This window comes from Rhizobium sp. AN73 (assembly GCF_030757975.1).
GTDB lineage: Bacteria > Pseudomonadota > Alphaproteobacteria > Rhizobiales > Rhizobiaceae > Agrobacterium > Agrobacterium arsenijevicii.
This window is the reverse complement of record NZ_JARWME010000001.1, coordinates 1,060,172-1,175,514: the sequence shown is the minus strand read 5'-3', so window position 1 is coordinate 1,175,514 and position 115,343 is coordinate 1,060,172. Positions and strand designations below refer to the sequence as shown.

Below are 115,343 nucleotides of genomic sequence, written 5' to 3'. Positions count from 1 at the left end.
CATGTCCGAAATGCCTTCCACGCCGGTCACGCGGGCAACGGTGCCCATGACCTTGAGCTGCGGGAAATCCAGTCCCATGTTTCCGGCAAACAGCCGCGACCAGACACCGCCCGCCAGAACGACCGAGGAGCAGGCAATTCGCCCCCGTTCCGTCACGACGGCGGATATTTTGCCCGCACTTCGCTCAACACCTCTTGCCGCACATTGCGTGAGAATGCGTGCCCCGGCGCGGCGCGCGGCATCGGCCATGGCAACTGCCGCAATCGTTGGCTCGGCTCGTCCGTCAGATGGCGTGTGGAGACCGCCGATAAGACCGCCGGAGGAACCCGGAAGAAGTGCATTAACCTGCTGCCCGGTGAGCATTTGCAGAATCCAGGCCGTAGGCTTTGCCTTTTTCGTACCAGCCGCCCCAGATATCCATGTCCTGCCTGTTGTAGCAAAGATAGGTGATGCCGGTTCTGCGCCAGCCCGTTTCAGCCCCAATCCGCTCGTTCATCTGGGACCATAACCGCAGGCTTGCCATGGTAAGAGGAAGTTCGGCGGCATCGCGGCCCATCTGGCGCGTCCAGCCCCAGTTCCGAGCCGATTGTTCGCCGGCGATGACACCTTTTTCCACGACCACCACCGATACGCCGCGCTCGGCAAGCGTCAACGCCGTGTTGATGCCGATGATCCCCCCGCCAATGACGACGACATCCGCTTTGGAAGGAAAATCCTCGTCACCCTGAAATGGAGAGAGGGGTATGGAAAGAGACATCGCCCGGGCCTTTCGAAAGCATGGAGACGACATCGGGCGTCCTTTATCGGACTGAAAACTGACCCGATGCCCCGAGGTGAATTTTAGAGATCGATCTTGATGTACCTGGCTTCGGTCTTGCCGACGCCGCGATAGGCCGTGACTTCGATTTCGACGCGGTATTCGCCAGCCAGCGGTGTGGCCGTTATGGTCGATGCCGGATCGATGCCCCGGAATTTTTCGCCGAGCACGGCAAGCACCGCATCCTTGTCTTCCGCGCGTGGTATCGCGACCCGCGAGCGAACGACATCCGCAAGCGTTGCCCCGACGGATGCAAGAGCGCCTTCGATATTCTTGAAGCACTGCATGGTCTGCTCGCGAATATCAGATGAAATGACACGCGTCTTGTAATCGATGCCGGCCGTGTTGGAGACGAAGATCATATCTCCAACGGTGGTTACGCGTGAATAGCTCGCCTTTTCTTCGTAAAGGCTGCCGGACTTGATCTTGATAACCTCAAGGTCGCTCATGTTATCTCCGTGATCTGTGCATGTAAGAAAAAGAAAATTTGGCCACAGGCGCGTCACAAGCGTCTGCGATCTCCACGTTTCAGCCCCTCGGACGATCGAGGAAGTCCCGCAAACGATACCAGCCGGTAAATGCCGGCAGGAACCATGGCTTTCCGGAATAGAACGGAACAGCAGTGAACTTTTCACGGTCGAACGCGGACGGCGCGTTCTGCTCGCCGAGAATTTTTCGGGCGGTCTGGTAACCCAGATAGGTCATTAGTGCGACGCCGTTGCCGTTGCAGCCCACTGCAAAATCGGCTCCATCCCGCTCGCCAATATGAGCAAGCTTGTCGACGGTCATGGCAACGCTTCCAACCCAGGAATGCGTGATCTTGACACCTGCGAGTTGCGGCCAGATCGCGAGCATGCGGGCATAGATCCGCTTGGCGGCCTGCTTCTCCGTCATTTCGAAAATACCCGGCCGCGAACCGAACAGCAGACGGGTTCCGTCTGGAGACACGCGGCTGTAGATCAGGTCGCGCCGCGTATCGGAAACCATCCGGGACTGCGGAATGAGTTCTGCCAATATCTCAGCCGGCAGAGCTTCCGTCGCGATCTGGTAGCTTTTCACCGGAACGAGCCGCCGTGCCAGTTCCGGCGTGGCATCGGCTTCGGTGTATCCATTCGTGGCGACGATTACATTGGTCGCACGAATAGTACCGCGCGCAGTCGGTACGATCTTTTCACGGTTAGGACCGTCCTTGACGATGCCGGCTCGGGCATGCGAGCGCAACTGGACGCCTGCAGCCTTGGCGCGCTCGCGCAATGCCTTGTGATACAGGCCAGGGTGGAGACCGCCGTAGTCATCAATGACCATGCCGCCGTTATAATAATCCGATCCGATCACCTCGCGTTGATGATCGCGATCGAAAAAATGTACTTTTACGCCTGTCTTTTCCGCCAGCAGCGCGCCATGGCGTTTCAGCGTTTCGAAGTCCGCGGCAGCGTGGGCACCAAAGAAACGCCCCTTGAGTTCAAGACCCGCGTCCAGGTTCTCCGTCGCGACCAGCATTTTCAGGTATTCAAAGCTTTCGTTGCTTTCACCAATCAGCCGCGAAATGAGAGCCGGATCGATGCCCTTGATGGCGCCACCGACCACGAGTTTCTGTCCGCTCGACACCATGCCGCCGGAACGCGTCGAACAACCCGAGCCGATCCGGTCGCTATCCAGAACCACAACGGAACGGCCCGCGCGCGCCAGATGCGTTGCCGCGTTCATTCCCGCATAACCGGACCCGATAACGACCACATCCACCTTCTCAGGCAACGGATCGAGATTGGTTTCCGGTTCGGCAGCCTCCCACCAATAGGGCGCTTCCTTGAAATCCTTGGAATAAATCTCATCATAATTGGGCATGGTTCATCGAGCGACGGCGCTCGCCTTTCATCAATCGCAATCGGCACGGGATCGGCATTCCAGCCGGTCTACGCACCAGTAAGTCGATGCGGGCCTGACAATTTTCGGCCCGTATCCATGTTCAGAGAACCTGACCCAGAAACTCGCGCGTGCGCTCATCTCGCGGATTGTCGAAAAATTCGGCTGGCGGAGCGCTTTCAACAATCAACCCGCGATCGGTGAAGCAGACCCGGTGCGAGACTTCCCGTGCGAATTTCATTTCGTGGGTAACGAGCACGCAGGTCAGACCATCTTCCACAAGCTCCCGGATAGTGAAGAGAACTTCCTTCACCGTTTCCGGGTCGAGTGCGGCGGTAACCTCGTCGAACAGGATGATGTCCGGCTGCATCGCAAGCGCTCTTGCAATTGCGACGCGCTGCTGCTGACCACCGGAGAGTTGGCCGGGGTAGCTGTCGGCCTTTTCCGAAAGCCGTACCTTTTTCAACAGCTTGCGAGCGCGGTCCTCGACCTCGGACTTGTCGTGCCCGAGAACCTGTACCGGCGCCATCATGATATTTTCCAGCGCGGTCCGGTGCGGGAAAAGATTATATTGCTGGAACACCATCGCGACCTGATGGCGCAATGGCCGCATGGCCTTTTCGTCTTTCATCTCGTGCACACGGTGCTGACCGACACGGACGGAGCCGCTGTCGATCGGTATGAGGCCGTTGATGCAGCGCAGGATGGTCGATTTGCCCGAGCCGGAAGGGCCAATAATGCAGACGGCTTCACCCTTGGCTACCGTCAGCGAAATGCCCTTGAGCACTTCGAACGTCCCGAAGGATTTGCGGATGTCTTCGATCTCTATCAAAGCGTGGGAACGGTTCACAGATTGTCTCCTTTGACAGCACGCTCCAGACGCCGCGCGAAAACCGCGATGGGGTAGCAGTAAGCGAAGAATAAGAAGAGGATGGTTACGTAGAAATAGACGATGGCGCGCTCGCTCTCCATTGCGAGCGATGTGTTCAGGATGGTGAGTACGTCCTGAATACCCGTCACGGTGGCGAGAGCAGTGGCAATCATCAGCAGGGCATAAAGGTTCATCCAGCCCGGGATCATGCGGCGGAAAGCCTGGGGCAGAATGACATGGCGATAGATCTGCATCGTCGTATAACCGAGCGAACGCGACGCTTCCCATTGCCCGCTATGGATCGACTGCACCGCACCTCGGATGACTTCCGAAAAGTTCGCGCCGGTCGGCAGAGCCAGACCTATGACGGCCTTCACGAACGGCGGGAAAGGCACGCTCAACCCGAAGACATGGATTTCGAACGGAATGATGTAGAGCATCGCGAACAACAGCACGAGCCACGGCGAGTTGCGCAGGAAGTTCATCAGCGCAAGTGATGGAATTCTCACAAGTGCCGATCTCGAAAGCGTCGCCAGCCCCAGCGCAGTACCGAGTGCGGTGGCAACCGCCATCGATGCAATGGACAGCGCGATGTTAAGCGCAAAGCCGCCTGTTACCGGCCAACCCGAACCCGATCCCGTCAGGATGAGCGGCAAACGGATCGCCACGCGCTGCCACTGTTCCGATCCGCCCGCATGGGCATCAATGAGGATCCAGACAATCACGCCCAGCGCAATGAACAGCAGGACAGCACGCTTCTTGTTTTCGTAAGTAAGTACCGAATTCATGATCAACGTCCCATCCCATAGCCGGGGAAGGCCATCCAGGCTTCAAGCCTTGCCATCGCAAAGGTGATGACCGACACCAGGCACACATAGATGAGGAGGATAAGCAGCATCACCTCGAGTGTGCGGAGGTTGTCGTTATAGATCTGTCCCGCGTAGTACATCAGCTCCGGTACGGTGATCACCGATGCCTGCGAGGTCGTTTTGAACAGATTGGTCAGGATATTGGTCAGCGCCGGCAAACATATGCGCGTTGCGATTGGCGCCTCTATCCGCCAGAACCGGGCCCAGCGACTATAACCGAGGGAACGCGCGGCTTCGATGATGGCCCGTGGCATGGTTTCGATACCGGAGCGGAAAGCTTCGATCGCAAGAGCACCGCCAAACAGGCTTAGCGAGATCGCCGCGCAGGCAAAGGCGCTGAGCAACGGCATGGACAAGCCCGTTGCCGGATCCGTGACCTTCAAGCCGAGCGTCGACAGAGTAAAATACGCAAACAGCATTTGTAGCAGCGGCGGGGTATTACGGAAGAACTCGACGAAAAGTTCGACAAGCGCCTCAAGCCAGAAAATCCGGAGCGTCAAAGCAAGCGCACCGAGCATGCCGATGATAATTGCGGCACCCGAAGAGAGTGCCGCAAGTTCGATTGTGTTGGTGACGCCTACCAGCAGCCACTGCTGGTAGGCCGGGTCACCGAGCCAGGAGAAGTCAAGACCGAACAATGATTATCTCGATACGGTTTACTTGGCGGAAGCGGCTGTTTTGGCCCGCTGCGCGATATAATCGGAAGCCGGCATGCCGTACTTCGTTTCCCACTCGATCAGCTTGCCTTCGCCTTCTGCCTTATGGATCGCCTTGTCTACGGCCTCGCGGAATGCAGTTTCGTCCTTGCGCAAACCACCGGCCATGGGCGCGAACTCATAGGGTGGGATAGCGATTTTGTAGCTTGCCCAATCCGCCTCGCGCAGTTTCATCCGCAGCGTCATGTCGTCGAAGACCATTCCGACGCAGCGATTGTCCTTCAGGGCACGATAGGCTTCCGGCTGGCTTTTGAAGTTGACCAGCTGGATGCCGAACTCTTCGGTCATCTTCTTGTTGAAGTAAGAACCCTGGATGCCACAAACCGGACGTCCCTTCAGCTCTTCCCATTTGCTCAAGGTCGCTCCGCCGGCCATCAACACGGACGGGCCTCCCGCAGAGACGTATTGGGTCGTGAAATCGATGACCTTTTCGCGCTCTGGCGTAATGCCGAGCGTCGCAAAAATAACGTCGATACGACCTGCCGTCAGGAATTCAATACGGTTGGCTGCAACAACCGGGACGAGCTCGATCTTGTCCTCGGATCCCAGCAACTCCTTCGCCACATATTTCGCCAACTCGATCTCGAAGCCGACAGTTTCGCCCTTGTCGTTGAGGTAACCGTATGGCGCGTAGTCGTTCTTTACACCGACGATGAGCTTGTCACGGGCTTTTACGTCCGCGAGCGTGTCTGCCATGGCCGTGCTGGCCGAAAGCGCGCTCGCCATGACGAGCACGTGCATCAGAGTCTTCTTGATCATGCTGGTTCCCAGTTTTTTATCGGCAGGCTTTCCGCCCGCTGCAATGAGTGGTTTCAGAATAATTAAATCCACACCGGCCGATTGCCTTTTATATAGACACTTCGTGGGGAGACTTAATATTCATCATTGAATACTCAGATTTCTCATTATACAAGCTATTACCAGTCTGTTTTTTACAATATGAGAAATTATGACCAAAACCAAACAAACCTCGTCCACGGGCGCACAATTGCTGGACCGCGCCGTAATCCTTCTGGACCTTGTTGCGGATGGTGGCGTCGACGGCATAACCCTCAAGGAGCTGACGGAACGCTCAGGCCTTAATACCGCGACCTGTCATCGCATTCTCAATACGCTCGTGGGTCACAAGCTCCTTGCCCGCGATGACAAGAAGCGCTGTTACAGGCTGGGTGGACGCATGGCGATTTATGGTGCGCGTGCCGCCAGAGGTCCCGGTATCATCAACCGCTGCGAGGCAGCCTTGACCCGCATTCGCCGTCGTACCGGCGATACGATCCACCTTATGGTGAGGCAAAATCACGATTCCGTCTGCCTCGACAGGCGCGACGGAGAATGCGTGGTTCCAACCTTGACGGGATCGATCGGCGGGGCAGTTGCGCTGGGCGTCGGACCCGGATCCATCGCAATGCTCGCCTTCTTGGATGAGGACGAGCAGGACTTCATCATTCGCGCCAACGCCGCACGTTATGCTTCCTATCGGGATCTGACCGAAGAAAAGGTCCGCAAACTTATCGCCGATACCCGGGAGCGCGGCTACGCTGTGGATGTAGGCGAGCTGATACCAGGCATCGCCGGCGTTGCCGTGCCGATCTTCACAGACGGCAACAAAGCAAGTGCCTCACTGGGTTTCACGCTGCTTTGCGCAAAGCTGGTGCCAGGTTCTCTTGAGCAATATGCACTTATGCTCAAGGAGGAAATCTCCATGATCGCCAGTCAATGAGATGAATGGGCGTGACAGCTGCGTACATGGAGTCGGCTCGCCGCTAGAACCAGTCTCAATCCACCGCTGAGCCGCGTTCCAAGGTGATCGCGGCTCAATGCGATCCGGGAAAGATCAGTTTCACATCAAATCTGCCTGGCTCTCCACCGAATTCCAATGATCCCCCATGACCCTTGGCGACATCAGAGGCTATTGCCAGGCCAAGGCCTGATCCCTTCCCGTCAGCCGCACCCACCTGGAACGGCGAACAAAGCCTTGCCCATTCGGAAGCAGGGATGCCGGGGCCGTCATCGCTTACGATAATCCAGGCCTTTCCGTTGTCGAAACCGACGGTGACGCCAAGCCGGCTCGCCGCGCCGTGCGTCAGCGCATTGTGAATGAGATTTGCCAACGCCTCGCGAATGCTGATGGCATCGGCTTGCACGATGCATCCGCCAGCCGCCGGGCTGAATAAAACGGCAACCTCCCGTTCAAAGGCAAGCGGCACCGTCTGCGCGAGCACGGATTTGGCCAATGCGTTGAGATCGACACTATCGAAGCGTACGGATTCCGTCCGATGTATAATCATGGCGTGACCGAGCAGCTGGCTGGTCAAACGGGCAAGTTCGCCGCTTTTCTCACGAATACCTTCGATTTGGCGAGCATGATCCGCCGGATCGGCGTCATTGGTGAGAAGCTCGAGACGCGCATCCAGCGCTGCAAGCGGTGTGCGGATCTGATGCGCCGCATCTGCGATAAACCGTTGCATCACCGCAATCCGTTCGGAAAGCCGTCGCATAAATTCATCAATGGCGCTGACCAGCGCGCGCACCTCCAGCGGCGGCACGATATCGATGGGCCGCATGTCGTCCGGTTGTCTTGCAGCGATTTCCCTTTCTATGCGGACCAGCGGCGCCAACGCGAAGCGCACGGAAAACGCGCCCGCCAGAAGAGCGAGAAAACTCATAACAGCGATGATCGTAAATGCTTTCAGCGTCAGATCCCAGCTGAGCGCCGCACGGGCATGTACGGTCTGCGCAACGACGACCTGCGACCAGCCCCCGACATCGGGGGCGTCAACCATGCGCGAGATGGTGGCAAACCGCACCGGAAGACCTTGATAAAGCCCGTCATTGAGTACCACATTCTGGCGACTGGCAGCGGCAGATGCCGGCGAAGTAAGATCGGCATATCCGGCAACGGTCACGCCGCGCGGATCAATGACGCGATAGAAAACCTGATCATAGGAAGAGAGCGTCGAAAGGGCCGCCACCGGCGGATCGAGCGTCACCACGCCCCCCTGCACGAACACATTCTCGGCGATCTGGATTGCTCCGCCGATCAGAAGCTTGTCATAGGCTTCACGCGCTGCGATGTCGGCATATTGCCAGGCGGCAAGCGAAAGTACGACAGCACCGGTGGTGAGAATAAATGCGATGAAGGATATGATGCGCGCATGCAGCGACCGTGGGAGATCACGGGCGCGCAAGCTGATATCCTATCCCACGCATCGTGTTGATCTCGATCGGTGTTCCGGCGAGCTTGCGGCGTAACCTGGTCACAAACTGTTCGACCGCGTTCGGACTTGGTTCCTGATCGAAGCTGAAAAGTTGATCCACCAGCTCCTCCTTGGAGGTGAAACGCCCAGTGCGCGTTGCGAGGATTTCAAGGACGGTCAGTTCCCTTCGTGTCAGTTCGAGCGCAATTCCATCGACGGACGCCGTACGGCCGCCACGGTCGATCTCGAGTTCATGAAAGCGCAACATATTGTCGGAAAGCCCGGCGCTCCTGCGCAGGAGCGCCCGCGCCCGCGCCTCGAGTTCGCGATAATCGAAGGGCTTCGTCAGATAGTCATCGGCTCCCAGATCGAGCGCCGTGATGCGATCATCCACAGCAGAGCGCGCCGTCAATACCAGAACCGGCGTGCTGTTCTTGTGCCGGCGCATTGTCTTGAGGATGGAAACACCATCCTCGCCCGGCAAGGTCATATCAAGAATGACAAGGTTGTAGACCTGAACGGCCAGCAGTTCGCCGGCCGTCCTGCCGTTCGCCTCCCAATCAACCGCATGTCCCATCGCTTCAAAACGCGAAACGATCGCCTTCGCGATATCGGGCATATCCTCCACGACAAGTATGCGCACGCCTTCCCCCCATGAGAGCCACCTGAAGTCATCGTCAGGCGTCAGTCAGTTTAGAGTCAGCGTCTTGCTGTATGAAGGTTTTGTCAAGTTCGCTGGGAGTGCGGACGACGAACGATCCGGGAGGACCTATGAACATGCATTCCACTGCAGGCACACCCGCGCCTTTGCTCACCGTTGATGGCGTGACGCTTCAATACAAGACGCCAGACGTTTTGGTGACAGCTACGCATCGTGTCAATTTCGAAGTCTACAAGGCGGATCGTTTTGTGTTGCTCGGCCCTTCGGGTTGCGGCAAGTCAACACTGCTGAAAGCGATCGGTGGCTACATCACACCAAGCGAGGGCCGCATCCGCCTTAAGGGCAAGGATGTCAGCGAACCCGGACCGGACCGGATGATGGTGTTTCAGGAGTTCGACCAGCTTCTTCCATGGAAAACCGTGGGTGAGAACGTCATGTTCGCGCTGACATCGAGCGGCCGCCTGAGTGCAGCCGAAGCCCGGGAGCGTGCCCGCTCCTATATCGACAAGGTCGGCCTGACGAAATTCATCGATAGCTTTCCCCACATGCTGTCAGGCGGGATGAAGCAACGTGTTGCAATTGCTCGCGGGATGGCGATGGAACCGGACGTGTTGCTGATGGACGAGCCTTTCGCCGCCCTCGACGCGCTGACGCGCCGCAAGATGCAGGACGAATTGCTGCAATTGTGGGACGACACGCATTTCACCGTGCTTTTCGTTACTCACTCGATCGAAGAAGCCATCCGCATCGGCACCCGCATTTTGTTGCTGTCGCCCCATCCGGGACAGGTCAAGGCCGAGCTGAACAGCATCCCGACCGAAGAACTGGGTACGACAAGCCAGGTAGAACTGGAAGCGCGCATCAACGACATGCTGTTTGCGCATTGATGCAATGCCGGCCCGATCCAAGCCGGCGGTACACTTTCACTACGCGATATACGGACATGACGCATGGTGCAACTTGCGCTGCCAGCGGCATGGTAACGGGAGGATTCCAAATGAGCATTCTAACCCTTCGTCCAGAAGTGGTTCACACTGAGCCCCAGACCAATGGGCCTGCGGTCGAAAAAACGCTGTCAATCTTCGAGCGCATTTACCGCATCGGCTTTGTCCGCAAGACGGCCATTCTTCTGGCGCTTGCGGCAATCTGGGAGATCTATGGTCGTTGGCTCGGCAATCCGCTGCTGTTTCCCAGCTTTTCCGAAACCGTTTCGGCATTCCTTGCCAATGTCGCGGACGGCACTATCCCTGCCCGGGCATGGACATCACTGCAGACGCTGGTGATAGGCTACGGTATTGGCATTCTGCTGGCAGCGCTTCTGACCACTCTCGCGATCGGCTCACGCATCGGTGCGGACCTTCTTGAAACGCTGACATCCATGTTCAACCCGCTACCGGCAATCGCCCTGCTGCCGCTGGCGCTGATCTGGTTCGGGCTTGGTTCGGGCAGCATCGTCTTCGTGCTTGTGCACTCTGTCCTCTGGGCGATCGCGCTCAACACCCATGCAGGGTTCCGCTCGGTATCGAACACGTTGCGCATGGTCGGTATGAATTATGGGCTGCGCGGGCTGACACTGGTGCGCCTTGTGCTTATTCCTGCGGCCTTCCCTTCGATCCTGACCGGCCTCAAAGTCGGCTGGGCTTTTGCTTGGCGCACCTTGATCGCTGCCGAACTCGTCTTCGGCGTATCATCCGGCTCGGGCGGCCTTGGCTGGTTCATCTTTGAAAATCGTAACCAGCTGGAAACAGCGAACGTTTTTGCCGGACTGTTCACGGTCATCCTGATCGGGTTGTTCGTGGAGAACCTGATTTTCGCGACCATCGAAAGAAAAACCATTCGCCGCTGGGGCATGCAGCACTGACGGCAATCGACATCCGGTTTGACCGGTTATCTGGGAGGAGAAAGATCATGAATTTCTGGAAATATACAAAGGCGCTCGCATTCACCGCGGCACTTGGCGTTGCAGTTGCAGCAACCACTGCCCACGCCGAAGTCAAAGAAGTCAGGATATCCAAAGGCTTTGGTATCCTTTACCTGCCGCTGATCGTCATGGCGGATCAGAAGATGCTTGAGGAACAGGCCGCCAAGGCTGGTCTCGGCGATATCAAGGTGAATTGGCTGATGCTCGATGGCGGCAATGTCATCAACGATGCGATGATGGCCGGCACTCTGGATTTCGCCGGTACGGGCGCACCGGGCTTTATTACCCTCTGGTCCAAGGCCAAAGGTATACCGAATGTCGAAGTCGTGGGCGTCAGCGCGCTCAGCTCCACGTCGCTCTGGCTGAACAGCAACAATCCGAAGGTAAAAACACTGCAGGACCTCAGCCCTAGCGACAAGATAGCCCTTCCTGGCATCAAGACATCTTTGTCCGCGGTTGTCTTGCAGATGATCGCTGCGCACGAGTTCGGCCGCGAAAACTATGCAAAGCTTGATCCGCTAACGGTCGGCTTGCCTCACCCGGAAGCACTCGCAGCGCTCAAGGCCGGCCAGACCGAAATCACCACGCATTTCACCTCGCCGCCCTTTTCTTATCTCGAACTTCAGGACCCTAAAATCCATCGCGTCGTGAACTCGGTGGATGTCATCGGCAACATCACACTCGATGTCACATTCGCGCCAAAGCGTTTCGTCGATGCAAACCCGAAGACGACAGACGCCTTTCTGGCAGCCCTCGACGAAGCCAATGCATTCATCGCCAAGGACAAGAAAGCCGCTGCCGAAATATATGTGAAAAACTCCAACGTGAAGGTTTCGGTGGAAGATGTGCTGACCATGCTTGAGGACAAGGATACGCAGTTCTCGACCACGCCCAATAAAGTGATGGACTTCGCTGATTTCATGCACCTTGCTGGAACTATCAAAGTGAAGCCCGCGACGTGGACCGACCTGTTCATTCCGCAGCTGCATCAGCGCTCTGGAAGCTGAGCAACATATCGCTCAAAACCGCGTCATAAGGGCCGTACCACCGGCCCTTATGAGCAATTGAAGCAGGGTTCCAGAATATCCACATCCCGCGTCTGGGCCTCGAGCGCTTTCGAGCCATCAGAGTGAATGATCCTGATGTCGCTGCTGTGCGAAGAGTGGAATGAGCTAGCCGATTGACCAGCAGTGTTTGCTACATCAGTAGCCGGCGTAACATTGATGATCGACGGTCAAAACCCGGGGGTCAGGAGCGGCTGAATTGCCAGATGGCGATGCATGCAACGGCAGCCGGCACGATGAAGACGACGGCCAGGATGGGCAACTCCTGCACCAGGGTATACCCCGCCTTGTTGACACCGACCCAGAGGTTGGTGACGGATACGGCAAACCAGACCGGAATGAAGAGCTTCGCCGCGGTCGCGAGTGCCGGCATTGCGCTGCCCCAAAGCTGGCCGAACAGAAGGAAAATTCCGAGCAGGACAATCCCGCCAACAATGACCATCAGCATGTGCATGCGTCATCCTTTCTAAGAAAACACGCTCGGATCCCTTACGATATCCTTGCCGGCATGGTGTGGGAAGAGAAGAGCCCCCCGGAGCGCCAACGCGAATTTGGCTTCGTCAAACCATACGTCGGGAAACAGAGGTGGCGAGGGTCGTCCCCGCCACGTCACGAACTACTTGGTGGTGTAACCGCCATTGACGAGAATGGTCTGGCCGGTCATCCACCAGCCATTCGAGACGAGGAAACGGATGAAGGGGACAATATCCTCGATATCGGTAAGGCCGGTTTTCGAGAAGCCAGACAGCGCTGCCGCCGTCTTGTGATAGGCAACGGCATCGGTACCCTCTGCCGGATAGAAGAACGGTGTATCCATCGGGCCGGGGCCGATCGCCGTCACCGAGATGCCGCGCTCTCCGAACTCCTTTGAAGCCGCCCGCGTGAAATGCTCCACTGGAGCCTTGGTACCGGCATAGGCGGCATAGAAGGGCGTATAGGCACCAAGCAGCGAGGTGACCAAGGTGCAGACCTTACCGTTGTCGCTGACATGTTTGCCGGCCTCCTTCAGGAAGAAGAAAGCGCTCTTCGAATTCACCGCGGTCATCTCATCATATTCTGCTTCCGAGATATCGACCATCGGCTTCTTCAACACCTTACCGACCGTATTGATGGCGATATCAATACCACCCATCGCCGCCTTGGCATCGGTGAATAGTTTTTCGGTGGCGCCGGCTGTGGTGAGGTCGGCCTGGAAGGCAAAAGCGCCTGCTCCCGCCGCCTTGATTGCCGCTACAGTCTCGTCGGCCGCAGGCTTTGTAGCGCCGGTGTTGTAGTGAACGGTGACCGCTTTGGCGCCTTGTGCGGCGAGGTCGCGGGCAAGCAGTCCGCCGAGGTTCTTCGCGCCACCAGCGATGAGAACCGTTTTACCCTTGATGCTGTGATCGGTCATTGACGTTTGGCTCCTTGGATTATCTTGCGGCCTGTCAGGCAACCGCTTCCTGCAACGCACCGTATCGTCTATATATTTGCCATAAAGCCGCTCAATCTAACATCACCTGTCAGGAATCGCGGACAATCAAGGGAATAACGTCGCTGGACCGCATCGATCTTTTTCGCACCTTCGTCCGTGTCGTCGAATGTGCGAGCTTCACCCGCGCCGCCGATACGCTAGGGCTGCCGCGTTCGTCGGTGTCCGCCGCCGTGATCGACCTCGAAGCACGGGTCGGCGCGCGTCTTCTGCACCGCACCACCCGAAAGGTCTCACCAACCCAGGACGGCGCCGCCTTCTACGAGCGTTGCCTGCGGCTGATCGCCGATGTCGAGGAGACCGAGGGATTATTCCGGCAGACATCGGTCGGGCCGAGCGGGAAGCTCCGCATCGATGTGCCGGGCCGGATCGGCCGGCTGATCATTGCACCGGCGCTGCCGGAGTTCCTTGCCCGTCACCCTCAACTCGACATCGAGTTGCGGGTGACCGACCGGACGGTCAACCTCGTAGAGGAGAGCGTCGACTGCGTCCTGCGTGTCGGCCCCTTGAGCGATTCCGGTCTCATCGCCCGCAAGATCGGAGACCTCGCGCTGATCAATGTGGCCAGCCGCGATTATCTCACCCGACATGGCACACCCAACACCCCGGACGATCTTGGTGAGCATCTCGCCGTCAATTATGCCTCACCGTCGACCGGCCGCATTGAGGACTGGGAGTGGGTTGGGGATGGCGGTGTCCGGATGTTGCCGATGCGTGCCCGCGTCACCGTCAACAGTGCTGAAGCCTATATCGCCTGCTGCCTTGCCGGCCTCGGGCTTATCCAGATCCCGGCTTACGACGTCAAACATCACCTCGATGCAGGCGAACTCGTCGAGGTGATGCCTGATCACCGGGCCGCACCGATGCCGATGACACTGCTCTATCCGCACCGTCAGCATCTTTCGCGGAGGCTTCAGGTCTTTGCCGATTGGCTTGAACAGCTTCTGAAGCGGGAGATCCTGTAGGAAAGCGGCACATCTTGTTTTTGTCGGTGAAGCAAAGTTTACGGCGAGCAACAACTGATTCCGCATAATTTCCTGATAATCCATAAATAACGATAAAATATATTGTCACTTTTGATTTTACTGCATATATTGCGGCTATGGATGACATTGACCGCAAAATTACGACTCTTCTCGCAGAGGATGCCCGGCGTGCGCTCGCTGACATCGGCTCGATCGTTGGACTGTCGGCCTCCGCAGTTAATGAACGGATCAGGCGGCTGAACGCGAGCGGGGCTATCCGCAAATTCACCGTGGATGCGGATCCAGCAGCCGTCGGACTACCGGTTCTCGCATTTGTCTGGATCGCATTGTCACAGGATGCAGATGAAGGGATTTTCCGCGCCTATGCGGAAGCTCATCCGACCATTGCCGAATGCCACCATGTCACGGGTCCATGGTCCTATCTTATCAAGGTGCATGTTGCTTCACTGGCTGAGGTCGAGTCGTTTCTGGCCGATATGAAAGGGCAGGGTTTTCTGGCCCGTAGCGAAACGGTAATCGCACTTTCATCGGTCGTGAGCGGCCCCTTTACGCCAACAGAAGGAACCGCCTGATGGATATCCTTCTGTTCGGGAAGAGCATGATACTGGGTCTGGCCGTTGCCGCTCCTCTTGGGCCGATCGGTGCTTTATGCATCAACCGGACCCTTGAACGCGGCTTCTGGGCTGGCGTTTCCGGCGGGCTGGGAACGGCAATCGCAGATGCTGTTTATGCGAGCCTGGCTGCAATCGGTTTTGCGACCTTTGCCGCAACGCTCTCCATAATCGATGCGCCGCTAAAAATATCGGGCGGCCTGTTCATGCTCTGGCTCGGCTGGAAAAGTCTTGCGCCCAGCCCAGTAAAACAGGCCGCGCAGGTGAACGCGCGAAACCTGTTCGGCACGATTGCTGCGACCTTCTTTCTAACCATTACCAATCCCATGACCATTCTGGCTTTTGCCGGAATATTTGCCGGTCTGGGACTTGCGGAAGTACCGGGAGCGACAAACGCCGCCATCGTCGTTGTTGGCGTCTTCGCCGGGTCTCTATTATGGTGGTTTGCATTGAGTGGCGGCATAGCCTTGGCGAGACAGCGCCTGCCGGAAAGTTTTGCCCGCTGGGTTGCGCGTCTTTCCGGAGGCGTCCTCATTCTCTTCGGCTTCTACGCTCTCGGCTCAATTGCGTGGAGCGTCATGGGATGATAGCGGGACCCTACCCGCGGCGTCTCAAAGACGTTCATCCGGTCTCCGAGCCCGCGCATTCCGGGATGATGTCAGGTCAAATTCTCGAAGCCGATTTCGCCGGCTATTTAGTCCGTCAAATTATGTGCCCTCATTCGGCCGGTTTCAAAGCTGTACCTTCGATATAGGCAATGAGATTGTCCAGCTCCTCGGGTTTGCTGACACCAGCCGAGGCCATTTTGTTTCCAGGTATCTTCTTTTTGGGAGAGCTGAGAAAGTCCCGCAGTTCCGCCGCAGTCCACACCTGACCGTCCTCGCCCGCCTTTTTCATCGCATTGGAATAGGTGTAGTCAGGCGCGCCGCCAGCCGCGCGGCCAATAATCCCGTTAAGCTGCGGACCGACCTTGTTTTTCGCACCCTCGCCGATGGCGTGACAGGCGGAACAGCGCTTGAAGACCGCCTCCCCCTTCACAACATCGCCCTCTGAAAGAGCCGGAATGGCGCTTGCGGTGAGCATTGCCACCGTGATGATGATTGTATTGCGCATCGGTTCATCCTTGTCTTGCTGCATGAGTGCGGCCCGCCCGCAAATACGGACGGGCCGGACGGTTCTATTCAGGTCGTGCCCCATGCGGGCGTGCCCTTTTTGTGGGGAACACGGTCTTCGAAACCGCCGGGAATCTCGTCATAGACGAGAACTTCCGTGGCGCCGATCTTCGAGGTGAAGAAGCCGAGCAGCGTCAGCTGCTTGACGAGCGTGAAGGCATGCGGCTTTGTCGGCGTCTGTTCCGCCTTGGCCTGCTTGTCCAGCGCGGAAAGAAGCGTCTGCCGCTGCTCTGCCGTCAGGTCCAGGAAGGACTTTTTGTGTTCGGCCTGACTGCGCTTTTCGATTTCTGGGATTGCCGAAAGGAAAAGCGTGCGCTGTTCGTCGGTGTAACAGTCGGCGGCGTAGACCGCCATGAATGCGCCAACGGCGGCATCCTTCGCACCCGGCGTGGAAGTGCGGGGGATGATGGTCTCCGCAACCTCGTCCAGAAACCGGATATCTTCCGGGCTGAACACATGGCCGTTGCCGGCGGGCTTGGCGGCATTTTCAGCTGCAGTCACCACATCCGTGCCGATCAAGGGAAGGCCGGTTGCAATGGCTATCAGTTTCAACAGTTCGCGTCTGTTCATCACAGGTTCCCCTTCTTGCGTTCGGAAACGGCAAATTCGGCGGCACGCGCGGTCAACGCCATATAGGTAAGCGACGGGTTGACGCAGGAAGCCGAGGTCATGCAGGCACCGTCGGTCACGAAGACGTTCTGTGCATCCCAGACCTGGTTGTTGCCGTTGAGGACGGAGGTTTTCGGGTCGCGTCCCATGCGGGCCGTTCCCATTTCATGAATACCCATGCCCGGCGCATAGGTGCCCCGAGAGGGCTTGACGTTCTTGATGCCGACCGCCTCGAACATCTCGACGGCGTCATTGACCATGTCTTCGCGCATGTCGAGTTCGTTCTGCTTCATCTCGACATTCATGGAGAGGACCGGCAGGCCCCATTTGTCCTTCTTGTCGTGGTCCAGCTTCACGCGGTTCTCATGATAAGGCAGCATTTCGCCAAAGGCGGTCATGCCGATGGTCCAGCCGCCCGGCTCGGTCAGCGCCTCCTTGTAATCGGCACCGATATTGAGCTCGGCTATTTCCCGCTCCCAGCGCGAACGGCTGGCCGAGCCCTGATACCCGAAACCACGCAGATATTTGCGCTTGTCGTCGCCGGTATTGCGGAAACGCGGAATGTAGAAACCCGCCGGACGACGGCCCTTGAAGTAGAAGTCCTCGAAACCTTCCACCTGACCGGTGGCGCCCATGCGGAAATGGTGATCCATCACGTTGTGGCCAAGTTCGCCGGAGCTGCTGCCAAGCCCGCCCTCCCAGACATCGGTGGCGGAATTCATCAGCACCCAGGTCGAGTTCAGTGTCGAGGCGTTCAGGAAGATGATGTCGGCGGTATATTCATAGGTCAGGTTCGTTTCTGCATCGATGATCTCGACACCGCGCGCCTTTTTCTTGTCCTTGTCATAAAGGATTTCCTTGACGATGGAGAAAGGCCGGAGTGTGAGATTGCCGGTGGCGAGTGCCGCAGGCAGGGTCGATGCCTGCGTGCTGAAATAGCCGCCGAAGGGACAGCCCAGCCGACACTTGTTGCGGAACTGACAGCGTGTGCGCTCCTGATCGGGAAGTTCCTGGGTAATATTGGCGCAGCGCGAATTGATGAGGTGACGCGTGCCTTTGAACTCTTTCTTCAGCCTGCTGGCCACGTCCTGTTCAACAAAATTGAGCGGGATCGGCGGCAGGAATTCACCATCAGGGAGAATATCCAGCCCCTCGCGGCTGCCGGAGATGCCGGCAAAACGCTCGACATAATCATACCAGGGAGAGACGTCTTCATAACGGATCGGCCAGTCGACGGCGATGCCTTCTTTCGCATTGGCCTCGAAATCGGTCTGCGACCAGCGATAGGTCTGGCGTCCCCAGAGCAGCGAGCGGCCGCCGACGTGATAACCACGAAACCAGTCGAAACGCTTTTCCTCGACATAGGGCGTTTCCTGCTCATTGGCCCACATGCCGAGCGTGGCCTCTTCCAGCAGGTAATCGCGGCTGAGAACGGGGTATTTCGCCTTCATCTCCTGCGTGGCGCGGTTGCGATGGGGATAATCCCAGGCTTCCTTGTCCGCATTCTGATAATCGGTGATGTGCTCGATGTTGCGGCCGCGCTCCAACATCAGGACCTTCAGGCCCTTTTGCGTGAGTTCCTTTGCCGCCCAGCCTCCACTGATGCCTGAGCCGACAACAATCGCATCATAATGATTGTCTGCCATGATAACTCCTCCGATTGGTACTTGGATAAAAAGTCGACGAGACGAAGCGCTTCCCGTCGCAGCGCGGCGGAAACTGGATATGCGTCTGTCGAACCTCATGCGCCCCGGCGAAACCGGCCGCCGGGGAGCGGTTCTGGTTTTACTGGCAGTGTTTACTGAATGGTCGGCAGGCGTTCGCTCAGGAACGCGTTGCCCTTGGTCACGACCGCTTCGGCATCGAGCGGAAGGTCGTGTTCAAGGATGAACCACTTTACGCCGGCCTGTTTGGCCGCCGGCAGGATTGTCTTCCAGTCGAGAACGCCGGTTCCAAGTGTTGCAAAGCCGCGCTCGTTTTCGGCCGTGCCGGCAGGCGCATTGTCCTTGGCGTGGATTGCAAAAACCCGGCCTTTCAGCGTACCGAGGAACTCAGCCGGATCATTGCCGCTGCGCGCCACCCAGGCGACGTCGAGTTCGGCCTGCAGTTTCGGGCCCGCGGCATCGAGCAGCAGCTGAAGCGCCGTCTTGCCATCGAACTTGGCCATTTCAAAATCATGATTGTGATAGGCCATGGCGAGACCAGCCGCAGACAGCTTGTCGGCATATCCGCCGAGTTCCTTGCCGAAGGCGGTCCAGCCGGCGGCGTCCGTCGGGCGCTGTTCCGGCTTGAGATAAGGCACGGTCACAACAGGATTGCCGACGGCCTTCTGTTCGGCAATGACCTCATCGAGATTGCCGCGCAGCTTGTCGATCGGCACATGCGAGGAAATGACCTTGATCTTGTGCTTTTCCAGCAGCGCGTTCAGCTCACTCGCGCTGACCTTCTGCATATCCACCGTTTCCACGGCGGAAACGCCAGCGCGGTTGAGGATGGCAAGCTGCTCCTCAAGCGTTCCGGCGTTGCGCAAGGTGTACATCTGCGCAGCAATCGGCAGCGTCTTGCTGTCATCGGCAAAACCCGGGTTTGCGATACCGACCGCCAGTCCGACGACGAATGCCATGCTAGCTAATTTTGACTTGAACGTTTTCAAACGCGTAACTCCCTTTCCGTTTGATCAATGTGACGACACGCCTGCCCGTGCTCTTCCGAACAATTAGCCGGGTAATGCTGAGCACAACCTCCGATGCCCTGCGTCGTCAGTCCCCGATATCCAGTGGTCTAGATGTCGATCATTACCCAGGACGAGGTCAGGCTGGACCGAACGGCCGCATCGATGAATGCGAGACCCGCAAGGCCGTCCTCTATGCCGGGATAAATCACATCCCCGGCGGCTGTTTTTCCCTCCCTTTTTGCGATGATTGCGTCTGCGGCTTCGCGGTAGATCGTCGCAAAACCTTCGAGATATCCCTCCGGGTGCCCTGATGGCACGCGGCTGACACGGTTGGCGGCAGCGCCTGCACCCGCGCCATTGCGCGTAATCAGCCGCTTCGGCTCACCGTAAGGTGTGAACCACAGCTCGTCCGGCACGCGGTGGTGCCATTCAAGCCCACCCTTGTCGCCATAGACCCTGAGCGACAGGGCGTTTTCATTGCCGACCGCGATCTGGCTTGCCCAGAGCATGCCCTTTGCGCCGCTTTCGTAACGCAGCAGAATATTGGCGCTGTCATCGAGCTGCCGGCCCGCAACGAACGAAGTCAGATCGGCATAGAGGCTCGCGGGAATTTCACCGGTGACGAAGGCAGCCGCATTGAAGGCATGGGTGCCAATATCGCCGATTGCCCCGCCCGCGCCAGAGCGGCTCGGATCAGTGCGCCATTCGGCACCCTTTGCTCCGGTCTTTTCGACCGCTTCGGTCAGCCAGTCCTGCGCATATTCCACTTGGACATGGCGCAGCTTGCCGATGTCGCCATTCGCGACCATCTCCCGCATCTGCCGCAACATGGCATAGCCGGTGTAATTATGGGTGAGGATGAACAGCCTGTCGGATGCCCTGACGATCTTCGCCAGTTCCTTGGCCTCCTCCAGCGTCGCAGTGACGGGCTTGTCGCAGATGACGTGGATGCCGGATTCGAGAAAGACCTTGGACGGGGCGAAATGCAGGTGGTTGGGGGTGACGATGGCCACGGCCTCGATACCGTCTTCCCGGCCAGCCTCGGCCGATGCCATCTCCTCAAACGAAGCGTAGGAGCGTTCGGGCGTTATGCCGAGCAGGGTTGCCGAGGCGCTGGCGCGTTCCGGGTTGGAGGAGAGCGCGCCGGCGACCAGTTCGTAACGGTCGTCCAGCCGCGCTGCGATACGATGCACCGCGCCGATAAAGGCGCCCTGACCGCCACCCACCATGCCGAGACGAATACGGCGGCTATTAAATTTTGCTGTTGCGGCGGACATGGCTATCCCTTTCAAAGACCGAGAAGGCGACGGTTAGCGGCATCATCGACGCCGCTCTTGGCGAAATCGTCGAAAGCCCGCTCGGTCACGCGGATGATGTGATTTTCAATGAAGCCTGCACCTTCGCGCGCCCCGTCTTCCGGGTGTTTCAACGCGCATTCCCATTCCAGCACGGCCCATCCATCGAAATCATATTGGGTGAGCTTGGAAAACACCGCGCCGAAATCGACATGCCCGTCGCCGAGCGAACGAAACCGCCCCGGCCGGTCAACCCAGCCCTGATAGCCGCCATAGACGCCGGAACGACCAGTCGGATTAAACTCGGCATCCTTGACGTGAAAGGCACGGATGCGCTCGTGGTAAATGTCGATGAACTCAAGATAATCCATCGCCTGCAGGACGAAGTGGGACGGATCGTAGAGGATATTGGCACGCGCATGATTGCCGGTGGCTTCAAGGAAACGCTCGAAAGTGACACCGTCATGCAGATCCTCGCCCGGATGCAGCTCGTAGCAGAGATCGATACCGTTCTCCTCGAATGTATCGAGAATGGGTGTCCAGCGCTTGCCGAGTTCCGCAAAGGCCATTTCGACAAGACCCGCCGGACGCTGCGGCCACGGGTAAACGAAGGGCCAGGCAAGGGCGCCGGAAAAACTCGCATGGCTTTTCAGACCCAGATGCCGCGAGGCTTTTGCCGCGCACTTCAGCTGATTGACCGCCCATTCCTGACGCGCCCGCGGTTTGCCGCGCAGCTCAGTCGGCGCAAAACCATCAAACATCTCGTCATAGGCAGGATGAACAGCGACGAGCTGACCCTGAATATGGGTCGAAAGCTCGGTGATCTCGATACCCGTCTCGGCCAGACGGCCCTTGATGTCGTCGCAATAGCCCTTGGAGGAGGCGGCTTTCTCGAGATCGAAGAACTTGGGATCGGTCGGCACCTGAATGCCCTTGTAACCGAGGGAAGCCGCCCATTGGCCGAGATTGTCGAGCGTGTCGAAGGGGGCTTTGTCCCCGACAAATTGCGCGAGGAAAATCGCGGGTCCTTTGATCGTCTTCATGTCCGTACTCCTTGCATTCACAATTCTGGCGTGGCCGCTACCGGTGCGGCGAACGGCAGGGCGCAACCGAGCCGCGTACCACCAGTTCCGTATCCAGCACGATGGTTTCGGCCGTGCGTTTGCCGTTCAACCGGTCGACCATCAGCGCCATGGCCTTGCGACCCATTTCCTGCCGGGGCTGGCGCACCGTCGTCAGCGGCGGTTCGAAGGCATTGGCGAAAATGATATCGTCGAAGCCGATGACCGAGACATCGGCCGGAACCGAAAGCCCGCGCCCGCGTAGCTCGCTGATGGCACCAATTGCCATCTGATCGCTTGATGCGAAGATGGCGGTAAAGGAAATGCCGCCTTCGAGAAGGCTGGCAATCGCCTGTCGGCCTGCTTCGATGCTGTAATCGCCCGTCACCACCAGCTCGTCGGCATAGCCGATGCCGGCTTCGGCAAGCGCATCGAGGTAACCGTCGAAACGTTCCTGCGCTAGACTTTCCGGGAAGGGGCCGGCAAGATGCACGATCTTCGTGTGCCCCGCCTCGATCAGATGATGCACGGCGTTTTTGGATGCGGCGCGGTTGTCCACCTTGACCGTAGGCAGTGCGAGGCCGGGTACGGTTTCAGACGCGATGACGATCGGCGGCAGCGCGTCGCCCTGATCGAGAAGCTCGGACGGGAACTGGCCGGTCATCAGGATGAGGCCATCGGCATGTTTCTGCCGCACCATATCGATATGGGTCGCCACGCGGTTTTCGTCGTTGCGGGCGTCACCCATCAGGACCTTGAAGCCCGCTTCCCCCGCGGCCTCCTCCACACCCTTGTAGATTTCGAGATAAAAGGGGTTGCCTATATCGCGAACGAGAAGAATGACGGTGTTGTTGGATTGACGCCTGAAGCTTGCGGCCTGGGCGTTGGGAACAAAGTTCGCCTGCCGGACGGCGTCGAAAACCTTCTTCCTGGTTTCCGGGCGAACCTTGTCGGGTTGCTGCAGCGCCCGCGATACGGTCGCGATCGACACGCCCGCAAGAGCTGCAACTTCCCTGATATTCGAACCTTGATCTTTGCTCATCTGTCACACACGCAGCTGCTTTTGGCGGCCATAAAGCAGCATCAGCGCAAGTAACGTGACACCGAATATGATCTGCCGGGCCCATACATCGAGGTTGAGCGTTATCAGTACGCTTTGCAGAATGGTGAGTGCAACTGCCCCGGCCATCGTTCCAATATATCCGCCCGCACCGCCGGCAAGCGAAGTGCCGCCGATGACGACCGCGATGATCGACGGAAGGACATATTGGTCGCCGACGGAAATGAAGGAGGTGCCGGTATAACCGATCACGCAGACCCCGGTCAGCCCGGCAAACAGGCCGGACAGGCCATAAAGCAGCGTGCGGATCAGGGAGACGGGCAATCCGACCAATGTTGCCGCCCGCTCATTGGAGCCGATGGCGTAAATGGAGAAACCGAACGCCGTGCGGCGCAGCACGAACAACATGATCGCGGCAATGCCAAGCCAGACGAAGAGAACGCCGGGAATGCCGAAAACGAGCGGCCGGTTGATAAAGCCTGCCAATAGGGGTGCGGCCGCACCGGAGGGAACGCCCTGCGAATAGACCACCAGCCCGCCCTGAATGACTGCCGTCATACCGAGTGTCATGACCAGCGGGGGAATGCGCACGAAGGTGATGCCGAGGCCGTTGATAAGGCCGATCAGGAAGGGAATACCGCCCGCGACCAGTATAGCAAGCGGAATACCCGCATTCTGGCCGTTCATCATGTTGCCGGCAAGCACCGCGCCAAGCGAGATCATCGCGCCGACGGAAAGATCGATGCCTTCGCGCCCGCCGAGGATGACGAGGTTCTGGCCCGCCGCGACGATGCCGAGAATGGCGGCAATCGTCAGCAGCCGCACGATCTGAGAGCCTTGCGCAAAACCGGGCGACAATAATTCGCCGACCAGCAGCAGGAAGACTGACGCGCCAATGGCAATGGTCAGGGGATCGCTAAGGAGGGATTTGATTTGCAAGCTGGGATTGGTCATGTCAACGCCTCGTCACCAGAACGCCACCGGCAAGCGCCGTCAGCACGATCAGACCCTGCACCAATGTCTGGTACTCGAAGGGTAGCCCCGCAAAGAAAATCACATTGCCGATCATGCCGAGCACCAACGCTCCCGCAATCGACCCGGTCGAGCTGCCAAAGCCGCCGGAAAGTGCAGTGCCGCCGAGAACCACTGCCGAGATGGAGGACAGTGCCAGACTTGCACCAAGCAAGGGATCGCCAGAGGCGGTCTCGCCCGTCAGGCACAGCGCTGCCAGTGCCGAAAACAGACCGGAAATCATGTATGCGCCGATGCGAATGCCGGAGAGGCGCAGACCCGTCTGGAAGGCTCCGGTGCGATTGCCGCCGACGGCCAGCAAATGCACGTGGAACGGAATGCGCGATACGATCAGCGTAAAGGCGATACCGGCAAGCAGAACCCACAGCACGAAGGGCAGGCCGATGAAGCTGCCGGAATAGGTCTGCCAATAGGCTTCCGGCACCGGAAGACCGGCCTGCGGCAAGACCCAGATCGCAAGCCCGGCGAAGACGATGCCGGTTGCAAAGGTGGTGACAATCGGCTGGAAGCGCAGGCCGGATATGAAGAGGCCATTGACCAGCCCGCAGATCAGTCCGACCGCAACTCCCGCCCCCATACCGGCGACGACCGCACCTGCCGTGCCGCCAAGTGCGGCGACGACACTGACAGTGACGACATTGGCGAGCGCCACGATGCTGCCAACCGACAGATCGATGTCTCCCGCCAGAATGACATAGGTCTGTCCGATGGCGACCAGGATCAGGGGAAGAAACGTCGTCAGGTTCGACTGCAATACGGCCGGCTGCACGAAGGACGGTTGCAGAAACGTGTTCACGCCGATGAGAACGGCCAGAACCACAAGGGTTATGATCCAGGGTTGCTTGCGCAGAAAACCAGAAGAGCTCATGCGGCGTCTCCATAGGCGGCGCGGGTCATGTTGACAGATGTCATATCGGCTCCGGTCAGCTCCGCAGAAATGCGTCCGCCGTTGAACACGAGAATACGGTCGGCATATTCGAGGATTTCCGCATCTTCCGAGGAATAGAGAAGAATAGTCGCGCCGGCATCGGCCTGCTGCCGCATCAGCGCGAAGAGATCGGCCTTGGCGCCAAGATCGATGCCCTTGGTCGGATCGTCGAGCAACAGCAGTTTCGGCGCGGTGGCAAGCCAGCGGGAAATGAAGATCTTCTGCTGGTTTCCGCCCGAAAGCGTGCCGATCGGCATGTCCATGCCGGCGAACTTCGTCTTCATATCGTCCGCGACCTTCTGCACACGCGGCTTCAGCGTCGCGGGCCGGACCAGCCGCATCTTTTCGCGTACCATGAGCGCTGCAACGAGATTTTCGAAGATCGAGCGGCCCTGAAGCGAGGCATCGCGACCGCGATCGCCCGACACATAGGCAAAACCGTTATGAACCGCCTGCGAAGGCTTACCGATGACGACGTCACAGCCCTCGAACTGAACATGCCCGGCGGCAAAGGGGCTGGCGCCAAAAGGCCCCTCAGCAGGGCCGATTGACCCTGCCCCTGCAGGCCGGCAAGACCAATGATTTCGCCCGGATAGGCTTCCAGAGTGACACCGCGAACGCCCTCGCCCGCAACATCCGTTACTTTCAGGCTGGGTGCTGCGCCTGCGCGTCCCTGCTGGCGGGCGGGTGCTGCGCGCACATCACCGACCATGTCGTGCACGACGGCTTCGCGGGTTGTCGCGGCGGTATCGAGTTCAGAAATGGTCGCGCCGTTACGCATGACGGTGATGCGGTCGCAGACCGCGAAAACCTCATCGAGCCGATGGGAAATCATGATGGTGGAGACACCGTCGGCCTTTTTGGCCCTGAGGATATCAAAGAAGCGCTGCGACTGACGGCCGTCGAGAGCCGCCGTCGCCTCATCCATGATCATGAGGCTGGCATTCTGGGCGAAGACCTTGAGGATTTCGACGAGCTGGCGCTGATCGGGCGGCAGATTGCCAACGATCGCATCCGGCTCCAACCCTTCCCCCGCAACCCCGTCAAAAAGCGCGATCAGCTTCTGCGCCCCGGTTTTCAAGGCCTTGCTGTCGACAAAAACGCCGCGCTTCGGTTCGCGACCGAGGAAAATATTGTCGGCGACGGAAAGCTGCGGAATGAGGCTGAGTTCCTGGTAAAACAGCGCGATGCCAGCATTTTCGGCGTCACGCGGGCTTTTGAAGCGTACTTCTTCACCGTTGAACGTGATCGTGCCGCTGGTCGGCTCAACCGCACCCGCAACGATCTTGCAGAGCGTGCTCTTGCCGCAGCCATTGGCGCCCAGCAGCGCGTGGATTTCGCCACGGCCAACGGTCAGCCTGCCGGCGGAAAGCGCACGCACGGCGCCAAAATTCTTCGTTATGCCGGCCGCTTCCAAAGCGTTCGCCATCGCATGTCCCCGAATTGTACTTGTCATTGTTCTCGTCATCGGCGGACGCGGCAAAGAACGCGCCGTCCACACTCGAAATTATGAAATTCGGGCTGGCAATTGCCGCCAGCCCGAAGCCGGTCTTACTTGAAGAACTCGCCAGCCTGTTCCGGCGTCACGGTTGCCGTGACGGACCAATAGCCCGGCTTGCCATCGGCGGCCTTGATATTGTCCGCGAGATTGTCGGTGCTGACGAAGGGGATCGGAATATAGACAGCGTTACCATAGGTGCCGCCGAAAATACCGTCCTTGAATTCCTTGCCCTGCAGCTTCAGCACCGCAACGTTGAGCGCGCTGGCCATGACACCCGGAGGATTGACCGAAGCACCGGAGTTGAACTTTTCCTTTTCCCAGCGCGTCATGAAGTCCTTGCGGATTTCACCTGTCGCGGCAATGTCCTTGGTCTTGCCGGCGGCTTCGATTGCGCGCCATGCGCCATCGGCCATGCCGTCCTGCACCCAGACGCCGCTGATATCGGGATAGGTGGCAAGCAGGTTCTGCATGGCCTGCTGGCCCTGCGCCTGATCCCAGCTCGCATTGGCTTCGTTCAGTACCTTGATGTCAGGGTATTTCTTGAACACTTCGCGGTAACCGGCGACGCGGGCTTCATTGGCGGGATTGCCGGCGATGCCGTTGATCGCGACAACGCTTCCCTTGCCCTTCAGCGAATCCGCAAGCCATTGCGCGGACTGTGCCGCCCAAGCCTTCTGGTCGATGCCGACATAGATCGCGTCCTTAGAAGACACTTCCGCGTCGGTTGCGATGACGAGGATGTTGCGCGCCTTCGCCTGAGCGAAGATCGGATCAAAAGCAGTCGGGCTGCCGGGATTGATGAGGATCGCATCAACGCCCTGGTTCATGAAATTGCGGATGTGGCCGATCTGCCCCTGCACATCGACATTGCCGCTCTGAACGACGACTTCAACCTTGACGCCCTTTTCGCCCCACGCTTTCGCAGCAGCCTGGGCTTCCTCGATCATCTGCGTGCGCCATTCGCTGCCGACGAAAGAATTGGAAAGGCCGATCTTGAAGCTCTGCTCCTGAGCGTGCACGGACGTGCCAGCCGCCAGCACCACAGCGGCGGCAGCCATCAAATGTTTAAACATGGAAATTTGCTCCTCCAAGCACGGTTTTTAACCGATGAAACCGTTTACATTTGCGAATGTAACCGGTTTCATAAATGAGTCAACCCTGACGTATTTTTTTATGCACTCGTTGCAACAACCAATTCCCGACCCTCGATCGTGAGATTGCGCGGCGACATAGGGAGGAATAACCGCAGCCATATTGGCGTCCATTGCAGGGCTAACATTCCCCATATTTTGTCAGTTTGGCGGCAGCTTCAAGTTCCGATACTTCAACAAGAACGACGTATCGGCTCGCCTTTTTCAAGCGGACGGTGCGTCTTTCTCGCGATCTAAAAGTGGCCCGCCTGGCCTGTGGGATAGCAAAACGCTGAAAATCGGCGCGAACATTTCGATGGCGGCCCATATCGCCACACCGGGCGCGCATAAAACCGAATAAAACCGAACACTGTGCTGCATATGGGCGAGATAAGTTTCCTCATCACCCGGACGAGGAAAAGACTTAATGCGTCAGACAGTCAGTCAACCGAAGATACTAGTTTTTCTGCCACATGCCGCTGCGACAATGGTTGTCGACAAGCTTGCGGAATATGGACATGCCTCGGTCGCGGTATCAACGGTACCACAGGCCTTCGATGCTCTCCGCTCCGAAGATTTCGTCTTCGCAGTCACGACGCGGCCGGATATCGATCTGGTCCGCAACATTCGCGCCATTCCGGTCATCAATATCGAAGTCTTTTTTCACAACAGCATCTCAGGCGGCGGTGTGTCGAAGCAATTTGACAGCAAGGCATTCCTTGAGCGCGTTGGCTTCCTTGCCAGTCCAACTCCCGCGAGACCGGATCCCGCTATTGGGCGGGCAGCATCTGCCCAGATAAATGACCCGCGCAAACCTCGCTGGTGGAGCATTGCCGCGAACGCGCTCAGGCTCTCGCGTCATCGCAAAGGACTGATGGATGTTCAATCCTGATCCGGCGCCGGATTCTGCTACGCCTCTACCAGCTTCGCGTGTTTTTCCAAGGATAGCGAAACGCAAGCCGGCTGAAACGGCTGTGGGAATCGAGAGTTCACACCGAAAATCGTATGGATGGTCGCGCACCTCCGAGTTTTGGCGGGTCGCGGTTCCGAAACAGGAATGGCTATTCTTGGGAGGCTGTCTCGTGATGTTCTGGTTGGTGAATGCCGCGTCACTCAGTGGATATGTCATCCTGGCCATATTCATACTCGTGGCGCTTGGACGGTTTGCCAAACACTCAATTACGCTCCTGGCAGAAAGACTGCCATGTCGGTCGCGATCCAGACACTATCTGATAGCGTGTGCCTCGGCGGCCTTCTTTTCGCTGCTGACGGTTAGGGGATGTTACACAGCCGCCGTGATCGTCGACAGCCAGTTTCGCGCAGGCCCCTTGCAGATCTACGGTAGCAAGCACTAGACGCGCCGCAACATATTGCAACATATCTGAATAAAGTTTTGCAGGAGATAATATAGAGGTAAGGTAGAACGCGGCGCGTAGGCTGCGGACAAACCGGCACCTGCACAGGTCCGACCTGACAAGAGTTGACAGTCATGGCACTATCCCCGCAGCACGGAAGCACCGCTACTCATAAAACGGCCTCACAGACCCAGGCGCGCATCCTCATCGTTGAAGACGACGAAGCCATTGCAAGCATGCTGGTCGATCTTGTCACCGCTCACGGATTCCAGGCCGCATCGGCGGCCAATGGCCGAGAAATGGACAATGCGCTATCGCGCCATGACTTTGATTTGATCCTCCTCGATGGCATGCTCCCCGGAGAAGACGGCTTCAGCATCTGCCGACGCCTGCGGGCGACTGGAAAGACGCCGATACTGATGCTCACGGCCTTGCGGGAAGATATCGACCGCATCCTCGGCCTAGAACTGGGTGCGGATGATTATGTCACCAAGCCGTTCAATTCTCGTGAGTTGTTGGCCCGTATCAAGAACATTCTTCGGCGAGCGGCGGACCGACAGCAAGAGCCAGAGGCTGAGCTTGAACCAATGACCTTTTCAGGCTGGATCATAGACCCGCGCAGCCGGCAACTATTCGATGCCGACGGGGCACAGGTCTCGATGACAACAGCCGAGTTCGACCTGCTTTGGGCTTTCTGCTCCCATCCAAACAAAATTCTGACGCGCGAGCAGCTTCTGGCCATGACCCACGCGGGTTCGGCGGGGCCAATCGAGCGTAGTATCGATGCCCATATCAGCCGCGTTCGTCAGAAAATTGAGCCTAACCTCAAGGATCCGACGTTTATCAAGACCGTTCGGTTGGGCGGATACCTGTTTGCCTCGAAAGTAGAACGTGTCTCATGAGGGGGCTGCGCAGTGCCTCGATCCGCAAACAGCTTTTTTCCTCGCCCTTTTACTGGTCGTACTGGTTTCAACTGTTGCGGCATTGTCGGAACCGTTTATCTACGGCCGGCACGACAAGGGTATCGAGATTGGTCTGTTCACGGGTCGCGTCGAGGCCATCCTCGAACAATTTGCGCATAGCCAAAACCCGGTAGAAGAAAATGCCGCGCTTCAGCTTGCCGAGCGTATGGGCATTTCAGTACAGCGCGCCTCGCCCTCACATGCCACAATTTCCTATCAGGCGGGTATACCCACGCCGCAGGTTCTGCAGCAAATCAAAGACCTGATCAACGACGGGATCTGGACGTCGCTCCGGAACGCGGTTCGCGCAAACAGCGGCCCCCCTGTCTTGACCATCAAGGTCGACAACGACAGGGCGCTCTCTTTCGCCATGCCGCAGTTCCCAACCAGTGTCTGGCTGGCGCCGGCAATGGCGAGCGGCATCTTGAAAATCGTCATACCTCTCATTTTGCTCGCCTATATTGGCAGCTGGCTGATAACGGAACCGCTTGTCCGCTTCGCCGCGGCCGCTCAGAGGGTGAGCATGGACGACCATTCGGAGGAACCCTTCAAAGCCGAAGGCGCATCCGAAATTCGCAGCCTCGCAGCCTCCCTCAATGTCATGCAAGGCAGAATCCAGACGATGCTGCGAGAGAGAACGAGGGTGCTCCGCGCCATAAGCCACGACCTTCGAACCCCGCTGACAAGATTGCGCATGCGCATCGACCGCTCATCCGAACCTGAGCTCAAGGAGCTTATGCTGGCTGATATCACCACGCTGTCGTCGCTGATTGATGCAAGCCTGAGTTTTCTAGACAACAGGTTCGAGCCGCCACGCAAAATCGACCTGTCAAGTTTGCTTCAAACCATCGCCAACGACTTTGCGGATACGGGCGTCGACGTTCGCTTCGTGGGTCCGCGCAGGCTCAAGTATACCTGTATGTCGCAGGGTCTGACGCGAGCGATTTCCAATCTGGTCGATAACGCTTCGAGATTTGCGGAACACATCGAAATCGAACTGATCAGCAACCAGGACGGCGGCGTGCTGATCCGCGTTTCGGACAACGGGCCGGGGTTGCCTGACAATTTGAAGCATCGTGTACTTGAGCCCTTCTTCAAGGCTGATGAATCCCGGCAGACAGGGGCAAAGAGCGGCGGCTTCGGATTGGGGCTCTCCATCGCTCAAGGGATCGTAACCATAGGCCATAAGGGCACATTCCGGTTGCTTGACCGGGAACCCAATGGGCTTGTCGTGGAGATCGGCCTGCCTTCCGTCGAAAGCACATAAACCCAGCATCGCGGTTCGGTGCCATCAGGGCATAGGGTGCCCGCATCCGCGAACATTTCCTAACATTACTGAAAACACAGTAACGCCGCATTGGGCTATCGCTCATCCAGCCACACCCGCCACCCGGCGCTAACATCGGCTGGAGCCAAAAAACATTGAATATCCTGTCCAAAGCCAGCGTCTCGCTTCTCGTCTCCATCTGGGCTCTTGCCAGCTGCACAACCGCCGATCCAACGGCCTATGCCGGCCTCGCATCGGCGCAGCACCTCAAAGCCGATCCGAGTGACCGAAGCGGTCGGGTTCCCTATCGATACAATAGCGACGCCAACTGGAAGCAATATGACAAGGTCATCGTCGACCCAGTGACCGTCTATCGAGGTCAGGACAATCAGTTCGTCAAAATAAGTGAGCAGGACAAGGCCTCGCTGGCCAGCTACATGCAGTCTCAGTTCACGCAAAAACTTCGTACGCGCTTTTCGGTCGTGAATTCGCCTGCACCTGGAACACTGCGCATCCATCTGACGCTGACGGGTGCAAAAACAACAACGCCCTTCCTTGGACCGTTCTCTCACCTTGATGTCGGCGGTGGCGTCTACAACGCCGTACAGGCCGCAAGAGACAAGGAAGGTTCGATGACCGGTTCGGTCGCCTACGCTGTCGAGATTTACGACGCGACGAGCAACACCTTGTTGTCCGCTTATGTGAGCAAACAATACCCGAATGCGATGAATGTCGGAGCCAGCTTTGGCGCTCTGAAGGCCTCCCAGGTGGCGATTGACAAGGGTGCGGATGCGCTTCTGACCCAACTTCGGTAGCGAGGACAGTCGCAACATTTCTAAATATCAAACGACACACCGCAACGGTGAACGGATGCATGGTGTCACTGTCCAAGGGGTGTATCCGGCCAGACATCGCGTGTTCTGCAGGCCGCCCAAGGACTAGTTGTTCCCTTGAACGTAATCATCACGGTCTGCAGGCATAAGCCAAGGAGAAAGAGAATGAGACGCAATGCGATAGCTCTAGGTGTGACGGTCGCTTTGGCCATTGGTGCTTCAAGCCCCGCCCTTTCCCAGACCGTCATCTATGATGACGGATCTTCTGATCCCTATTCAGTCGACGGCAACACAGAATCGCGTTTCCTGCATGCGTGGAACCGCAATCACGATGCAAGGAACAGATGGAACGGTCGCGCCAGCTTTGGTCCCGATGACGTTATTACCTTGCTCGAGGATCGCGGCTACCGCGTGCGCAATGTTCAGGATGTCGGTGAACGTTACCTGGTTAAGGCAACACGCGGCGGCGACAACCTGCTTGTGAGTGTCTCACGTGCCGGCGAAGCAAGAATTCATATTGTGGTCCTAACGAAAGGCAACACATGTCCGGTCATCTTGAAGGCGATATCATCACTCCCGCCGAAACGTCCAATGCGGATGTCATCCGTGTCGAGCGCGTTTGGCAACACCGCCATGACCTTGAGCTCACCATCCCGAAACACCGGCACAATCGCACACGAATGGCACTTGGAGCCGGCGGTCTCCTGCTCGGTGCGATCTGTGTTTTCGCCTATGGCGATCTGATGCCGGCAAACGGCCTCGATGCGAAAGAGGAAATGGCCTCCACTCCCGTCGAGCGGGAAATTGTGGCCCCTTCAACCAGACTGCGTGACGTCGTCAACACCGCACCTGCAACCAACGGCATCAGCGAAACGCAGGTCGCATCGCTTCCGCACGTCGCAATACCAACGAAACGCCCACTTCACGAACCTGTACAATTCGGCAAACCTGACCGCTCGACATCAACCGCAAGCTCGTCAGATGTCCTGCGTTTCGATCAGTGCAAACCAGTCTGTGAAACGCGTGATCCGCTGGTTGTCGGCACAACATCCGCTGCAGTTCCGACTGAAGCCACAGAGTTCGAAAGCCAAGATCCCTTAAGGGAAGCCGGTGCGTCCGCGCTGAACGGGGCGGGTTACGTGTTGACCCAGACCGCCGCTCTCCCCTTCACGGCGCTGAGGCTTGGCCGCGATGCAGTGATCAAAGCGTCGGGATTGGATTGATTTGAACTTGAGACGCATCGTTGCCGGCAGATTGCTGCAACCCGCGTTGCACGCGTTCAATTCTCGAGGATGACCAGAATGAAAATATGGACGGCCATATTGCTTTGTTCACTTGCTATACCAGTCCTGTCCGGCTGCGTAAGCGACAACTACCCCTATGATCGACGACACGATTATCCATATTCCCGGGATTTCTATGGGACACCGGAGCAACGCGACCGTGCGCGAGAGACTTGGCAGCGCGAGAAAGCACGGCGTGACGAAATTGAACGCCGAGACGAGGCCGCATATCGGGAAGCCAGGGATCATCGCCGGTTTTGTCGAAATTCCCCGTCGTCAATGTTTTGCAGATACGACTAGCGAATTCGATACTCACGCATGAATTGTACGCCTATTCATCCGATGTCATTGAATCTCTAATTTTGCAGCCAAAACCATGCCTTGCTGAATGGTCAGGCATCTTCATTGCGGTCCGAGTTTCGACCGCGGTGCTCATCTTTTCCACATCCTGGTGCACGCCTGGTGCGATCGTCACACGTCGCAATCTAATCGAATATATTGCCTTGGTTTGGGCCTGTTTTTGACATCGCCAAGTTATTTCGGTCGTCCATAATCCTCCAGATGAAGGAGACGACAATGTCCAAAGCCGAATTGACAATCGAAGACGTTCTCAGTGACCCGCTTATCCGCCAGGTGATGCATGCCGACGGCGTATCCTCCCGGCAACTTCGGCGTCTGTTGCACGATGCACGCGAGAAGCAGGCGACCCCAAGTCAACAGGACGGGCCAAGGCCTTCCTGCACAAGTGTTTCTTTGGCCATGACAGAGAGAACTCGATGGTGCCCATCGCGGAGAAGTGCTGCATCGCAACAAAACATAATCTGAAAAGACACTCTGCAACAAACCCATGCGCCATAGTCGAGTGCATGAGCAAGGCCGGGCCAATCGGCGCGAACTTCGCTCTGCACATTTGACATAGGGACATTGACATGCAGTTCAGATTTTTGGCCTTTGCAGCGCTTGCGCTATCTTCCGCCGCTCCCGTTCTAGCCGCTGATCTCGTTTACGAACAACCTGCGCCTCCAAGTGAACAGCAGGTCTACTCCGCTTATGACTGGTCTGGTTTTTATCTCGGCGCACAGGGCGGATATAACTGGAATCAGGCCACCGTTCTTGGTTCTGACATCGATCTCGACGGCGGCTCATTCGGCGCCCATGCCGGATACAATTTCCAACATGGAAACATCGTTTTTGGTATCGAAAACGACTTCAACTACAATTTTGAAGACGGCAGCGACGCAACTGTTGAATGGGATGCATCGGGCCGAGGCCGCGTCGGCTATGCCTGGGACAGGACCTTGTTCTTCGCGACGGCAGGTGTTGCTGCGGCAGGCGTCAAAGTCGACGTTGCGGGAGCTGGCAAGAAGGACGACATTCTCATCGGCTGGACAGCAGGTGGTGGTGTAGAGCACGCCTTTACTGACAACATCCTGGTGCGTGGCGAATATCGCTATTCGGACTTCGGGAGCAAAGACTTCGGCTCGAGCGTTGGAGATTTCGGTGCCACACAGCACAAGGTCCTGTTCGGCGCCAGCTACAAGTTCTGATCAGTAGCAATCCGGTCACTCGATAGCTGGTTTTTAGGCTGCCACCCTTGCTGTTGCCCCCAGCGAGGGCTGGCAGTCCCGCAGTATGGGCTCCGGTCATGATCGGCGTGTATTTGCTCCCGCCCATATAGGCCTCCCACCTCAAAATCAGGAAAGAAGGGGTCTACAAATCTAGGGGCTACTCAGCATCCCGCGCCTTTATGGAGCGACAGAGAAGATCGCCCTCACCGCCCCAGCGTCTGCTTGATGCCGGTAATACCACGTCGTAGAAATGGATCCGTATGGATGTAGAAGAACTGCACGCCACGATCACGCCAGTGCGGAATCTCTTCTAGTGTCGCAAGGGTGCCGGCGATCTTTCCTGCCGCGCGTATCTTGTCCACGGCAACGGCAACCTTGTCCATCACCACATCAGGGCGCGGTTCACCGAATGGGGGAGCGGGCGGGTATCCCATGTCCTGCGATAGATCGCCGGGGCCGATGAAGAAGACGTCGATTCCCTCTACCGTCAACATTTCGTCGAGCGCGTCGATTGCATCGACCGTCTCGATCATGGCGATCACCAGCCGTTTCTCATAGTCGGACGGCAAGGCGTAACGCACCGCATCGACAATCGCACGCGCCTCGTCGGCATTGCCGATCATGGGGACCATGATCCCGTCGGCACCGGCATTGAGATAACGGATGATGATCGGCCGTTCGTGCGAATGCGGCCGGACGATTGCAGCACCACCCACAGAGCGCACCACCTGTCCGGTTGCACGCACATCCTCGAAGCTCCATGTACCATGTTCGCAATCGACGAAGACCGCATCCGCGCCGAGCTCCACCAGCCGGGCGGAAAGACCTGAATGTGTATGGTGCGGCGTTAACATGCTGATAGCGTCACCCGCCGCAAGACGGGCGCGCAGCTTTGCTCCATTCATGGAAGTCTCTCCCTTACTTCTTGTTCGGCATATCCGGCGTATCGTCCGGTGCCCCTACCCAGCGCGCGACGTCGATATCCTTTGAGGTATCGCGCATATGGGTTGGGCAGATGTGCAGTTCCGGAATGACCGCGCTACTGCTAAGGCTGGCGCAAAGTACGATCGCGCGCGCCACGTCATGCGGGTCCATCATCACGGCGCGTTCTTCCTCGAGAGGTGGACGCGCACGATTGTTCATGATCGGCGTGTCGGTCTCGCCCGGCAGGATGGTCGTCGCCCGGATACCCTGGTTGCGGTAGGTATTGTGCAGGAAGGTCATGAAATTCTTCACGCCCGCCTTCGCCGCACCATAGGCTACACCGCCCAGCAGGTTGGGATTGACAGCGGCGAGCGACGAGACGGTGATGATGGTCCCCTCACCCTTCGCTATCATCTCCGGCAGCACGGCCTGCGTCAGATTGAACACCGCCGTCAGATTGACGTTGATGGTAGCGTTCCACTCTTCCTCGCTGATGAAGCGGGCGTTGAGTACCTTGCTGGCGGAACCGGCATTGTTCACGAGGATATCAATTGGACCGACTGCCTCCCCGATCGACTTGACCGTGTCGAAGATCGCCTCGCGCGAAGCAATGTCCAGCGTGCGGGCGATGGCCTTGCCCTTCTTCTTTTCGATCAGCTCCGCGACTTCCCGCAGCGGATCGAGGCGGCGGCCGGTCAACACGACCGTTGCTCCTTCTTTCGCCAGCAGGATTGCGGTTTCGCGGCCGATGCCCGAGCCAGCACCGGTTACCAGCGCGATCTTTCCGTTCAGCAGTCCCATCATCGTCTCCTATTCGGCTGCGGCAGCAATGGCGCCAGAATAGCCGAAGATTTCCTTCGCCGCCTTCGAGGTTACCAGGCCTTCGGAAATATCCTGCTCGATCAATTCGCGCGAGCGTTCGGCGGCACGGCCCCAACCGCCGCCGCCGGGCGTCTGGACCTCAAGACGTTCGCCCGTCTGAAGAACCACCTTGCCCTTCGGGAAATGCGATTTCCCTTCCTTCATCACCTTGCCGGCGGAACCGCTCTGGCCTTCCACCACGCCAAAGCATGGGTGGCGGACGCGTTCCGATGCGAGATAGATGTTCATCGGGTTCTTGCCGAGATTGCGCAAAACGACGCGCTGGCCGAGGCCGCCGCGATGTTTGCCGGCACCGCCGGAATCGGCGATCAATTCCTTGCGTTCCGTCAGTACCGGAACGGCGACCTCGAACATTTCAACGGCCGTGACCTTGCAGTTGGACGGGAAGCTCAGCGTATCCAGCCCGTCGAATTCGGCGCGCGCGCCCTGCCCGCCGTGAAAATTCTGCACGGAGGCATATTGTGTTCCATCGTTGCGCTGGCCGACGCAATTGGCAGCCCAGATCGGTGCGCCGCCGCTATCGCCCAGCACCTTTTCCGGCACGATTCCTTCCAGCGCCTTGAAGATCAGCGAGGGAATGACGTGGCCAATGAGATTGCGCGAATTGCCCGCCGTCCATTCCTGCGGATTGAGAATGCAGCCGAGCGGCGCCTCGTCGGTGATCGGAACGATGCAGCCCTCGTTATTTGGGGTCTCGGCATCAAGCAGGCATTTCAATGCGTAGACCGAATGGGCGTAACGGTAGTTGGTGCGGCAGTTGATCGAATGCAGCACCTGATCCGACGTCCCCGTATAGTCCACATGGATGGAATCGTCCCTGACGATAACAGATGCTTTCAGTTTGACGTCGACGTCGTAACCGTCGAGCAGGACCTCGGCGGAATAGGTACCGTTCGGCCATTCGCGGATTGCCTTGCGGGTCTGCGCCTCGGAGCGGGTGTGGATGGCGTCGGCAAGTCCGTCGACATCGTCCAGCCCGTATTCATCGAGGAATTTTACCAATTCACGGCCCATGACATTGTTGGCGGCGATCATTGATTCCAGATCACCGCGCACTTCCGTGGGAAGACGGACGGAGGCTGCGATGATGTCGAATACGTCCTCGTTCGGGACACCCGCCTTGAGCAGCTTGACGATGGGAAAGCGGATGCCTTCCGCGAAAATGTCGCTGGCTTCCGAATGCAGCGGCGCACCGCCAATGTCGGGAAGGTGGGCGATCGATCCCGCATAGGCGACGACCTTGCCGTTCTTGAAGATCGGCGTGATCATCGTCACGTCAGGCAAATGGCCGGTTCCGATTTCGGGATCGTTGGTAGCCAGAACATCGCCTTCTTCGAGCTTTTCAACCGGAAACTTCGGCAGGAAATATTTTTGCGCAGCCGCAGGCAGAGAGGTGATGAAGACCGGGATCGACCAGGTGCATTGCGCAAGCGCCCTGCCCTTGCTGTCGAGAAGAACGGTGACGTAGTCATGGTTCTCACGCACGATCGGCGAAAACGCCGTCTTGCCAAGCACGTTATCGGCCTGATCGGCGATAAAGATCAGGCGGTTCCACATAACCTGAAGGTTGATCGGATCGTTGAAATCGGTTGCGGGTTTCGACATCTGACTGCCCCTTAGAGAATGTTGATCACGAGATTGCCGTGGGCATCGACGTGGAAGGTGCCGCTCGGCCCGACAACAGCTGTCGATTCACGCTGCTCGACGATGGCAGGCCCCTTGACCTCATGGCCGACCGGCAGCTTGTAGTGGTCGTAGACCGAGGTCTCGACATAGCCGCTCGCTTCCTGGAAATAGACTTGGCGGCTGCCTTTTCTGGCTTCGGCAACGACAGTTTCATGTGGCCGGGTGACCTGATCCTTCTCGCCGCTGGCGCGCAGACGCCAGGTGATGACTTCCAGCGGTGCTGCGACGGTGCGGCCGAACAATTCGCGGTAGAGCTTGAAGAAGCTGCTACGCAATTCTGCGAGGAAGGCTTCTTTCGACAGGCTGCGGTCAGGAAGCACCACCGTTATCTCGTGGCCCTGCCCCACATGGCGCATATCCACAGTATAACGATTGGTGATCGTGTCCTTGGGAATGCCCGCCGCCGAAACGACCTCAGCGCCCTGGGCGGAAAGATCGTCGAGCAGACGGTTCATCGCATCGATATCCCAGGCATCAATCGCCATCGGGTGGCTTGCGGAGAGATCAACGGCAACGGGCGCGATCAACAGGCCGATGGCGGAGCTGACGCCGGCGCCTGTCGGGCAGATGATGCGCGAGATGCCGAGCTTGCGGGCGATACCATAGGCATGCACCGGACCTGCGCCGCCGAAGGCGACCATCGGCAACGAACGCGGATCGACGCCAAGGTCGGTTGCATGCATGGCGGCGGCCTTGCTCATGGATTCATTGACGAGATCGTGGATGCCCCAGGCGCAACGCTCGACCGATACATCGAGCGAGACGGCTAGCTTGGACATCGCCTCATGTGCAGCGTCCTTTGAAACCTTGAACGAGCCGCCGACGAAGGATTCCGTTCCCATGTAACCGAGAAGGATGTCGGCATCTGTTACCGTCGGCTCTGTTCCGCCGCGCTGGTATGCTGCCGGTCCCGGCATTGCACCGGCGGAATGCGGCCCGACATCGAGAAGGCCGAGCGGGTTCTTCGCCGCGATGGAACCGCCGCCGGCGCCGATCTCGATCATCTGGATCGACTGTATTTTCAGCGGAAAACCGGAGCCCTTGCGGAAACGCTGGTAGTGCGCAACTTCGAGATCGGTGCCGACATTCGGCTCGCCATCCGGAATGAGGCAGAGCTTGGCGGTGGTGCCGCCCATATCGAAGGAGAGAACGCTCGCCTCGCCCGCCGTTCGGCCGAATTCGGCGGCGGCCACTGCACCCGCTGCGGGACCGGATTCGATCAGGCGGACGGGAAGCTCGGCCGCGCGGCTGCTCGGGACAAGCCCGCCAGAAGACGTCATCCAGAGAACCTGCCGGTCGATGCCCCTGTTGGCAAACTCCTTTTGCAGATGGGCGACGTGTCCTGACATTTGCGGGCGGGTATAGGCATTGACAACGGTCGTCGAGGCACGGTCGAATTCGCGCATTTCCGGGCAGACCTCGGAAGACAGCGAAACGAAGAGGTCAGGGTCTTCTTCGCGCAGAAGTGCGGCGACACGCTGCTCGTGCTGCGGATACTTGTAGGCATGCAGCAGGCAGACCGCCACCGAGCGGATGCCCTTCTGCTTAAGCCGTCCCGCGATCTCGCGGACGGTCTCCTCCTTGAGTTCCGTCATGACCTCGCCGTCGGCGGCGATACGTTCCTCGGCGCCGAAGCTGTTGGCGCGGGTAACCAGCGGATCGGGATATTTGATGTTCAGGTCATAGAGGTCGTAGCGTCCCTCGTTGCGGATACGCAGCATGTCCTGGAAGCCGTCTGTGGTGACGAAACCGGTTTCCACGCCTTTCCGTTCAAGCACGGCATTGGTGACGACGGTGGTTGCGCCAAGCACCTGCAGGTTCTCGATTGCGATCGCAGCCGCATGCTTTTCGAGCAGTTCGGACACGCCCTGGACAACGGCTTCGGCCGGATTTCTCGGCGTGCTCAGGACTTTATGGAGGTGGAGTTCGCCGCTGTCGTCCAGAAGCGCGAAATCGGTAAAGGTACCGCCAGTATCGAAAGCCAGTTTTGCCATTGTTTCCCTCGAGCGACCATGCAGCGTCTTTTGCTGCTTTGTGGACCCAGAGGTTGGGCCCGTTCACTGATGGGAAATTGTAACGTTCGGCCGGCCTTTACCAACACAACCTCGGTCTGCCGCCATAGGGTTTGCTTATAGCGAATTCACACGGCACGAATGCCCGGATGATGCCCGCTCTTCAGCTTCGTGACGATTTCGAGAAGCACGGAACGCGCCGCCAGCGCCGGTTCGGAAAGCGGCATGTGATCGGAGACACAAAGCGAAACCGTGGCATCGATGACAGGGGTCGTGAGAGGATGCAGCTGCGCACCTCTGAAGCTGGATGTTTCCAGAACCACCGAGGCCGGAAGGATCGTCGAACCGAGGCCGTCCAATACCGCAGCCCCGAGCGCTGGCACGGATTCCAGCTCTGAAATGACCTCCGGCTTCGCGCGCGCCCGTGCCAGTCCTTCATCAATGAGCCGGCGAAGGAAATGCGCCTTGCTTGGCAGCAGCATCGGACGACCATCGAGCACAGAGAGTGGAAGCGGCTGACCGGGTTCGGCGGGCAACACCATGTCAGTGGGCGAGACAAGGAACATCTCTTCGCGGAACAGCGGTTCCAGCGTCACGCCCTTGATGGGATCGGAAGTGTAAATGAGTGCCATGTCCATCTTGCCGGTCATGATCAGCTCGCTGAGGATATGGCCGAAGCTGTCGTTGATATGGACCGTGATGGCAGGAAATCGCGCCCTCATCTCCTTGATAAGCGGCAGCGACAGCGCACTCGACGAGGAATATGTCGCAAGCCCGATGGAAACGCGACCGGAGATCGAACGCGCGGAGCGGTCAATGTCGGTCTGCGCCTGCTCGATCTGCTTCAGCATGATCTGCGCATGGCGGTATAGGATCATCCCGGCTTCCGTTGGCGTGATACCGACATTGCTCCGCAACAGAAGCTGGTGGTTGAAGTGCTGTTCCAGCGATGCGATCTGCTGCGACAGCGCCGGCTGCGCCACACGAAGGATGCCGGCGGCACGCGAAACGCTGCCGGTATCGACGATCTTGACGAAGCTTTTGAGTTTTTTGAAGTCGACGCTCATCGGTTCCCACTCTTTGCGGAAACCCTAGCGTATCAGCGCAGAAACAGGAATCTATTTCTGCAAGGACGATGCGTAATTTCAATGGGATAGGGCGCTTTTCCGTTCATTCGAACACCAAGCGTTGCGGGACGCGCAAGAGAAGTGGACAGCTCCTTCTGCGCGCCCGATCGATTTGTTAGCGCAGCGCTTCCACCGCACGCTTGATGCGGTTGCAGGCATCCTCAAGCACTTCCATGGAGGTGGCAAAGGAGATGCGGAAATAGGGCGAAAGCCCGTAGGCTGCGCCCTGAAGAGCCGCCACACCGACGCTGTCGAGAAGATAGAGGACAAAATCGAGATCGTTTTCGATCACCTTGCCCTGCGCAGTCTTCTTGCCGATCACGCCGGCGCAGCTCGGATAGAGGTAGAATGCCCCGTCCGGAACCATACAGGAGAGGCCGGTGATCGCATTCAGACGCTCACAGGCGTAGTCGCGCCGCTTTTTGTAGACCGCAACGCTTTCCGTCACGAATGTCTGGTCGCCTGAAAGCGCATGTGCGGCGGCGGCCTGGCTAACGGATGATGGGCAGGATGACATCTGCGATTGCAATTTGTTGATGGCGGCAATGAGCGCGGCAGGCCCTGCCCCGTAACCGATCCGCCATCCCGTCATGGCATAGGACTTGGAAACGCCGTTGGTCAGTAGCACCCGATCCTTCAGTTCCGGAACGACGGCAACGAGGGTCTTCATCGGCTCATCCTTGAACCAGACCTGATCGTAAATATCGTCGGACAGAACCATGACATGGGGATGCCGCAACAGTACGTCGCCAAGCGCCTTCAGCTCCGCCTCGGTATAGGCCGCACCCGTCGGGTTTGACGGCGCGTTGAGGATCAGCCACATCGTCTTCGGAGTGATCGCCGCCTCAAGCGCTTCGGCTGTCAGTTTGAACCCCGTTTCCTCCGGGCATGCGACGATGACAGGCGTGCCGTCATTGGCGATGACCATATCGGGGTAAGACACCCAGTAGGGAGCCGGGATGATGACTTCAGCACCATTTTCCACGCTTGCCATCAGCGCCAGAAACAGGATCTGCTTGGCACCGCCACCAACGCAGATTTCACTATCGCCATAGGTGATGCCGAGACGCTTCTGAAAGTCGCCGATGATCGCCTTGCGAAGTGCCGGCGTGCCGTTGACCGAGGTGTATTTGGTCTCTCCCCGGTCGATGGCGGCATGCGCCGCAGCCTTGACCGCCTCCGGTGTATCGAAGTCCGGTTCGCCCACCGTCAGGTCGGCGATATCGCGACCGGCAGCCTTCAGTTCCCGGGCGCGGGCCGCAGCCGCCGTGCTCGGCGATACCTTTATTCTCGACACGCGTGATGCAGGCACAAAAGTGCTCATGGGATTTCCTCGTCTAGATCTATCGTTATGGGCTTGTCAGTGCGCGGCTTCGAGTTCGCCACGCATCTTTCCGGTCAGGAACAGTTCGCCGAGTTCGTCATGGGTGATATCCGCCGGCTTGCCGTCCCAGATCACCTTGCCGAGACGGAGGATGACCGCACGTTGCGCCACCTCCATGGCCTTCTTGGTGTTCTGCTCGACCAGCAGGATTGTCATGCCGTTCGCATGCAGGCGCAGGAGTTCATCGAACACGATGCCGATTGCGGCCGGCGACAGACCGACCGAGGGCTCGTCGACCAGTAGCACTTTCGGCCGCTGCAGAACCGCCATCGCCACTTCGAGCAATTGCTGCTCGCCACCGGACATGTTGCCTGCAAGCGTCGAGCGCCGTGTCTTCAGGATCGGGAAAAGGTCGTAGACATAATCCCTGTCCGCCTTCACCTTGGCGTCGCGGATGGTATAGGCGGCCATTTGCAGGTTTTCATCGACAGTCATGACCGGGAAGTTGCAACGGCCCTGCGGCACGAAGGATATTCCCTCGCCCAGAATGGCGCGCGACGACAATCCGGCAATGTTCTTGCCGCGCCAGTCGATGCCGCCTTCCTTGATGGTGGTCATGCCGTAAAGCGTCTTGAGCAGGGTGGACTTGCCCGCGCCATTCGGCCCCATGAGGGCCACGAATTGCCCGCCCGGCACATCCAGATCGACGCCGTTGAGGATATCGAGATTGCCGTAACCCGCGCGCAGGCTCTTGATGGAAAGATTGCTGTTAGCCTCCAAGATAGGCCTCCCTCACACGCTGGTCCTTGATAATATCATGCGGCAGCCCCTCGACCAGTTTCGTTCCCTGATCGAGCACGACGACACGCTGGCAGATGCTGGTGACGACATCGATATTGTGTTCGATGACGAGGAAGCTGACGCCAAGCGATTTGTTCGCATATTGGATTGTCTCCACCACGCGCTCGATGATCTTCGGATTGATGCCCGCCATCGGCTCGTCCAGCAGGATGAGCTTCGGTTCCGGCATAAGCATCGAAGCAAACTGAATGAGCTTCTGCTGGCCGCCGGAAAGATTGCCGGCGGGCTGGTGGCGAACATCCCACAGCCCCGCCATCTTGATCAGTTCGCGTGCACGCTCCCTGAGCCCGGCCACGCGGCGGCGCGACATGCCGCCGAGACCGAATGTCGACAACAGCGAGGGAAAGGTGAACATCTGGCCCGCGATGACAAGGTTCTCCTCGACATCGAGCGCCTTGAAGGTGACCGTCTTCTGGAAAGAGCGCAGCATACGGCCTTCGCGGGCGATGCGGTTGAGCGACCAGCCGGTGATATCCTGTCCGTCCAGGATCACCTTGCCGGTGTCCGGCCTCGCAAGTCCGGTGCTGCAATCGAAGAAGGTGGACTTGCCGGAGCCGTTCGGGCCGATCAGCCCGGCAATCTCGCCGCGATTGATGTGCATGCTGACATCGTTGACCGCCTTGACCGCACCATAGGACTTGCTGAGGTTCTTTATCTCGAGGATGGGAAGATGAGCCGTCATTTCGAGCCTCCGATCGCGTTCCAGAAGCGATTGATCAGGGGGGCGAAACCCTTCTTAAACCAGAAGACGAGAACGAGAAGGCAGAAGCCATAAGCGATCATCCGCACTTCAGGAGCAACGCGGAGCGCCTCGGTCAGTCCGACGAAGAGCAGGCTGCCGAATACGGTTCCCGAGATCATGCCCGCGCCGCCGCCGAGAACGATGATCAGCATCGTCGTTGAATAATACATCTGGAAAGTCAGCGGGCTGACCACCGTCAGATAATGGGCGTAAAGGCAGCCCCCGACCCCGGCAAAAACGGCGCTGAGCATGAAGACGATCAGCTTATAGCGCCATGTCGGGACGCCGAGGGATTCCGCCAGCGTCTCGTTTTCGCGGATGGCGACCATGTTGCGGCCCGCAGGTGAGCGGACGATTGCCCATGCTGCAAGCGTACCCAGCACACAGATGGCGAGCGCCAGATAATAAAAATTGGTGGTTCCACTGACGGTAAAGGAAAGCGGGCCAAGTTCGAAATAGGGTTTTGGGATGCCGGAGAGGCCCATGTCGCCACGGGTCAACGAGATCCAGTTCTTGGCAATCGCCTGGCCGATAATGACGAAACCGAGCGTACACATGACGAAGGACGTTGAACGAAGACGCAACGCCGGAATGCCGAGCGGCAGGGCAATCGCGCCGGTAACGAGGCCGGAGGCGATGAGGTTCACGTAAAACGGCGCCTCGAAATGCACCGCCAGCAGGCCGGCCGTATAGGCTCCGATGCCGAAGAATGCCGCCTGAGCCAGTGATAGCAGACCGGTATAGCCTACCAGCAGGTTGAGCCCGTGCGCCGGCAACATAAAGATGAGCGCGATGATGAGCGAGTGCGTGACGTAGCGCGTGCCGATGAAGGGTGCGGCAAGTGCGACGATAATCAGGACGGCGGCGAGCGGAATGCGCAGATCGCGGCGGCGTGCCTGGGGAACGGTGTCTGTGAGAGACATGTCTAGTCCTCAAAATTCGAGAAAATTCGGCGGGCGGCTTTAGAAGCGCGCCTGCGTCGAAAACAGGCCGTGCGGACGCCACATCAGCATCAGGATCAGCGTTGCGAAACCAACGGTGTCGCGGAATTGCAGCCCGACATAGGTGGCGACGAGGCTTTCGGCGATGCCGAGGATCATGGCCGCAAAGAAGGTTCCCCGCACATTTCCAAGACCGCCCATGATGATGATCGGCAGGGTCTTGAAGGTAATGAGTTCACCCATGCCGCCATAGACACTGACATTGACCGGAGCGGTCAGAACGCCCGAGAGTGCAGCGAGCGCCGCTCCGAGGACGAAGGTCCGCAACACAACCTGGGACACATCAATACCGACCACGCCGCAGCATTCGACGTTCTGCGAGACCGCCCGCATCGCCATGCCGAGACGGCTGTAGGTGACCATCAGTTCAAGGCCAACGAAGACAATCAGACACACGGCCAAAATGATGATGCGCTGCTGCGCCAGCGTGAAGCCGAAGATGGAAATCGGCTCGATATAACCGCCGGCGAAAAACTTGTAGCCGCCGCCAAAGACGAAAATCACAGCGTTCTGCAGGATCAGCGCGATGCCGAGGGTGGCGAGAACGCCGGACTCCGCCGGCGCTCCCACCATTCTGCGCATCACGAGCTGGCCGACCACATAGGCCACGACCACGGTGGAGAGAACACCGACGACAATCGAGGCTTCATAGGAAAGGCCGAGATAATCGACGGCAAACCACGCCCCGAAGGTTCCGAGCATGTAATATTCGCCATGAGCGAAGTTGATGGCTCTCAGCACTCCGAAAATCATGGTCATGCCGACGGCGACGATCGCGTAGACGGAACCTGTGACGATCCCGTTTACGACTTGCTCGAGAATTGTCGAGAACATGGCTGTACCCCTTCCGGTCCGTCAGTTCGCAGGGTACTGGATTTCCGCCGTATAAGCGCCCTTGATGCTGGGCTTGCCGTTCTCGATCTGGAGAAGGATCATCGGAAGGCGCGCCTGATTGTGGTCATCGAAGGTGACCTCGCCGACCGGGCTTTTGTATTTGATCTTGGAGAGTGCCTCGCGGACCGCCTTGCGATCGGAGCTTCCGGCTTCCTTGATCGCCTGGGCGAGCAGGTTGACGGTATCCCAATGCACATAGGCGTGATTGTTCGGAGCCTCTTTATATGTGGCGGTGAATTTCTCGACGAAGGTCTTGCTGGCCGGGCTATCGAATTGCGGCAGCCAGGCGGCAGCCTCCACAGCGCCTTCCATGGCCTTGGGCGCAGCCTTGATTGTCTTTTCGGTGTTGAATTCACCGTTACCGATCAGCACGACCTTGCCGGCCAGTCCAAGTTCCAGCATCTGGCGGGCAACAATTGGGGTCGTATCGGCGAGACCGTACATGATGATCGCCTGCGCGCCATTGTCGCGGATCTTCGCCAGCACGCTGCGGAAGTCGACCTCGCCTTCCTTGTAGTAATCTTCGCTGAGGATCTCGCCCTTGAAGTCGGGAAGGTATTTCTTGGTGAAGGTGATGGCGGAACGGCCGTAATCGCTGTCGACCGACAGCACCGCGAACTTGGTGAAACCGCGCTGTTCGGCGGCGTATTTCGCCACCACAAGCGCGCGGTTCTCATCCGTTGGATAATTGCGGAAGGTCCATTTGAAGCCGCCGACACCCGCTTGATAGGTGATCTTCGGGTTGGAGGAAGCGGCATTCAGAAGCAGAACCTCCGCATCTTCAGCGACAGGCTGCATGGCGAGCGTGACCGAGCTGGAAACATCGCCAATCACGAAATCGACCTCGTCCTGGTCGATCAGGCGGCGGGTGGCCGAAACGCCTTCAACCGGCGTGCCCTGGCTGTCGGCGTTGAAGAGTTCGATCTGCTGGCCGTTGATGCCGCCGGCCGCATTGATGTCCTTTACCGCGAGTTCCGCGCCATGCATCGAGAAAGCGCCGTAGCGCGCATTGGGGCCGCTCATCGGCGCCACGAGGCCAAGCCTGATCGTGTCGGCCGCATGAGCGGAGACGGACATGGCTGGCGACAGGCTCAGGATTGGAGCGACTGCTGCGGAAACCAGTAGAAGTCTGCGAGTAATGCCGTTTTTCATGTTCCCACTCCTTTTCGGATTTATCTGTTCCGGCTTGATGCCGGGCGAGCCTTTGCCGCTTTTGCGGTTCTTGTCGATCAACGTCATGTTAATCATTCAGGCAGAGTAGGTTCATCCCCGGACGTTTTGCCAACACAAGTCCTTTCTGCCGCTATAGCGTTTCCTTATGCCTGCAGCCATTTCTCCATTCCAGACGCCGTGTTTCGTTTTTTGCATGTCTTCCATGCAGGCAAATGCCTGTATTTTTCGCGTCTGAGTGGGCATATTTTGCGCAACACCATCGAAGGAACCTATGAAAATGAAACTTCACGACACCGTTCGTAACTACTTCCGCAATCGTCGCGCCATGGCCGAACTGAGCGCGCTTGATGACAGAAGCCTTTCCGACATCGGCGTTAGCCGCTCGCATATCCGTTCCGCCGTGGAAGGCCGTCGCTAAAACATCAAATGGATTTCGGTGACCGCGCGGATTGCACAGTTTCGTTTCAATCTTTTCGGCGGTCCGAAACCTCTTCGTAACGCCTCTGTCGAAACGCTCTACTATAGTCACCCGCCTGCATCGCCGTCAGGCCATGGCACATTGGAACGCTGACGCTGGCACCGCTGCCTGATCCCGGCACATCCGTCCAAAATCGGTTTCGCGAATTTAACCAGACATCACCATCTTGCTGGATGTCGGTCTTGCAAAGCGCCATATCGGGGCAACTTTCGCGGTAGAAAATTAGCTGAAACGTGTCCTCGCCGCGAATACCGAGCTAGACAAGCGTGGTCAGACGTTCAGGATCAGTTGCGCGCGAATGAAGCGCCCATATGCTCGTCGCTGACGCGTGTGACCAAACCAAAGCTCAGGCCGAGCCTGTGGCAGCACCGCAGGCGATGTTCGTCGGGGAACCAGCAATATACTTGTTGAACGAGCCGATGTCTCCCAACCGGCCGCCAATCTGAAGGCCCTAGAGATCGACAGATAACCGGCCGATGGTGATGACATCGAGTGGTTTCATCTGAAACCTCCCTCCTCAGAACCCGGTACGCGCCAGGAAGGATCGGCTCGCGGCCAGATCGTCCAGGATGCTACCCGCATTACGCGGATCCCGCTCCTGTTCGATGGTGATGTAGCCGCCGTAGTCTAGTTCGCTCAGAAGCGCCCGGATGGACTGATAGTCTATCGAGCCACGGCCGATCGGGCACATGACGCCCTTTGCGCAGGCATCGAAGAAACGGATGTGCTCTTCCATGACCTGTGCATAGATCTTGGTGTCGATATCCTTGAAATGGATGTAGTCGACCCTCCCCCAATATTTCCGAAGCGTATCGACTGGATCCATGCCGGAATAGGCCATGTGGCCGGTATCCAGGCAAAGCCCTGCAAGATCGGCCGGGATATCGTCGACAACGCGCTGCAGCTCATCGGCGAATTCGATATATCCGCCCGCATGGGGATGGATCGTCGCATGCACTCCGTATTTGTCGCGCGCGAGTGCCGCGATCGCGTAAATGTTGTCGATCATGCCCTGCCAGGCTTCATTATCGAGGCGCGGAGCCCGATCAGAATGGCCCGCGGCGAAGTCGCGCACATCATGCCCCCAGTCCATCACGGTGAGATAAGGCGCTGCATAGCGCTGACCCGGATGGGTTTCGGGCTTGGGCAGCCGAGTGATCAGCGCGCATATCTCATCGGCCTGTCGCAACAGGTTGTCACGGTTTGCCGGAGAAACGAGATCGTCGAATATCGTGCCTGCAACGATCTTCAGACCACGCTTATCGAGCGCATCAGACACACGCACCAGATCGAGTGGCAGATAACCGTAGGGCCCAAGCTCCAAACCACCGAAACCGGCCGTTTGCGCTTCATCAAGCACCTTTTCCCACGCGGGAAGATGCGGATTTTTGACATCATCGACACCCCAGCAACAGGGAGCCGTCGTTATGGTGATTGGGTTGGTCATCAGGTACCTGCCGTGATTGTCTCGAAGGTAAACGACCGGTGGAATGGTTCGTAAAACTCGAGGAAACGTTGCGTGTGGTCTTTGAGCAGGCGTTCAGCGTATGCCTGCTCATGACATCCGTTTTCAGTCCTTGTTACTAGTTGGCCCTTCGGGCGCGGGCGAGGATTTCGTCTCGCGCGCCCGGAACAAGCTCAATCGTGACGATGAACTTGTATGGCTGTGTCATCGGCTGATCGTCGCCTGCAGCGCTTCGATGGATGACTGGATGCCGGCGTCGGTCGACATGGTGAAGTCTTCCATCTCGAGGCTGACCCAGCCGTTGTAGCCAACCATGCGGACGACGGAGAAGAACTCCTTCCACCATTGCAGGTCATGCCCGGCACCAACGGCGACATAGTTCCACGTACGGTTGGCAACGTCAGTCACGTCTTTCATTTCCAGAAGGCCGTTGACATCTGCCAGCCCGCGCTCGATGCGGGTATCCTTGCCGTGGCAATGGTGGATGGCGCTTCCGAGCGCTCGCGCGGACGCAATCGGATCGGCGCCCTTCCAGAACAGATGGCTGGGATCGAGGTTCATGCCGACGCTCGGCCCGACCTCGTTGCGCAGGCGAAACAGCGTTTCCGGGTTCCAGACGAGCATTGCCGAGAAGTTTTCGAGCGCATATTTCTCAACACCGACTTCTTTCGCGAGCTTTACGAGATCGTGCCACAGCGGGAATGCACGGTCCTCCCACTGGTAGCGATCACGCTCCGGCATCTCGTCCGGCCAGCTCTTGGTGTAGACGAGCCAGTTCGGCACCATATCGCCGGGTGCGGCTTCCGGCAGCCCTGACATTGTGACGATGGTCTTGATGCCGATCTCGCCGGCGAGGCGGATCGTCTCCTCCATCTCCTTGCGATGGCGCTTGCCCATGTCACCCGGATCAAGCGGGTTCGCCGAGCAATTGAGGGCAGCGATTTCCAACCCCCGGGCTTCGATCTCCTTGAGTTTGGTCTTCAAAAGGCCCTTGTCGGCCAGCAATTCGTCGGCACGGAAATGCGGGGCACGGGACCAGCCACCCCCGGTCATCTCAATGCCTTCGACGCCGAGCTTGACGCATTTGTCGAGCATGTCCGTAAAGGACAGATCACCCATGACGTCGGTGCAAATCGAGAGTTTCATGAACTTGTCTTTCCAGTGTTCGAACGGATGTGGAGGCGCGCCTGGGAGGTATGCACGCCCCCCGGGGAGCAACTACTTGAAGTCAACCCAGGCGGCGCCGGCATCTGCCGAGCGAACGCAGTTCTCCAGCCAACGCACGCCTTCCGTGCCAGCCTTGATGCCGGGATAGTGGTGGGTCTGGAGGAAGGTTTCATCACCGCGTTTCCTGGCGTCGATGGCCTGAGCGATCCAGAGATAGATGTTCGACCAACTGTCGCCGAGGCCCTCCGTGTGAAGTGCTCCCATCCGGTCGACGGCAAGGCTCTCCTCTTCAAGATACGGCATGCCGTGGTGCAGAATGCGGTTCGGCTCTCCCTGTACGTCGTAGAACAGCTGGTCAGGATGGCTGTCCGACCATTCCACGGACGCCTTGGAACCGACGAAGCGGTATCGTTGCGAGCCCATGTTTCCGGCATTGACAGACGAGACCCACAGACGACCGCGAGCACCGTTGTCGTAGTGCGTGAGCACAGTCGCATGGTCTTCCAGTGGCGCGCGGGTCGGGATGAACGCCTTGCGGTCACAGAGGAGCTTCTCGATCTTCAGGTGCGGCAACACGATTTCGGACAGGTAGTAGAGGTGCGTCCCGATATCGCCGAGGACGAAGGTAGGGCCTGCGGTTTTCGGATTGGTGCGCCACTTGACGGCTTCCGGAGCACCGACATCATCGCCGGCATTGAATCCGTGGGTATATTGAAGATCGACGATGCGAATATCGCCCAGCATGCCCCTGGCAACCATGGCCGCCATCTGATGCACAAGCGGATGACCAGTGAAGCCGTAAGTGACCCCTACGATAAGCCCCTTATCGTTCGCCAGTTTCTCGATTTCCTCGCACTCGGCGACAGTGAAGAACAGCGGCTTTTCGCAAATCACATGGATACCGGCTTCCAGGCACGCCTTGGTGATTTCGTAGTGGGTGAAATTGGGCGTCGCGATCGAAACGACCTCGACGCCATCTTCGCGTACCGTCTCCCTAGCGATCAGTTCCCTGTAGTCGTCGTAGCAACGGTCCGCCTCTACGCCGAGGTTGACACCAAAGTCACGGCCCCGAGCAGCGTCGAGGTCGAATGCGCCCGCCACCAGACGATAGGTGCCGTCACGCAATGCGCCGGTGCGGTGCTTGTAGCCAACCTGACCGGTCCGGCCGCCGCCAACCATGCCCCAACGAAGCGGGCGCGAGATAAGTCTTTCACCATTGATCATTTCAGTTACTCCTCCGGCATACGCCGGCTCTGGTGTTTGGCATAGCTCCGCCGATCGGCGGACAGGGCCCGCCGGTTGCGCAAACAGTCATTGTAAGAAGCCCGCCCTCTGGTGGACTATTGAGGCCGCATCCCAGGCCTCACTTCTGATACTTGTCGATGTATCTGCTGATTTCGGAGCACATGAACCGCCCGGACTCATCGGCCTTGTCCTCCCACGCGAAGACGCAGGAAGTTACGATGCCGTCGAAGCCGATCTCGGAGAGCGTGCCGAAGAAATCATCCCACGGAACCTCGCCCTGCCCGATGTTCAAGTGCTGGTGCACCCGCGCCTGGGTGCCAGGCGGGTTGAGAATGTAGCGAAGGCCGGAGCTGGCCTTGTGGTTGAAGGTATCGCCGACATGCACATGGGCGAGCACATCCTTCGCTTCGCGCAGCATCGCCTTGGTGTCGTCGCCGAAATAGAAGGTGTGAGGCGCGCAATAGAGAAATTTCACATTCTTCGAATTGACGGTGCGGATGATGTCGAGTGCCGGCTGCAGCGTCTCGCACCAGTCTTCCGGGTGCGGCTCCACATGCAGGTTGATGCCTTCACGCTCGAAGATCGGCACCAGCTCTTCCATGGAGCGCCACCAGGCATCCTCGCAGGCCTCGATCATCGAGCCGGTATGGCAGCAATAGCATGACCCCTTGTCGGGATGCGGGCCGCGGCCGAATTCGGAGTTCATCGTATCGACTTCCATCTCGACCGCAATTTCGATGGCGCGCTTCCAGTGCTTGACCGCTGCCTGTCGCTCGGTCTCGTCATTGGAGGCCCAGCGATACATAGGCAGGATCGAGGCGATGCCAACGTCAGCGTCCTTCAGCGCCTTCTTGAAGGTCTTGATACGTTCCGGAAAAACGCGTGGCGCTTTGAACCATTCGAGGAAGTCCGCGCGGGGCGAGAGTTCGATCCAGTCAAAGCCTAGCTCTTTCACCTTGGTCGGAAGAGCCTCGAGGCTGAGATGGCGATGCATAAACGGGTCTATGGCGATTTTCATGGGTCTATTTCCCTGTTCATTCAGTTGCGCGTCACAGAGGGCGGATGCCCTTCATGCGTCGCCATGTAGCTTTCGACTTCGGCACCCAGGTTCGCTAGCGCCTCGCCGCCTGCCATGAGATCGGTAATTTCTTCGCGGGTCTTTTCACCCTTTCGGAAATTGGCGGCGACTGCTCCGCGGATGAGGACCGCGAAATGGTCGCCCACGGCCATTGCATGCGTCACCTGGTGCGTGATGAAGATGACGGCTATGCCGCGCTTCTTTGCTTCGAGGACGATGCGAAGGACGTGGGATGCCTGTTTGACACCGAGCGCCGCAGTCGGCTCGTCAAGGATGAGAACACGGGCGCCGAAATGGACCGCGCGAGCGATCGCAAGCGACTGACGTTCGCCGCCTGAAAGACCGCCGATCAACCGGTCACCGTCATCGATCCGGGTTATGCCAAACTCCTGAACAGCCTTTACCGCTATCTCGTTGGCCTTCCTCCGATCGTAGACCTTGAAGGGCCAGAAACCCTTTGTCGGCTCCGCTCCGATGAAGAACGAGCGACCGATACTCATCAGGGGAAAGGTCCCGCCGAACTGGTGCACGGTCGAGATGCCCATCTGTTGAGCTTCGCGAGGCCCCTGGAAGTCCACTGGCTTTCCATCCATCAGCACCTCGCCGGTATTGGGCTTGTAGACACCCGCCAGCGTTTTGATGAGGGTGGACTTTCCGGCTCCGTTGTCGCCGAGGAGGCACAGGACCTCGCCGGCATTAACCTGGAGCGAAATATCATTGAGAACGTCGATCGGGCCGAAAGACTTATTGACGTTTCTGAGTTCGAGAATTGGAGTGCTCATAGCTGACCTCACTTCTTCTTCGGCGAGTAGGTCAGGGCCATGATGCGGAACGTGTTGTTCATCAACACCGCCAACAACAGCATGACGCCGATGATCAAGCTCGACCAGTTGCGGTCAAACGTCGTGAAGTAGATGCCCTGATTGACGATCGCGAAGGTGACCGTCCCGAGAAAGATACCGACGATTGAGCCAAAGCCCCCGTGAGCAGAACTCCGCCGACCACGACCGCGATGATGGAGTTGAAAATAAAGGTCATGCCGGCCGAGACCTGCGCGACGTTGAAGAGGATGGCCTGACACATGCCGACAAAAGCGGCGCTGACCGACGACAGCACGAACAGCGTCACGGTAAGCCTGTCGGTCGGAATGCCGGCGTTTCTTGCGCTGACACGGTCACCGCCCATGGCGAAGATCCAGTTTCCGAAAGGCGAAAAGTGGACATAGAAAATGTAGAGCGCCGTCAGCGCGAGCCACCAGAAAATCGTTACCTGGAAGCTACCGCCAACAAAGGAGCCGAACAGCGACTTTGCAATGACGCCGGACTCAGCAGGGCTAAGCGCCACGCTTGTCGTTCCGGTAAGCAGCACGGAAAAGCCGAGGATCAGCCCCTGTACCGCGAACAAGGTCCCCAGTGTCACGATTAGCGATGGCACCACGGTACGGATGACCAGAAAGCCGTTGATCAGGCCAACCACCAGGCCCAGGCTCAAAGCGCCCAGAATGCCCATCCAGATCGGCATGTGATAGTGACCGGTAATGATTGCGACCGTAAGCGCGCCCGCCGGGATCATTGCGCCGATGGAAATATCCAGCTCGCCGGAAATCATCAGCAACCCGACAGGGATCGCTATGATGCCAAGATTTGCCGCAACGTTTAGCCAGCTAGCCGCACCTGCCGGCTTGAGGAATTCTATGCTCCCGAAAACGACAAAGAAGATGAGCACGAAAGCGAGGCCAAGGATGGCGCCGGATTCAGGGCGTCGAATAAGATCGCCCAGGGACAGGTTTTTCATGTAATTCCTCCCAGAGAATTGGTCTGTCGCCAATCAGCGTTCACGGTGCGGATGCACCGTCGATCCACCGCTGCTGCAGCGGATCGACGCGAGACATTGATTAGCGTCAGCGCACACCCTTCGAGACACCCGTCAAGGTTGCTTCGATATTCGACTTGTCGACGATGCCCGGGCCGGTCAGCACCGGAGACGTTGGAAGAACCGTTCCGAAGTCGATTGCGGAAGCAAGAAGAGTGACTGCCAGGAGCGACTGCAGATAAGGCTGCTGGTCGATCGCAAAGCCCTGCGTTCCTTGCTTGATGCGGTCAAGGCCGGATTGGTTGAGATCGAAGGTTCCGAGAAGCGTGGTCTCGGTCTTTCCCGCTTGCTGAATACCAATTGCGGCCGAGTCCGCATCACCCGCGGAGATCGTGATGAGCCCGTCGATCGACGCGGCCTGGAGGAGCGTTGCCTTGATGGCCTCTGCAACTGCGGTCGCGTCCCCGAAGCTGGTTGCCGGCAACGGCAGTTGCTTGGCTGTTCCACCGGCCTTGGTGATCCCATCGATGACACCCTTGCAGCGCGCCTCGAGATTGGCAGCGCCCGGCACCGTGTTCACACAGAGCACGTTCTTCTTGCCGTTCTTGAAGAAATATTCGCCACCGGCCACACCGGCGAGATACTCGTCAGAACCCACATAATTGATCGCGCCAAGTTCCTTGGCTTTGTCGATCCCACCCGCATTCATCAGGATAACCTTGATGCCGGTGGCAACCGCTGCCTTGATGGCCGGATCCTCACCTTCCGGGACCCAGTTCGGAATGACGAGGCCGTCGACCTTCTGGCTGATGGCTGTCTGAATGAGCTGGACAACGTCGGGGGCGAAGTTGTCATAGGTCTGAAGGCGCAGGTAATTCACCTTGCCGCCGTTGGCCTCCACGACCAGCCGCGCGTCATCAATGCCTTTTTTGATGAGGTTCCAGAATGCGTCATCGTTCTTGCCGCCAACAACGGCGATATTGGCCGCCATCGCCGAAGGCACGGCAAATGCCACAATAGTTGTCGCAAGCAACGCTGCGCAAACGCGCTTAATTCCTTTCATAACTTCTCCTCCCATTTCATCGTCCCCAAGGACCAAATGCGAGTTGATCTGTAGCTTGCAGGATGCCAAAATGAAATCAACATGACGCGTTGAAGTATATTTCGTTTCAAAAAGTGTCATTCACAAATGACACATGGAGGACGTTTGATGAATAGGCCCACAATATCGGATCTGGCGAATACGGCCGGGGTCAGCTTGTCCACGATCAACCGGCTTTTGCACGGGACGGGCTCTGTGCGTGCCGACACCGTCGAGCGAATCTTGCAGGCGGCAGATAAAATCGGATTTTACGGGCTTGGCGCGTTGCGTCAGCGCAAGCAAGACAACCTGCCACAACGCCGGTTCAGCTTTCTCATGCAGCAGTCACACAGACCCCTTTATCAGCTGTGGGCTGAGGGGATTAAGGCAGCGGCTCACAGGCGGGTCGACGCCGTCATCGAACCGGAAGTTATATTTGAAGACGATCTATCCCCGGAGGCAGTCTCTGCCAATCTGCTGGAAATCGGCAAGTCGGCGGATGCGGTCGCAATCATTACTGCAGATCACCCATTGGTCAGCCAAGCGATTGACGAGTTGCGCGGCAGCGGGGTGCCGGTGGTAGCATATGTAACCGACCTGTCTGCCGCCAGTCGCGCCGGATTTGTGGGTACTGACAATTGGAAGCGTGGACGAACCGCCGCCTGGTTTATCAGCAAGATGTCCGATGGGCCCGGAAGAGTATTCCCCCTTGTCGGCAGCAATCGTTATCAGTGCCAGGATATCGCCGATGCCAGCTTTCGGTCCTATATGCGTGAAAACGCACCCGATTTTCAGGTCTGCGAAACACTTCTCACCTACGAAGTTCCGGAAAACGCCTACGAGATCGTGAGACGACTGATCACGGAGGAACCCGATATGAGAGGAATTTTCGTCAATGGCGGAGGCATATCAGGCGTCCTGCGAGCCATGCGTGAGCTATCACCGGAACGGCGGAACAAGATCAGGATCGTCTGTAGTGACGTTGGGCCGGAAACTCGCAAGGGGCTTGGTGAGGGGCTGATTACAGCGTCATTATCTCATCCCCTCGACAAGATGCCCACCGAGCTGATCGACGTCATGCTTCGATTAATCGATCGCCGAGACACTCACTCCATTGAACAACGTATCGTTCCGTTCGATATTCTTACGCCCGAAAGTTTGTGGACGTGAGTTGTCTTGTTTAACCCGGTAAAGCCCTGTTCCAACCTATTTTTCGGATCAACATCAGGGCGTAATGCATCGCGGCCACAAACAGGCCGACGATGGAGGCGTAGTTTACAAAGAACCCCAGCGTCGACTGGTTGAAGTCCCACATATCCAGCGAGTAGCTCAGCATCAGCTTCGATCCGAACGTCATCTCGAAGAAACTCCTGACGCCCCATGCGGCTATGGTGACGGTCACCAACCGCAGGACTGCCATACGATAAGCATTGTGACCGGAGATGCCGATCAACCCGCCGCAGACTTCCATGACGACCTGCCAGCGTGTGCCTAGATGAAGGGAAATGATCAGCAGCACCCAATATCCCGCGAACATATGGGCTTCTCGAACGGCGAAGGCACCGTCGAGCGCCATGAAGGACAGGACGTCGCGGGATATCAGCAGGCTCGTCACGAGCATGATCGTCATCGCGATGACCAGACAGGCGATCGTCACCAGATTGACCACGCGAACGGCATCCAGCTTCCGTTTCGTCACACCGCCATACCGGCGGCGATTGAAGACGTTGTGAACAATCACCAGCGTGAAAAGAACGGTACCGAACAGCTCGTGCGACAGGTTGTCCAGCCACCAATACGCAAGGCATGCGATGACCAGCCCGACTGCAAGAAAGTCAAGGACAAGGCGAAGCCGGAAGATGCCGTTCATTTAAGTTCGAACCGGCGCATATCGTTGAACGTGTACAAGAAGTCCCTGTCGGATCGCGACGTATGACAGCGCTGACAGCGGGCGGTGTTTTCCTCCATGTTGATTGTTCCGTCCGGTTTGAACCACTGGAATTGCCAGTCGGCGGTACGGCGGTTCTCGTCGTAATCCTGTCCCCAACCTTCGCCTTTCTCCATGATGAAGTAACGGAAGACCTTGCCGCCACGATAGTCGGCCAGCGCCACATGGGTGCCGTTGGGAATGGGATCGCCGCGCTTGACGGCCTCGATCGCCTCGCGAGTAGTCATGATATGCTCTGTGACCTCGCCCCGCTCGACCGTCGTATAATGGATGAGCTTGTCGATGTCCGGCATCGTCGCCCGGGTGGGCTCGGCGCGGACCTGCATGCCAACGAGAAACACGGCGCCTGTTACGAAGGCTGCAACGCCGGCCATCTGCATGACCTTATTCATCCACACCTCCGTTCGTCTTCCCGTACTGCTCGTCGGTAACATGCTCCATCCAGTCGACTGTCTTGCCGTCCAGAGCTTCAGCCACGGCGATGTGCGACATTCCGCTTTCCAGCGAAGCGCCGTGCCAGTGTTTGACGCCCGGAGGAATCCACACGACGTCTCCGGGTCCGATCTCCTGGATTTCGCCATCCCAATGCTGGACCCGCCCCGAACCCTCCGTCACGATCAATGTCTGACCGAGAGGGTGCGTATGCCACGCGGTGCGGGCGGCGGGTTCGAAGGATACGAGGCCGCCACCGACCCGGGCCGGTGATGGGGTCTGGAAGCGGGACTGCACCTTGACGGAACCGGTGAAATAGTCCGGCGACCCCGTAGTCGTCGCCTGATTGCTGAAACGGGTGACCGTTACGGCGCGATCCGGTTCGGCGAATGCTGCCGTGGCGCTGAAGGCCATGGCGGCGGTAATCATCGATTTCGTGTTCATGGATTATTTCTCCGCAAACACGTCTTTGGCGATAGCAACGGCGGAAACGCCGCTCGGCCAGCCCGAATAAAACGCCATATGAGTGATGGTTTCGACGATCTCTTCTTTCGTCAGCCCGTTCTGCAGGCCGAGACGAATGTGGGAGCGAAGCTGGTCGGGACGATTGAGCGCGATCAGCGCCGTGATCGTCACGAGGCTTCGGTCACGTTTGGAAATCCCGGGGCGCTCCCAGATGTCGTTATAAAGGACCTCATCCGTGAGTTCGGCCAATTTCGGCGCGGTGTCGCCCATCAACTGCTGGGCGCGTGTCTGCTGCTTTTCCGGCTGTGCCGAAGGCGTCGCTGTCTGGGCTAGGGTCATGGAAATGGCACCGTTGATGAGAGTGATGCTCGTAGCGAGAAAGAGACTTCTGGCGAATGGTTTCAAAGGGAAGTTCCTTAAATTGGGCACGTGCTTGACGGCAGCGGCGGGCATCAAGATGCCCATCGCTATCAGGAGCCCTGAACCTGCGGTCACAGGTGGGCGAACCGCTGACGGAAGGTGTCAGACCAGCGTACGGCCGAAGAACGGGGTAAGCTTATCAAGCGCCGCTTCGACATATTCGGGCACCCAATAGGTCTCGATATGCTTTGCACCCTTGATCAGGAAGAGTTCCTTGTCCTTCGTGCCGGTGGCCTTGGGGAACGCATCTTCCGTCAAGTAAAGCGTGTCGGCTTCGCTTCCGGCGATCATCAGCAACGGAACGTCGATCAGTTCGATCTCGTCCGTTGCATCCCAGCGCATCAGGTCCATCAGGCTGCTCATCGTATATTTGAATGTCGAGCCGGGATGCGCATTGGTTTGCCAGTAGTAGCGATAGCCTTGACGATAAAGGTCGAATGGCAGGGCATCGATCTGCGCATCCGTGAGGTTCGCGTCGCCAGCATAGAGCACTTCGCCGCCGGCCGCTTGCTGCGCACGGGCCGCAGAGGCGACTTGGAGGCGCTTCTGGATCGTATCCATTTGGCTGTCCTTGAAGCCGTTGCGGCGGACGCGCCCGGAATTGAACATGCTGAGCGTTGCCAGGGCCTTGAAGCGCTTGTCGGTCTTCGCCGCCGCCAGCGAATAACCGCCACCGCCGCAGATGCCGAGCAACCCCAGGCGCGCCGTATCCACACCGGCAAAGCTGCTGATGAAGTCGGCCATTCCGTGGATGTCCTCAATGCGGAACTGAGGCTTATCGACATTGCGCGGCGCACCGCCGCTTCCGCCCTGATAGGCGGCATCGGCCGTGATGGTGATGAAGCCCCGTTCCGCCAGATGCTGGGCATAGAGGCCCGTCGTCTGCTCCTTCACGCCACCGTTTGGATGCGCAAGCACAATGGCAGGATACTTCTTGCCGGGATCGTAGTTGGCCGGAGTATAGACGTTGGCGACAATGTCGAGGCCGTTCAGTCTGTACCTTACCGGGTGGATGTTCACCTTGCCGGGCTCGTTCTTCGTGATCGCGCCGTCATAAACGAGCGTGAAAGGGTTCTGCCTGTAGTCGGCTGCGGCAGCTTCGGTTGTCGTCATGGTTGACACTCCTAATATTGCACCGGAGATGAAAAGAGCCGATGCTCCGAGGAATTCGCGTCTCTTTCCGTTGATGATGTCGTTCGCCATAGTGAGGCTCCTCGTTTCGTCGGGGATCGGGAATAAAGTCTGCTGGCTGGCGCGGCTGATCAGTCGAGCTTCTTGTCGGCGAGGAATTTCGAGACCTGATCGGCGATTTCGACATTGTTCAGGTCCGACATCAGGAAATGCGTGCCGCCCTTGATGCCGATATCCGGCAGGTGCACGAGCGTTGCATCGCCGCCGTGCTTGTTGACTGTCTCCACCCACAGCTTCGCCATGGCCAGCCGGACGCGCCAGTTGTCCTGTCCACGTTCCGCGGTCGGTTCAGTCGGGAAGTTGTCGCCATAATAGATGATGATCGGCAGGCGCGTCAGCTTCTCGAAGTCGGAAACGGAAACGGCCTCACCCTTGAGCGTACCGGCGGCGCTCGGCATATCCGGGGGCACCTCGCCCTCCGGAAAGATAAACCCGCTGCCGGGTTCCAGCGCCACGATGCCCTTCACGTTCGGGTTCTTGATCGCCGTCAGCCAGCCGGGACCGCCTGCCTGCGAATGCGTGAACAGGATGGCAGGACCGGTCTTGTCGAACAGGGCCGACATGGCATCGGAAATCACCTTGGCGTCGTAGGGCCCGGTGTTCGGCGTGACCGAACGCAGGAACTGGTCGAGCGCCGCCGGATCGCGGGAGAACTGAACATTACCGAAGTAGTCCGGCCATTTGCCGATGCGGAACTGGTCGAAAAAGAGCTGGTCATAGGGTGTCGGCTCGATCGTCGTTGCAACCGTGCTGTTGCCCGCACGGCCTCGGCGCGGCTGATCAACGAGATAAGTGGAGTATCCACGGCGCAGGAAGATATTCTGGAAGCCTTCGCGACCGTCCGGCGTCGTCTCCCAGCTGCGCGCCGACTGAAACGCGCCATGCAGCATGACGATCGGCAGCGGCTTCGGGTTTGGCGGAACCTGATAGAAGACATAGGCGTGGTCGCCATGCAGCGTCTGGCCTTCGGCCGTCGGTGCGTTGTTATTATAGGTGCCGGGCTTGCTCGACACCGTGCCGCCGACCGCGAAGCTGCCCTGCTGCTCGATGACGAGCGGCTCGGCCTTTGTCGCTGTCTGGGCAAAGGCGACGCTCGAGGATGCAGCGATGGCGGAAAATACGAAGGCTGAAATGGTTTTGGTAAAAATTTTGGGCATGGCTCTCTCACAACATGACGTTGAAAGAAGGCTACGCGAACGGCATTCCGGTGATTAGATATCCATTTTCGATTGAAGCCATTAGCTACACTTATCAATCACTTTTAGTTTATTAGCCCATCATCCGCGGTATCGAAGAGCGTCCACCAGGAGAGCGAAAGCCGGAGAAGCGTGGCGTCGATTTGGATAATAAAGGTGGTAGCCGGAAAAAGGCTCACACCAGTCTTCGAGAACCCGTATCAGCGCTCCCTTCGCAATCTCCTCCGCAACCAGATCCTCTGGCATATAGGCAAGGCCAAGACCCCGTTTCGCGGCATCGAGGCGCATGGCGATGTTGTTGAAGACGAGTTGCCCTTCTACTCTCACCTTGAGTTCATGCCCATCCTTCTCGAATTCCCAGGCGAGAATGTTGCCATAGGTCGGCATGCGTATCTGGATGCAATTATGTGCCGTCAGATCCTCTGGCACCTCCGGCCAGGGGTTTTGCCGGAAATAGGATGGCGCTCCAACCACGGCCATGCGCATCTCCGGGCCGATCTTCACCGCGATCATGTCCTTGGCAAGTTGTTCGCCGAGCCGAACTCCGGCGTCGTAGCGCTCTGCGACGATGTCCGTCAGCCCGTAGTCGACGATAATCTCGACACTGATATCAGGGTAATTCGGAAGGATCTTGTCAAGCGCGGGAGCAAGAACGGAGATCGCGGCATGTTCCCCCGCCGTGATGCGCACGGTTCCCGCGGGTTTATCCCGCATGTCGCTGAGCGCCGAAAGCTCGGCCTGAATTTCATCGAACCTTGGGCCTGCTGTCTGGAGCAGGCGTTCACCGGCAGCCGTGGGTGAGACACGCCTCGTCGTTCTCGTCAGCAGCCTCAGACCCAATCGCTCCTCAAGGCTGCGCACCGTCTGGCTCAACGCGGACTGCGAAACACCCAGCTTGACGGCCGCCCGGGTAAAACTCTGCTCACGCGCGACCGTGACGAAGGCGACCAGATCGTTGAAGTTTTCCTGCGGCATTCATTAGGTATCCTTATAGCCTCATGCCGATTACTGCCTCTAATCGAAAAGGTCGGCAAGGAATATCTTTCTGGCATCAAAACCGCAGCCTCGCCGTAAAGGACGGTGGGGCCAAGCGCAGAACGGATCTCCGATGTCAGACAGACAACACACCACTTCCCCCACAAACAAGACCGCAATCCTCGCGATCATCCTCATCAGCTACGTGATGATCGTCCTCGATATCTCGGTCGTGCTGACCGGACTTCCGAAAATCCACCACGAACTGGGGTTCACCGACGCCGGGCTCGCCTGGGTACAGAGCGCCTATACGCTGACCTTCGGTGGCTTCCTGCTGCTGGGTGCTCGTGCTGGCGACATTCTGGGACGCCGACGGATGTTCATCATCGGCATGGCAATATTCACGCTGGCTTCCGTCGCCATCGGGGGTTCACAATCATCCGCCTGGATGCTGTCATGGCGGGCGATACAGGGGCTGGGCTCCGCTATCCTCGCACCCTCGACGCTGGCCCTCCTCCAGACCAATTTCGAAGAAGGCGAAGAACGCATCCGGGCTGTGTCGCTTTATAGCGCCGCCGCTGGCGTTTCAGCTACTGTCGGACTGATTGCCGGCGGCCTTCTCGCTGACTGGCTCTCGTGGCGTGTTGGCTTCCTGATCAACCTGCCAATCGGCATCGCAATGATCCTCGCGGCACGCGCCTACATCACCGAAACGGGAAAACGGCCCGGAACCTTCGACGTTCCCGGAGCACTCACCTCGACAGTCGGCATGAGCGGGCTCGTCTACGGCTTCATCCGTTCGGCGCAGGCGGGATGGGACACGATCACCGTTGCAACCCTCATCGTCTCCGTCATCCTGCTTGGCCTCTTCGTTTTGATCGAACGGCGCGCACAGCAACCCATTCTTCCGCTTCGCCTGTTTTCGGATATCGAGCGTTCGGGAGCTTACGGCGCCCGCGTCCTTTATCTCGGCGCGATGGTCGGGTTCTTCTTTTTCACGACGCTTTACCTTCAGGAAGTCGCTGGCTTCCGTCCGGCGCTCACAGGTCTCGCCTTCGTGCCGGCCACGATTTTGCACGTACCGATCGCCATGATCGTGCCGCGCCTCATCCAGCGTTTCGGGCGTAACTTGGTTCTCGTTACAGGCATGGTTATCGGCATCGTCGCCATGGGCTGGCTCAGCCGCGCAGGTGTAGGCTCCAACTACTGGACTGCAATCGCAATGCCGATGATACTGATCGGGATCAGTCAGGGCCTGACACTGAGCCCGCTGACCTCCTCCGGCGTTGCCCGGGTGGATCATTCGGATGCCGGGGCCGCATCCGGCGCGGTCAATGTCGCCCACCAGATGGGCAGTTCTGTCGGCCTCAGCCTGTTGATCGCCATTGCGGCAATCGGTTCTGCCGGCCTCAGCGGCGCAGAACTCACCGCCTACCGTGTGTCGCACGCCTTCGACGCCGGAACCGTGATGCTTATGGCGACATTGATGATCGCGCTTTTAACCATCGTACCGGCCGCCGCGCGGCAGGTGTCCCCCGAAGCAGAGGCTGTACCGACAGAAAGTGCGGCCTGATCCAAGGAGTAGAAACATGCAAAAACGCAAAATCGGAACCCTCGAAGTCTCCGCCCTCGGCCTTGGCTGCATGAGCATGAGTTCGGCTTATGGGCCAGCTGCCGATAAGACCGAGATGATCAAGCTGATCCGCTTCGCCCACGAGCAAGGCATCACGCTGTTCGACACGGCCGAAGCTTATGGCCCTTTCGTCAACGAAGAACTTCTCGGCGAGGCGATCACCCCAATACGTGACAAGGTGGTCATCGCCACCAAGTTCGGTTTCGACATCGACCTTGAAACAGGCGAACGTCGCAGCGGCACCAATAGCCGCCCCGAGCATATCAAAGCCGTCGCCGAAGCGAGCCTCAGACGACTGAGGACCGATCACATCGACCTGTTCTATCAGCACCGCGTCGATCCGGCCGTTCCGATCGAGGATGTCGCAGGCGCTGTAAAAGACCTGATCGATGCAGGCAAGGTCAAGCACTTCGGCCTGTCCGAAGCAGGTGTCGGCACCATCCGCAAGGCTCATGCCGTTCAGCCCGTCACCGCCGTCCAGAGCGAATATTCCCTGTTCTGGCGTGGGCCTGAGGCCGAGTTGCTACCCACACTCGAGGAACTCGGAATCGGTTTCGTGCCTTTCAGCCCTCTCGGCGCTGGCTTTTTGACGGGAAAGATCGACGAAAACACCAGGTTCGACCCGACCGATTTCCGCAATGCCGTTCCCCGATTTTCCCCCGAGGCCCGCAAGGCGAACTTCGCGCTGGTCGATGCCATCAAGGTCATAGCCGACAACAAGCACTCGACACCCGCTCAGGTAGCCCTTGCCTGGTTACTGGCACAGAAGCCATGGATCGTCCCGATCCCCGGCACGACCAAGCAGCACCGCCTAGAAGAAAACCTCGGTAGCGTCGATCTTGAACTGACCTCGGCCGACCTTGCCGAAATCAACGCGATCCTCGCGAAAATTGAAGTCGTCGGCAACAGGCTTCCGGAGGCGGTCCTGAAGATGACCGGCCTCTGATATGGACGGCATGGTGACCTCCTGCTGGATGTTCTGAGAATTCTTAGATTTGGGAGATGCGGCAAGAGCCGGTAACGATCACATAGTGGAGCCGCAATTGAGAGGAGAAACCTCCCGTTGGCAGCGCTCAGGACGCTGCCTAAGCGTTGTGCGCTCGAGGGTTTTCGTATCTGGAGCGGCACCTGCCTACCCAGCTTCGAGACCGCAGGCCTGCTTTTCTGCTTCGAGCTTCGTATCGAATGATTTACAGCGAGGCCTAATACCGCGCCGATGCACCTAGCCTACCAGCTTCCTATGAGTTTTCTGATCGTCGCCATCGTGATCTCCAACAGATATTGAAGCTCACGCGCAGGATGACCCCGAAGGGGTGCCAAGGATTGTCCCGGCACCACCGAGTTTCGAAATGTCACGACATATGGCTTTCGAGGCCACTCGACCAATCACTGGCAAGAACCGACCCTGCAGACTTCAGGCTTCAACAAGCTCGCGAACATCATCCAGAAGAAAGTGCACGATCACATAGCGTGTCGTGTATTTCTGACCGCTATCGGAGACGCTCTCGACGCTGCCACCGTCGGAGGGGTGCCATTGCTGGTAATGAGGATTGTTGACGATCAGCGTAATCGCCTTGCCCGAAAACCTGCCGTTCAGCCGATAGCGGGCCTCTGCCAGAGGCCAAATCTTCTCAAAATCCTGCTGGCTGATACGGGCTTTCAAGGCCTTCCTGGATATCGCTTCTCCGGGCGAATTATCGTCGTGTGCCACCGGTGGAATATGCAGGTCAACCTCTTCCGCACCGTCTAGCAGAAAGGCAAATTCGTCTGGCCACATCCGTCTCACGTATCGCTCCTCCCAAAGCTTACCGCCCTACAACACAGTCATGATAGCGCGTCCGCCGCGAGAGGCAATGGCGGATGTGAGCCTGCGCTTCCCAGCATCCCCTATTCTTCCGGATCGTCGCCTTCGTGATCTCCAACAGTTGTTGTTGACGATGCGTAGGTCCACGCGAAAATGAATCCAAAGGATTATCCTGGCCGCATTTAAATCCAAACATTCTACACGTCACAATCCTCAGGGAAATCGGAGAATAAGCACAGGCATCGACGGCCAAAGAAAACAGCTTATTTCGGGAAAAACCTTACGGTCCAAGATTTTTTATGGCGGAGAGGGTGGGATTCGAACCCACGATACCCTTGCAGGTATGCCGCATTTCGAGTGCGGTGCATTCGACCACTCTGCCACCTCTCCGCATGCGCGAACGCTTGCGTTGCGCGCTCCTCATAAACATCAATGGCGGGACTGACAAGGGAAATCTCTTGTTTGTGTCACAAATTATTCGTCATGAACACGACCAGAGAAAGACTGCGGCATTTGTCCATTTTTGTAGAGATTTTCCAAGTGACGCCTCGGGCTTCAACCGTGTGCGTCACATTCGGACGGCGGCCTCACAGCCGCTGATACCGACGCAAGATTTCAAGAATTCTTTGATCCTGTTCCTGATCCGGCAGCAGCGCCGGCTGGCGGCTGGCGCCGACGGATGGGTCCTGAAGGTAGAGCGAACGCTTGACCATGGCGGGTGCAAAACCGAGTGCGTAGAGATCGGTGCGGAAGGCCGCATAGGTTGCCTGCTGGCGTTCGGCCTCGGCGATGTCGCCTGCGTTGAAGGCGTTGAGAATGCCAGCTAGTACATCTGGCATAGCGTTACCGAGGCCGGAAATGCAGCCGGCGGCGCCGTTTTGCAACGACCAGAGAACGAGGTGGTCAGGGCCGGAATAGACCTCGAAACCGGGCACCTCCTTTGCTACCTGAAGATAGGCTTCAAGCGTCTGCTGCGCGCCGCCGGAATCCTTGATGCCGGCGATATTACCGTGGGTCGCGAGTTTGCGGGCGGTTTCCGGCTCGATGTGGTTCTGGGTGCGGGCGGGAATGTCGTAGAGATAGACCGGTGTTTCGACGGCGTCGGCCACCGTCGAAAAATGGCGGATCAGCCCGTCCTGTGTACAGGCGATGAAGAAGGGTGTGATGACGGCGATACCGTTGACGCCGATGCGGTCGAAGGCCTTGGCGAGTTGCAGGGTTTCAAAAGTGGCCGGCATGCCGGCATTGACGATGACCCGGGCGCGGCCTGCCACTTCATCCACCACCTCTTCGGTCAGCCGGATTTTCTCCCCATGCGTCAACGCGGTGAAATCGCCATTGGTGCCGGCGCACATGATGTTGTTGCCGGCCGCCACCTGGCGGCGCACCTGCGCGCGGGTCGCCTCGTAATTGATGGTTTCGTCCTCGTTGAAACAGGTGACGAGCGCGACGAAGGCTTGTTTGGTCATGAAAGAACTCCGCTTGGATTTCCAATAGTGTGATCGGCACCGGCCGGACGACGCATAGGCTGCATATCGGGGTCGGGATCGAGGCTGGCCGAAAGGAGCGCACGCGTATAGGCTTCGCGCGGCGCCTCGAAAACCTGCCGAACGGTGCCGAATTCCACCACCTCTCCCCGCTGCATGACCATGACGTGATCGGCAAAATCCCGGACCACGGGCAGGTCATGAGCGATGAAGATGAAAGAAAGGCCCATCTCGCGACGAAGCTTGTCCAGAAGCGCAATAACCTGCGCCTGAACCGAAACGTCGAGCGCCGAGACCGCCTCGTCACAAATGATGAGCTTCGGCTCCAGCGCCAGCGCACGGGCAATGGCAATCCTCTGCCGCTGGCCACCGGAGAACTGATGCGGATAACGGCCCATATGTTCCGGCGAGAGACCAACCTGATGCAGCAATTCCGCGACCCGTTCGCGCCATTTCGCTTTGGGTAATATGTCCGGATGGATCACCCAGGCTTCGGAAACCAACTGGAACACCGTCATGCGGAGATTTAGCGACTGGGTTGGATCCTGAAACACCATCTGTAGATCGCGTCTAAGCGCAAAAAGCTCAGCAGGCGAAAGCTGGAAGAGATCACGCCCCTTCCACTCGGCGCTACCCGCATCCGGCTCGTCGAGCCGGAGCAGAATGCGCGCGAGCGTTGATTTGCCGGAACCGCTTTCGCCAACGACGGCGATGGTTTCGCCCGCCATAAGGTCGAAGGAAACGCCCTTCAGCGCCTCGAATGCCCCATAACGTTTGCGCACATCGCGCACACGAAGGAGCGGTTCGCCCGCTGCCTGCGGCGTATGCATTTCACCCCTGCCAGGAGCGGCGCTAATGAGCTTGCGGGTGTAGGGGTGTTGGGGATTGCGGTAAACCTCGCGCACCGTGCCGACCTCCACCAGCATGCCCTTTTCCATCACCACCACCCGGTCGGCGATTTCGGCGACGACGCCGAGATCATGGGTGATGATGAGCACGGCCATGCCGGTTTCCCGCTGCAATTCCTTGAGCAGGGCAAGAACTTCAGCCTGCACGGTCACATCCAGCGCGGTGGTCGGTTCGTCGGCGATCAGGAGATCGGGCCGGAGCGCGAGCGCCATGGCGATCATCACGCGCTGGCGCTGGCCGCCGGAGAATTCATGCGGGTATTTCTTCAACGCCCCGTCGGGATCGGGAATGCCGACGCGTGCGACAAGCCGCCTCGCCTCCGCCCCGGCCTCCGCTTTGCCCATGCCATGGGTGGTCATCGCCTCGCGGATCTGCCAGCCAACGGTATAGACGGGATTGAGATGGCTGAGCGGGTCCTGAAAAATCATGGCGATGCGCCGGCCGTTGATTTCGCGGCGCGCCTCGGTCGGCATTGTCAAAAGGTCTTTGCCATCAAGCAATATCTGGCCGCCGCTGATACGCCCGGGCGGCATGTCGATGAGGTTCATGATGGCCGAGGACGACACCGATTTGCCCGAGCCGCTTTCTCCGAGGATCGCCAGCGTTTCACCACGGTCGATATGGTAGGAGATATCCTTCACCGCATGGACAACACCGCCTGCGGTGTGAAATTCCACGGAAAGGTTGCGCACGTCGAGAAGATGGTCAGCCATGCTTGCGGCCTTTCATTTCCAGCCGCCAGCGCTGCACGGGGTCGAGCGCGATGCGCAGCCAGTTGGACAGCAGGTTGAGCGAAAGGGTGGTGAGAATGATGGCAAGGCCCGGCCAGAAGGACAACCACCAGGCATTGGTGAGGTACTGCCGCCCCTGCGAGATCATCAAGCCCCAGGTGATTTCCGGCGGCTGGATGCCGATGCCAAGAAAAGACAGCGCGCTTTCCGCCAGCATCACATAGGCGAAATCGAGCGTCGCGAGCGTCGTCAGCGTCGGCAACACCACGGGCAGAATATGCCGGAACAGGATGCGTTTGCCCGATGCGCCCATGACGCGCGCCGCCTGCACGAACATGCGTTCGCGCACCTCCAGTACTTCTGCCCTGGTGGTGCGGATGTAAACGGGGATCCGGGTGATCGCCAGCACCAGCATCAGGTTGAGGATGGAGGAGCCGAGCAGATAAAGCACGATGACCGCGATCAGCAGCGACGGAAACGACATGATAACATCGGCAAGCCGCATGATGATCTGGCCGACGCGGTTGGAGGAAAAACCGGCGATCAGGCCGAGCACGGTGCCGGTGACGGCGGACAGAAGCACGGCGCCAGCGGCAATCATCAGCGTATTCTGCGTGGCGGCGACGATGCGTGCCAACAGTGGGCGACCAAGCGCATCCGCCCCCAGCCAGAAATACCATTCGCGCTGCCAGTCGAACGGGGCGAGGTTGCGTCCGCGCAGGTTCTGTTTGGTCGCCAGATCGCCGAGCCATGCCGGGCCGACAAAGGCGAGAATAATGACGGCGATGAGGAAGATCGCGGCGCAGAGCGCGAATTTATCCGCCCACAACATGCGCAGCATGCGCGTTGCGAAGGATGGCTCATGAATGATCTGGGTATCGGTGTTCGAAAGGCTCATGATTGACGTCTCCTCAGTGCCGGATACGCGGATCGAGAAGCGCATAGGCGATATCGATCAGAAGATTCATCAGGAAGATCGCAAGCGCGGTCACCAGAATGGCGGCCAGCACGACGTTGAAATCGCGCTGAAGAATGGAATCGATCATCAGCTTGCCGACGCCCGGAAAACCAAAGATGGTTTCGACGATAACCGCGCCGTTAAGAAGGCTTGCCGCCTGATCGCCGATGACGGTGATGACCGGCAGCATGGCGTTGCGCAGGGCATGGATGAAGATGATGGGACCCGATTTCACGCCCTTGGCGCGTGCCGTTTTGACATAGGCAGAAGACAGAGCGCCGATCATCGAGCCGCGCACCACCTGCACGATGATGCCGAAGGGGCGCACGAACAGGACCGAGATCGGCAATATCCAGTGCAGCACAGAGCCCGTGCCTGAGGTGGGCAGCCAGGCGAGATTGACCGAAAACACCACGATCGCCACGATCGCCAGCCAGAAATCCGGCACCGAGGCGCCGATGAGCGAGATGGTCGAGGCCATGCGGTCGAAAAACCCGCCGGAGCGGAAAGCTGCAAGCGAACCAACGACGATTGCGGCGGTGGTGACCAGCGACATGGTGATGACCGCAAGCCACAGGGTCCAGACGAAAGCCTCCAGCACAACATCCAGCGCCGGGCGGGCTTTTCGGAGCGATTCTCCGAGATCACCCGTCATCACATCGCCAGCATAACGCAGGAACTGCACCATCAGCGGGTCATTCAGGCCATGCAATGCGCGAAACTGCTGCTTCAATTCCTCAGACGCTTCCACCGGCAGGAACAGCGCGGCCGGGTCCCCCGTCAGACGGGACAGGAAGAAAACCATCACGATGAGGCCGATCAGGGAGATCAGGCTCGCAACGGAACGTTTTCGGATGAAGCTCAGCATGATTGCCTCCGGTTTTTCAACGCGGGCGGCAAGGCTTTCACCCTGCCGCCGCTCTTTGGCTCATAAGAGACCGGCTTTATTTGATGCCGATTTCCGAAAGCTGCAGCATCGAGTTGGTGGCGATGGTCGGCTTGAAGTCCAGGCGCTCCGAGACGCGGGAGAAGCCGACCATGTGGAACAGCAGCACATCCGCAACCACGTCGTCATGCAGGTAAGCGATGAGCTCGGACCAGAGCTTGGCGCGTTCATCACCCACGGCTGCGGAGGCGCGTTCGATCAAATCATCCACCTTGGGATCCGAAAAGCCGGACTGCGTACCCTTGGTCGCATATTTGAAGAACATGGTGAAGGACGGGTCGCCCTTGGAATTGTCGTGCATGGCGGCAACGATCTGCGGTCCGCGGCCTTCCTTGAAGGGCTTGGAATAGTAGCTTTCGTGCTCGGCCACTTCCACGAATTTCAGGTCTATCTTGAAGCCGACTTCCTGCAATTGCTGCTGGATCGCCTCCATGATCTCGGTGACGTTGGGGAAGTTCGCGGTGCGGGCGATGATGGTGATCGGCGTATCCACCTTCACGCCGGCAGCCTTGGCTTCCTCAAGCAGCTTCTTTGCGGCCGCGGGATCATAGGGGAAAACCTTGACGTCCGGGTTCCAGCCAAGCGTGGTCGGCGGAACGAGCGCCGTAGCCAGCACGGCACCTTCGGGTACCAGTGTACCGAGGAAGGCCTGCCGGTCGATGGCGAGGTTGAGCGCGCGGCGCACCCGAACGTCGTTCAGCGGCGCGATGTTGTGGTCGAGACGCATATAGACCGTTTCACTGTCGAGATAGGAGAAGTCGGTCTTTGCGTTCGTAGCATCGAGCTGGGAAATGGAAGGCGAAAGATCGGCTTCACCGGTCTGCACCATGGCGGCGCGAACCGAAGGATCGGCGCGGAAAAGATAGGTCGCTTCCGTCACCTGCGGCTTGGAACCCCAATAATCGTCGCGTGCGGTCAGAACAATCTGCTGACCCGGCGTCCAGTTGGTCAGCTTGTAGGGGCCGGTACCGACCGGCTCGCGGATGAATTCCATCTTGGTTTCTTCAGGCACGATGGTGACGAGCGACATCAACAGCGGCAGAATGGGCTGGGCCGGCTCAGTCTTGAAATCGATCGTGTGTTCGTCGACGATCGTGGGGGTAACGGTCATGCCACCGAAATAACGACGGGATTCGCAGGCATTCTTGTCGCTCATGATGCGTTCGAAGCTGTGCTTGACGTCCTTTGCGTCAAAACCTGTGCCGTCGGAAAACTTCACGCCTTCACGCAGGTGGAAACGCCAGCTTCCGTCGGCATTCTGCTCCCACTTCTCGGCAAGCCTCGGCTGAACACCGTTCTTGCCGCGCACATCAAGCTCGGTCAGCGTCTCGCTGACATTTTCCATAATGATGCGGCCAATGTTGGAGCGGGTTGCCATGCAAGGCTCGAGCAGGTCCGCCTCTTCCGCCAGCACGATCTTGATCGGCCCCGATGCCGAAAATGCCGGCGATATCGCGGCGCTGAGGCAACCCATGGCAAGGGCGCCCGCAATCAGTGACTTCTTCATTCCGTTCTCCTCCCAGATTCAGAAATTCAGCAACATGGCGGCGTGCCGCAAGGGGTCTCCGAAAAAAATCCCGTCTCCTTCATTCAGGAGCATGGCGTGCGGATGATTGTCTCCTCCACCCGTGAGCAGAGCATCGACGCTCAAACATTTTTTGTCAATTTATTTTTCATTTCGAATTTTTATACGCAAAAATATATTTGATATTATCAATATAAAACAATGAAATAACTCTCAGTTACGAAAATTTTTCGCCGAATTTTTTAATCAAATAAACTTGACAACTTTTCGAATATGTCATTTTCATCGGGCAAGAGGAGACCACGATGACCCCTGATGACATCGCTTACGCTATGACCGGAGCGATCCACACCGTTTCGGAAAACCGGCATGAAGCATTGTTGCCGTCGCCCATGATCCAGAACCATGCGAGCTTCCTGCACCTCATGGATGATGGAACTTTGCTATGCGCATGGTTCGGCGGCACGCTGGAGGGAAAATCGGATATTTCGATCTTCGCATCCGTGTTGATACCCAGCGCAACGAGCTGGGGCGCGCCGCAATGCCTGAGCCACGACCCTGCCCATTCCGAACAGAACCCGGTTCTTTTCAACGCTCCGGACGGTGTTCTCTGGTTGTTTCACACCTCCCAGCCCTCCGGCAATCAGGACGAATGCCGCATCCGCATGGCGCGAATCCGCCGCGACGCTGCGGCACCGGAAAAGCTCATCTCAGAAGAGGGGCGTTTTCTCGATCTTCCGAAAGGTTGCTTCATCCGCGCGCCATTGCGCATCCGCGACGACGGCGCATGGCTGCTGCCGATCTTCCGCTGCGTCCAGCGTCCCGGCCAGAAATGGAACGGCAGTCACGATACGGCAGCGCTCGGCATATCGAAGGACAATGGCGCCACATGGCAACTGGAAGAGCTGGCGGGCTCGACCGGCTGCGTGCATATGAGTCCGGTTGCGGGGGAGGATGAGCGTTACTACGCTTTTTTCCGCCGCCGACAGGCCGATTTCGTCTATCGCACGGAAAGCGCCGATGGTGGTCGCTCATGGTCGCAGCCGCAGCCGACCGACGTGCCGAACAACAATTCCTCCATCGCCGCGATCAGGCTCGGTGACGGCAGGCTGGCGATGATCTGCAACCCCGTCAACGCCGCCCAATCGAGCGACCGCCGCGCTTCGCTTTATGACGAGCTGGGAGAGGAAGACAACAGGCCCGATGCCGATCCGAGCGGCGGATGCATACCCGTCTGGGGCGTGCCGCGCGCGCCGGTCTCCATCTGCCTGTCCGATGACGACGGGCGCAGTTTCCCCTCCCGGATCCTGATCGAGGACGGGCCGGGCACCTGCCTGTCGAACGACTCGACCGACGGTCGCAATCTGGAAATGTCCTATCCATGGCTTCTGGAAGCGCCGGACGGTACGTTGCACGCAAGCTACACCTACCATCGTCGCGCAATCAAATATGTCCGGCTGGCGCCCGGCTGGGCCGACGCCAAGAACGGGAGAGAAAGATGAGCAATATCATTGGCATCACCATGGGTGACCCCTGCGGCGTCGGCCCGGAAATCACCGTCCGCGCGCTTTCGGAAATGTCGGCTTCGGATCGCGCTGCGACGCGGATTTACGGAAACCTCGCCACGCTGGAAGCAGCACGAGGTGCGCTCAGCATTGACATCGATCTTGCCCCCCACGTCATCGACCTGTCGATAGAAGGCGCACCGCTGCCCTGGGGTACGCTCTCGCCGGTGGCCGGAGACGCCGCTTTCCGTTTCATCGAAAAGGCCGTTCGCGATGCCGAAGCGGGCGCAATCGGCTGCATCGTCACCGCGCCGATCAACAAGGAGGCCCTGAACCTTGCGGGCCACCATTATGACGGGCACACCGGCATGCTGCGCAGCCTGACCGGCTCTTCGGCGGCCTATATGCTGCTCGCCTCCGAACGGCTGAAGGTCATTCACGTCTCGACCCATGTTTCCCTGCAGGAAGCCATTCGCCGGGCGACGACGGAGCGGGTTCTGGCAACCATCCGCGCCGGTAACGCCCACCTGAAGCGCATCGGTTACGAGCGGCCGCGCATTGCGGTTGCCGGCATCAATCCACATTGCGGTGAAAACGGGCTGTTCGGCACCGAGGATGACGACCAGATTGCGCCGGCGGTTGCCGCTGCGCGCGCCGAAGGCATCGAGGTGCAGGGGCCGATTTCCGCCGATACCGTATTCCACCGCGCCTATTCGGGCGCTTTCGATCTCGTCGTCGCGCAATATCACGATCAGGGCCATATCCCGATCAAGCTCGTGGCCTTCGATACCGCCGTCAATGTCTCGGTCGATCTGCCGATAGACCGCACCTCCGTCGATCATGGCACAGCCTTCGACATTGCCGGAAAAGGCATCGCCAACCACGGCAACATGAATGAGGCCATCGCTTATGCACGCAAGCTCGTGGCCGGCAAGAGCGCGAAGGGATGAGCACCATGACCACAGCTTCCATTCTCATCCACCAGCCGCGCAGGCTCGCCGTTGGCGCTGGCACCATTTCGCAGGTCGGCGCATGGGCGGGCAAATCCGCGTCCACCCTGGTGATAGCCACACCGCTGACAGCGAAATTTGCCGAGCGGCTGCAATTGCAGGGCCCTTTCACCGTCTTCGACACCATTCCCGGCGAACCGGACACGGCAACGCTCGATGCAGCGCTGGCGGCAGCGCGCACTGCCAGACCCGATCTCGTCATCGGCCTCGGCGGCGGTTCGGTGATGGATGTGGCAAAGCTGGTCGCGGCACTGTGGAATTCCAGCCAGACGCTTGAGGATGTGGCAGGACCGAACAGGGTCGCCGGGCGCGAAACAAGGCTAGTGCAGATCGCCACCACCGCCGGCACCGGCTCGGAAGCGGGCATCCGCTCGCTTATCACCGATCCCGTCAAGGGCAACAAGATCGCGGTGGAGAGCCCTTACCTGATCGCGGATTTCGCCGTGCTCGATCCTGAACTCACCTATTCCGTGCCACCAGCCGTCACGGCGGCCACGGGGGTGGACGCCATGGCGCATTGCGTGGAAGCCTTCACCAACCGCAAGGCCCACCCGATGATCGACGGTTTCGCGCGCATGGGTTTTGCGCTGGTGGGCAAATATCTGGCGCGCGCCGTTCGCGATGGCACGGATACTGAAGCGCGAGAAGGAATGATGCTTGCCTCCTATTATGGCGGCATCTGCCTTGGCCCGGTCAATACGGCGGCCGGTCACGCCATCGCCTATCCGCTCGGCACGCTTCTCAACCTGCCGCACGGGCTGGCGAACGCCATCGTGTTCCCACATGTTCTGGCTTTCAACCAGCCTGCTGTTTCGGCAAAAACGGCAGAAGTGGCCGGAGCGCTCGGGCTTCGCGAGCATCTTTCGCCGGATGACCTTCGCAAGGCGGCAACGGATTTCTGCGCTGGGCTCGGCATCGAAATGTCGCTCGCCAAGCACGGTGCGAGCGAGACCGATCTTCCCCGTTACGCCGAGGATGCGCACGCAATCCGTCGGCTGATGGACAACAATCCCGTTGATATGAGCCTTGAGGACGTGCTCAGCATTTACCGCCGCGCTTTCTGAGCGAAAATCCGGTGCGCGGTTACGCGCATCGGCTTTCAGCTTGTTCCTTAATCCGTGTGCGAAGACTCGAAGAGGCGGTCGCGCGATCCTGTCAGGTGCTGGAGCATCAGCTGACGGGCGGCCTCGGCATCGCCATCGGCAATCGCATTGGCAATCGCCTCATGCTCGGCAAAAACACGCGTAAGGCCGGATGCCTCACGCTTAACCGACATGCCGTGGAACTTCATCCCCATCGCGATATGATCTTTCAGGGCCTCCATCGCGGTGGAGAAATAGCTGTTTCTTGCCGCCCGCGCGATGGCGAGGTGAAACTGATAGTCGGCATCTTCGCGGTGCGACTGGCGATTGGTGGCGTCCCGCATCAGCTCGAGCGCCTTTTTTATCGCTGACAGCCTCTCGCCATCGTGCCGCAAAGCCGCAGCAGCGGCCGCTGCCGGCTCCAGCGTCAGCCTGAATTCATAACAGTTCAGAAGATCCGCGACATTTTCGAGCTGGCCGAAACCCAGCGGCTCGCGCAGGCCGAACGCCCGCACATAGCTGCCGGAGCCTCTCCGGGAATAGATGAACCCCTGCTCGCGCAACCGCCGTAGCGCCTCGCGGACCACCGGTCTCGACACTTCGAATTCCATGGCGAGTTCATGCTCGGTCGGAAGTCGCTCATCCGCCTTGTAGGCACCGGATTTGATGGCCCGGTGCATTCTCTCGAAAATAATGTCCGGAAGTGCCTTGCGCGCCGTTTCTTTCATCAGCCCCATCTGGTCAGCTCTCTCCAGCGTGATTTTCGCCAAGCATCATTTTCGCAATCCGTTTCAACGTGTCAGCTTGCCCAAAACCGCCAGACTTCGCAATGATACATTGGTTCCCGGCCCAGCCGACACCGAGACCGGGCAGGCATTCGCCGACAAGGCGCAGGCGTGAAATGTCCATGCCACGTAGCACAGCCTCAGCCGTGGCCCCGCCCGATAGAAGCAGCGTGGCCACCCCGGCCGTGAAAAGCGGCACGGCGCCCTGCGCCAGCCGCTCGGAGACCTCAACCGGCGAAAGATCGTCCACACCTGGCGTCGCCTGAATGAGCGTCAATGCCGAACCGGGGTTTACGTGGAGCGGGACGACGCCATTGGGTGCATCAATGACCGACGCCAACCCGGCGCTCTGGAGGACTTCAATTTGTTCGACAGTGATGGGATCACGCGAACCGATGACGAAAAGCCCCTTGCCAGCGGAAATGGTTGCTGTCTCCGGCATCGTCCGCGCCGTCATCATTTCGGCCAGTGCCTCGGCCAGCCCCCGCGCGCCCACCAGAAGATCAACCCCGTTTGCCCGTCCGGCCAGCAGAGCCTCCCTGAGGTCTGCCTGCGAGCGGGTATCGGGTATGGTGCAGCGACTGGCGTGGCCGCCCAACCTTTCATGGACCGGAATGGTGTCGTCGACACCAAAACCGGACACGGCACCGTCAGTGACGACACGCCCGAAATCCGGAATGGCGGGCGCGACAAGCGCATGCCGATAGGAAACCGCGTCCATTTCCGCGGCGATATGCCCTTTCAGGCGAGAATCGATTTTCTTGAATAGAATTGTATCGCTCGGAACCAGCGCCAGCAGCTCCTGCGTGCGGCGGCGGGCTTCATCCGCGTCACCGTCACGACACCCCAAATTGACACTGAGGACGGTCGGCGCATCCGCCAAAGCTGCAGGAACACCGTCGAGGCCGATTGCAACCTCGGTCGCAAGCCCGCGTCCCGCAAAGGGAGCGGCCGCATCAAGCGCGCCAGTCAGGTCATCGGCAAAAATCAACAGCACGGGCGAAACCTTAAGAAAAGTTGTAATGTTTTCCTTCGATAAATTTATTTATAATCAATAGATAAATGGATGTGAATAACAAAAATAACGCGGCCGAGCGATTAGCCGAACCCGCGGGTGGCGTCATCATGAACGGAAGATGGCAGGGAGGGTGTCGTCGCTAGATGAACCGGAAAGGCAGGCCTGAGATGAGCGCTTTGACAAAACGCTTTTTCTGAAAACGTCCGTTCAGCGAAACGCGCGGCAACAGCATCGGTTTTTCGAGACTGTGAGGTCCGAGAACACCGGCCTGCGTGGTGACTGCCACGGGAAATCCCGCATCAAACACCGCCTTCGCCTCGCGCTCTCCGGCGGCTTTCCACCAGCCATAGGGATAGGAAAAGGACCGGGGCCGGTGGCCGACATAGGCCTCGACCCGGTGTGTCGACTCATCGATCTCGTAGACCAAACGCGCCGGATCGATCTTGCGCATATTCACATGCGTCATGGTATGCGCGCCGAGATGAACCAGAGGATCGTTCGACAGAGCCTTCAGTTCCACCGCGTCCATGACGAGTTCGTCAACGATTGCGATCGGATCGATGCCCCTTTGCCTCGCGGCACTATCGATCCTCTCCACGGCCTCATCCTCTGCGAAACCCTGGACGAAGGTTTCAAGACGCGCAAATGCCGCCGCTTTTTGCGAAAGGCTGGCGGATTTCACCTGTTCCGGCCCCGCCCCGAAATCGAATTCGAACGACGCGGCTTGTCTTATCAGCGCGGCGGCAGTTTCCCACCACATGCTACGCGTCCGCTCGACAAAACCCGGCGTAATGAAAATCGTGTAGGGAACGCCGTATTTGCGGAAGATCGGCGCGGCATGTTCGGCATTGTTACGGTAACCGTCGTCGAGCGTGAAGGCGCAGAACGTCCGCTTATCGGAATTATCGGCGAGCAAGCCCGGCAGATCGTGCAGATGAACAGGAACGAGACCACATTCAAGTGCGGCCTCTATCGCCTCTTCCAGAAATTGCGGCGTGATGGACAAGTGCGCATTCGGCGCAAAAGCAGACACCTCCTCGTCCGGGCGAACATGGTGCAGCGTGAAGATCACACCACGCCCGGCAAAGGACGGAAAAGTCGCGCGAACCGCCGGCAGTGAAGCCACCTCAAGCCCCGCCCTTATGACCCCGTATTTCAGGGAGCGTTTTACCGACCGCAAAAACACCATTGCCGATTACCGTAACTTCAGACCGGGCAAAACCCGTTTTTTGATAACTCTCCAGACCGTGAGCGGCAGGTCGATCAGGCCCGGCAAGGGGTCGTTCGCCGCAAAAGCCGCCCAGCTGCGGATTTTGCGCAAAGAGGCGACATAGTCGCCAATGCCTGCCTGCCCCCGCCGGTTCAATGTGAACGCGGCAATGGCATCACGGACAAGATAGGACCAGGACACACCTTGCCGCGCATCGAAGGTCTCGCCGGTCGGCGTGTCATTGGCGACCCGCCACAGCAGGGCGCCAAGATCGATGCCGGCGGCCGAACACAGGCCGAACCAGGACCACGGGCGCGGATTGACATCGAGAAGTTTCAGCGATCCATCCCTGCCGTCCCGTTTGAATTCCACCTCGACCAGCCCACTGTGGCCGACCGATTTCAATATTTTCCGGGCCGCATCGATCGCTTGCCGGTTGTCGACAACCTCGACGCAGGTGCTGGTATAACCGAAATCGACGGGATATTGGCGCGCGCGCCGGGCGGTGAATTCGGCAACCGGCTCTCCGTTCCGCCAGAGCGCCGCATAGGAAAACTGGCTTTCTCCCCCGCCGGGAATGAGTTCCTGCACGACGACATTATCCGCGCCGATCTCGCCGCTCGCATCGGCAAAAGCCTTTCTCAGCGCCTGCCTGTCATCGGCGCGAATAACCTTTGCCCGGGAGATCGCGGTGTCGCCACCACCCATATTCGGCTTGAGGATAACGGGAAACGTCACGTCCAACACATCGATATCCGTGGCCGATGTCAGAGCATATGTCCGGGGGAAACTGACACCGAGCTCCGCCGCGCGTTTGTAGAGCAGCGGTTTCTCACAGATCCATTGCAGGGACGCCCAGTCCGGCAGGACGATCTTATAAAGGGCGGAAAGCTCTTCGCGATGTTGCGAAACGAGCTGAACCTCACCATCCCCCGACGGCACCAGAAGGCAACCTTTCAGATGATGCTTCTCCGCCATGTCGCGCAAAAACGCCATTGCCCCCGCATCATGCGGACCGGCCCAGCGGATCGTTTCCTTCACGAAACGCGACCAGCCCGGCAGGGGTGAATCATGAGTGAGATAGTGCACGGGCACATTAAGGGCGCCAAGGCTGCGGGCAAGGGCAAGCGTGCCGTGAGCGCCACCAACAATAACAACACCTGGAATGGTCACAGCCTGATCCCCGCCCTATTCCATACCTTGATCGCAAAAATTGATAAATAAATTGGATATTTCTAAAGTATTGGGCGACCAGGCATCGAATTGCCGAAGCCGAAGCGCGCCTCATGCACTTTCGGCTTCTTGCGCGCGCTCCTGAGTTTGCTTCGCACGGAAGCGCCTCACGCCTCCTTGCGGACGGGGCGCGGCTCACCATTGTCGTCCACTGCGACCATGATGAAGACGGCCTCCGTGACCTTGTCCCGCGAATCCTGATAATGCCTGCGGGTCCACGCCTCGATCTTGAGCGTGACGGAGGTGCGGCCGACCTTTTCGATTTTGGTGTAGACGCACAATGTATCGCCGATCTTGACCGGTTTCTTGAAGACGATTTCATGAACCGCCACGGTGACGGTGCGCCCGCCTGCCACATCATTGGCGCGGACGAAGGCCGCAAGGTCCATCTGCGACATCACCCAGCCGCCGAAAATATCGCCGGCGGGATTGGCGTCGGCCGGCATCGCAAGCGTTCTTAGCGTGAGTTCCATATCGGCGGGCGGTTGCTGATCCATGTCTCAAATTCCTTTCAAGAACCTCCCGCCGCCGGATTTAAACAACCGCGTACCATCAGCCAATAGCCGATTTTTCGCAGCAGCCCTTCCAAAACAGCAAGGAATCACGAAGCCATCGTAAGCTTCGGTTAACCATGATGGGGCACGATTCCAAAAAACGCGAGGGCGTGCGAATGGCCTATGACTGGAGTGGAAACAACACGATACAGCAGCGCTACGACCGTATCATTCTTGCGGTTGCCAGCGTCATCGCCATCAGTCTGGCGACGGGAACCCTTGCCCTTCGCTCGCAGATGGGGCCAGAGGGCACCACAAGCCTTGGCAAACAGCAGCGGCTCGACCTGGAAAAATGGCACTTGCGGCTTTGATCAAACCAAGGTCAGGCCAACGGGCCGTATAGCCCGATAGCTCACTACGGGGCGATATCCGGCTTCACGATACTTTCTTTCGTGGGGGCATGATCCAGATGGGCCAAAGCCGGGGAAAGAACCGACAGAAATGTTTCGGACCTGCCAATATAGATAATGGCCACGCCATCGATCCCATTCAGAACCTCGGCCAGCATATCCTGCGTCTGTTTTTCCAGCCCTTCCAGCAAATCGTCGATGACGATGAATTTCGGCTTCAGTAAAAGCGCATTGGCGATCCTGACGCTGGCCTGTTCATCCGAATCCAGCTTCTTGTCCCAGCGGATGTGTTCATCGAGCCGGGGCGCCATTTCACCGAGCCCGCATTCGGTGAGCGCCGCGACATAGTCCTCCTCCGCAAACCGCTGGGGCGCGCGCGGATAGGCCAGAATTTCGCGCAGCGTACCCGTCGGCAAATAGCCGTGCTGAGCGATGAAAAGCGTATCGGACTGTTCAGGCATTTCTATTCTGCCCTGGCCCCATGGCCACAGACCCGCCATGGCGGCAAACAGCAGCCGCCGGTTCACGCCCTGCTCACCATTGATCATCAGACGATCGCCCGGCCCGATGCCAACCTCAGCCTCACGCAGCCGGAAACCCCGTTCCAGATCCTGCCCACCCGCATCGCGGCAGATAATCACCGACTGGAGGTGGATCTTTTCATTGTCCGCGCTCCGTTGAAGATCGATCGCCAGGCCATGCTGTTCAACGCTGTCCATCTGGATCAGGGCGTTGCGAAACACAGAAACGCGCTGCAATGTCGCCTTCCAGCTGGCAATCGGCCCGAAATTGTCGATGTACCAGCGAAGCGCCGTATTGACCTGGTTGAAAGCACCAACGGCCATCATCAGCCCGCCGAAGGTAAGGTTGCCGGAAAAATAGACCGGTGCGGCAATCAGAATAGGCGCGACGACCGCCAACCACCCGTAACCCGACGAAACCCAGGTTAAATGCGTCATTGCGATGGCAAGTCCCCGGATCACGCCGAGCACGGCATCGATATCAACGCCGATCCGCCGCCGCTCGTTTTTTTCACCGCGCGCAAGCGCTATCGCCGCCAGATTTTCACTGGCGCGCATCAGGGAAAAGCGCAGTTCGGCCTCTTTTGAATAACGTTCAGCGTTCAGCCCGACCAGACGGTAACCGACGAGGTTGCTGAGCAAGGATGCCGAGCCCGCATAAAAAATTGCCGCCCAGACCATATATCCCGGAATGGGGATCGCATCGCCGTTGATCGTTATGGAGAAACCCGCCGACAGGCTCCAGAGAACACCGATAAAACTGATGAGCAGGATCGTCGCATTCACGAGACCGATGGAAAGCGCCGTGCTGCTTTCCGCAAGATTGCGGACATCGTCGTGCAAACGCTGGTCCGGATTGATCGCGATCGTGCCGAAACCGGCAAGACGGGCGGCGCGCCCCGGTTTCAACCACTGGTCCACCATATCCTTGGCAAGCCCCTCGCGCATGTTCAACGCCGTCATCTGGTTGAGCCAGGTCTGGATCACATTGAGAAGAAGCAACAGCCCGGCAATGATCGCGAAGACCTCGAGCTGGTGGAGGAAGGCATTAAGGTCGCGCCGCTCCAGCGCGTTGTAAAACGGCGCGTTCCATTCGTTGAGCCTGATCTGCCCATAAGCGGTAAGCAATATCACCGCGAGCAGGGCAATCGACAGCAATATCAGCCGGTTGCGCACCGGTGACGTCCAGAAGGCATTACCCATCATGCGCAGTTGCGCACGAAAATCGAGATCGAAACTCGAAAGGTTAGCCGCACTCTTGCGCTGATCGTCGGTCACCGTGGTTGCCATTCATTCCATTCCGAAACGTCAGTCAGCAAAGAAAGCGGTTCGCGATCCTGCGCTTTGCGATGCCAAGCAATAACACGCCATTCGACCTTGTCCACAACCCCGGCGAAATCCCCAAGGCGACGATAAAAATGCCCCGGCAATTCTTCGTGCAGGCAAACATCGCGGCCTCTACCAACAATGCGATTGCCCCCGGAAATGATCCTTGCTTTCTTTTCCTGCATTGCACAAAATCCGAATAATTTCAGAGGGGCGGACAAACCGCATAAACCGGAAAAACCGGGCAAGGCAGATTAATGGCGATCAAAGCGAGCATCTATCATCTGACGCATTACAAATACGACAATCCGGTTCGCCTTGGACCGCAGATCATAAGATTAAAGCCCGCCTCGCACTCCAGAACCCACGTCATCAGCCATTCGCTCAAGGTTTCGCCGTCCAATCATTTCGTGAACCTTCAACAGGACCCTTACGGCAACTACCTCGCCCGGTTCGTTTTTCCCGAGCCGGCGACGGAGTTTAAGATCGAGGTCGATCTTGTCGCCGATATGACGGTTTACAATCCGTTCGATTTCTTCGTGGAGGAAGAGGCGACCAAGTGGCCGTTCGATTATCCGCAGGAGTTGCGGGAAGACCTGTCCATCTACATGAAGCCGGAACCAACCGGCCCCCTGCTTTCCGCCTTCATGGCCACCGTCGACCACACACCCGGACAGCCGACGGTCGATATGGTCGTTGGCCTCAATGCCCGTCTGCAGCAGGAAATCGGTTACGTTATCCGCATGGAGCCGGGGGTGCAGACCCCGGAAGAAACGCTGGCTTCCGGCAAGGGCTCGTGCCGTGACAGCAGCTGGCTGTTCGTGCAGATCTTGAGACATCTCGGTCTTGCTGCACGTTTCGTGTCGGGATACCTCATCCAGTTGACGCCCGATCTCAAGGCACTGGACGGCCCGTCCGGTACAGAGGTGGATTTCACCGATCTGCACGCCTGGACCGAAGTCTATATGCCGGGCGCCGGCTGGATCGGTCTCGACCCCACTTCGGGGCTTATGACCGGCGAGAGCCATATTCCGCTGGCGGCAACACCGCATTTCCGCAATGCCGCACCGATTTCCGGCGGTTATTTCGGCGAAGCCAATACGGAATTCGCTTTCGACATGCAGGTCCGGCGTGTTGCCGAAACGCCGCGCATCACCAAACCCTTTTCCGACGAGAGCTGGGAGAATCTCAACACACTCGGTGAAAAGGTCGATCAGGTTCTCAATACCCATGACGTCCGGTTGACCATGGGCGGCGAGCCGACCTTCGTTTCCATCGACGATTTTGAGTCCGACGAGTGGAACACCGGCGCGGTTGGGCCGACGAAACGCGAAAAGGCGGACGTGTTGATCCGCCGCCTGCGTGAACGTTTCGCCCCCGGCGGCTTTTTGCACTACGGGCAGGGGAAATGGTATCCGGGCGAAAGCCTGCCGCGCTGGACCTTTTCGCTCTACTGGCGAAAGGACGGACGGCCGATCTGGCAGAACCCGGCGCTGATTGCCGAAGAAGGCGCAAATACCAGCGTTGCGGCTGGCGACGCACAAAAACTGCTGAACGGTATCGCCACCCATCTCGGCGTGGAGCCGGATCTGGTGCTTCCAGCCTATGAGGATCCGGCCGAGTGGATCATCAAGGAAGGCAGCCTTCCCGACAATGTTGATCCGTCCAATTCGAAGCTGAAAGACCCCGAGGAGCGAAACCGTATCGCCCGCGTCTTCGAACGCGGCCTGACGACGCCGACGGGGTATATTCTTCCGGTGCAGGCTTGGAACGCCAAGGCCGACGGCAAACGCTGGGTCAGCGAGAAATGGAAGACGCGGCGCGGCAAGATTTTTCTCGTACCGGGTGACAGTCCGGTGGGTTACCGCCTTCCGCTCGGCACCCTGCCGCATGTGCCGCCATCCGCCTATCCCTATATTCACGAGGCTGACCCTTCGATCCCACGAGGGCCACTTCCCGACATATTCAAGCCTTCCGGACGCACCATGCCGGAAGCCTCTTTCCATGCCGATGAAGCTTCCGGCCAGGAACGCATCGAGCAGACGCTTGGAGAAATCGGTGGTGCGGTGCGCACCGCAATGTCGGTGGAACCGCGCGATGGACGGCTCTGCATCTTCATGCCGCCGGTCGAACGCATCGAGGATTATCTCGAACTGGTCGCGGCGGCGGAGGCGGCAGCGACCGATCTCGGGCTACCCGTCCATATCGAAGGTTATGCCCCGCCGCATGACGAACGCATCAACGTCATCCGCGTCGCGCCCGATCCCGGCGTTATCGAGGTCAACATCCACCCGGCTGCAAGCTGGAAGGATTGCGTCGATATCACCACGGCTGTTTATGAAGAAGCGCGACAGACGCGTCTTGGCGCCGACAAATTCATGATCGATGGCCGCCACACTGGTACCGGCGGCGGCAACCATGTGGTGGTGGGCGGTGCCAACCCCAATGACAGCCCCTTCCTGCGCCGGCCCGATCTTCTGAAAAGCCTTGTCTTGCACTGGCAGCGGCATCCGTCGCTCTCCTACCTGTTCTCCGGTCTGTTCATCGGCCCGACAAGTCAGGCGCCCCGCATCGACGAAGCCCGCCACGACAGTCTCTATGAGCTGGAAATCGCACTCGCGCAGGTCCCCACCCCCGGCGAGGGTGTGCCACCATTGCCATGGCTGGTCGACCGCCTGTTCCGCAACCTCCTGACCGATGTGACGGGCAACACCCACCGCGCCGAAATCTGCATCGACAAGCTGTTTTCGCCGGACGGACCGACCGGCCGCCTCGGCCTCGTGGAGTTCCGCGGCTTCGAAATGCCGCCGAATGCCCGCATGTCGCTGGCTCAGCAATTGCTGGTGCGCGCCCTCATCGCCCGTTTCTGGAAAAACCCGGCTGCCGGCAAATTCGTGCGCTGGGGCACGGCGCTCGCCGATCGTTTCATGCTGCCGCATTACATCTGGGCCGACTTTATGGACGTGCTCGGTGATCTCAGGGAAAACGGCTTTGATCTGAAGCCGGAATGGTTCACCGCCCAGCAGGAATTCCGTTTCCCCTTCTTTGGCGAGGTGGAGTACGAGGGCGCGAAACTGGAATTGCGCCAGGCGCTGGAACCATGGAACGTGATGGGTGAACAGGGCGCAATCGGTGGAACCGTGCGTTACGTCGACAGCTCCGTCGAGCGCCTGCAGGTGCGCCTCGAAACCTCCAACCCTGCCCGTTATACCGTGGCCTGCAACGGACGCGCGGTGCCGCTGACCGCGACGGAGAACCGCAGCGTCGCAGTCGCCGGCGTCCGCTTCAAGGCATGGCAGCCATCCTCCGGCCTGCATCCAATGCTGCCGGTCAATTCGCCCTTGACCTTTGACATTTATGATACATGGTCGGGACGATCGATCGGCGGATGCATCTACCATGTTGCTCATCCGGGCGGGCGCAATTACGAGACATTTCCCGTCAACGGCAACGAGGCCGAGGCACGTCGCCTCGCTCGTTTCGAACCATGGGGACATACGGCCGGGCAATATCCGTTGATGGCGGAAACCGTGTCGCCAGAATTTCCGCTGACGCTCGATCTGCGCCGGCCATACGGAGTGTAAATTGTCCAAAGCCCCGGCAACGGAACGCAAGACGGAAACGAGCGCGCCACCGCGCGGGCTTGATTATTCCACCTTGCCTGGCGTCGCCGACGAGATGCTCGATACCAACGGCAAGGTCAGACCGGTCTGGAAAACCCTGCTCGGTGCCCTTTCGCGCATGTCGGAACGCGAACTGCATGAACGTTTTGCCCGCACCGACCGCTATCTGCGCGATGCGGGTGTGTTCTACCGCGATTACAGCAAGGGCAGCAGCGAAAGAAACTGGCCGATCTCCCATATTCCTGTCCTGATCGACGACAAGGAATGGGCCGTTCTTTCCGAGGGGCTGAAACAGCGCGCCAATCTTCTGGAGGCCATGGTCGCCGATTTTTACGGCGAAAACCGGCTGGTGAAGGAAGGTTACGTGCCGCCGGCGCTGATCGCCTCCAATCCGGAATATCTGCGGCCGATGGTCGGCGTAAAACCGGCAAGCGGCCATTATCTGCATTTCTGCTCCTTCGAGATCGGGCGCGGACCGGATGGAAACTGGTGGGTGTTGGCCGACAGGACGCAGGCGCCTTCCGGCGCGGGTTTCGCCTTGGAAAACCGGGTGGCGACCACGCGCGCTCTTTCCGACATTTATGCGGAAACCCACGTTCATCGTCTCGCCTCGTTCTTCGGCGCTTTCCGAGACACCTTACAGTCGCACAGAAAGCACCCTGACGACCGGATCGCCGTTCTGACGCCCGGCCCCGCCAACGAAACCTATTTCGAACACGCCTATATCGCCCGCTATCTCGGCTTCATGCTGCTTGAGGGCGAGGATCTGACCGTCGTCAATGGCCGCGTGATGGTGAGGACGGTCGCAGGGCTGAAGCCGATCGGTGTGCTCTGGCGGCGTCTCGATGCCTCCTATTCCGATCCGCTGGAACTGAACCAGCAATCCCACATCGGCACGCCCGGCATGGTGCAGGCACTGCGCAACGAAGCATTGACCATCGTCAACGCGCTCGGCACCGGCATTCTCGAGACGCGGGCTCTACTTTCCTTCATGCCGCGCGTCTGTCGCCACCTGCTCGGCGAAGATCTGAAGCTGCCGTCGATCGCGACCTGGTGGTGCGGGCAGGAATCCGAACGACGCCATGTGGCGGGCAATATCGAAGGCATGGTCATCGGCCCCGCCTATTCCCGCCTCCCATTCTTCGAGGATAACGGCCAATCGGTACTGGGGTCGTCCCTGCGCGAAACGGCGAAGGAATCGATCAGCGACTGGCTCGCCTCCGACGGCCACAGGCTGGTGGGTCAGGAGGTGGTGACGCTTTCGACGACACCGGCTTATATCGACAACAAACTCGTGCCGCGCCCGATGAGCCTTCGCGTTTTTGCCGCCCGCACTCAGGACGGCTGGCAGATCATGCCCGGCGGCTTTGCACGGATCGGCAGCAGCAACGATGTCTCCGCCATCGCCATGCAATCGGGCGGCAGTGCGGCGGATGTCTGGATCGTCAGCGACAAGCCGGTGGAACGCACCACGCTTTTGCCGGCGGAAGAAAGCTTCACCCGCAACATGCCGGGCAGCCTGCCCAGCCGCGCCGCAGACAACCTCTTCTGGCTCGGCCGCTATATCGAACGTTCTGAAGGCGCATTGCGCATTTTGCGCGCCTGGCACGGGCGTTATGCCGAATCCGCCGACCCACGCCAGCCCCTGCTTGCGCACGTAACGCGTTATCTCGAAGCGCTGGATGTGGAGATGAACGATGCCGTGCCGGAAAACCTGCTGAACAATATCAACAGCGCGCTTTATTCCGCCAGCAACATCCGCGACCGTTTTTCGCCGGATGGATGGCTGGCGCTGAATGACCTTGCCAAGACCGCCCGCCGGTTCCACGCAAAGGTGGCGCCCGGTGACGACGCAACCCATGCCATGACGATCCTTCTGCGCAAGCTTGCGGGCTTTGCCGGCCTCGTGCACGAAAACATGTACCGGTTCACCGGCTGGCGTTTCCTGTCGATCGGCCGCTATCTCGAGCGCGGCCTGCATATGACGCGGCTTCTCGGCCATATGACCGGACCGGATGCGCCGGATGGATCCTATGACATGCTGCTGGAAATCGGCGACAGTGTCATGACCCATCGCCGCCGCTACAATGTCAGCACGGCGGGGCTGACCGTCACCGATCTTCTGGCACTCGACCCACTCAATCCACGGTCGATCCTGTTTCAGTTGAACGAAATCCGCACGGAGGTGGAGCAGCTTCCAAACGCCTTTATGAACGGCCAGATGTCACCCTTTTACCGTGAGGCGATGCGGCTACATTCCGGCCTTGCCGTCATGACGCCGGAAAACATGAACGGCGCAATCTATCGCCAGCTCGAAACGGACATGGAACATCTCTCCGATGTTCTGGCCCAGACCTATCTCGGATAACCCGATGCTTTATGATCTTTCCCTGCATATGGGTTACACCTACGACACGCCGGCCCACGGCGCACGCCACATCATCCGCGTGCTGCCGCTCTCGATCCCGGGTCGGCAGCGGTTCATCGCCGGTACCATCGATGTTTCGCCCGTGCCGGAAGAACGCGCCACCTTCGAGGATTTCTTTCATCAATCGGCCACATCAGTGCATCTGCGCGCACCGCACGAGAAGCTGGATATCCGCATGCAGGCGCGTGTGATGGTGGAAGCTCCGGCGCTGACGGCCGATTTTTCACCCGAGCTTTCACGCCTGCCGCAGGAGCTTGCCGAGGTCTGGTCGATCGACTTCCAGTCACCGCACCACTTCATCGGCGCCAGCCCGAGACTGGGAATGGATGCGGCGATATCCGCCTATGCGCGGGAATTGCTGAAGCCCGGAATGACCATTCGCGAAATCGCGCTCTCGATGTGCAAACGCATCCACACGGACTTCACCTATGACGGCGAGGCGACGACGGTGGATACGACACCATCGGAAGCCTTCAAGCTGAAACGCGGCGTCTGCCAGGATTTCTCGCATATCATGATCATGGCGCTGCGCAGCCTCGGCATTCCCGCCGGCTACGTCAGCGGCTTTCTGCGCACCATCCCCCCACCGGGCAAGGAACGCCTGGAGGGTGCCGATGCAATGCACGCCTGGGTTCGCATCTGGTGCGGCGAGGCGGAGGGTTATCTGGAACTCGACCCCACCAATGACATCGTGGCGGGAAGCGATCACATCGTCGTCGGTTATGGCCGGGATTATTCCGATGTTGCGCCGGTGATCGGGGTATTGAAGAGCTACGGCAACCAGCAGATAAAACAGGCCGTCGACGTCATTCCCGTCCAGTAATGACACACTGTGTGTTATTCTGACCATACTCAAATTAGTTCTTTAAAATACTTGAAAAACTGCATCAATTTGAACAGCATATAAAATTTAACCGTTTGCATTAGCGGATTTTACATCGTTTACGGGTTTCCTGCGCTCAATCGAATATTTTAATCGTGAGCCCGTTATGATCCCCTCCGCACATCAAAAAATGAAGCGCCGTTTCCTTGCCGATACGAGTGGCAATTTCGGCATGATGACGGCAATATTGCTGCCGGTGCTACTGGGCGTTGCCGGAGCCGGCATGGAACTGGCGAATGTGATGCAGGTGAAAGCGGACCTGCAGAATACGGCGGATTCGGCGGCCCTTGCGGCCGCGACCGAGGCCCGTTTGAAAGAGGGCGATCTGACCGACGAGCAAATCAAGGAAATCGCCAAGGCCTTCATCGCCAGCCAGATGGAAAAGACCCTGACCGAGGAAGAGAAGAAGGAACTCGAGAAGAACTCTCCGGTCAATCTTGGTATCACGGACGGTGCGCGCGGCAAGACCTACACCATCGAGACGACAATCCACTATCAGATGAAGCTCAATCCGCTGCTGGGGTTTTTCGGGGCAAAAACAATCAACATTGCGGCGACCGGCACCGCAAAGAGCACCGTCAACAAGGGCGCGCCGATCTCCATGTATCTGGTGCTCGACCGCTCGGGTTCGATGTCCTTCAAGACGGATACGATCAACACCAAAAAAACCTCGTGCCAGAATTACACGGCCGATAACTGGGGTAATTATCCCAATCTCAAAAATACTTCGCCCTGCTACGTCAACAAGGCCACATCGTTGAAGACCGCGGTCGGCTTTCTCGTCGCCACGTTGAACAAGGCCGACCCGACCTACACCGCCATCGGCGGTTCACAGCTCGTTCGCACGGGTGCCTCGGTCTATACGCATGAGACCTATGCGGCTCAGCCCATCACCTGGGGTACAAGCGGCATTGTTAGCTATGTCGACAAACAGATTCCAGAATTTCCATCCGGCGGCACGGATGCCCGCAGCAGCCTGAACGCCGCATATAATGCCCTTAAACAAGCGAATATCGAAGAAGCGAAAGCACACAAAACGCAGGGAAACGAATCCTTCGAGCGCTACATCGTTCTTATGACAGATGGCGAAATGACGGGGAATAGCGCCTCCTGGAATGCCAGCATCGATCAGACCGTGCGCAACACCTGCGATACCGCCAAGAAAGACGGTATCAAGATTTTCAGCGTGGCCTTTATGGCGCCGGACAAGGGCAAGTCGCTGTTGCAGCATTGCGCATCCAGCCTCGACAATTATTACGCGCCTGAAAACATGGAGCAGATCGTCACCGCCTTCGGCGAAATCGCCCGCAAGGCTGCCGGCAGCATAGCAACGCTGACCAACTGACGGAAAATTTGGCAAACGCGCGCCACGGAAACGGCCTCGCTTCTTCTGTGTGATATCTCCGTGGCGACCTTGCCGGGTTGCATGGCTGGCAAGGCGTGCGCGGCAGGTGACAGCGGCGGCGACCCGTGGCATAGGAGGGCGCTCCCATTCACAGGCCCTGTCATGATCCGCATTGAAAATATCAGCAAGTCGAACAGTCACCGCATTCTTTACATCGAAGCCTCCGCTGCGCTCAATCGCGGCGAGAAGATTGGCCTTGTCGGCCCGAACGGCTCCGGCAAGACCACGCTGTTCCGGATGATGACCGGCGAGGAGCAACCCGATGAGGGACAGGTCGTCGTCGAAAAGGGCATGACGGTCGGTTATTTCAATCAGGATGTCGGTGAAATGTCGGGCCGCTCCGCCGTGGCCGAAGTCATGGAAGGCGCCGGCCCGGTCAGCGAAGTGGCAGCCGAACTCCGGCAGCTGGAAGCCGCCATGTCCGATCCCGACCGGATGGACGAAATGGACGCCATCATCGAGCGTTACGGCGAAGTGCAGGCGCGGTATGAAGAACTGGACGGTTACGCGCTGGAGGGCCGCGCGCGCGAGGTTCTGGACGGGTTGAGCTTTAGCCAGGAAATGATGGACGGCGATGTCGCCAAACTTTCCGGCGGCTGGAAGATGCGCGTGGCGCTCGCCCGCATCCTTTTGATGCGCCCGGACGTGATGCTGCTTGACGAACCGTCGAACCATCTCGATCTCGAAAGCCTGATCTGGCTTGAGGATTTTCTGAAGAACTACGACGGCGCGCTTTTGATGACCTCGCACGACCGCGAATTCATGAACCGCATCGTTACCAAGATCATCGAAATTGACGCTGGCAACCTCACCACCTATTCCGGCGACTACGGCTTTTACGAACAGCAGCGGGCGCAGAACGAAAAGCAGCAGCAGGCGCAGTTCGAACGCCAGCAGGCGATGCTCGCCAAGGAAATCAAGTTCATCGAGCGCTTCAAGGCGCGCGCATCGCACGCATCGCAGGTGCAGAGCCGCGTCAAGAAACTCGAAAAGATCGACCGCGTCGAGCCGCCCAAGCGGCGCCAGACGGTCGCTTTCGAATTTGCGCCGGCGCCGAGATCCGGCGAGGATGTCGTCGCGCTGAAGAAAGTGAACAAGGCTTACGGTAGCCGCACGATCTATGGCGAACTGGACTTCATGGTGCGGCGCAAGGAACGCTGGTGCATCATGGGTGTCAACGGTGCTGGAAAATCGACCTTGCTGAAACTGGTAACCGGTACTACCACGCCGGATTCCGGCAACGTCACGCTCGGCGCCAGCGTCAAGCTCGGTTATTTCGCCCAGCACGCCATGGATGTTCTGGACGGCGACAGCACCATTCTCGAATGGCTGGAGGAACGTTTTCCGAAAGCGGGCCAAGCGCCGCTGCGCGCGCTTTCCGGCTGTTTCGGTTTTTCCGGCGACGATGTGGAGAAACGCTGCCGTGTTCTCTCCGGTGGTGAAAAAGCCCGTCTGGTCATGGCCGCCATGCTGTTCGACCCGCCAAACTTCCTCGTGCTGGACGAGCCGACGAACCATCTCGATCTCGACACCAAGGAAATGCTGATCAAGGCCCTGTCGGAATATGAAGGCACGATGCTGTTCGTTTCGCACGACCGCCATTTCCTTGCCGCCCTTTCAAACCGGGTGCTGGAACTGACGCCTGACGGCATCCACCAATTTGGCGGCGGATACACGGAATATGTCGAAAGCACCGGACAGGAAGCACCGGGCCTGCGAAGCTGAGGCGACTTGACGGACGCATGAGGCGCCAAATTCCCGGGATAGGTTTCATCTTTTAAAGCTTGCAGAGCGGATCGGTGGAGTAACAAATGCAACTTAAAGACTGCTACAATTTCCACGATTTTCGCCGAATGGCAAAACAGCGCCTTCCCGGACCGATCTTCAATTACATCGACGGCGCTGCCGACGACGAGGTGACGTACCGGCGAAACACGGCCGCTTTCGAAAATTGCGATCTTGTTCCCGACGTGCTGCGGGGCGTGGCCGACGTGGACATGTCTGTCACCGTCATGGGCCAGAAGCTGGCAATGCCGGTCTATTGCTCCCCGACGGCGCTTCAACGTCTCTTCCACCATCAGGGGGAGCGGGCGGTCGCCGCGGCAGCTGGAAAATACGGCACGATGTTCGGCGTCTCCTCACTCGGCACCACCAGCCTGGAGGAAGCGCGCCGGATCAGCGGCGGCCCGCAGGTCTATCAATTCTATTTCCACAAGGACCGCGGCCTCAACCGCGATATGATGGCGCGCGCCAAGACTGCGGGCGTGCAGACGATGATGCTGACGGTGGACAGCATCACGGGTGGAAACCGGGAGCGCGACAAGCGCACTGGCTTTGCCATTCCGTTCAAGCTCAATCTTTCCGGCATCGCGCAATTCGCCATCAAGCCGGCCTGGGGCATCAATTACCTCGCGCATGAGCGCTTCAGCCTGCCGCAGCTGGACGGCCACATCAAAATGAATGGCGGCGCGCTCTCCATCAGCCGCTATTTCACCGAAATGCTCGACCCATCCATGACGTGGGACGACGTGGCGCAGATGGTGCGTGAATGGGGCGGACCTTTTTGTCTGAAGGGCATCATGTCCGTGGAAGACGCCAGACGGGCCGTCGAAATCGGTTGCAGCGGCATCGTGCTCTCCAATCATGGCGGTCGCCAGCTTGATGGCTCGCGCAGCGCCTTCGACCAGCTGGCCGAGATCGTCGATGCGGTCGGTGACCGGATCGACGTCATGATGGATGGTGGCGTACAGCGCGGAACCCATGTCCTCAAAGCCCTGTCTCTGGGCGCGAAGGCAGTGGGGCTCGGTCGCTATTACCTCTTCCCGCTCGCCGCCGCCGGACAACCCGGTGTCGAACGGGCGCTTGAGTTGATGCGGATCGAAATCGAACGCGGCATGAAGCTGATGGGCTGCACCACCGTCGACCAACTGACACGCCGGAACCTGCGGTTCCGCGACTAGATCAAGGAAATCGAAGCTTCTCGAACGCATCGACAATATAGCCGGATAATTACCTGCGGTGAATAATCCCGGGAAACCCGCTGAAGCGGTTTTGAAGGGTTGTCCTGCTATTGGCTATATCGGTTTTAGCCTCGCATTCCGATGCCCAACAACCGAGTTCCATAGCTCCAGCAGAGAAAACTGCATTTTGCGCGGCGGTAATCTTGGCAAGCCCGGTCGAATATGATTATGGTTGCATCATGCAACCATAATGGATTTAGCGTGTCTGAACAACCTTTCCCCATAAACGACATTCGCTCCACCTCGCGCCGTCTCGTCCGCGAACTCGGTTTTATGGGGGGAGATTTCGCCGGCACCGATTTGCCGCCTTCCGCCGTGCATGCCCTCATCGAAATCGAAGCATGTCCACGCATCACCGCGCGCGATCTCGGAAAACTGCTTCGGCTTGAAAAATCGAGCGTCAGCCGCATGCTTCGGAAACTCGTTCTGTCAGGCGACGTTCTGGAAGAGACGGACGAAGAGGATAGCCGCATCAAGCGACTGCGTCTGGCCGGACAAGGACAAAAACGGGTCGAAGCCATCCACGCCTTTGCGAACCGGCAGGTGTCAAGTGCGCTGACACGGCTTGCCCCTGCGGATAGCCGAACCATCCTTGAAGGACTACGTCTTTATGCCGATGCACTTGGAGACCGGGCCGACGCCACTGCTCCCCCGATCGAGATCGTCGAAGGGTACCGGCCGGGCCTTATTGCCCGCATAACGCAGATGCATGCGCTTTATTATGCCCGGACATCAGGCTTCGGCCAGCGTTTCGAATCCGTTGTCGCCGAAGGTCTCGCCTCCTTTTGCAATCGGCTCGAAAGTCCGCAAAATGCAATCTGGGTCGCGATGCGGGGACAAGACATCATCGGCTCGGTCGCAATCGACGGCGAGGATCTGGGTCCGGGAACCGCGCATCTGCGCTGGTTCATCGTCGATGATGGCGTGCGCGGGGGCGGCGTCGGTCGCAAACTGCTGGCAACCGCCCTCGCCTTCACGGATGCGAAGGCCTTTACCGAAACCCATCTATGGACATTCAACGGGCTCTTGGCCGCACGGCATCTTTACGAGGCCCAGGGGTTTGCATGTGTCGAGGAACGTCCCGGCAGCCAGTGGGGAAGCGAGGTTCTGGAACAGCGCTTCGTCAGGCCGCGAAAAACGTGATTTCGTCTGAACGATGCGTCCGCCCGCCTGCATTTAAACGCTGCTCAGCAGGAGGCTGGTTTCGCTGTTCGAGACGCCGTCTATCATGCGGACCTCGCGCAGCACGCGGTCGAAATCCGAAAGGCTTCCGGCACGGATATTGGCCACGAGGTCCCAATTGCCGTTGGTGGTGTGCAGCGAGGAAATCTCGGCAATGCCGCGCAGCTTGCGGATGACCTGCGTGGTGGATTTGCCCATGACCTCGACCATCATGATCGCATGCACCGCCCGGTCATCATAATCCTCGCGCACCCGTACGGTGAAACCAAGCAGCGTGCCGGTTTCTAGCAGCCGGTCCAGCCTGTTTTGAACCGTACCGCGCGCCACGCCCAGCGCATCGGAAAGCTTGGCAAGTGAGGCGCGGCCATCGACCCTCAGATGGGCTATGATTTGCCGGTCGAGTTCATCAGGTATGTATTTTGCTATGCTCATTTGAGTACCTGACCGAATTGACAATTGGACTGAACATATTGTTCAAAATAGCTTCAGAAACAACAAGCTTCTGCGATTTCGGTTGAACAGGTCCCGCGGCTATCCTCATTCTAGCAAGTGAGGAGTTGCCCAGATGCCCCTGTCCCCTTCCGCAAAAGCCCTTATCCCCTTCGTCAGCGTCGAGAACATGATGCGCCTCGTGCATCATATCGGCATGGAGCCGATGCTCGTTGAGCTTACCGACGCCATCGAGGCGGATTTTCGCCGATGGGAACGCTTTGACAAGACGCCGCGCGTCGCCTCCCATTCGCGCGAGGGTGTCATCGAACTGATGCCAACGTCCGACGGCGAAATTTACGGCTTCAAATATGTGAACGGCCATCCGAAAAACATGGCCGAGGGGCTGCAGACCGTCACCGCCTTCGGCCTGCTTGCATCCGTCTCCACCGGTTATCCGGTGCTTTTGACGGAAATGACCCTGTTGACAGCGCTGCGCACCGCCGCCACTTCGGCAATGGCTGCCCGGCATCTGGCGCCCAAGGGCACCAAAGTCATGGCAATGATCGGCAACGGGGCACAGGCGGAATTCCAGGCGCTGGCAATGAAGGCGGTGCTCGGCATAGAGGAAGTGCGCCTTTACGATATCGATCCCCACGCCACCGAAAAGACCGCCGCCAACCTGAAGGAAAGCGGCCTGACGGTGACCCCGTGCAAATCGGCCCAGGCAGCGATCGAAGGGGCCGGTATCATCACCACCTGCACGGCCGACAAACAATATGCGACAATCCTGACCGACAACATGGTCGGTGCCGGAGTGCACATCAACGCCATCGGTGGCGATTGTCCCGGCAAGACAGAGCTGCACAGAGATATTCTGCTGCGCGCCGACACCTTCGTCGAATATCCGCCGCAGACGCGCATCGAGGGCGAAATTCAGCAGATGGATCCGGATTATCCTGTGACCGAGCTTTGGAAAGTAATTCTCGGCGAGGCCGACGGCCGGCGTGACGCGCGCCAGATCACCCTGTTCGATAGTGTCGGTTTTGCCATCGAGGATTTTTCCGCGCTGCGTTACGTGCGCGGAAAACTCGAAGGCTCGAGCTTCTATCAGGAGATCGACATCATCGCCGATCCCGATGACCCGCGCGACCTTTTCGGCATGTTGCAACGCGCCCGGGCCTGAGGAGCAAGACGATGAAAAAGACCTACTCCATTCAGGCGCCAGCCGCCGTCGTGATGGTGCGACCGCATCATTTCACGGTCAATACCGAGACTGCCGCCGACAACCGCTTTCAGGCAACGCCCGACAGCGGCGAGGACCTCAGCGCAATCGCCCATGCGGAAATCACCCGCGCCGCGCAGACGCTGGAAAGTCACGGTGTGACCGTTCACCTCTTCGAAGACGAAGGCATGCGCACACCGGACTCGGTTTTTCCCAACAACTGGTTTTCCACTCATGCGGGCGGTCATGTCGCCATCTATCCGATGAAGGCCGAAAGCCGCAGGCACGAGCGGCGCCAGGATGTCATCGAAATGCTGAAGAGCCGTTACCGCATTCAGGACATCATCGATTATTCCGGTTTGGAACCGGATGGCCTTTTTCTGGAAGGCACCGGCGCCATGGTGCTCGATCATATCGATCGTGTCGCTTACGCCGTGCGCTCCGACCGCACCGATCCGATCGCACTCGAGCGCTTCTCGACCCATTTCAATTTCGAACCGATGGTATTCGACGCCTGTGACGAGGCTGGCGTGCCGGTCTATCACACCAATGTCCTGATGTGCATCGGCACGGATTACGCAATGATCGGTCTCGACATGATCGCCGACGACCGCCGTCGCGCGGAAATCGTTACCCGGCTTGAGCGCTCGGGGCGGAGGGTCATCGCGCTGACCAACGCGCAGATCCGCAGCTTTGCGGGCAATGCGCTCGAGCTGCAGGGACGCGATGGCCGCATCCTTGCGCTCTCAACCACCGCATTCGCCTCGCTGACAAGAGAACAGATAGACGCGATCCGCGAGAGCGCCGCTCCGGTGCCGCTGGATATACCGACCATCGAAAAGGCTGGCGGTTCTGTGCGCTGCACGCTTGCCGGCATTCACCTGACGCCACGGTGATAGCGCTCCGCAACGGATTTTGAGCGATTGTCGAATTTGCCAACACAACTATACAAATCGCTCAAAAATCCGGCAAAAAATGCACTGAAATGCCATTTTTTATAGTCTTTCAACTTCGCTATAGCTGTTGAAGTGAAAATAAAGACTGATTTTATCGATGCCGCGCCACTCCCGCCATCCCCGGTGTGACGCCGTGGCATCCCTTGTAATCCAGGGGCTTGGGAGGGCCTCCGTCATGATGATTAAAGCAAAGAATTTATTGCTCATGTTCTGACGCCTGCCGTCGGAAAGAACCCTGCACCGTCATCCCGGTACGATCCGGGGCTGCAACGGGCATTTCCTCAACACGCATTTTTCACCGTTTTTCGCCTTCGCGACAGCGCATCACGTTGTCCGCGGCAAAACGCATGCACGTCAGAACAAAGGAGTTTCCCCATGTCGATCCTCAATAAAATCGCTTTCGCCGGGCTGGCCATCGCGGCGCTGGTATCGCCCTTTTCCGCCGCCGCCGACGATCTCGCCAAGATCAGGGAACGCGGCACCTTCAGCTTCGCCATGAGCGGCAGCTTCCCGCCTTTCAGCTTCGTCAACGACAGGAACGAGGTCGTCGGTTTCGACGTCGATATCGGCAACGAGCTGGCAAAGCGGCTTGGCGTGAAGCCGGTCGTGGTGACGACGGCCTGGGACGGCATTATCGCCGGCCTGATTTCAGGCAAATACGAGGCGGTCGTGGGTTCCATGACCATCACCCCCGAACGCGAAAAGGCCGTTTCCTTCGCCGGCCCCTATTACCACAGCGGCAGGGCCGTCTTCGTGCCCGAAGCATCGTCGGCCAGATCGCTCGGCGACCTGAAGGACAAGGCGGTGGGTGTCACGCTCGGCGAGGTCAGCGACAAGTGGGCGCGCCAGCAAGGTGGCTGGACGGTGCGGACCTACAAGGCTCTTTCCGAGGCGTTGCTCGACCTGCAGGCCGGCCGCATCGACGCCATCGCCGCCGATTCCATTCCCGTCCTCGTCGCCTCGAAAAGCAGCGGCCAGAGCGTGCGCGAAATCGCCATTCCCGACGCAGGAAACGGTGACAGCATCGGCATCGCGCTGCGCAAGAACAGCACCGAGCTGAAGGATGCCATCCAGAAGGCGCTGGACGACATGCGCGCCGACGGCACCTACGAGAAGATTTCGATGAAATGGGTAGGACGCGACATTCGCTGATAGCTGCCCCGACGCAAACCCTGGGAGGAAGGTTCCATCCGTGAACCTTCCCTTTCCTTTCTCAGTTCGAGAGGAGGCATTATGGGCTTCTCCTTAATTGTGCAGGTTTTTCCGTTCTTTCTGGAAGCCGCGCTCGTCACGATTGAAATCACCGCGCTGGCTCTGGCTCTCGGTCTCGTCCTCGCCACACTGGCGACCGCGGCGCGTCTTTCCCGCTCGAAACTTCTGCGTTTCGTCGGGAGCGCCTATGTCAGCGTCTTTCGCGGGACACCCTGCCTCCTGCAACTCTTCATTTTGTATTACGGCGGCCCGCAGATCGGTCTCGACCTCGACCCTTTTGCCGCCGGAGCGATCGGTCTCGGTATCAACGTCGGAGCCTACCTCACCGAGGCGATACGCGGCGCGATCCTGACAGTCGACACGGGACAGGCGGAAGCCGCCCGTTCGATCGGTTTCGGCCGCGCTCAAACGATGAGGCTGGTAATATTGCCGCAGGCGGGACGTCTGATGATCCGTTCCATCGGCGTCAATGCGATCATGCTGTTGAAAGGCTCTTCGCTGGTTTCCGCCATCTCGGTTGTGGAACTGACCTATACCGCCCAGCGGTTCATCGGCTCAACCTATCGCCCCTTTGAAATCTTCTCCGTCTCGGCGGCGATCTACATGGTGCTCGTCTTCGCGCTTGCCCGTCTGATCGACGTTCTCGATGCCCGTTTTGCGCTGAAATAGGAGGCAGCCCATGCTGGATTTCACCATTGTTCCGCCCTTTGCAGCCGCGATCCTGAATGGCGCGCTGTGGACGGTCATCATCGCGACAAGTGCGGCCGCCATCAGCTTCGTCGGCGGCGTGCTTTTCGCACTCACCACGCTTTATGCTCCGCGCATCGCCCAATATCCCGTGCGTTTCGTCAGCTGGGTACTGATGGGAACGCCGCTTCTGCTGCAGCTTTATTTCATCTATTACGGCCTTGCCCAGATCGGCGTGAACATGCCGGCAATCTGGACCGGCATCATCGGCCTCGGGTTGCATTTTGCGGTCTACAACGCCGATATCATCCGCATCTGCATTATCGGCATCGATAACGGCCAGACCGAGGGCGCCCGCAGCATCGGTTTCAGCAAAGTGCAGACGCTGCGTTACGTCGTCGTGCCGCAGGCCGTTGCCCGCGCTCTGCCGCAGCTCGGCAACAACATGATCGCCATGCTGAAGGACACCGCTGTCGTTTCGGTTCTCGGCGTTTCGGAACTGGTTCTCTCCTCCCAGCAGGCGATCAGCGAAACCTATCGTCCCTTCGAATTCTATCTCGTCGCCGCCGCGATCTATTACGCGATCAACGTGACGCTGGAATTCGCATTGCGCAGGACCGACAAAAAGATGGAGTTTATCCGATGACCGTTTCCCAGCCCGCATTCCAGCCCACTGTGGACGTGCGCAATGTGGCCAAGTCCTATGGCCCTCTCGAAGTTCTGAAGAATATCAATCTCTCCGTCGCAAAGGGACAGATCGTCGCGATCATCGGGCCGAGTGGCTCCGGCAAGAGCACGCTCCTGCGCTCCATCAACCATCTGGAAACGGTCAATGCCGGAGAGATTTATCTCGAAGGCATACAGGTGAACCAGCCCCTCAAAGGCCGGGCTTTCGAGCGCCACATCAACGCCGTGCGCCAGGAAATGGGCATGGTTTTCCAGCACTTCAACCTGTTCCCGCATCTCACCGTGCTGGAAAATATCACGCTCGGCCCCATCACCCTCAAGAAAATGACAAAGAGCGCTGCAACGGAACTTGCCATGTCGTTGCTGGCCAAGGTGGGGCTGGATACCAAGGCCGCCGCCTATCCTTCCATGCTCTCCGGCGGTCAGAAGCAGCGGGTTGCGATTGCCCGCGCGCTCGCCATGCGGCCCAAGGTCATGCTGTTTGATGAGGCCACCTCGGCTCTCGATCCCGAACTGGTCGAGGAGGTCAACCAGGTGATGAAACAATTGGCCCGCGAGCACATGACCATGCTGATCGTCACCCATGAAATGCGTTTCGCCGCGGAGGTCGCCGACCGAGTCTTATTCATGGACAAAGGGCTGGTGGTGGAAGAAGGTCCGCCTTCCGAAATTTTCGTCCGGCCGCAACAGGAGCGAACACGCAGCTTCCTCAAGACCTATCTGAACATTCCCGGACCGGGCGCATAAATCGCAACACAAGCGCAGGGATATCTGCGCTTGTGGTTTTATCCTGCCGTATTGCTTCGGCCCCCCGCCAGGCGGAAACCGCTCATTGCCCCTGTAAACGCAGGGCGTTCCAAAAACCGCGCAACTGTTCGGTGAGCCGTGTGTAAAGGCCGTAGCGCCGCCGATAATGCGGGACTTGCCCCGCATCCGGCGTGTAGGCGCTCGCCACACGCGTCATCGCCGCGACCGCCTCCTCGTAGTCAGGATAGAGACCGATCGCGACGGCCGCACCGATTGCCGCGCCGAGCGCGCCGGTCTCACGGGCTTCCGCGACACGCAGGGGAATTTCCAGAACATCGGCCATGATCTGCGGCCAATGCTGGCTGCGGGAGCCGCCGCCGGACATCACGGCACTGTCGACCGGCAGTCCCGCTTCCCGCAGGACGCCAATATGGCGACGATGTTCGAAACAGACACCCTCGAACAGTGCCCGCAGCATATGGCCTTCGCCATGCCAACCCGCCAGACCGTAAAAACCACCACGGAATTCCGCACCCAGCCGCGAGCCGAAGATGAAGGGGTGGAAGAACGGGTCGTCGGCGCGTTGCGTGACGGAGCCGACCAATTCGTTGCACCGCTCGAAGGCATGGTCGCCATGGTCGGCGCGAACACGATGCACGTACCATTCGAGATTGGCGGCGGACGTGGCGCTGGATTCGATATTGACATAGCGGTCGCGGCCGAAGGTGGTGACCATGAAGACATCGGGACTGATGACCGGTTTATCCGCAAACACCTGATTGATGCTCCAGGTGCCGGCGATGATGGACGCTTCCCCGGCATTGATGACGCCCGAGCCCATGGCACTGGAGACGACATCGAAGAAACCGCCGATAACGGGCGTGCCTTCGGAAAGCCCCGTCAGACCCGAAGCCTCAGCTGTCAGATGGCCGACGATATCCGCCGATTCCACGAGGCGCGGAAAAAAGGCAACGGCATCGTCAAGCCCATAGAGCGCCAGGAGTTCCCGGTCGAGCTTCGCTTCGGGGAAGGCAAACAGCCCCGCGCCGCTGAGATCGGAAATATCATTCGCAAGGCAACCCGTCAGACGAAAATTGACGAAATCCTTGCAGAACAGCACCGAGCCAATCTGGGCGTACATATCCGGTGCATGCCGTTTTACCCAGGCCAGCAGGCTAGGCGTCTGAGCGGGCCATGGCCGCTGCAGGCAACGTTCCTGCAATTGCGCCCCGCTTTTCCAGTCAAGCTCGGCCGCCACATCGGCGGCGCGACTGTCAAGCGACTGGATGCCGATCAGGGGCTGCTGATCCTTGTCCAGCAGGTAGAGACCGTTACCATGGCCGGCGCAGCCGACCGCGAGGATGCTCGCGGGATCGACAGACGATTTCACCAGAAGCTGGCGGATCGCTTCGCATCCGTTGCGCCATAATTCCTCTAGATCGCGCTCGACATAGCCGGGCTGCGGAAATGTGGAATGCCCGTCGATGGCGTGTTGCGCGACCTGCCGGCCGGCCGTGTCGAACAGCACGGCCTTGATCACCGTGTTGCCGACATCCAGACCCAAAATATGATTTTTGTCAGCCACGATTATAAATGTCCCATGCTTCCTCGCCGCTCGCACCCTGATGGATGATGGCCATCAAGGCCGCAACAACGGCCTTCGGATTGTCGTGCTGGTAGATATTACGCCCATACACCATCCCGTTCGCGCCCTCTGCCTTCAAAGCCGCCGACTTCGCCAGAACATTGCGCAAGTCCTCACGCCCCCCGCCCCGCACCAGCACCGGGCAACGCGCGGCCTCGATCACCTTGTGAAAATCCTGCGGATTGCTGGTGGGATCGGCCTTGATGATATCGGCTCCCATTTCCGAGGCAAGACGCACCAGCGTGACGATCTTTTCAGCGTCGCCATCCACCTGATAACCGCCGCGCACATCATTCGGCAGCATCACCAGCGGCTCGATCATCAGCGGCATGCCGAAACGATGGCAATCGGCGCGCACGCGGCTGATGTTCTCGACGCATTGACGGAACAGTTCCGGCTCGTCCGGCAGCATGAACAGGTTCACGACAACGCAGGCGGCATCCATTTCCAGCGCCCCGATAATCGGATCGTGATAATTCTGGAGTTGCGACCACATGGTCCTGTGGCGCGTCGAATTATAGGGATTGCCCATATCGATGCGCATGACGAGCGCCGGCTTGTCGCGATCCGGCCTTTGCTGCAACAGGTCCGCCTGCCCATAGGTCATCTGGATGGCGTCGGGTGCCGCTTCCACCAGCCTGTCGACGGTTTGGGCCATGTCCTCCAGCCCGATGAGAAAGCTCGGTTCGTTGCAAACCCCATGATCGATGGCAACATCCAGGCATCCGCCATTGCGGAACAGCCGGTTCATACGCGCCTTTTTCGAAATCCGCATCATCATGCATTCTCCTTGCATCTGTGTTTAAGCATTGCTGTCGTGACCCCGTAAAAGGTCTCAAGTTCATCAATCAGCCGCTGCCGTTCCTCTGCCGCCCGCTGTGGCGCCCAGCCCAGCTCACGCGCTGCAACGCCAAGGATCGCATCGATCAGGTCGGCATCGATGACGCCGGTAATGGCGAGCGTCGTGCGCCGCAGGATGATATCTGTCAGATGCCGGACATGTTCGGTGCGGATCAGCCAGACCACCTCCGCAGCCGTAATCGGCAGGTTTTCACAAAGCGGCGTGTCGTCCGGGCGACCACGGCAAAAGCCCATCAATTCGAAGGCGCGTGAGCCGTAGGCCGTTGCCAGATGCTCGGCTCGGTGCCTGTCGATCGAAAACTCCTCCGACAGTAGGTCCGGCAGGCGTCCGGCACCGGTGGGGAAGTTCCTGCCGCCGCCGATCGGGCGGTTCATGGTGCCAGTCAGCCGCTTGCGCCCGAGAAAAGCCAGAACCTCGTCGGTCACCTGCTCGCCGAAAGCTCTGAACGTCGTCCACTTGCCGCCGATCATGCAGAGCTGCGGCGGATCGCCCTCAACGCGATGGATGAAATGGCTGCGGGATATTCTTCCGGTAAAGGCGGCATCGCTGCGCGGCAGCGGGCGTATGCCGCTGAAACTGAAGACGATGTCTGACTGGTCTATGGCAATCTGCGGAAAGACCTGACGGATTGCCTCGAGAATATAATCGCGTTCCTCCGGTTCGCATCGCACCCGCTCGGGACGATCCACCTTGATATCTGTCGAACCCGCGAGAACCCGGCCGAGATAGGGAAAAAGGATACAGACGCGGTTGTCGGCATTCTCGAAAAAAATCATATGGCCGTTCAGGGCCTTGAGAAGCGCCTCGTTGGCGAGGATCAGATGCGATCCCTTGGTGCCGGAGACGGTGGGTTTCACTTTTTCTGCGGCCGGAGCATCGGTCAGCGCGCCGATCGTTTCGTCGATCCAGGCGCCTGTCGCGTTGACGATGATCCGTGGACGGATGGGGAAGGTTTCCGCCATGCCCTCCACCTTGAGACTGTATTCGCCGCCACGGCGGACAAGCTCGGCATAGTTCAGTGCAACGCATTGCGGCGCATCGGCCCGGCTGTCGATCAGAAGCTCCAGCGCAAGCCTTTCGGGTTGGCTTATCCACGCATCGTAATAGGTGGCCGAATATCTGATGTCAGGTGTCAGGCCCGGCCAGCGCTGCAAAGTCTTGCGCGCATTGCGAAACGTGTGGCGGGGTAGAATGCGATTTTTACGGGTGACAAAATCATAGAGCATGAGGCCCGCCTTGATGGCCAGTGCCCCCCGGCTGGCGGGTTTTCCGCCGGACCCGACGAAGGTGGCCGCCGCATTGAACAGGCCGCTGAATGTCGAGAAGATGGGAATGGTCGTCGGCAGCGGATGAACCATATGTGGTGCCAGCGTTAGAAGCGCATCGCGCTCCCGAAGCGATTCCGCCACAAGGCCGAATTCGCCATTTTCGAGATACCGCAGGCCACCATGGATCATGCGCGAAGGGGCGGCACTGCAACCGGAGGAAAAATCGTTGCGCTCGACCAGAAGCACCCTCAGCCCCTGCAAGGCGAGGTCGCGATAGGCAGCGATGCCATTGATGCCGCCGCCGATGACGACGGCATCGAAATCACCGTCTTGCCGGATGCGGCGCAGAGCGTCCTCGCGAAAACTGGGCATAGAAATACCGTTCGCCGGCTAATGACCAGCGTCCCAATGTTGTTGAACGTTTAAAGCGACGAGAGAGAAGGGTGGCGAAAATTATGCCGTATTCGCCGGAAACCCCGCCTCAGCTACATGTTTCAGGCATCGAGCCCCACGAGATGCTCGGCAACGCCAGCACTGATGAGAGCAAGTTCACTATCCGTGAGGCGTAGACGTGCCGCAGCGGCGTTTTCAACCGCCTGAGCCGGATCGCGCGCGCCGCACAGCGAGAATGTTATGCCGGGCTGGGCGATCGTCCAGGCGATCACCACCTGCGCAATCGACGCCCCATGCGCGACGGCCACCGGCTCCAGCGCGTGCATCAGCCGCGCGATCTTCTCGCGGTTTGCCTGGCTGAAACGCGGATTGTTGTTGCGCTGGTCGTCTTCGGCAAAGACCCGTTCAGGCCCGACCTTGCCCGAGAGCAGACCGAGCGCGAGCGACGAATAGCTGAGAACCGAAACGGCATTCTTGCGGCAAAGCGGCAGGAGCGTCGTCTCGATATCGCGCTTCACCATGGAATATTCTTCCTGAATGGCATCCAGCGCGCCGGTGGCGATATAGGCCGCAAGATCGTCCGGCGAGACGTTGCTCGCGCCAATCGAGCGGATCTTGCCTTCGTCCTTCAGGCGCACAAGCGCCTCCACCGTCTCGGCAATCGGCGTCGTCGCATCCTGCCAATGGGTGACGTAGTGGTCGATATAATCGGTTCCGAGCCGCTTCAGGCTCTCTTCGACCTCGTATCGGATCGAAGCGGCACCGAGATAACGGTGAACCGGCTTGCCATCCTGATGGAAGAAATAGGCGCCCTCGTTCACATGCCAGACGAGTCCGCATTTGGTGACCAGCACCACCTTGTCGCGCCTGCCGGCAATCGCCTTGCCGACGATGGTTTCCGCAAGCCCCATGCCATAGGCCGGCGCGGTATCGATCAGGGAAATGCCGGCGTCGATGGAGGCCTGGATGGCGGCGATGGATTGCCGCTCGTCGGTGCCGCCCCACATCCAGCCGCCGATGGCCCAGGTGCCCAGCCCTACGGCTGATGCGCTGATACCGCTTTCACCAATCGTCCGGGTCAATATTGAATTGTCCGTCACGAAGTTTCCCCTTCTTCCTGATTCAGTAAATAGCCGGCGATCGCCTCGTCCACGACGAGCGAGGTCAGATAGCGGCCGGCAAGCGTGGCCGCCACCGGTCCGGCCTTGATGGCGCCTGCCGCAACGCCGATGATGTTCGGGCACCGGGCAAGCTGCCCCGGGTCCAGCGCCACCACGCGCGAGTTGAGATCGATCCGCGCCAGCTGCCCATCCGCCGTGGTGAGATGGGCGAGAAATTCGCCGGCAATGCCCGCATCCACCAGCGCCTGCCCACCACGGGCGGCATCCGGCAGCAGATCGTAATAACCGGAACCGGGCGCCTCCACCGAGCCGATGCCGACCAGAGCCACCTGCGCCTGCCGCGCCAAGTCGAACACTTCGCGAGATCGATGCGACATTCATCAGGAGATCGCGCTGTTCCTCATCCTCGGCAAACAGCGGCGCATGAATGAGTGAAGCGCTGCCGCCAAGCTTTTCCGCAAGCTGGGTGGCGAGATGATTGACATCCGTATAGTGCTTGCCCTGCACACCGCCGGTCAGCGGCACCACCCGCACATCGAAGCGACGCTCCGCCTCCAGATTGTCGACAACCGCACTTACCGCCTTGCCGCCCGTAATCGCAATCACGTCGCCGTCACGGATCGTCTCCAGCAAGTGGTTGGCGGCCACCCGACCCACCATTTGCAAGGCAGTTTCCGGATTATCGGATACCGTCGGTGTGACCACAGACTGCCTGAGGCCGAAACGGCGGGTGATCTCATTTTCAAGGTCGACCAGCCTTTGATAGGGGCTGGCGATGGTAATCTTCACCATGCCCGCCTTGCGACCCGCCGCAATCATCCGGTTTACCTTGGTGTGGGAAAGATTGAGCCGCTCGGCGATCTCCGACTGCTTCACACCCTCGATGAAATGCAGCACCAGGACGGAGTACATCTGCCTCTGTTGATCGAAGTCGTCCTTGGTATCCAGCATGATCGTATCTCTCCAATTACCACGGGCGCTCAGCGGCGACGCTTGACCAGATAGTGGTCGAACAGAACCGCAGTCAGCAATATGCTGCCCCTGATGATGTCCTGCCAGTAGACAGACACGTTGAGCAAGGCAAGCGAACTGGAGACGACCGACAGAAGGATCGCCCCGAGGATTGCACCGAGAATGGTGCCCGAGCCACCCGAAAGGCTGGCGCCGCCGATGACCGCCGCCGCAATCACGTTAAGCTCCATACCGACGCCGAAGCTCGGCTGGGCTGATCCGAAGCGGGCCATGTAGATGACGCCGGCCACACCGCACAACATCGAACAAAGCGTGGTGGTGGCGAAGACCACCCGGCCGACGCGGATGCCGGAATAGGCTGCGGCCTTGGGATTGCTGCCGGTATAGAACACCTTGCGGAAAGCGGTCGTGCGCCGCAGCAGCAGATCGAAGCAGACGACCACCACCGCAAATATGATCAGCACCAGCGGAATGCCGCCAAGCGCGCCCTGGCCGATGAATTTGAATTCCGGCGGCAGCGAGTAGAGGCCGAGCGGGCGGCCACCCGTTGCCAGCAGGCAAACGCCGCGCGCAATTACCATGACGCCGAGCGACACGATGAAATGATGCAGGCCGATGACCGTCGTCAGAAATCCCATGGCCATGCCGACCAATGTCGTCAGGCAGATCGCCAGCCCGGCCGCAACCCAGGGATCGACGCCGTTAAGGAACAGCCAGCCGGCAGCCACCATCGCAAGAGCCGTGACGGAACCGACGGAAAGGTCGATGCCGCCCGAGATCAACAGGATCGTCATGCCGACCACGACGATACTTTCGATCGCGAAGACCATGGCCATGGCCCGCAGATTGTCCACGGTCAGGAAATACGGGGATATGAAGGACATCACCGCGAAAAGCGCGAGGATGATGACGATTAGCCCGGTTTCCCGCGCTTTGAGCGCTGGTTCCCACCAGCCGGTGCGACGAACCGCTACCTCTGCAATGCCCGAAGGTGTTTCCGATGTTGCCATTTTCCCGCTCCTTCAGGCGCCCGCCGGGCTCTGCACAATATTGATCGATGCAAGCTGCATGATCTTTTCTTCCGTCATGTCCTCACCCGCGACCTCGCCGGTGATGCGCCCCTCGCGCACGACCAGCACACGGTCGCTGACACCGATGAGTTCCGGCAGTTCAGAGGATATGACGATCACGCCGACACCCTCGCGCGCCAGTTCACGGATCTGGCGGTGGATTTCGGCCTTGGCCCCCACATCCACCCCGCGTGTCGGCTCGTCGAGAAAGACGACCTGCGGCTCCACCGACAGCATCTTCGCCAGCGCTACCTTCTGCTGGTTGCCGCCACTTAAGGTCGAGACCGCGTCACCGACGCTGTTCGCCCGCAATTTCAGCCGACGTCCCAACTCGTCAGCACGCTTCATTTCCTTGCGCCGTTCGATGAAACCCATGCCGTTCGATATTCTGCCGACATCGAGCGCGGAGACATTCGCGGCGATGGACATGTTGAGAAACAGCCCGTCGCCCTTGCGGTCCTCCGACAGATAGACGAGCCCCTCGCGGATACTGTCGCGATAATCTTTCAGCCTCAATGGCCGGCCACGCAACGTAACCTCGCCTTTCGGTTTTCCCTCCAGCCGGCAGACCGCCCGCACGATCTCGCTTCGCCCCGCGCCGATCAGGCCGGCAAGCCCCAGAATTTCGCCGCGTCGCAGATCGAAATCGACATCGAAGACGCGCTTTCCCTCGTTCAATCCCCGAACAGAGAGAATGACGTCATTCGATTTCTCTTCTTCCGCAAGTTTCGGCGGGTAGAGCTTGTCGAGCACGCGCCCCACCATGCTGTTGACGACTTCCTCCGGAGAAATCTCCGCGATATTCTCGGTCCTGATGTGGCAGCCATCGCGCATCACCGTGATGCGGTCACAATGTTCAAAAATTTCCGCCATCCGGTGCGAGATATAGATGATCGCAATCCCGCGTTCCGCCAGCCGGTGCATGATCCTGAAAAGGGTCTGGGCCTCCGTCTCCGTCAAAGCAGCCGTCGGTTCATCGAGGATCAGGATACGGCAATCCAGCGTCAGCGCCTTGGCTATCTCGACGATCTGCTGTTGCGAAATCGACAGATCGCCGGCACGGCTGGCGGGATCGATGTCGCCAATTTCCCGCAGGATGGTCGCGGCCCGCTTGCCGAGGTCGCTATAGTTCATGAACCAGGAACGGCTTTGACCGGTCTCCGACATGAACATGTTTTCGGCAACCGAAATCTCCGGGCAAAGCGCGATCTCCTGATGGACGAAACCGATGCCGAGCCGGTTCGCCGCATTGGGCGAGGATATCTTGACCGGTTTGCCGTCCAGCAGGATTTCACCGCCGTCCGGCTGCAGAATGCCATCGATGATATGCATCAGCGTCGATTTGCCGGCGCCATTTTCGCCTGCGAGCGCATGGATTTCCCCGCGTCGCAGCTCAAAGGCGGCATTGCGCAATGCCCGCACGGGGCCGAACGCCTTGTGAATATTCGTCATGTTGAGGATGACCTCGCCCATAACGCCCCTCCCGAACGTGGCTCCCCTTTGACCGGCGAGGCATAAACCTCGCCGGTTTCAGGGCGGCGCCTTAGCGCCCCTTCATATAGTCATTGAGATCAAAGGAAGCGGCGTTCGCCTTGGTGATCACGGCGAAACCATTGTCCATCGAAGGAACCTGCATCGGGTTGAAGCCGGACACCTTATAGTCGTTGAACGGGTCGATCAGGTCCGAGTGGGCACCCAGAAAGGTGTTCATGAAACCCATGAAACCCTGAACACCCTGATTGGGATTGACGGACATGTAGATATTGCCCTGCTTGATGTGCTCCAGCGTCGCCGGGGTAATATCCGCATGCAGGATCAGGACCTTCTTCTTGGCCTCGAGAACGGCAGTCGTTGCGCCTTCGGCCGAACCGGCCTCGGGAATCCATAGCGCACCAAGATTGGGGTTGGCCTGCAACATGGCACCGACCGCCTGATAGGCGACGTTCGCATCCTGGTTGGTCGCCTGACGGCCGACCAGCTTCATATCCGGATAGGTGCGCCCCATATAGTCGATGAGCGCGGTGACACGCAGATCGTGGTTGCTCTGGCCTGGATTTTCGAGGACGGCATATTCGCCTTTCGCGCCCAGCTTCTTGACGATCTCGTCAGCCGCGAATTTCGCCTCAGCAACATTGTCCGAGGTGATGTAGGCGGTGCGTTTCGACTTCGGCGAATCCGCCGCAAAAGTCGTCACCGAAACGCCGGAGTCGATCGCCTTGTTGATCGGCTCGATAAAGGGATCGGCCTGCATCGGATGCAGCAAGATACCTTTCGGCTTCTTCACCAGTTCCTGCTCGAAGGAAGCGATCTGCTTGGTGATGTCATATTCGGGCGTGCCGGTGAAAACAGCCTCACAGCCGAGCGCCTTTGCTGCCTGCTTGAAGCCCTCGAAGACCGGCACCCAATAGGGGTGGCTGGAGACCATGACGTTCATCACATAGGTCTCGCCCGGTTCGCAGGCGAATTTACCCGCAGCAGCGGCCTGAGAGCCGGCGCCAGCGGAAATCGCCACGGCTAAAACACCCGCGGCAACGGTCGATTTCAGAAAAGCCAACATATTCCCCTCCCAAGGACAATGACTTAGTCCGCAATAAATTTTAAGTGGTGTAATTTATTGCATGTCACTTGAGATATCGGCAAACCGAACACGCGTCAATGCGGTTTGAATTTTATTTTTCTGAGTGAAATTTATTGCAAGTCATACGGAGTAACCCAGGAGAGCGTCTTTCCCATCATAGTCCCGATAGCATGTCGCTTGCCAATTCCCACAACCTGAAGACGCCGCTTGTGAGTATAGGACGAAAGCTGAGATTTCAGCGCAAACGTTGATCCAAAACGGAAAAAAGATTTAGGCCTACACATCGTAGAATCAACCGGGAGTATTAATGCCATATTCAGGTCAATTCGCTTATCAAGAATTTGCTCAATCATTGTTGAGCCGCTTCCGCCATTTTGAGCGAGCGATTATGGGCTTGGCCCTGGGGGGTAATACCGTGAAGAAAATTTTGATTACCGCAATTATTCTTGGTGCAGCTTCATCTTTTGCATCTTCTGTTTCAGCGCAGACCAAAGGCGACTGGGTGCTGGGCAACTATAAGGGGGCCGGATACTGGTTCCCGGGTGTTATTGATGGCGTTTCCGGTGGGCAGGTCACCATTCGTTATGACGATGGCGATCGCGAAACGGTCGCAATGAACAAGGTGCGCCCTTACGACTGGATGATCGGTACGCGGGTCGAGTGCAACTACAAGGGCGGTGGACAGTGGTACGCTGGCAAAATCTCCTCTCTTGCAGGTGAGAAGATTGGCATTGCCTATGACGATGGCGACAAGGAAACGACCAAGACCGGACGCTGCAGAACGCGGTGAGTTTCTAGCAAACACTGTTCCAACACCACCCGTATCCCCGCTTGCGCCGGCAAGTGGGGATTTCTTTGCAGAAAGTGCAAAGAGCGGCCATGCGCACTGAAAAGCGATCTCATCAGAAGGTTCAGCGAACCTGAGGCCGCAATGTAAAAAGGCCCTGCGATTTATCGCAAGGCCTTGATACTTAAGAATTCGGATGGTGGGCGTGACAGGGATTGAACCTGTGACCCCTACGATGTCAACGTAGTGCTCTCCCGCTGAGCTACACGCCCTCCGTTGCGGCGGATAGACCACAAAACCGGTTCATGCGTCAACTGCTTTTTTTCGGTTTTGTGAAGGTTTTTTGAGACCCCTTACGCCACAAGGAGTTTGTTGACCTCATCCACCAGATCGCGCAGATGGAACGGCTTGGAAAGGACTTTCGCATCCTTCGGAGCCTTCGAGATCGGCGTTCAGTGCGACGGCCGCAAAGCCGGTGATGAACATCACCTTCAGGTCCGGGTCGAGTTCGGTAGCGCGCCGGGCCAGTTCGATGCCATCCATTTCGGGCATGACGATATCGGTCAGCAACAGCGAGAAAGGTTCCTCGCGAAGCCGGTCGTAAGCGCTTGCGCCATTATCGAAGGAAGAAACCTTGTAACCGGCTTTTTCCAGCGCCTTGACGAGAAAGCGGCGCATATCGTTATCGTCTTCAGCGAGAAGAATTTTCTGATTCATCATAAGTGACCGTAACTGCTCAATGTTTGAGATACCCTAGCCCGATTATAGGATTTTCACGGTAAATATCATGTGAAGACGAGAATCGGTATAGCGCTGCATGGGCGATAGTATGGACTTGCCGCACCGTAACTGGCAACATGAACATCCTGATAGTTTGCGACATGGTAAATGGCCCTGAATGGACTGGATAACGGGTGAATATGAGCTGTTCGAAGTAACGGAGCCTGCCGTTCAAACCCTGCCATTCGTCTATAATTCACCCCATAGCGGCCGCTGTTATCCCATCTCCTTTCTAGAGTCGGCGCGGCTCGATTCTGCATGAGATCCGGCGCTCTGAAGATCACTTTGTCGATGAGCTGTTCGCCGCAGCGCCCGAGATCGGCGCGCCGCTGCTGAAAGCCAATTTTCCCCGCGCCTACCTCGACGTCAATCGTGAGCCCTACGAGCTTGATCCGCGCATGTTCGAGGGCACCCTGCCGCCCTATGCCAATATCGGCTCCATGCGGGTTGCCGGCGGTCTGGGCACCGTGCCGCGCATCGTCGCCGAGAATATGGACATCTATGCTCACCGCCTGCCGGTGGACGAGGCGCTTTCGCGGATCGAGACGATTTACAAGCCCTACCACGCCTGCCTGCGCAGGCTGCTCTCCCGCACCCATGCCAATTTCGGCATGGCGGTGCTGATCGATTGCCATTCGATGCCGGGCAATATCCGTGTCGCCGGCTCCAACCTGCGGCCGGATGTGATTATCGGCGATCGTTACGGCACCAGCGCTTCCCAGGAAGTCTCCCGCGCCGCCCTGCATTTTCTCGAAGCGCTGGGTTTCGTCGCGGTCTGCAATAAGCCCTATGCCGGCGGCTTCATCACCGAACATTACGGGCGGCCGATCCGCTCCCTCCACGCGCTCCAGATCGAGGTCAACCGGGCGCTTTACGTCGACGAAAAAACGCTTTCGAAAAAAGCCGATTTTCCGGCTATTCAGGCATCGCTAGAGATTTTCATGCGCCAGCTTGGCGCCTTCGTTTCGGAATACGCGATAGAAACCTCACTCGCCGCCGAATAACGCTTCGAATTCCCGGATATCTCAAATCTCTGTTCAGACCGCCTGGCCGCGTGCCGGGCAAAAAAAACCGCGCCTTGGCGCGGTCAAGTCTAGGGAGGAAACACCCAAGGAGGGTATTTACAGTCAAAGACTGCAGGGTCACGCTACGCATTATATGCCCAATTGTCAATCATTTTATTTTGTGCATATTTTTTAGGCTTATGCTGAAAATATGGAAACACCCACCCCTACATCCGTACGAGTGGACGGCGGGTGCGATTCCGGTCTATGCATTTCGCGACATAATTCAGGCAATGAGGTTTCGCATGCTGCCCGACCGGGATTTCTTCTTCAAACTTGCCGACGCCGCCAGCGCTGAAACGCTCCCCCGCTTCCGCACGGGCATTGCCGTCACCAACAAGCAGGACGGTGGCTATGATCCGGTAACGGAAGGCGATCAGGCAGCGGAAACCGCCATTCGTGCCCTCATCGAGGCACATTTCCCGCAGCACGGTATTCTTGGCGAAGAACACGGCAACGTCGGTCTCGACCGCGAACATATCTGGGTTATCGATCCGATCGACGGCACACGCGCCTTCATTTCCGGCGTGCCGGTCTGGGGTACGCTGATCGGCTTCCAGTCGTCCGGCCGCGCCGCGATGGGCATCATGGACCAGCCTTTCACCAAAGAGCGTTATTTTGCCGACGGCGAAGCCGCCTGGTATTTCGGACCGGATGGCGAGCGCAAGATCCATACGCGCGAATGCACGTCACTGTCGGATGCCGTACTGTTCACCACGACACCCCACATCTTCACCGCTGAGGAAAAGCCCTTTTACGATAAGGTGCAGGACCAGGTCCGCCTTTTCCGTTATGGCGTGGATTGTTACGCTTATTGCCTGCTCGCCGCCGGCCATGTCGATCTGGTGATCAGATCCGGCCTGAAGCCCTATGATGTCGGCGCGCTCATTCCGGTGATCGAGCAGGCCGGCGGCATCATCACCACCTGGGATGGCGGGCGCCCGGAAAATGGCGGCCGCATCCTCGCTGCCGGCTCCAAAGCCGTGCACGAACAGGCACTCGCCATTCTTTCAAAACTATAGACCGTATCGTTGAAATTGGATGGCGCAAACCGCGCCATCCCCGCATCATTCCGGCGCGAAAAACGCGTCGATGGCCGCCAGCGCCTGTTTGCGGAAAACGTCGCGCTCATGCAGCAATTCGTGGCGTGCACCGGTTACGGGAAGAAGCTGCGCCGCCCGGAAATTGCGCGACAACTCTTCCTGCGCCTTATAGGGCGTGATCGTATCCAGCATTGGCGCCAGAATAAGCGTTGGAATGGTTATGTTCGTCAAATGGTCCTGACGCGTCACCCGCGCCATGGTCTTCAGCGCTTCATAGACCCAACGGGCCGTGGGCGCACCGATGAACAGTTCCGGACATTGCCGATGCAAAGAAAC

Annotated in this window: 102 protein-coding genes, 2 tRNA genes and 8 pseudogenes (2 of these 112 running past the window's edge); 38 read left to right on the top strand and 74 right to left on the bottom strand. The window is 58.6% G+C overall.

What is annotated here, in order from left to right; all coding sequences use genetic code 11:
- The 7 genes and pseudogenes from RBH10_RS05200 to RBH10_RS05170 form a co-directional block, all read right to left on the bottom strand.
- Positions 1-757, bottom strand: a pseudogene (locus RBH10_RS05200) (NAD(P)/FAD-dependent oxidoreductase) (it extends 567 nt beyond the left edge of the window).
- Positions 758-840: 83 nt separating this feature from the next.
- Positions 841-1,266 carry a RidA family protein gene (locus RBH10_RS05195; RefSeq protein WP_281038780.1) on the bottom strand — a complete coding sequence of 142 codons (426 nt, stop codon included), beginning with the start codon at positions 1,264-1,266 and terminating at the stop codon, positions 841-843.
- A 79-nt stretch (positions 1,267-1,345) separates the two neighbouring features.
- Positions 1,346-2,662, bottom strand: a complete 1,317-nt coding sequence (locus RBH10_RS05190; protein WP_281038779.1) for an FAD-binding oxidoreductase — start codon at positions 2,660-2,662, stop codon at positions 1,346-1,348.
- Between the two features lie 121 nt (positions 2,663-2,783).
- Positions 2,784-3,530 (bottom strand): amino acid ABC transporter ATP-binding protein, encoded by a 747-nt coding sequence (locus tag RBH10_RS05185; protein WP_045020018.1) that lies wholly within the window; start codon positions 3,528-3,530, stop codon positions 2,784-2,786.
- Positions 3,527-4,339 (bottom strand): amino acid ABC transporter permease, encoded by an 813-nt coding sequence (locus tag RBH10_RS05180; RefSeq protein WP_281038778.1) that lies wholly within the window; start codon positions 4,337-4,339, stop codon positions 3,527-3,529. Before RBH10_RS05180 ends, RBH10_RS05185 begins: the two co-directional genes overlap by 4 nt.
- A 2-nt stretch (positions 4,340-4,341) precedes the next feature.
- A complete protein-coding gene (locus tag RBH10_RS05175) occupies positions 4,342-5,058 on the bottom strand; it encodes an amino acid ABC transporter permease (protein WP_281038777.1) in 717 nt (238 codons plus the stop codon).
- 18 nt (positions 5,059-5,076) lie between these two features.
- Positions 5,077-5,895: a transporter substrate-binding domain-containing protein gene (locus tag RBH10_RS05170; RefSeq protein WP_281038776.1), complete on the bottom strand. Its 819-nt coding sequence runs from the start codon at positions 5,893-5,895 to the stop codon at positions 5,077-5,079.
- Positions 5,896-6,085: 190 nt separating this feature from the next.
- Between RBH10_RS05170 and RBH10_RS05165 the strand changes: the two genes are divergently transcribed.
- Positions 6,086-6,856 (top strand): IclR family transcriptional regulator, encoded by a 771-nt coding sequence (locus tag RBH10_RS05165; protein ID WP_281038775.1) that lies wholly within the window; start codon positions 6,086-6,088, stop codon positions 6,854-6,856.
- 94 nt (positions 6,857-6,950) lie between these two features.
- Here RBH10_RS05165 and RBH10_RS05160 read toward each other — a convergent pair whose 3' ends face one another.
- Both RBH10_RS05160 and RBH10_RS05155 read right to left on the bottom strand, forming a co-directional pair.
- Positions 6,951-8,324 (bottom strand): sensor histidine kinase, encoded by a 1,374-nt coding sequence (locus RBH10_RS05160; RefSeq protein WP_281038774.1) that lies wholly within the window; start codon positions 8,322-8,324, stop codon positions 6,951-6,953.
- A complete protein-coding gene (locus RBH10_RS05155; protein ID WP_045020006.1) occupies positions 8,311-8,976 on the bottom strand; it encodes a response regulator transcription factor in 666 nt (221 codons plus the stop codon). The genes RBH10_RS05160 and RBH10_RS05155 overlap by 14 nt, the downstream gene beginning before the upstream one ends.
- A 134-nt stretch (positions 8,977-9,110) precedes the next feature.
- Here RBH10_RS05155 and RBH10_RS05150 point away from each other — a divergent pair, with 134 nt between their 5' ends.
- From RBH10_RS05150 to RBH10_RS05140, 3 genes are all read left to right on the top strand, one after another.
- The gene (locus tag RBH10_RS05150) at positions 9,111-9,881 is read left to right on the top strand and encodes an ABC transporter ATP-binding protein (protein ID WP_139020856.1); all 771 of its coding nucleotides are present in this window, start codon (positions 9,111-9,113) and stop codon (positions 9,879-9,881) included.
- A 110-nt stretch (positions 9,882-9,991) separates the two neighbouring features.
- Positions 9,992-10,855, top strand: coding sequence for an ABC transporter permease (locus RBH10_RS05145; RefSeq protein WP_281038773.1), 864 nt, complete (start codon positions 9,992-9,994; stop codon positions 10,853-10,855).
- Between the two features lie 47 nt (positions 10,856-10,902).
- Positions 10,903-11,922: an ABC transporter substrate-binding protein gene (locus RBH10_RS05140; RefSeq protein WP_281038772.1), complete on the top strand. Its 1,020-nt coding sequence runs from the start codon at positions 10,903-10,905 to the stop codon at positions 11,920-11,922.
- 241 nt (positions 11,923-12,163) lie between these two features.
- On the opposite strand, the gene RBH10_RS05135 is transcribed toward RBH10_RS05140, so the two are convergent.
- Positions 12,164-12,433, bottom strand: coding sequence for a hypothetical protein (locus RBH10_RS05135; protein ID WP_281038771.1), 270 nt, complete (start codon positions 12,431-12,433; stop codon positions 12,164-12,166).
- A gap of 162 nt (positions 12,434-12,595) precedes the next feature.
- A complete protein-coding gene (locus RBH10_RS05130; protein ID WP_281038770.1) occupies positions 12,596-13,369 on the bottom strand; it encodes an SDR family oxidoreductase in 774 nt (257 codons plus the stop codon).
- Positions 13,370-13,512: 143 nt separating this feature from the next.
- Here RBH10_RS05130 and RBH10_RS05125 point away from each other — a divergent pair, with 143 nt between their 5' ends.
- The 3 genes from RBH10_RS05125 (at position 13,513) to RBH10_RS05115 (ending at position 15,631) form a co-directional block, all read left to right on the top strand.
- A complete protein-coding gene (locus tag RBH10_RS05125; protein WP_281038880.1) occupies positions 13,513-14,412 on the top strand; it encodes a LysR family transcriptional regulator in 900 nt (299 codons plus the stop codon).
- A 137-nt stretch (positions 14,413-14,549) separates the two neighbouring features.
- A complete protein-coding gene (locus RBH10_RS05120; protein ID WP_281038769.1) occupies positions 14,550-15,005 on the top strand; it encodes an Lrp/AsnC family transcriptional regulator in 456 nt (151 codons plus the stop codon).
- Positions 15,005-15,631: a LysE family translocator gene (locus RBH10_RS05115; RefSeq protein ID WP_281038768.1), complete on the top strand. Its 627-nt coding sequence runs from the start codon at positions 15,005-15,007 to the stop codon at positions 15,629-15,631. The genes RBH10_RS05120 and RBH10_RS05115 overlap by 1 nt, the downstream gene beginning before the upstream one ends.
- Positions 15,632-15,761: 130 nt before the next feature.
- Here RBH10_RS05115 and RBH10_RS05110 read toward each other — a convergent pair whose 3' ends face one another.
- The 11 genes and pseudogenes from RBH10_RS05110 to RBH10_RS05060 all read right to left on the bottom strand — a co-directional run bounded on the left by RBH10_RS05110 (position 15,762) and on the right by RBH10_RS05060 (position 27,449).
- The gene (locus tag RBH10_RS05110) at positions 15,762-16,157 is read right to left on the bottom strand and encodes a cytochrome c family protein (RefSeq protein ID WP_281038767.1); all 396 of its coding nucleotides are present in this window, start codon (positions 16,155-16,157) and stop codon (positions 15,762-15,764) included.
- A gap of 68 nt (positions 16,158-16,225) precedes the next feature.
- Positions 16,226-16,786 (bottom strand): gluconate 2-dehydrogenase subunit 3 family protein, encoded by a 561-nt coding sequence (locus RBH10_RS05105; RefSeq protein WP_281038766.1) that lies wholly within the window; start codon positions 16,784-16,786, stop codon positions 16,226-16,228.
- Entirely contained in the window at positions 16,786-18,471 is a 1,686-nt protein-coding gene (locus tag RBH10_RS05100; protein ID WP_281038765.1) for a GMC oxidoreductase, read from the bottom strand. The genes RBH10_RS05105 and RBH10_RS05100 overlap by 1 nt, the downstream gene beginning before the upstream one ends.
- Before the next feature lie 152 nt (positions 18,472-18,623).
- On the bottom strand, positions 18,624-19,478 hold the full coding sequence (locus tag RBH10_RS05095) for a sugar phosphate isomerase/epimerase (RefSeq protein WP_306180451.1): 855 nt from the start codon (positions 19,476-19,478) through the stop codon (positions 18,624-18,626).
- Positions 19,479-19,606: 128 nt separating this feature from the next.
- The gene (locus tag RBH10_RS05090; RefSeq protein WP_281038763.1) at positions 19,607-20,776 is read right to left on the bottom strand and encodes a Gfo/Idh/MocA family protein; all 1,170 of its coding nucleotides are present in this window, start codon (positions 20,774-20,776) and stop codon (positions 19,607-19,609) included.
- Positions 20,777-20,787: 11 nt separating this feature from the next.
- On the bottom strand, positions 20,788-21,837 hold the full coding sequence (locus RBH10_RS05085; RefSeq protein ID WP_281038762.1) for a sugar phosphate isomerase/epimerase: 1,050 nt from the start codon (positions 21,835-21,837) through the stop codon (positions 20,788-20,790).
- 37 nt (positions 21,838-21,874) lie between these two features.
- Entirely contained in the window at positions 21,875-22,897 is a 1,023-nt protein-coding gene (locus tag RBH10_RS05080; protein ID WP_281038761.1) for a LacI family DNA-binding transcriptional regulator, read from the bottom strand.
- A gap of 3 nt (positions 22,898-22,900) precedes the next feature.
- On the bottom strand, positions 22,901-23,869 hold the full coding sequence (locus RBH10_RS05075) for an ABC transporter permease (RefSeq protein ID WP_281038760.1): 969 nt from the start codon (positions 23,867-23,869) through the stop codon (positions 22,901-22,903).
- 1 nt (position 23,870) lies between these two features.
- Positions 23,871-24,815, bottom strand: coding sequence for an ABC transporter permease (locus tag RBH10_RS05070; RefSeq protein ID WP_281038759.1), 945 nt, complete (start codon positions 24,813-24,815; stop codon positions 23,871-23,873).
- Positions 24,812-26,304 (bottom strand): annotated as a pseudogene (locus RBH10_RS05065) (sugar ABC transporter ATP-binding protein). The gene RBH10_RS05070 and the pseudogene RBH10_RS05065 overlap by 4 nt, the downstream one beginning before the upstream one ends.
- A gap of 122 nt (positions 26,305-26,426) precedes the next feature.
- Positions 26,427-27,449: a substrate-binding domain-containing protein gene (locus RBH10_RS05060; RefSeq protein ID WP_281038757.1), complete on the bottom strand. Its 1,023-nt coding sequence runs from the start codon at positions 27,447-27,449 to the stop codon at positions 26,427-26,429.
- 484 nt (positions 27,450-27,933) lie between these two features.
- Here RBH10_RS05060 and RBH10_RS05055 point away from each other — a divergent pair, with 484 nt between their 5' ends.
- From RBH10_RS05055 to RBH10_RS05025, 7 genes and pseudogenes are all read left to right on the top strand, one after another.
- Complete coding sequence (locus RBH10_RS05055; RefSeq protein WP_281038756.1) at positions 27,934-28,398, top strand: hypothetical protein; 465 nt, start codon at positions 27,934-27,936, stop codon at positions 28,396-28,398.
- 597 nt (positions 28,399-28,995) lie between these two features.
- Positions 28,996-29,763, top strand: a complete 768-nt coding sequence (locus RBH10_RS05050; protein WP_281038755.1) for a response regulator — start codon at positions 28,996-28,998, stop codon at positions 29,761-29,763.
- Positions 29,760-31,090: pseudogene (locus RBH10_RS05045) on the top strand (ATP-binding protein). Before RBH10_RS05050 ends, RBH10_RS05045 begins: the two are co-directional and overlap by 4 nt.
- Positions 31,091-31,245: 155 nt before the next feature.
- A complete protein-coding gene (locus tag RBH10_RS05040) occupies positions 31,246-31,905 on the top strand; it encodes a DUF3313 domain-containing protein (RefSeq protein WP_128287211.1) in 660 nt (219 codons plus the stop codon).
- Positions 31,906-32,088: 183 nt separating this feature from the next.
- Positions 32,089-32,667: a hypothetical protein gene (locus RBH10_RS05035; RefSeq protein ID WP_281038753.1), complete on the top strand. Its 579-nt coding sequence runs from the start codon at positions 32,089-32,091 to the stop codon at positions 32,665-32,667.
- A complete protein-coding gene (locus RBH10_RS05030; protein ID WP_281038752.1) occupies positions 32,667-33,146 on the top strand; it encodes a hypothetical protein in 480 nt (159 codons plus the stop codon). The genes RBH10_RS05035 and RBH10_RS05030 overlap by 1 nt, the downstream gene beginning before the upstream one ends.
- 989 nt (positions 33,147-34,135) lie before the next feature.
- Entirely contained in the window at positions 34,136-34,753 is a 618-nt protein-coding gene (locus RBH10_RS05025; protein ID WP_281038751.1) for an outer membrane protein, read from the top strand.
- Positions 34,754-34,977: 224 nt separating this feature from the next.
- Here the strand turns inward: RBH10_RS05025 and RBH10_RS05020 are convergent, their stop codons facing one another.
- The 11 genes from RBH10_RS05020 to RBH10_RS04970 form a co-directional block, all read right to left on the bottom strand.
- The gene (locus RBH10_RS05020) at positions 34,978-35,679 is read right to left on the bottom strand and encodes an HpcH/HpaI aldolase/citrate lyase family protein (protein ID WP_281038750.1); all 702 of its coding nucleotides are present in this window, start codon (positions 35,677-35,679) and stop codon (positions 34,978-34,980) included.
- A 13-nt stretch (positions 35,680-35,692) separates the two neighbouring features.
- Complete coding sequence (locus RBH10_RS05015; RefSeq protein WP_281038749.1) at positions 35,693-36,499, bottom strand: SDR family oxidoreductase; 807 nt, start codon at positions 36,497-36,499, stop codon at positions 35,693-35,695.
- A gap of 9 nt (positions 36,500-36,508) precedes the next feature.
- Complete coding sequence (locus tag RBH10_RS05010) at positions 36,509-38,185, bottom strand: hydantoinase B/oxoprolinase family protein (protein WP_281038748.1); 1,677 nt, start codon at positions 38,183-38,185, stop codon at positions 36,509-36,511.
- An 11-nt stretch (positions 38,186-38,196) separates the two neighbouring features.
- The gene (locus RBH10_RS05005; protein ID WP_281038747.1) at positions 38,197-40,260 is read right to left on the bottom strand and encodes a hydantoinase/oxoprolinase family protein; all 2,064 of its coding nucleotides are present in this window, start codon (positions 40,258-40,260) and stop codon (positions 38,197-38,199) included.
- Between the two features lie 146 nt (positions 40,261-40,406).
- Complete coding sequence (gene nac / locus RBH10_RS05000) at positions 40,407-41,345, bottom strand: nitrogen assimilation transcriptional regulator NAC (protein ID WP_281038746.1); 939 nt, start codon at positions 41,343-41,345, stop codon at positions 40,407-40,409.
- Between the two features lie 175 nt (positions 41,346-41,520).
- Complete coding sequence (locus tag RBH10_RS04995; RefSeq protein ID WP_281038745.1) at positions 41,521-42,729, bottom strand: aspartate transaminase; 1,209 nt, start codon at positions 42,727-42,729, stop codon at positions 41,521-41,523.
- A 36-nt stretch (positions 42,730-42,765) separates the two neighbouring features.
- Positions 42,766-43,509: an ABC transporter ATP-binding protein gene (locus RBH10_RS04990; RefSeq protein WP_281038744.1), complete on the bottom strand. Its 744-nt coding sequence runs from the start codon at positions 43,507-43,509 to the stop codon at positions 42,766-42,768.
- A complete protein-coding gene (locus RBH10_RS04985) occupies positions 43,499-44,272 on the bottom strand; it encodes an ABC transporter ATP-binding protein (RefSeq protein WP_035217348.1) in 774 nt (257 codons plus the stop codon). Before RBH10_RS04985 ends, RBH10_RS04990 begins: the two co-directional genes overlap by 11 nt.
- Entirely contained in the window at positions 44,269-45,255 is a 987-nt protein-coding gene (locus tag RBH10_RS04980; protein ID WP_281038743.1) for a branched-chain amino acid ABC transporter permease, read from the bottom strand. Before RBH10_RS04980 ends, RBH10_RS04985 begins: the two co-directional genes overlap by 4 nt.
- Before the next feature lie 39 nt (positions 45,256-45,294).
- Positions 45,295-46,167: a branched-chain amino acid ABC transporter permease gene (locus RBH10_RS04975; protein WP_281038742.1), complete on the bottom strand. Its 873-nt coding sequence runs from the start codon at positions 46,165-46,167 to the stop codon at positions 45,295-45,297.
- A gap of 21 nt (positions 46,168-46,188) precedes the next feature.
- Positions 46,189-47,379 carry an ABC transporter substrate-binding protein gene (locus RBH10_RS04970; RefSeq protein WP_281038879.1) on the bottom strand — a complete coding sequence of 397 codons (1,191 nt, stop codon included), beginning with the start codon at positions 47,377-47,379 and terminating at the stop codon, positions 46,189-46,191.
- A 298-nt stretch (positions 47,380-47,677) separates the two neighbouring features.
- Between RBH10_RS04970 and RBH10_RS04965 the strand changes: the two genes are divergently transcribed.
- Positions 47,678-47,818: a DUF1127 domain-containing protein gene (locus tag RBH10_RS04965; protein ID WP_102024263.1), complete on the top strand. Its 141-nt coding sequence runs from the start codon at positions 47,678-47,680 to the stop codon at positions 47,816-47,818.
- Between the two features lie 223 nt (positions 47,819-48,041).
- Here RBH10_RS04965 and RBH10_RS04960 read toward each other — a convergent pair.
- The 8 genes and pseudogenes from RBH10_RS04960 to RBH10_RS04925 form a co-directional block, all read right to left on the bottom strand.
- Positions 48,042-48,320 (bottom strand): annotated as a pseudogene (locus RBH10_RS04960) (5-dehydro-2-deoxygluconokinase); the annotation flags it as partial.
- A 75-nt stretch (positions 48,321-48,395) separates the two neighbouring features.
- Positions 48,396-49,325 (bottom strand): TIM barrel protein, encoded by a 930-nt coding sequence (locus RBH10_RS04955; RefSeq protein ID WP_281038741.1) that lies wholly within the window; start codon positions 49,323-49,325, stop codon positions 48,396-48,398.
- A 222-nt stretch (positions 49,326-49,547) separates the two neighbouring features.
- Positions 49,548-50,489 (bottom strand): sugar phosphate isomerase/epimerase, encoded by a 942-nt coding sequence (locus tag RBH10_RS04950; protein WP_281038740.1) that lies wholly within the window; start codon positions 50,487-50,489, stop codon positions 49,548-49,550.
- A 72-nt stretch (positions 50,490-50,561) separates the two neighbouring features.
- A complete protein-coding gene (locus RBH10_RS04945; RefSeq protein ID WP_281038739.1) occupies positions 50,562-51,734 on the bottom strand; it encodes a Gfo/Idh/MocA family protein in 1,173 nt (390 codons plus the stop codon).
- A gap of 139 nt (positions 51,735-51,873) precedes the next feature.
- Positions 51,874-52,773, bottom strand: a complete 900-nt coding sequence (locus RBH10_RS04940) for a sugar phosphate isomerase/epimerase family protein (protein ID WP_281038738.1) — start codon at positions 52,771-52,773, stop codon at positions 51,874-51,876.
- Positions 52,774-52,793: 20 nt separating this feature from the next.
- Entirely contained in the window at positions 52,794-53,615 is an 822-nt protein-coding gene (locus RBH10_RS04935; RefSeq protein WP_281038737.1) for an ATP-binding cassette domain-containing protein, read from the bottom strand.
- An 8-nt stretch (positions 53,616-53,623) separates the two neighbouring features.
- A pseudogene (locus tag RBH10_RS04930) lies at positions 53,624-54,627 on the bottom strand (ABC transporter permease).
- Between the two features lie 106 nt (positions 54,628-54,733).
- On the bottom strand, positions 54,734-55,708 hold the full coding sequence (locus RBH10_RS04925) for a substrate-binding domain-containing protein (protein WP_281038736.1): 975 nt from the start codon (positions 55,706-55,708) through the stop codon (positions 54,734-54,736).
- Between the two features lie 147 nt (positions 55,709-55,855).
- On the opposite strand from RBH10_RS04925, the gene RBH10_RS04920 reads away from it, so the two are divergent.
- Complete coding sequence (locus tag RBH10_RS04920; protein ID WP_281038735.1) at positions 55,856-56,896, top strand: LacI family DNA-binding transcriptional regulator; 1,041 nt, start codon at positions 55,856-55,858, stop codon at positions 56,894-56,896.
- Between the two features lie 10 nt (positions 56,897-56,906).
- Here the strand turns inward: RBH10_RS04920 and RBH10_RS04915 are convergent, their stop codons facing one another.
- From RBH10_RS04915 to RBH10_RS04885, 7 genes are all read right to left on the bottom strand, one after another.
- On the bottom strand, positions 56,907-57,596 hold the full coding sequence (locus RBH10_RS04915) for a DUF4405 domain-containing protein (protein WP_281038734.1): 690 nt from the start codon (positions 57,594-57,596) through the stop codon (positions 56,907-56,909).
- Positions 57,593-58,066, bottom strand: coding sequence for a cytochrome P460 family protein (locus RBH10_RS04910; RefSeq protein WP_281038733.1), 474 nt, complete (start codon positions 58,064-58,066; stop codon positions 57,593-57,595). Before RBH10_RS04910 ends, RBH10_RS04915 begins: the two co-directional genes overlap by 4 nt.
- Positions 58,059-58,550, bottom strand: coding sequence for a cupin domain-containing protein (locus RBH10_RS04905; RefSeq protein ID WP_281038732.1), 492 nt, complete (start codon positions 58,548-58,550; stop codon positions 58,059-58,061). The genes RBH10_RS04910 and RBH10_RS04905 overlap by 8 nt, the downstream gene beginning before the upstream one ends.
- Before the next feature lie 3 nt (positions 58,551-58,553).
- The gene (locus RBH10_RS04900; protein WP_281038731.1) at positions 58,554-58,910 is read right to left on the bottom strand and encodes a carboxymuconolactone decarboxylase family protein; all 357 of its coding nucleotides are present in this window, start codon (positions 58,908-58,910) and stop codon (positions 58,554-58,556) included.
- Between the two features lie 183 nt (positions 58,911-59,093).
- Positions 59,094-60,104, bottom strand: coding sequence for an alpha/beta hydrolase (locus tag RBH10_RS04895; RefSeq protein ID WP_281038730.1), 1,011 nt, complete (start codon positions 60,102-60,104; stop codon positions 59,094-59,096).
- A gap of 149 nt (positions 60,105-60,253) precedes the next feature.
- A complete protein-coding gene (locus RBH10_RS04890) occupies positions 60,254-61,339 on the bottom strand; it encodes an alpha/beta fold hydrolase (protein ID WP_281038729.1) in 1,086 nt (361 codons plus the stop codon).
- A gap of 120 nt (positions 61,340-61,459) precedes the next feature.
- Positions 61,460-62,353 carry a LysR family transcriptional regulator gene (locus RBH10_RS04885; protein ID WP_281038728.1) on the bottom strand — a complete coding sequence of 298 codons (894 nt, stop codon included), beginning with the start codon at positions 62,351-62,353 and terminating at the stop codon, positions 61,460-61,462.
- Between the two features lie 133 nt (positions 62,354-62,486).
- On the opposite strand from RBH10_RS04885, the gene RBH10_RS04880 reads away from it, so the two are divergent.
- Together RBH10_RS04880 and RBH10_RS04875 are read left to right on the top strand one after the other, a co-directional pair.
- The gene (locus RBH10_RS04880) at positions 62,487-63,926 is read left to right on the top strand and encodes an MFS transporter (protein WP_281038727.1); all 1,440 of its coding nucleotides are present in this window, start codon (positions 62,487-62,489) and stop codon (positions 63,924-63,926) included.
- Positions 63,927-63,942: 16 nt separating this feature from the next.
- Complete coding sequence (locus RBH10_RS04875; protein WP_281038726.1) at positions 63,943-64,932, top strand: aldo/keto reductase; 990 nt, start codon at positions 63,943-63,945, stop codon at positions 64,930-64,932.
- Between the two features lie 468 nt (positions 64,933-65,400).
- Here RBH10_RS04875 and RBH10_RS04870 read toward each other — a convergent pair whose 3' ends face one another.
- The 7 genes from RBH10_RS04870 to RBH10_RS04840 form a co-directional block, all read right to left on the bottom strand.
- The gene (locus RBH10_RS04870) at positions 65,401-65,763 is read right to left on the bottom strand and encodes a hypothetical protein (protein ID WP_281038878.1); all 363 of its coding nucleotides are present in this window, start codon (positions 65,761-65,763) and stop codon (positions 65,401-65,403) included.
- A gap of 327 nt (positions 65,764-66,090) precedes the next feature.
- Positions 66,091-66,180, bottom strand: a tRNA-Ser gene (locus RBH10_RS04865).
- A gap of 197 nt (positions 66,181-66,377) precedes the next feature.
- Complete coding sequence (locus tag RBH10_RS04860; protein ID WP_281038725.1) at positions 66,378-67,259, bottom strand: dihydrodipicolinate synthase family protein; 882 nt, start codon at positions 67,257-67,259, stop codon at positions 66,378-66,380.
- The gene (locus RBH10_RS04855; protein ID WP_281038724.1) at positions 67,256-68,899 is read right to left on the bottom strand and encodes an ABC transporter ATP-binding protein; all 1,644 of its coding nucleotides are present in this window, start codon (positions 68,897-68,899) and stop codon (positions 67,256-67,258) included. The genes RBH10_RS04860 and RBH10_RS04855 overlap by 4 nt, the downstream gene beginning before the upstream one ends.
- Entirely contained in the window at positions 68,892-69,815 is a 924-nt protein-coding gene (locus tag RBH10_RS04850) for an ABC transporter permease (RefSeq protein ID WP_281038723.1), read from the bottom strand. Before RBH10_RS04850 ends, RBH10_RS04855 begins: the two co-directional genes overlap by 8 nt.
- A 13-nt stretch (positions 69,816-69,828) precedes the next feature.
- Positions 69,829-70,743: an ABC transporter permease gene (locus RBH10_RS04845; protein WP_003511517.1), complete on the bottom strand. Its 915-nt coding sequence runs from the start codon at positions 70,741-70,743 to the stop codon at positions 69,829-69,831.
- A gap of 76 nt (positions 70,744-70,819) precedes the next feature.
- Complete coding sequence (locus tag RBH10_RS04840) at positions 70,820-72,328, bottom strand: ABC transporter substrate-binding protein (protein WP_281038722.1); 1,509 nt, start codon at positions 72,326-72,328, stop codon at positions 70,820-70,822.
- Positions 72,329-72,651: 323 nt separating this feature from the next.
- On the opposite strand from RBH10_RS04840, the gene RBH10_RS04835 reads away from it, so the two are divergent.
- The 3 genes from RBH10_RS04835 to RBH10_RS04825 are packed head-to-tail and all read left to right on the top strand — an operon-like array spanning position 72,652 to position 75,925.
- Positions 72,652-73,848: an exo-alpha-sialidase gene (locus tag RBH10_RS04835; protein WP_281038721.1), complete on the top strand. Its 1,197-nt coding sequence runs from the start codon at positions 72,652-72,654 to the stop codon at positions 73,846-73,848.
- Complete coding sequence (pdxA, locus tag RBH10_RS04830) at positions 73,845-74,801, top strand: 4-hydroxythreonine-4-phosphate dehydrogenase PdxA (RefSeq protein WP_281038720.1); 957 nt, start codon at positions 73,845-73,847, stop codon at positions 74,799-74,801. Before RBH10_RS04835 ends, pdxA begins: the two co-directional genes overlap by 4 nt.
- The gene (locus RBH10_RS04825) at positions 74,798-75,925 is read left to right on the top strand and encodes an iron-containing alcohol dehydrogenase (protein ID WP_281038719.1); all 1,128 of its coding nucleotides are present in this window, start codon (positions 74,798-74,800) and stop codon (positions 75,923-75,925) included. The genes pdxA and RBH10_RS04825 overlap by 4 nt, the downstream gene beginning before the upstream one ends.
- A 47-nt stretch (positions 75,926-75,972) precedes the next feature.
- Here the strand turns inward: RBH10_RS04825 and RBH10_RS04820 are convergent, their stop codons facing one another.
- The 5 genes from RBH10_RS04820 to RBH10_RS04800 all read right to left on the bottom strand — a co-directional run bounded on the left by RBH10_RS04820 (position 75,973) and on the right by RBH10_RS04800 (position 80,686).
- Positions 75,973-76,680, bottom strand: coding sequence for a FadR/GntR family transcriptional regulator (locus RBH10_RS04820; protein WP_045019890.1), 708 nt, complete (start codon positions 76,678-76,680; stop codon positions 75,973-75,975).
- 4 nt (positions 76,681-76,684) lie between these two features.
- Positions 76,685-77,725: a four-carbon acid sugar kinase family protein gene (locus RBH10_RS04815; protein WP_281038718.1), complete on the bottom strand. Its 1,041-nt coding sequence runs from the start codon at positions 77,723-77,725 to the stop codon at positions 76,685-76,687.
- Between the two features lie 160 nt (positions 77,726-77,885).
- Positions 77,886-78,872, bottom strand: a complete 987-nt coding sequence (locus RBH10_RS04810; RefSeq protein ID WP_281038717.1) for a polysaccharide deacetylase family protein — start codon at positions 78,870-78,872, stop codon at positions 77,886-77,888.
- A gap of 69 nt (positions 78,873-78,941) precedes the next feature.
- The gene (locus RBH10_RS04805) at positions 78,942-80,129 is read right to left on the bottom strand and encodes an ATP-grasp domain-containing protein (RefSeq protein WP_281038716.1); all 1,188 of its coding nucleotides are present in this window, start codon (positions 80,127-80,129) and stop codon (positions 78,942-78,944) included.
- A 167-nt stretch (positions 80,130-80,296) separates the two neighbouring features.
- Positions 80,297-80,686: an acyl-CoA thioesterase gene (locus RBH10_RS04800; RefSeq protein WP_281038715.1), complete on the bottom strand. Its 390-nt coding sequence runs from the start codon at positions 80,684-80,686 to the stop codon at positions 80,297-80,299.
- Positions 80,687-80,859: 173 nt separating this feature from the next.
- Between RBH10_RS04800 and RBH10_RS04795 the strand changes: the two genes are divergently transcribed.
- On the top strand, positions 80,860-81,054 hold the full coding sequence (locus tag RBH10_RS04795; RefSeq protein ID WP_306180448.1) for a hypothetical protein: 195 nt from the start codon (positions 80,860-80,862) through the stop codon (positions 81,052-81,054).
- Between the two features lie 44 nt (positions 81,055-81,098).
- Here the strand turns inward: RBH10_RS04795 and RBH10_RS04790 are convergent, their stop codons facing one another.
- The gene (locus RBH10_RS04790) at positions 81,099-82,904 is read right to left on the bottom strand and encodes an ABC transporter ATP-binding protein/permease (protein WP_281038713.1); all 1,806 of its coding nucleotides are present in this window, start codon (positions 82,902-82,904) and stop codon (positions 81,099-81,101) included.
- The gene (locus tag RBH10_RS04785; RefSeq protein WP_045019884.1) at positions 82,889-83,125 is read right to left on the bottom strand and encodes a hypothetical protein; all 237 of its coding nucleotides are present in this window, start codon (positions 83,123-83,125) and stop codon (positions 82,889-82,891) included. The genes RBH10_RS04790 and RBH10_RS04785 overlap by 16 nt, the downstream gene beginning before the upstream one ends.
- 72 nt (positions 83,126-83,197) lie before the next feature.
- Here RBH10_RS04785 and RBH10_RS04780 point away from each other — a divergent pair, with 72 nt between their 5' ends.
- The 7 genes from RBH10_RS04780 to RBH10_RS04750 all read left to right on the top strand — a co-directional run bounded on the left by RBH10_RS04780 (position 83,198) and on the right by RBH10_RS04750 (position 95,442).
- Entirely contained in the window at positions 83,198-86,524 is a 3,327-nt protein-coding gene (locus RBH10_RS04780; protein WP_281038712.1) for a DUF2126 domain-containing protein, read from the top strand.
- A 1-nt stretch (position 86,525) separates the two neighbouring features.
- Entirely contained in the window at positions 86,526-88,931 is a 2,406-nt protein-coding gene (locus RBH10_RS04775; RefSeq protein WP_281038711.1) for a circularly permuted type 2 ATP-grasp protein, read from the top strand.
- 4 nt (positions 88,932-88,935) lie between these two features.
- Positions 88,936-89,814 (top strand): transglutaminase family protein, encoded by an 879-nt coding sequence (locus RBH10_RS04770; protein ID WP_281038710.1) that lies wholly within the window; start codon positions 88,936-88,938, stop codon positions 89,812-89,814.
- Positions 89,815-89,980: 166 nt separating this feature from the next.
- Positions 89,981-91,219, top strand: coding sequence for a TadE/TadG family type IV pilus assembly protein (locus tag RBH10_RS04765; protein WP_306180445.1), 1,239 nt, complete (start codon positions 89,981-89,983; stop codon positions 91,217-91,219).
- A gap of 162 nt (positions 91,220-91,381) precedes the next feature.
- Entirely contained in the window at positions 91,382-93,004 is a 1,623-nt protein-coding gene (locus RBH10_RS04760) for an ABC-F family ATP-binding cassette domain-containing protein (protein WP_045019879.1), read from the top strand.
- Between the two features lie 86 nt (positions 93,005-93,090).
- Entirely contained in the window at positions 93,091-94,239 is a 1,149-nt protein-coding gene (locus RBH10_RS04755) for an alpha-hydroxy acid oxidase (protein WP_281038708.1), read from the top strand.
- A 261-nt stretch (positions 94,240-94,500) separates the two neighbouring features.
- Positions 94,501-95,442: a MarR family winged helix-turn-helix transcriptional regulator gene (locus RBH10_RS04750; protein ID WP_281038707.1), complete on the top strand. Its 942-nt coding sequence runs from the start codon at positions 94,501-94,503 to the stop codon at positions 95,440-95,442.
- Positions 95,443-95,475: 33 nt separating this feature from the next.
- Here RBH10_RS04750 and RBH10_RS04745 read toward each other — a convergent pair whose 3' ends face one another.
- Positions 95,476-95,913, bottom strand: a complete 438-nt coding sequence (locus tag RBH10_RS04745; RefSeq protein WP_281038706.1) for an Lrp/AsnC family transcriptional regulator — start codon at positions 95,911-95,913, stop codon at positions 95,476-95,478.
- A 133-nt stretch (positions 95,914-96,046) separates the two neighbouring features.
- Between RBH10_RS04745 and RBH10_RS04740 the strand changes: the two genes are divergently transcribed.
- The 6 genes from RBH10_RS04740 (at position 96,047) to RBH10_RS04715 (ending at position 101,424) form a co-directional block, all read left to right on the top strand.
- Complete coding sequence (locus RBH10_RS04740) at positions 96,047-97,096, top strand: ornithine cyclodeaminase (protein WP_281038705.1); 1,050 nt, start codon at positions 96,047-96,049, stop codon at positions 97,094-97,096.
- A gap of 11 nt (positions 97,097-97,107) precedes the next feature.
- The gene (ctlX, locus tag RBH10_RS04735) at positions 97,108-98,031 is read left to right on the top strand and encodes a citrulline utilization hydrolase CtlX (protein ID WP_281038704.1); all 924 of its coding nucleotides are present in this window, start codon (positions 97,108-97,110) and stop codon (positions 98,029-98,031) included.
- Between the two features lie 435 nt (positions 98,032-98,466).
- Complete coding sequence (locus RBH10_RS04730) at positions 98,467-99,243, top strand: ABC transporter substrate-binding protein (protein ID WP_281038703.1); 777 nt, start codon at positions 98,467-98,469, stop codon at positions 99,241-99,243.
- A gap of 81 nt (positions 99,244-99,324) precedes the next feature.
- Positions 99,325-99,972: an amino acid ABC transporter permease gene (locus tag RBH10_RS04725; RefSeq protein ID WP_281038702.1), complete on the top strand. Its 648-nt coding sequence runs from the start codon at positions 99,325-99,327 to the stop codon at positions 99,970-99,972.
- 10 nt (positions 99,973-99,982) lie between these two features.
- Positions 99,983-100,636, top strand: coding sequence for an amino acid ABC transporter permease (locus tag RBH10_RS04720; protein ID WP_281038701.1), 654 nt, complete (start codon positions 99,983-99,985; stop codon positions 100,634-100,636).
- A complete protein-coding gene (locus RBH10_RS04715) occupies positions 100,633-101,424 on the top strand; it encodes an amino acid ABC transporter ATP-binding protein (RefSeq protein ID WP_281038700.1) in 792 nt (263 codons plus the stop codon). The genes RBH10_RS04720 and RBH10_RS04715 overlap by 4 nt, the downstream gene beginning before the upstream one ends.
- A gap of 82 nt (positions 101,425-101,506) precedes the next feature.
- On the opposite strand, the gene RBH10_RS04710 is transcribed toward RBH10_RS04715, so the two are convergent.
- The 8 genes and pseudogenes from RBH10_RS04710 to RBH10_RS04675 all read right to left on the bottom strand — a co-directional run bounded on the left by RBH10_RS04710 (position 101,507) and on the right by RBH10_RS04675 (position 111,312).
- Positions 101,507-103,009, bottom strand: coding sequence for an FGGY-family carbohydrate kinase (locus tag RBH10_RS04710; protein ID WP_281038699.1), 1,503 nt, complete (start codon positions 103,007-103,009; stop codon positions 101,507-101,509).
- Positions 103,002-103,844, bottom strand: coding sequence for a class I fructose-bisphosphate aldolase (locus tag RBH10_RS04705; protein WP_045020065.1), 843 nt, complete (start codon positions 103,842-103,844; stop codon positions 103,002-103,004). Before RBH10_RS04705 ends, RBH10_RS04710 begins: the two co-directional genes overlap by 8 nt.
- Positions 103,845-103,846: 2 nt before the next feature.
- Complete coding sequence (locus tag RBH10_RS04700) at positions 103,847-105,571, bottom strand: glycerol-3-phosphate dehydrogenase/oxidase (protein ID WP_281038698.1); 1,725 nt, start codon at positions 105,569-105,571, stop codon at positions 103,847-103,849.
- A 122-nt stretch (positions 105,572-105,693) separates the two neighbouring features.
- Positions 105,694-106,692, bottom strand: a complete 999-nt coding sequence (locus RBH10_RS04695) for an aldo/keto reductase (RefSeq protein WP_281038697.1) — start codon at positions 106,690-106,692, stop codon at positions 105,694-105,696.
- Positions 106,689-107,664 (bottom strand): annotated as a pseudogene (locus RBH10_RS04690) (sugar-binding transcriptional regulator). The gene RBH10_RS04695 and the pseudogene RBH10_RS04690 overlap by 4 nt, the downstream one beginning before the upstream one ends.
- Before the next feature lie 29 nt (positions 107,665-107,693).
- Positions 107,694-108,695, bottom strand: coding sequence for an ABC transporter permease (locus RBH10_RS04685; RefSeq protein WP_003511562.1), 1,002 nt, complete (start codon positions 108,693-108,695; stop codon positions 107,694-107,696).
- 12 nt (positions 108,696-108,707) lie between these two features.
- A complete protein-coding gene (locus tag RBH10_RS04680) occupies positions 108,708-110,228 on the bottom strand; it encodes a sugar ABC transporter ATP-binding protein (protein ID WP_281038695.1) in 1,521 nt (506 codons plus the stop codon).
- 70 nt (positions 110,229-110,298) lie between these two features.
- The gene (locus tag RBH10_RS04675; RefSeq protein ID WP_281038694.1) at positions 110,299-111,312 is read right to left on the bottom strand and encodes a substrate-binding domain-containing protein; all 1,014 of its coding nucleotides are present in this window, start codon (positions 111,310-111,312) and stop codon (positions 110,299-110,301) included.
- Between the two features lie 328 nt (positions 111,313-111,640).
- Between RBH10_RS04675 and RBH10_RS04670 the strand changes: the two genes are divergently transcribed.
- Complete coding sequence (locus tag RBH10_RS04670) at positions 111,641-112,123, top strand: tudor domain-containing protein (protein ID WP_281038693.1); 483 nt, start codon at positions 111,641-111,643, stop codon at positions 112,121-112,123.
- Positions 112,124-112,317: 194 nt separating this feature from the next.
- On the opposite strand, the gene RBH10_RS04665 is transcribed toward RBH10_RS04670, so the two are convergent.
- Both RBH10_RS04665 and cpdR read right to left on the bottom strand, forming a co-directional pair.
- Positions 112,318-112,392 (bottom strand) — tRNA-Val (locus RBH10_RS04665).
- Between the two features lie 81 nt (positions 112,393-112,473).
- A pseudogene (cpdR, locus tag RBH10_RS04660) lies at positions 112,474-112,837 on the bottom strand (cell cycle two-component system response regulator CpdR).
- A gap of 181 nt (positions 112,838-113,018) precedes the next feature.
- Between cpdR and RBH10_RS04655 the strand changes: the two are divergent.
- A pseudogene (locus RBH10_RS04655) lies at positions 113,019-113,904 on the top strand (N-formylglutamate amidohydrolase).
- Between the two features lie 305 nt (positions 113,905-114,209).
- Positions 114,210-114,986 (top strand): histidinol-phosphatase, encoded by a 777-nt coding sequence (gene hisN, locus RBH10_RS04650; RefSeq protein ID WP_306180442.1) that lies wholly within the window; start codon positions 114,210-114,212, stop codon positions 114,984-114,986.
- 45 nt (positions 114,987-115,031) lie between these two features.
- On the opposite strand, the gene RBH10_RS04645 is transcribed toward hisN, so the two are convergent.
- Positions 115,032-115,343: the 3' end of an alpha/beta fold hydrolase gene (locus RBH10_RS04645; RefSeq protein WP_281038691.1), read on the bottom strand. 630 nt of this gene lie beyond the right edge of the window; the window shows 312 of its 942 coding nt (coding positions 631-942); its start codon lies off the right edge, out of view — the gene reads right to left on this strand; the stop codon is at positions 115,032-115,034.

What these genes read in the sequence shown, in the direction of transcription:
- RBH10_RS04820 (WP_045019890.1), bottom strand. Translation starts at nt 76,680, where the DNA reads ATGGGGCTGATGAAAGAAACGGCGCGCAAGGCACTTCCGGACATTATT.
- RBH10_RS05195 (WP_281038780.1), bottom strand. Translation starts at nt 1,266, where the DNA reads ATGAGCGACCTTGAGGTTATCAAGATCAAGTCCGGCAGCCTTTACGAA.
- RBH10_RS04920 (WP_281038735.1), top strand. Translation starts at nt 55,856, where the DNA reads ATGAATAGGCCCACAATATCGGATCTGGCGAATACGGCCGGGGTCAGC.
- RBH10_RS05150 (WP_139020856.1), top strand. Translation starts at nt 9,111, where the DNA reads ATGCATTCCACTGCAGGCACACCCGCGCCTTTGCTCACCGTTGATGGC.
- pdxA (WP_281038720.1), top strand. Translation starts at nt 73,845, where the DNA reads ATGAGCAATATCATTGGCATCACCATGGGTGACCCCTGCGGCGTCGGC.
- RBH10_RS04915 (WP_281038734.1), bottom strand. Translation starts at nt 57,596, where the DNA reads ATGAACGGCATCTTCCGGCTTCGCCTTGTCCTTGACTTTCTTGCAGTC.
- RBH10_RS05105 (WP_281038766.1), bottom strand. Translation starts at nt 16,786, where the DNA reads ATGAACAGACGCGAACTGTTGAAACTGATAGCCATTGCAACCGGCCTT.
- RBH10_RS04885 (WP_281038728.1), bottom strand. Translation starts at nt 62,353, where the DNA reads ATGCCGCAGGAAAACTTCAACGATCTGGTCGCCTTCGTCACGGTCGCG.
- RBH10_RS05100 (WP_281038765.1), bottom strand. Translation starts at nt 18,471, where the DNA reads ATGGCAGACAATCATTATGATGCGATTGTTGTCGGCTCAGGCATCAGT.
- RBH10_RS05170 (WP_281038776.1), bottom strand. Translation starts at nt 5,895, where the DNA reads ATGATCAAGAAGACTCTGATGCACGTGCTCGTCATGGCGAGCGCGCTT.
- RBH10_RS04955 (WP_281038741.1), bottom strand. Translation starts at nt 49,325, where the DNA reads ATGACCAACCCAATCACCATAACGACGGCTCCCTGTTGCTGGGGTGTC.
- RBH10_RS04925 (WP_281038736.1), bottom strand. Translation starts at nt 55,708, where the DNA reads ATGAAAGGAATTAAGCGCGTTTGCGCAGCGTTGCTTGCGACAACTATT.
- nac (WP_281038746.1), bottom strand. Translation starts at nt 41,345, where the DNA reads ATGAGCGTCGACTTCAAAAAACTCAAAAGCTTCGTCAAGATCGTCGAT.
- RBH10_RS04980 (WP_281038743.1), bottom strand. Translation starts at nt 45,255, where the DNA reads ATGTCTCTCACAGACACCGTTCCCCAGGCACGCCGCCGCGATCTGCGC.
- RBH10_RS04715 (WP_281038700.1), top strand. Translation starts at nt 100,633, where the DNA reads ATGACCGTTTCCCAGCCCGCATTCCAGCCCACTGTGGACGTGCGCAAT.
- RBH10_RS04670 (WP_281038693.1), top strand. Translation starts at nt 111,641, where the DNA reads ATGCCATATTCAGGTCAATTCGCTTATCAAGAATTTGCTCAATCATTG.
- RBH10_RS05180 (WP_281038778.1), bottom strand. Translation starts at nt 4,339, where the DNA reads ATGAATTCGGTACTTACTTACGAAAACAAGAAGCGTGCTGTCCTGCTG.
- RBH10_RS05060 (WP_281038757.1), bottom strand. Translation starts at nt 27,449, where the DNA reads ATGTTTAAACATTTGATGGCTGCCGCCGCTGTGGTGCTGGCGGCTGGC.
- RBH10_RS04840 (WP_281038722.1), bottom strand. Translation starts at nt 72,328, where the DNA reads ATGAAGAAGTCACTGATTGCGGGCGCCCTTGCCATGGGTTGCCTCAGC.
- RBH10_RS05115 (WP_281038768.1), top strand. Translation starts at nt 15,005, where the DNA reads ATGGATATCCTTCTGTTCGGGAAGAGCATGATACTGGGTCTGGCCGTT.
- RBH10_RS04800 (WP_281038715.1), bottom strand. Translation starts at nt 80,686, where the DNA reads ATGGATCAGCAACCGCCCGCCGATATGGAACTCACGCTAAGAACGCTT.
- RBH10_RS04975 (WP_281038742.1), bottom strand. Translation starts at nt 46,167, where the DNA reads ATGTTCTCGACAATTCTCGAGCAAGTCGTAAACGGGATCGTCACAGGT.
- RBH10_RS04730 (WP_281038703.1), top strand. Translation starts at nt 98,467, where the DNA reads ATGTCGATCCTCAATAAAATCGCTTTCGCCGGGCTGGCCATCGCGGCG.
- RBH10_RS05110 (WP_281038767.1), bottom strand. Translation starts at nt 16,157, where the DNA reads ATGCGCAATACAATCATCATCACGGTGGCAATGCTCACCGCAAGCGCC.
- RBH10_RS04765 (WP_306180445.1), top strand. Translation starts at nt 89,981, where the DNA reads ATGATCCCCTCCGCACATCAAAAAATGAAGCGCCGTTTCCTTGCCGAT.
- RBH10_RS04725 (WP_281038702.1), top strand. Translation starts at nt 99,325, where the DNA reads ATGGGCTTCTCCTTAATTGTGCAGGTTTTTCCGTTCTTTCTGGAAGCC.
- RBH10_RS05085 (WP_281038762.1), bottom strand. Translation starts at nt 21,837, where the DNA reads ATGAAGACGATCAAAGGACCCGCGATTTTCCTCGCGCAATTTGTCGGG.
- RBH10_RS05075 (WP_281038760.1), bottom strand. Translation starts at nt 23,869, where the DNA reads ATGACCAATCCCAGCTTGCAAATCAAATCCCTCCTTAGCGATCCCCTG.
- RBH10_RS04770 (WP_281038710.1), top strand. Translation starts at nt 88,936, where the DNA reads ATGCTTTATGATCTTTCCCTGCATATGGGTTACACCTACGACACGCCG.
- RBH10_RS04675 (WP_281038694.1), bottom strand. Translation starts at nt 111,312, where the DNA reads ATGTTGGCTTTTCTGAAATCGACCGTTGCCGCGGGTGTTTTAGCCGTG.
- RBH10_RS04720 (WP_281038701.1), top strand. Translation starts at nt 99,983, where the DNA reads ATGCTGGATTTCACCATTGTTCCGCCCTTTGCAGCCGCGATCCTGAAT.
- RBH10_RS04700 (WP_281038698.1), bottom strand. Translation starts at nt 105,571, where the DNA reads ATGCCCAGTTTTCGCGAGGACGCTCTGCGCCGCATCCGGCAAGACGGT.
- RBH10_RS04890 (WP_281038729.1), bottom strand. Translation starts at nt 61,339, where the DNA reads ATGCCCAAAATTTTTACCAAAACCATTTCAGCCTTCGTATTTTCCGCC.
- RBH10_RS04855 (WP_281038724.1), bottom strand. Translation starts at nt 68,899, where the DNA reads ATGGCTGACCATCTTCTCGACGTGCGCAACCTTTCCGTGGAATTTCAC.
- RBH10_RS04825 (WP_281038719.1), top strand. Translation starts at nt 74,798, where the DNA reads ATGAGCACCATGACCACAGCTTCCATTCTCATCCACCAGCCGCGCAGG.
- RBH10_RS04995 (WP_281038745.1), bottom strand. Translation starts at nt 42,729, where the DNA reads ATGAGCACTTTTGTGCCTGCATCACGCGTGTCGAGAATAAAGGTATCG.
- RBH10_RS04905 (WP_281038732.1), bottom strand. Translation starts at nt 58,550, where the DNA reads ATGAACACGAAATCGATGATTACCGCCGCCATGGCCTTCAGCGCCACG.
- RBH10_RS05140 (WP_281038772.1), top strand. Translation starts at nt 10,903, where the DNA reads ATGAATTTCTGGAAATATACAAAGGCGCTCGCATTCACCGCGGCACTT.
- RBH10_RS05135 (WP_281038771.1), bottom strand. Translation starts at nt 12,433, where the DNA reads ATGCACATGCTGATGGTCATTGTTGGCGGGATTGTCCTGCTCGGAATT.
- RBH10_RS05055 (WP_281038756.1), top strand. Translation starts at nt 27,934, where the DNA reads ATGCGTCAGACAGTCAGTCAACCGAAGATACTAGTTTTTCTGCCACAT.
- RBH10_RS05165 (WP_281038775.1), top strand. Translation starts at nt 6,086, where the DNA reads ATGACCAAAACCAAACAAACCTCGTCCACGGGCGCACAATTGCTGGAC.
- RBH10_RS05130 (WP_281038770.1), bottom strand. Translation starts at nt 13,369, where the DNA reads ATGACCGATCACAGCATCAAGGGTAAAACGGTTCTCATCGCTGGTGGC.
- hisN (WP_306180442.1), top strand. Translation starts at nt 114,210, where the DNA reads ATGCTGCCCGACCGGGATTTCTTCTTCAAACTTGCCGACGCCGCCAGC.
- RBH10_RS04685 (WP_003511562.1), bottom strand. Translation starts at nt 108,695, where the DNA reads ATGGCAACATCGGAAACACCTTCGGGCATTGCAGAGGTAGCGGTTCGT.
- RBH10_RS05030 (WP_281038752.1), top strand. Translation starts at nt 32,667, where the DNA reads ATGCCGGCAAACGGCCTCGATGCGAAAGAGGAAATGGCCTCCACTCCC.
- RBH10_RS05050 (WP_281038755.1), top strand. Translation starts at nt 28,996, where the DNA reads ATGGCACTATCCCCGCAGCACGGAAGCACCGCTACTCATAAAACGGCC.
- RBH10_RS04745 (WP_281038706.1), bottom strand. Translation starts at nt 95,913, where the DNA reads ATGAGCATAGCAAAATACATACCTGATGAACTCGACCGGCAAATCATA.
- RBH10_RS04910 (WP_281038733.1), bottom strand. Translation starts at nt 58,066, where the DNA reads ATGAATAAGGTCATGCAGATGGCCGGCGTTGCAGCCTTCGTAACAGGC.
- RBH10_RS04900 (WP_281038731.1), bottom strand. Translation starts at nt 58,910, where the DNA reads ATGACCCTAGCCCAGACAGCGACGCCTTCGGCACAGCCGGAAAAGCAG.
- RBH10_RS04950 (WP_281038740.1), bottom strand. Translation starts at nt 50,489, where the DNA reads ATGAAACTCTCGATTTGCACCGACGTCATGGGTGATCTGTCCTTTACG.
- RBH10_RS04870 (WP_281038878.1), bottom strand. Translation starts at nt 65,763, where the DNA reads ATGTGGCCAGACGAATTTGCCTTTCTGCTAGACGGTGCGGAAGAGGTT.
- RBH10_RS04790 (WP_281038713.1), bottom strand. Translation starts at nt 82,904, where the DNA reads ATGGCAACCACGGTGACCGACGATCAGCGCAAGAGTGCGGCTAACCTT.
- RBH10_RS05020 (WP_281038750.1), bottom strand. Translation starts at nt 35,679, where the DNA reads ATGAATGGAGCAAAGCTGCGCGCCCGTCTTGCGGCGGGTGACGCTATC.
- RBH10_RS04680 (WP_281038695.1), bottom strand. Translation starts at nt 110,228, where the DNA reads ATGGGCGAGGTCATCCTCAACATGACGAATATTCACAAGGCGTTCGGC.
- RBH10_RS04795 (WP_306180448.1), top strand. Translation starts at nt 80,860, where the DNA reads ATGGCCTATGACTGGAGTGGAAACAACACGATACAGCAGCGCTACGAC.
- RBH10_RS05025 (WP_281038751.1), top strand. Translation starts at nt 34,136, where the DNA reads ATGCAGTTCAGATTTTTGGCCTTTGCAGCGCTTGCGCTATCTTCCGCC.
- RBH10_RS05145 (WP_281038773.1), top strand. Translation starts at nt 9,992, where the DNA reads ATGAGCATTCTAACCCTTCGTCCAGAAGTGGTTCACACTGAGCCCCAG.
- RBH10_RS04740 (WP_281038705.1), top strand. Translation starts at nt 96,047, where the DNA reads ATGCCCCTGTCCCCTTCCGCAAAAGCCCTTATCCCCTTCGTCAGCGTC.
- RBH10_RS04860 (WP_281038725.1), bottom strand. Translation starts at nt 67,259, where the DNA reads ATGACCAAACAAGCCTTCGTCGCGCTCGTCACCTGTTTCAACGAGGAC.
- RBH10_RS04965 (WP_102024263.1), top strand. Translation starts at nt 47,678, where the DNA reads ATGAAACTTCACGACACCGTTCGTAACTACTTCCGCAATCGTCGCGCC.
- RBH10_RS05190 (WP_281038779.1), bottom strand. Translation starts at nt 2,662, where the DNA reads ATGCCCAATTATGATGAGATTTATTCCAAGGATTTCAAGGAAGCGCCC.
- RBH10_RS04705 (WP_045020065.1), bottom strand. Translation starts at nt 103,844, where the DNA reads ATGCGGATTTCGAAAAAGGCGCGTATGAACCGGCTGTTCCGCAATGGC.
- RBH10_RS04780 (WP_281038712.1), top strand. Translation starts at nt 83,198, where the DNA reads ATGGCGATCAAAGCGAGCATCTATCATCTGACGCATTACAAATACGAC.
- RBH10_RS04935 (WP_281038737.1), bottom strand. Translation starts at nt 53,615, where the DNA reads ATGAGCACTCCAATTCTCGAACTCAGAAACGTCAATAAGTCTTTCGGC.
- RBH10_RS05035 (WP_281038753.1), top strand. Translation starts at nt 32,089, where the DNA reads ATGAGACGCAATGCGATAGCTCTAGGTGTGACGGTCGCTTTGGCCATT.
- RBH10_RS05015 (WP_281038749.1), bottom strand. Translation starts at nt 36,499, where the DNA reads ATGGGACTGCTGAACGGAAAGATCGCGCTGGTAACCGGTGCTGGCTCG.
- RBH10_RS04755 (WP_281038708.1), top strand. Translation starts at nt 93,091, where the DNA reads ATGCAACTTAAAGACTGCTACAATTTCCACGATTTTCGCCGAATGGCA.
- RBH10_RS04835 (WP_281038721.1), top strand. Translation starts at nt 72,652, where the DNA reads ATGACCCCTGATGACATCGCTTACGCTATGACCGGAGCGATCCACACC.
- RBH10_RS04845 (WP_003511517.1), bottom strand. Translation starts at nt 70,743, where the DNA reads ATGCTGAGCTTCATCCGAAAACGTTCCGTTGCGAGCCTGATCTCCCTG.
- RBH10_RS04945 (WP_281038739.1), bottom strand. Translation starts at nt 51,734, where the DNA reads ATGATCAATGGTGAAAGACTTATCTCGCGCCCGCTTCGTTGGGGCATG.
- RBH10_RS04850 (WP_281038723.1), bottom strand. Translation starts at nt 69,815, where the DNA reads ATGAGCCTTTCGAACACCGATACCCAGATCATTCATGAGCCATCCTTC.
- RBH10_RS04895 (WP_281038730.1), bottom strand. Translation starts at nt 60,104, where the DNA reads ATGACGACAACCGAAGCTGCCGCAGCCGACTACAGGCAGAACCCTTTC.
- RBH10_RS05090 (WP_281038763.1), bottom strand. Translation starts at nt 20,776, where the DNA reads ATGTCCGCCGCAACAGCAAAATTTAATAGCCGCCGTATTCGTCTCGGC.
- RBH10_RS05005 (WP_281038747.1), bottom strand. Translation starts at nt 40,260, where the DNA reads ATGGCAAAACTGGCTTTCGATACTGGCGGTACCTTTACCGATTTCGCG.
- RBH10_RS05010 (WP_281038748.1), bottom strand. Translation starts at nt 38,185, where the DNA reads ATGTCGAAACCCGCAACCGATTTCAACGATCCGATCAACCTTCAGGTT.
- RBH10_RS04940 (WP_281038738.1), bottom strand. Translation starts at nt 52,773, where the DNA reads ATGAAAATCGCCATAGACCCGTTTATGCATCGCCATCTCAGCCTCGAG.
- RBH10_RS04880 (WP_281038727.1), top strand. Translation starts at nt 62,487, where the DNA reads ATGTCAGACAGACAACACACCACTTCCCCCACAAACAAGACCGCAATC.
- ctlX (WP_281038704.1), top strand. Translation starts at nt 97,108, where the DNA reads ATGAAAAAGACCTACTCCATTCAGGCGCCAGCCGCCGTCGTGATGGTG.
- RBH10_RS05070 (WP_281038759.1), bottom strand. Translation starts at nt 24,815, where the DNA reads ATGAGCTCTTCTGGTTTTCTGCGCAAGCAACCCTGGATCATAACCCTT.
- RBH10_RS04875 (WP_281038726.1), top strand. Translation starts at nt 63,943, where the DNA reads ATGCAAAAACGCAAAATCGGAACCCTCGAAGTCTCCGCCCTCGGCCTT.
- RBH10_RS05080 (WP_281038761.1), bottom strand. Translation starts at nt 22,897, where the DNA reads ATGAGCAAAGATCAAGGTTCGAATATCAGGGAAGTTGCAGCTCTTGCG.
- RBH10_RS04785 (WP_045019884.1), bottom strand. Translation starts at nt 83,125, where the DNA reads ATGCAGGAAAAGAAAGCAAGGATCATTTCCGGGGGCAATCGCATTGTT.
- RBH10_RS04985 (WP_035217348.1), bottom strand. Translation starts at nt 44,272, where the DNA reads ATGACGGCTCATCTTCCCATCCTCGAGATAAAGAACCTCAGCAAGTCC.
- RBH10_RS04970 (WP_281038879.1), bottom strand. Translation starts at nt 47,379, where the DNA reads ATGAAAAACGGCATTACTCGCAGACTTCTACTGGTTTCCGCAGCAGTC.
- RBH10_RS04760 (WP_045019879.1), top strand. Translation starts at nt 91,382, where the DNA reads ATGATCCGCATTGAAAATATCAGCAAGTCGAACAGTCACCGCATTCTT.
- RBH10_RS05120 (WP_281038769.1), top strand. Translation starts at nt 14,550, where the DNA reads ATGGATGACATTGACCGCAAAATTACGACTCTTCTCGCAGAGGATGCC.